Annotated in this window: 103 protein-coding genes, 3 tRNA genes, 1 other RNA gene and 2 pseudogenes (2 of these 109 cut by a window edge); 41 read left to right on the forward strand and 68 right to left on the reverse strand. The window is 56.3% G+C overall.

Going from position 1 to position 114,900, the window contains the following annotated elements; all coding sequences use genetic code 11:
• Positions 1 to 715: the 3' portion of a galactarate dehydratase gene (gene garD / locus QSK07_RS07960; RefSeq protein WP_285721300.1), read on the forward strand. It extends 845 nt beyond the left edge of the window; the window shows 715 of its 1,560 coding nt (coding positions 846-1,560); its start codon lies off the left edge, out of view; its stop codon occupies positions 713 to 715.
• Between the two features lie 49 nt (positions 716 to 764).
• Here the strand turns inward: garD and QSK07_RS07965 are convergent, their stop codons facing one another.
• The 4 genes from QSK07_RS07965 to syd form a co-directional block, all read right to left on the reverse strand.
• Positions 765 to 1,211, reverse strand: a complete 447-nt coding sequence (locus tag QSK07_RS07965; RefSeq protein WP_098052494.1) for a flavodoxin — start codon at positions 1,209 to 1,211, stop codon at positions 765 to 767.
• 12 nt (positions 1,212 to 1,223) lie between these two features.
• Complete coding sequence (gene truC / locus QSK07_RS07970) at positions 1,224 to 2,003, reverse strand: tRNA pseudouridine(65) synthase TruC (RefSeq protein WP_285721301.1); 780 nt, start codon at positions 2,001 to 2,003, stop codon at positions 1,224 to 1,226.
• Entirely contained in the window at positions 2,003 to 2,332 is a 330-nt protein-coding gene (locus QSK07_RS07975) for a YqcC family protein (RefSeq protein ID WP_098052492.1), read from the reverse strand. Before QSK07_RS07975 ends, truC begins: the two co-directional genes overlap by 1 nt.
• A gap of 588 nt (positions 2,333 to 2,920) precedes the next feature.
• Entirely contained in the window at positions 2,921 to 3,469 is a 549-nt protein-coding gene (gene syd / locus QSK07_RS07980; protein WP_285721302.1) for a SecY-interacting protein, read from the reverse strand.
• A 62-nt stretch (positions 3,470 to 3,531) separates the two neighbouring features.
• On the opposite strand from syd, the gene queF reads away from it, so the two are divergent.
• From queF to xni, 3 genes are all read left to right on the forward strand, one after another.
• Positions 3,532 to 4,377, forward strand: coding sequence for an NADPH-dependent 7-cyano-7-deazaguanine reductase QueF (gene queF, locus QSK07_RS07985; protein WP_285721303.1), 846 nt, complete (start codon positions 3,532 to 3,534; stop codon positions 4,375 to 4,377).
• A 169-nt stretch (positions 4,378 to 4,546) separates the two neighbouring features.
• Positions 4,547 to 5,911: a nucleotide 5'-monophosphate nucleosidase PpnN gene (gene ppnN, locus QSK07_RS07990; RefSeq protein WP_275221343.1), complete on the forward strand. Its 1,365-nt coding sequence runs from the start codon at positions 4,547 to 4,549 to the stop codon at positions 5,909 to 5,911.
• A gap of 34 nt (positions 5,912 to 5,945) precedes the next feature.
• Positions 5,946 to 6,701 (forward strand): flap endonuclease Xni, encoded by a 756-nt coding sequence (gene xni, locus QSK07_RS07995; protein ID WP_275221344.1) that lies wholly within the window; start codon positions 5,946 to 5,948, stop codon positions 6,699 to 6,701.
• Positions 6,702 to 6,725: 24 nt separating this feature from the next.
• On the opposite strand, the gene rlmM is transcribed toward xni, so the two are convergent.
• The 4 genes from rlmM to QSK07_RS08015 all read right to left on the reverse strand — a co-directional run bounded on the left by rlmM (position 6,726) and on the right by QSK07_RS08015 (position 9,738).
• Positions 6,726 to 7,826, reverse strand: a complete 1,101-nt coding sequence (gene rlmM / locus QSK07_RS08000) for a 23S rRNA (cytidine(2498)-2'-O)-methyltransferase RlmM (protein ID WP_285721304.1) — start codon at positions 7,824 to 7,826, stop codon at positions 6,726 to 6,728.
• Positions 7,819 to 8,214, reverse strand: a complete 396-nt coding sequence (locus QSK07_RS08005; RefSeq protein ID WP_275221345.1) for a DUF423 domain-containing protein — start codon at positions 8,212 to 8,214, stop codon at positions 7,819 to 7,821. Before QSK07_RS08005 ends, rlmM begins: the two co-directional genes overlap by 8 nt.
• A gap of 50 nt (positions 8,215 to 8,264) precedes the next feature.
• Positions 8,265 to 9,182: a transcriptional regulator GcvA gene (locus QSK07_RS08010; protein ID WP_033733638.1), complete on the reverse strand. Its 918-nt coding sequence runs from the start codon at positions 9,180 to 9,182 to the stop codon at positions 8,265 to 8,267.
• A gap of 334 nt (positions 9,183 to 9,516) precedes the next feature.
• On the reverse strand, positions 9,517 to 9,738 hold the full coding sequence (locus QSK07_RS08015; protein WP_003854643.1) for a YgdI/YgdR family lipoprotein: 222 nt from the start codon (positions 9,736 to 9,738) through the stop codon (positions 9,517 to 9,519).
• A 209-nt stretch (positions 9,739 to 9,947) separates the two neighbouring features.
• Here QSK07_RS08015 and csdA point away from each other — a divergent pair, with 209 nt between their 5' ends.
• Both csdA and csdE read left to right on the forward strand, forming a co-directional pair.
• On the forward strand, positions 9,948 to 11,156 hold the full coding sequence (gene csdA / locus QSK07_RS08020) for a cysteine desulfurase CsdA (protein ID WP_285721305.1): 1,209 nt from the start codon (positions 9,948 to 9,950) through the stop codon (positions 11,154 to 11,156).
• A gap of 2 nt (positions 11,157 to 11,158) precedes the next feature.
• Positions 11,159 to 11,614: a cysteine desulfurase sulfur acceptor subunit CsdE gene (gene csdE, locus QSK07_RS08025; RefSeq protein WP_285721306.1), complete on the forward strand. Its 456-nt coding sequence runs from the start codon at positions 11,159 to 11,161 to the stop codon at positions 11,612 to 11,614.
• Here the strand turns inward: csdE and tcdA are convergent.
• Entirely contained in the window at positions 11,593 to 12,405 is an 813-nt protein-coding gene (gene tcdA, locus QSK07_RS08030; protein WP_285721307.1) for a tRNA cyclic N6-threonylcarbamoyladenosine(37) synthase TcdA, read from the reverse strand. The two genes, csdE and tcdA, sit on opposite strands and share 22 nt — an antisense overlap.
• Positions 12,406 to 12,453: 48 nt before the next feature.
• The gene (gene mltA, locus QSK07_RS08035; protein WP_013358905.1) at positions 12,454 to 13,602 is read right to left on the reverse strand and encodes a murein transglycosylase A; all 1,149 of its coding nucleotides are present in this window, start codon (positions 13,600 to 13,602) and stop codon (positions 12,454 to 12,456) included.
• A 203-nt stretch (positions 13,603 to 13,805) separates the two neighbouring features.
• Here mltA and QSK07_RS08040 point away from each other — a divergent pair.
• From QSK07_RS08040 to QSK07_RS08050, 3 genes are all read left to right on the forward strand, one after another.
• Positions 13,806 to 13,882: transfer RNA gene (locus QSK07_RS08040), tRNA-Met, on the forward strand.
• A gap of 65 nt (positions 13,883 to 13,947) precedes the next feature.
• Positions 13,948 to 14,024: transfer RNA gene (locus QSK07_RS08045), tRNA-Met, on the forward strand.
• A gap of 54 nt (positions 14,025 to 14,078) precedes the next feature.
• Positions 14,079 to 14,155 (forward strand) — tRNA-Met (locus tag QSK07_RS08050).
• A gap of 110 nt (positions 14,156 to 14,265) precedes the next feature.
• Here QSK07_RS08050 and amiC read toward each other — a convergent pair.
• Positions 14,266 to 15,510 carry an N-acetylmuramoyl-L-alanine amidase AmiC gene (gene amiC / locus QSK07_RS08055; RefSeq protein ID WP_033733642.1) on the reverse strand — a complete coding sequence of 415 codons (1,245 nt, stop codon included), beginning with the start codon at positions 15,508 to 15,510 and terminating at the stop codon, positions 14,266 to 14,268.
• 232 nt (positions 15,511 to 15,742) lie between these two features.
• Here amiC and argA point away from each other — a divergent pair, with 232 nt between their 5' ends.
• Entirely contained in the window at positions 15,743 to 17,071 is a 1,329-nt protein-coding gene (gene argA, locus QSK07_RS08060) for an amino-acid N-acetyltransferase (RefSeq protein WP_013358908.1), read from the forward strand.
• 49 nt (positions 17,072 to 17,120) lie between these two features.
• Here argA and recD read toward each other — a convergent pair whose 3' ends face one another.
• The 12 genes from recD to rppH form a co-directional block, all read right to left on the reverse strand.
• The gene (gene recD, locus QSK07_RS08065; RefSeq protein WP_285721308.1) at positions 17,121 to 18,962 is read right to left on the reverse strand and encodes an exodeoxyribonuclease V subunit alpha; all 1,842 of its coding nucleotides are present in this window, start codon (positions 18,960 to 18,962) and stop codon (positions 17,121 to 17,123) included.
• Positions 18,959 to 22,498: an exodeoxyribonuclease V subunit beta gene (recB, locus tag QSK07_RS08070; RefSeq protein WP_285721309.1), complete on the reverse strand. Its 3,540-nt coding sequence runs from the start codon at positions 22,496 to 22,498 to the stop codon at positions 18,959 to 18,961. The genes recD and recB overlap by 4 nt, the downstream gene beginning before the upstream one ends.
• Complete coding sequence (gene ptrA / locus QSK07_RS08075; RefSeq protein WP_285721310.1) at positions 22,495 to 25,386, reverse strand: pitrilysin; 2,892 nt, start codon at positions 25,384 to 25,386, stop codon at positions 22,495 to 22,497. The genes recB and ptrA overlap by 4 nt, the downstream gene beginning before the upstream one ends.
• A 108-nt stretch (positions 25,387 to 25,494) precedes the next feature.
• Positions 25,495 to 28,872 carry an exodeoxyribonuclease V subunit gamma gene (gene recC, locus QSK07_RS08080; protein WP_285721311.1) on the reverse strand — a complete coding sequence of 1,126 codons (3,378 nt, stop codon included), beginning with the start codon at positions 28,870 to 28,872 and terminating at the stop codon, positions 25,495 to 25,497.
• A gap of 101 nt (positions 28,873 to 28,973) precedes the next feature.
• Positions 28,974 to 29,213 carry a prepilin-type N-terminal cleavage/methylation domain-containing protein gene (locus tag QSK07_RS08085; protein ID WP_318269189.1) on the reverse strand — a complete coding sequence of 80 codons (240 nt, stop codon included), beginning with the start codon at positions 29,211 to 29,213 and terminating at the stop codon, positions 28,974 to 28,976.
• Between the two features lie 46 nt (positions 29,214 to 29,259).
• Positions 29,260 to 29,664 (reverse strand): DUF2509 family protein, encoded by a 405-nt coding sequence (locus tag QSK07_RS08090; RefSeq protein WP_098052474.1) that lies wholly within the window; start codon positions 29,662 to 29,664, stop codon positions 29,260 to 29,262.
• Positions 29,661 to 30,188 carry a prepilin peptidase-dependent protein gene (locus QSK07_RS08095; RefSeq protein ID WP_098052473.1) on the reverse strand — a complete coding sequence of 176 codons (528 nt, stop codon included), beginning with the start codon at positions 30,186 to 30,188 and terminating at the stop codon, positions 29,661 to 29,663. Before QSK07_RS08095 ends, QSK07_RS08090 begins: the two co-directional genes overlap by 4 nt.
• On the reverse strand, positions 30,185 to 30,655 hold the full coding sequence (locus tag QSK07_RS08100; protein ID WP_285721312.1) for a prepilin-type N-terminal cleavage/methylation domain-containing protein: 471 nt from the start codon (positions 30,653 to 30,655) through the stop codon (positions 30,185 to 30,187). Before QSK07_RS08100 ends, QSK07_RS08095 begins: the two co-directional genes overlap by 4 nt.
• A gap of 187 nt (positions 30,656 to 30,842) precedes the next feature.
• Positions 30,843 to 31,637, reverse strand: a complete 795-nt coding sequence (gene thyA, locus QSK07_RS08105; protein ID WP_013358917.1) for a thymidylate synthase — start codon at positions 31,635 to 31,637, stop codon at positions 30,843 to 30,845.
• A complete protein-coding gene (lgt, locus tag QSK07_RS08110) occupies positions 31,634 to 32,515 on the reverse strand; it encodes a prolipoprotein diacylglyceryl transferase (protein WP_033733822.1) in 882 nt (293 codons plus the stop codon). The genes thyA and lgt overlap by 4 nt, the downstream gene beginning before the upstream one ends.
• A gap of 154 nt (positions 32,516 to 32,669) precedes the next feature.
• Positions 32,670 to 34,916: a phosphoenolpyruvate--protein phosphotransferase gene (gene ptsP, locus QSK07_RS08115; RefSeq protein ID WP_098052471.1), complete on the reverse strand. Its 2,247-nt coding sequence runs from the start codon at positions 34,914 to 34,916 to the stop codon at positions 32,670 to 32,672.
• A gap of 12 nt (positions 34,917 to 34,928) precedes the next feature.
• Positions 34,929 to 35,456, reverse strand: coding sequence for an RNA pyrophosphohydrolase (gene rppH / locus QSK07_RS08120; protein ID WP_009087042.1), 528 nt, complete (start codon positions 35,454 to 35,456; stop codon positions 34,929 to 34,931).
• Between the two features lie 684 nt (positions 35,457 to 36,140).
• On the opposite strand from rppH, the gene mutH reads away from it, so the two are divergent.
• The 4 genes from mutH to QSK07_RS08140 all read left to right on the forward strand — a co-directional run bounded on the left by mutH (position 36,141) and on the right by QSK07_RS08140 (position 39,146).
• Positions 36,141 to 36,818, forward strand: coding sequence for a DNA mismatch repair endonuclease MutH (gene mutH / locus QSK07_RS08125; RefSeq protein ID WP_285721313.1), 678 nt, complete (start codon positions 36,141 to 36,143; stop codon positions 36,816 to 36,818).
• 100 nt (positions 36,819 to 36,918) lie between these two features.
• Positions 36,919 to 37,629, forward strand: a complete 711-nt coding sequence (locus QSK07_RS08130) for a TerC family protein (RefSeq protein ID WP_003853954.1) — start codon at positions 36,919 to 36,921, stop codon at positions 37,627 to 37,629.
• Positions 37,630 to 37,747: 118 nt separating this feature from the next.
• Entirely contained in the window at positions 37,748 to 37,966 is a 219-nt protein-coding gene (locus QSK07_RS08135) for a YgdI/YgdR family lipoprotein (protein ID WP_098052469.1), read from the forward strand.
• Between the two features lie 139 nt (positions 37,967 to 38,105).
• A complete protein-coding gene (locus QSK07_RS08140) occupies positions 38,106 to 39,146 on the forward strand; it encodes an NADP(H)-dependent aldo-keto reductase (RefSeq protein WP_098052468.1) in 1,041 nt (346 codons plus the stop codon).
• A 40-nt stretch (positions 39,147 to 39,186) separates the two neighbouring features.
• On the opposite strand, the pseudogene QSK07_RS08145 reads toward QSK07_RS08140, so the two are convergent.
• Positions 39,187 to 39,636: pseudogene (locus tag QSK07_RS08145) on the reverse strand (GNAT family N-acetyltransferase).
• Positions 39,637 to 39,639: 3 nt separating this feature from the next.
• Positions 39,640 to 40,896 (reverse strand): diaminopimelate decarboxylase, encoded by a 1,257-nt coding sequence (gene lysA / locus QSK07_RS08150; RefSeq protein WP_285721314.1) that lies wholly within the window; start codon positions 40,894 to 40,896, stop codon positions 39,640 to 39,642.
• 102 nt (positions 40,897 to 40,998) lie between these two features.
• Here lysA and QSK07_RS08155 point away from each other — a divergent pair, with 102 nt between their 5' ends.
• Positions 40,999 to 41,919, forward strand: coding sequence for a LysR family transcriptional regulator (locus QSK07_RS08155; protein WP_285721315.1), 921 nt, complete (start codon positions 40,999 to 41,001; stop codon positions 41,917 to 41,919).
• On the opposite strand, the gene QSK07_RS08160 is transcribed toward QSK07_RS08155, so the two are convergent.
• A complete protein-coding gene (locus tag QSK07_RS08160) occupies positions 41,916 to 43,079 on the reverse strand; it encodes an MFS transporter (RefSeq protein ID WP_285721316.1) in 1,164 nt (387 codons plus the stop codon). The genes QSK07_RS08155 and QSK07_RS08160 overlap by 4 nt on opposite strands.
• Positions 43,080 to 43,440: 361 nt before the next feature.
• Here QSK07_RS08160 and QSK07_RS08165 point away from each other — a divergent pair, with 361 nt between their 5' ends.
• Positions 43,441 to 44,067 (forward strand): S1 family serine peptidase, encoded by a 627-nt coding sequence (locus tag QSK07_RS08165; RefSeq protein ID WP_285721317.1) that lies wholly within the window; start codon positions 43,441 to 43,443, stop codon positions 44,065 to 44,067.
• Here the strand turns inward: QSK07_RS08165 and QSK07_RS08170 are convergent.
• The 6 genes from QSK07_RS08170 to xerD form a co-directional block, all read right to left on the reverse strand.
• Positions 44,064 to 44,558: a cupin domain-containing protein gene (locus QSK07_RS08170; protein WP_285721318.1), complete on the reverse strand. Its 495-nt coding sequence runs from the start codon at positions 44,556 to 44,558 to the stop codon at positions 44,064 to 44,066. The two genes, QSK07_RS08165 and QSK07_RS08170, sit on opposite strands and share 4 nt — an antisense overlap.
• A gap of 123 nt (positions 44,559 to 44,681) precedes the next feature.
• Positions 44,682 to 46,202: a lysine--tRNA ligase gene (gene lysS, locus QSK07_RS08175; protein ID WP_285721319.1), complete on the reverse strand. Its 1,521-nt coding sequence runs from the start codon at positions 46,200 to 46,202 to the stop codon at positions 44,682 to 44,684.
• 2 nt (positions 46,203 to 46,204) lie between these two features.
• A protein-coding gene (gene prfB, locus QSK07_RS08180; RefSeq protein ID WP_275221375.1) for a peptide chain release factor 2 occupies positions 46,205 to 47,303 on the reverse strand; the annotation gives its coding sequence in 2 pieces (ribosomal slippage) (positions 46,205 to 47,227 and positions 47,229 to 47,303; 1,098 coding nt in all).
• Positions 47,304 to 47,535: 232 nt separating this feature from the next.
• Positions 47,536 to 49,272, reverse strand: coding sequence for a single-stranded-DNA-specific exonuclease RecJ (gene recJ / locus QSK07_RS08185; protein WP_285721320.1), 1,737 nt, complete (start codon positions 49,270 to 49,272; stop codon positions 47,536 to 47,538).
• 3 nt (positions 49,273 to 49,275) lie between these two features.
• Positions 49,276 to 49,989 (reverse strand): bifunctional protein-disulfide isomerase/oxidoreductase DsbC, encoded by a 714-nt coding sequence (dsbC, locus tag QSK07_RS08190; protein ID WP_098052459.1) that lies wholly within the window; start codon positions 49,987 to 49,989, stop codon positions 49,276 to 49,278.
• A gap of 21 nt (positions 49,990 to 50,010) precedes the next feature.
• Entirely contained in the window at positions 50,011 to 50,904 is an 894-nt protein-coding gene (gene xerD, locus QSK07_RS08195) for a site-specific tyrosine recombinase XerD (RefSeq protein ID WP_285721321.1), read from the reverse strand.
• Between the two features lie 102 nt (positions 50,905 to 51,006).
• On the opposite strand from xerD, the gene fldB reads away from it, so the two are divergent.
• On the forward strand, positions 51,007 to 51,525 hold the full coding sequence (fldB, locus tag QSK07_RS08200; protein ID WP_285721322.1) for a flavodoxin FldB: 519 nt from the start codon (positions 51,007 to 51,009) through the stop codon (positions 51,523 to 51,525).
• A gap of 72 nt (positions 51,526 to 51,597) precedes the next feature.
• Here the strand turns inward: fldB and QSK07_RS08205 are convergent, their stop codons facing one another.
• Together QSK07_RS08205 and sdhE are read right to left on the reverse strand one after the other, a co-directional pair.
• Positions 51,598 to 52,008 carry a protein YgfX gene (locus QSK07_RS08205; RefSeq protein WP_285721323.1) on the reverse strand — a complete coding sequence of 137 codons (411 nt, stop codon included), beginning with the start codon at positions 52,006 to 52,008 and terminating at the stop codon, positions 51,598 to 51,600.
• Positions 51,983 to 52,249: an FAD assembly factor SdhE gene (gene sdhE, locus QSK07_RS08210; protein WP_098052456.1), complete on the reverse strand. Its 267-nt coding sequence runs from the start codon at positions 52,247 to 52,249 to the stop codon at positions 51,983 to 51,985. Before sdhE ends, QSK07_RS08205 begins: the two co-directional genes overlap by 26 nt.
• Positions 52,250 to 52,475: 226 nt before the next feature.
• Between sdhE and ygfZ the strand changes: the two genes are divergently transcribed.
• Positions 52,476 to 53,462, forward strand: a complete 987-nt coding sequence (ygfZ, locus tag QSK07_RS08215; RefSeq protein WP_285721324.1) for a tRNA-modifying protein YgfZ — start codon at positions 52,476 to 52,478, stop codon at positions 53,460 to 53,462.
• Between the two features lie 51 nt (positions 53,463 to 53,513).
• On the opposite strand, the gene trhA is transcribed toward ygfZ, so the two are convergent.
• Positions 53,514 to 54,179, reverse strand: coding sequence for a PAQR family membrane homeostasis protein TrhA (trhA, locus tag QSK07_RS08220; RefSeq protein ID WP_285721325.1), 666 nt, complete (start codon positions 54,177 to 54,179; stop codon positions 53,514 to 53,516).
• 169 nt (positions 54,180 to 54,348) lie between these two features.
• Between trhA and QSK07_RS08225 the strand changes: the two genes are divergently transcribed.
• Both QSK07_RS08225 and QSK07_RS08230 read left to right on the forward strand, forming a co-directional pair.
• Positions 54,349 to 55,068: a MurR/RpiR family transcriptional regulator gene (locus QSK07_RS08225; RefSeq protein ID WP_275221443.1), complete on the forward strand. Its 720-nt coding sequence runs from the start codon at positions 54,349 to 54,351 to the stop codon at positions 55,066 to 55,068.
• Between the two features lie 115 nt (positions 55,069 to 55,183).
• A complete protein-coding gene (locus tag QSK07_RS08230; RefSeq protein WP_285721326.1) occupies positions 55,184 to 56,623 on the forward strand; it encodes a 6-phospho-beta-glucosidase in 1,440 nt (479 codons plus the stop codon).
• A gap of 30 nt (positions 56,624 to 56,653) precedes the next feature.
• Here QSK07_RS08230 and QSK07_RS08235 read toward each other — a convergent pair whose 3' ends face one another.
• From QSK07_RS08235 to QSK07_RS08270, 8 genes are all read right to left on the reverse strand, one after another.
• Entirely contained in the window at positions 56,654 to 57,397 is a 744-nt protein-coding gene (locus QSK07_RS08235) for an SDR family oxidoreductase (RefSeq protein ID WP_285721327.1), read from the reverse strand.
• A gap of 65 nt (positions 57,398 to 57,462) precedes the next feature.
• Positions 57,463 to 60,336 carry an aminomethyl-transferring glycine dehydrogenase gene (gene gcvP, locus QSK07_RS08240; RefSeq protein WP_285721328.1) on the reverse strand — a complete coding sequence of 958 codons (2,874 nt, stop codon included), beginning with the start codon at positions 60,334 to 60,336 and terminating at the stop codon, positions 57,463 to 57,465.
• Between the two features lie 80 nt (positions 60,337 to 60,416).
• Positions 60,417 to 60,803, reverse strand: coding sequence for a glycine cleavage system protein GcvH (gcvH, locus tag QSK07_RS08245; RefSeq protein WP_285721329.1), 387 nt, complete (start codon positions 60,801 to 60,803; stop codon positions 60,417 to 60,419).
• A 23-nt stretch (positions 60,804 to 60,826) separates the two neighbouring features.
• On the reverse strand, positions 60,827 to 61,924 hold the full coding sequence (gene gcvT, locus QSK07_RS08250; protein ID WP_285721330.1) for a glycine cleavage system aminomethyltransferase GcvT: 1,098 nt from the start codon (positions 61,922 to 61,924) through the stop codon (positions 60,827 to 60,829).
• Between the two features lie 432 nt (positions 61,925 to 62,356).
• Entirely contained in the window at positions 62,357 to 63,559 is a 1,203-nt protein-coding gene (ubiI, locus tag QSK07_RS08255) for an FAD-dependent 2-octaprenylphenol hydroxylase (RefSeq protein WP_098052447.1), read from the reverse strand.
• Between the two features lie 13 nt (positions 63,560 to 63,572).
• Positions 63,573 to 64,751: a 2-octaprenyl-6-methoxyphenyl hydroxylase gene (gene ubiH / locus QSK07_RS08260; RefSeq protein WP_285721331.1), complete on the reverse strand. Its 1,179-nt coding sequence runs from the start codon at positions 64,749 to 64,751 to the stop codon at positions 63,573 to 63,575.
• Entirely contained in the window at positions 64,748 to 66,070 is a 1,323-nt protein-coding gene (gene pepP / locus QSK07_RS08265) for a Xaa-Pro aminopeptidase (RefSeq protein ID WP_285721332.1), read from the reverse strand. Before pepP ends, ubiH begins: the two co-directional genes overlap by 4 nt.
• A gap of 46 nt (positions 66,071 to 66,116) precedes the next feature.
• Entirely contained in the window at positions 66,117 to 66,695 is a 579-nt protein-coding gene (locus tag QSK07_RS08270) for a YecA/YgfB family protein (RefSeq protein ID WP_098052444.1), read from the reverse strand.
• A gap of 170 nt (positions 66,696 to 66,865) precedes the next feature.
• Between QSK07_RS08270 and zapA the strand changes: the two genes are divergently transcribed.
• From zapA to QSK07_RS08285, 3 genes are all read left to right on the forward strand, one after another.
• Positions 66,866 to 67,195, forward strand: coding sequence for a cell division protein ZapA (zapA, locus tag QSK07_RS08275; RefSeq protein ID WP_008925677.1), 330 nt, complete (start codon positions 66,866 to 66,868; stop codon positions 67,193 to 67,195).
• Between the two features lie 40 nt (positions 67,196 to 67,235).
• Positions 67,236 to 67,419: non-coding RNA, 6S RNA (gene ssrS, locus QSK07_RS08280), on the forward strand.
• 92 nt (positions 67,420 to 67,511) lie between these two features.
• Positions 67,512 to 68,105: a 5-formyltetrahydrofolate cyclo-ligase gene (locus tag QSK07_RS08285; RefSeq protein ID WP_098053133.1), complete on the forward strand. Its 594-nt coding sequence runs from the start codon at positions 67,512 to 67,514 to the stop codon at positions 68,103 to 68,105.
• Between the two features lie 428 nt (positions 68,106 to 68,533).
• On the opposite strand, the gene serA is transcribed toward QSK07_RS08285, so the two are convergent.
• Both serA and rpiA read right to left on the reverse strand, forming a co-directional pair.
• Complete coding sequence (gene serA, locus QSK07_RS08290) at positions 68,534 to 69,772, reverse strand: phosphoglycerate dehydrogenase (protein ID WP_285721333.1); 1,239 nt, start codon at positions 69,770 to 69,772, stop codon at positions 68,534 to 68,536.
• Between the two features lie 279 nt (positions 69,773 to 70,051).
• Positions 70,052 to 70,711, reverse strand: a complete 660-nt coding sequence (gene rpiA, locus QSK07_RS08295) for a ribose-5-phosphate isomerase RpiA (RefSeq protein WP_285721334.1) — start codon at positions 70,709 to 70,711, stop codon at positions 70,052 to 70,054.
• Positions 70,712 to 70,893: 182 nt separating this feature from the next.
• Between rpiA and QSK07_RS08300 the strand changes: the two genes are divergently transcribed.
• Positions 70,894 to 71,799: a LysR family transcriptional regulator ArgP gene (locus tag QSK07_RS08300; protein WP_010248822.1), complete on the forward strand. Its 906-nt coding sequence runs from the start codon at positions 70,894 to 70,896 to the stop codon at positions 71,797 to 71,799.
• Between the two features lie 219 nt (positions 71,800 to 72,018).
• Here the strand turns inward: QSK07_RS08300 and QSK07_RS08305 are convergent, their stop codons facing one another.
• The 7 genes from QSK07_RS08305 to tkt all read right to left on the reverse strand — a co-directional run bounded on the left by QSK07_RS08305 (position 72,019) and on the right by tkt (position 80,440).
• Positions 72,019 to 72,741 (reverse strand): oxidative stress defense protein, encoded by a 723-nt coding sequence (locus tag QSK07_RS08305; RefSeq protein ID WP_150014177.1) that lies wholly within the window; start codon positions 72,739 to 72,741, stop codon positions 72,019 to 72,021.
• 144 nt (positions 72,742 to 72,885) lie between these two features.
• A complete protein-coding gene (gene argO, locus QSK07_RS08310; RefSeq protein ID WP_285721335.1) occupies positions 72,886 to 73,509 on the reverse strand; it encodes an arginine exporter ArgO in 624 nt (207 codons plus the stop codon).
• A 124-nt stretch (positions 73,510 to 73,633) separates the two neighbouring features.
• Positions 73,634 to 74,521: a small-conductance mechanosensitive channel MscS gene (gene mscS, locus QSK07_RS08315; RefSeq protein ID WP_098052439.1), complete on the reverse strand. Its 888-nt coding sequence runs from the start codon at positions 74,519 to 74,521 to the stop codon at positions 73,634 to 73,636.
• 190 nt (positions 74,522 to 74,711) lie between these two features.
• Positions 74,712 to 75,791: a class II fructose-bisphosphate aldolase gene (fbaA, locus tag QSK07_RS08320; protein ID WP_098052438.1), complete on the reverse strand. Its 1,080-nt coding sequence runs from the start codon at positions 75,789 to 75,791 to the stop codon at positions 74,712 to 74,714.
• Between the two features lie 105 nt (positions 75,792 to 75,896).
• Complete coding sequence (pgk, locus tag QSK07_RS08325; protein ID WP_098052437.1) at positions 75,897 to 77,060, reverse strand: phosphoglycerate kinase; 1,164 nt, start codon at positions 77,058 to 77,060, stop codon at positions 75,897 to 75,899.
• 51 nt (positions 77,061 to 77,111) lie between these two features.
• Positions 77,112 to 78,131 (reverse strand): erythrose-4-phosphate dehydrogenase, encoded by a 1,020-nt coding sequence (gene epd, locus QSK07_RS08330; RefSeq protein WP_033733686.1) that lies wholly within the window; start codon positions 78,129 to 78,131, stop codon positions 77,112 to 77,114.
• A 314-nt stretch (positions 78,132 to 78,445) separates the two neighbouring features.
• Positions 78,446 to 80,440: a transketolase gene (gene tkt, locus QSK07_RS08335; protein ID WP_285721336.1), complete on the reverse strand. Its 1,995-nt coding sequence runs from the start codon at positions 80,438 to 80,440 to the stop codon at positions 78,446 to 78,448.
• A 271-nt stretch (positions 80,441 to 80,711) separates the two neighbouring features.
• Between tkt and loiP the strand changes: the two genes are divergently transcribed.
• Entirely contained in the window at positions 80,712 to 81,467 is a 756-nt protein-coding gene (gene loiP / locus QSK07_RS08340) for a metalloprotease LoiP (RefSeq protein ID WP_098052434.1), read from the forward strand.
• A gap of 64 nt (positions 81,468 to 81,531) precedes the next feature.
• On the opposite strand, the gene QSK07_RS08345 is transcribed toward loiP, so the two are convergent.
• The 3 genes from QSK07_RS08345 to speA form a co-directional block, all read right to left on the reverse strand.
• Complete coding sequence (locus tag QSK07_RS08345) at positions 81,532 to 81,942, reverse strand: YidB family protein (protein WP_098052433.1); 411 nt, start codon at positions 81,940 to 81,942, stop codon at positions 81,532 to 81,534.
• A gap of 191 nt (positions 81,943 to 82,133) precedes the next feature.
• Positions 82,134 to 83,054, reverse strand: a complete 921-nt coding sequence (gene speB / locus QSK07_RS08350; protein ID WP_285721337.1) for an agmatinase — start codon at positions 83,052 to 83,054, stop codon at positions 82,134 to 82,136.
• A 171-nt stretch (positions 83,055 to 83,225) separates the two neighbouring features.
• Positions 83,226 to 85,202, reverse strand: a complete 1,977-nt coding sequence (gene speA / locus QSK07_RS08355) for a biosynthetic arginine decarboxylase (RefSeq protein WP_098052431.1) — start codon at positions 85,200 to 85,202, stop codon at positions 83,226 to 83,228.
• A gap of 842 nt (positions 85,203 to 86,044) precedes the next feature.
• Between speA and metK the strand changes: the two genes are divergently transcribed.
• Positions 86,045 to 87,196, forward strand: a complete 1,152-nt coding sequence (gene metK / locus QSK07_RS08360; protein ID WP_098052429.1) for a methionine adenosyltransferase — start codon at positions 86,045 to 86,047, stop codon at positions 87,194 to 87,196.
• Positions 87,197 to 87,729: 533 nt separating this feature from the next.
• The gene (locus QSK07_RS08365; RefSeq protein WP_098052428.1) at positions 87,730 to 89,127 is read left to right on the forward strand and encodes a sugar porter family MFS transporter; all 1,398 of its coding nucleotides are present in this window, start codon (positions 87,730 to 87,732) and stop codon (positions 89,125 to 89,127) included.
• 80 nt (positions 89,128 to 89,207) lie between these two features.
• Here the strand turns inward: QSK07_RS08365 and QSK07_RS08370 are convergent, their stop codons facing one another.
• Positions 89,208 to 90,476 (reverse strand): O-antigen ligase family protein, encoded by a 1,269-nt coding sequence (locus QSK07_RS08370; protein WP_285762113.1) that lies wholly within the window; start codon positions 90,474 to 90,476, stop codon positions 89,208 to 89,210.
• On the reverse strand, positions 90,466 to 91,611 hold the full coding sequence (locus QSK07_RS08375) for a glycosyltransferase (RefSeq protein WP_285721339.1): 1,146 nt from the start codon (positions 91,609 to 91,611) through the stop codon (positions 90,466 to 90,468). Before QSK07_RS08375 ends, QSK07_RS08370 begins: the two co-directional genes overlap by 11 nt.
• Before the next feature lie 209 nt (positions 91,612 to 91,820).
• Here QSK07_RS08375 and QSK07_RS08380 point away from each other — a divergent pair, with 209 nt between their 5' ends.
• The 6 genes from QSK07_RS08380 (at position 91,821) to ruvX (ending at position 96,037) form a co-directional block, all read left to right on the forward strand.
• Positions 91,821 to 92,333, forward strand: coding sequence for a SprT family zinc-dependent metalloprotease (locus QSK07_RS08380; RefSeq protein ID WP_098052425.1), 513 nt, complete (start codon positions 91,821 to 91,823; stop codon positions 92,331 to 92,333).
• A gap of 76 nt (positions 92,334 to 92,409) precedes the next feature.
• Positions 92,410 to 93,114: a deoxyribonuclease I gene (gene endA, locus QSK07_RS08385; protein ID WP_033733696.1), complete on the forward strand. Its 705-nt coding sequence runs from the start codon at positions 92,410 to 92,412 to the stop codon at positions 93,112 to 93,114.
• Between the two features lie 70 nt (positions 93,115 to 93,184).
• On the forward strand, positions 93,185 to 93,916 hold the full coding sequence (rsmE, locus tag QSK07_RS08390; RefSeq protein ID WP_285721340.1) for a 16S rRNA (uracil(1498)-N(3))-methyltransferase: 732 nt from the start codon (positions 93,185 to 93,187) through the stop codon (positions 93,914 to 93,916).
• Positions 93,917 to 94,022: 106 nt separating this feature from the next.
• Positions 94,023 to 94,967, forward strand: a complete 945-nt coding sequence (gene gshB, locus QSK07_RS08395; RefSeq protein ID WP_098052423.1) for a glutathione synthase — start codon at positions 94,023 to 94,025, stop codon at positions 94,965 to 94,967.
• A gap of 87 nt (positions 94,968 to 95,054) precedes the next feature.
• A complete protein-coding gene (locus QSK07_RS08400; protein WP_285721341.1) occupies positions 95,055 to 95,618 on the forward strand; it encodes a YqgE/AlgH family protein in 564 nt (187 codons plus the stop codon).
• Complete coding sequence (ruvX, locus tag QSK07_RS08405) at positions 95,618 to 96,037, forward strand: Holliday junction resolvase RuvX (RefSeq protein ID WP_285721342.1); 420 nt, start codon at positions 95,618 to 95,620, stop codon at positions 96,035 to 96,037. Before QSK07_RS08400 ends, ruvX begins: the two co-directional genes overlap by 1 nt.
• A gap of 5 nt (positions 96,038 to 96,042) precedes the next feature.
• Here the strand turns inward: ruvX and QSK07_RS08410 are convergent, their stop codons facing one another.
• The gene (locus QSK07_RS08410) at positions 96,043 to 97,038 is read right to left on the reverse strand and encodes a type IV pilus twitching motility protein PilT (protein ID WP_285721343.1); all 996 of its coding nucleotides are present in this window, start codon (positions 97,036 to 97,038) and stop codon (positions 96,043 to 96,045) included.
• A gap of 14 nt (positions 97,039 to 97,052) precedes the next feature.
• Here QSK07_RS08410 and QSK07_RS08415 point away from each other — a divergent pair, with 14 nt between their 5' ends.
• From QSK07_RS08415 to hemW, 4 genes are read left to right on the forward strand one after another with little or no spacing between them, the layout of a single operon-like run.
• Positions 97,053 to 97,760 (forward strand): YggS family pyridoxal phosphate-dependent enzyme, encoded by a 708-nt coding sequence (locus QSK07_RS08415; protein WP_285721344.1) that lies wholly within the window; start codon positions 97,053 to 97,055, stop codon positions 97,758 to 97,760.
• 12 nt (positions 97,761 to 97,772) lie between these two features.
• Positions 97,773 to 98,327, forward strand: a complete 555-nt coding sequence (locus QSK07_RS08420) for a YggT family protein (protein WP_098052419.1) — start codon at positions 97,773 to 97,775, stop codon at positions 98,325 to 98,327.
• A 21-nt stretch (positions 98,328 to 98,348) separates the two neighbouring features.
• Positions 98,349 to 98,942, forward strand: coding sequence for an XTP/dITP diphosphatase (locus tag QSK07_RS08425; protein WP_285721345.1), 594 nt, complete (start codon positions 98,349 to 98,351; stop codon positions 98,940 to 98,942).
• The gene (hemW, locus tag QSK07_RS08430) at positions 98,935 to 100,074 is read left to right on the forward strand and encodes a radical SAM family heme chaperone HemW (RefSeq protein WP_285721346.1); all 1,140 of its coding nucleotides are present in this window, start codon (positions 98,935 to 98,937) and stop codon (positions 100,072 to 100,074) included. Before QSK07_RS08425 ends, hemW begins: the two co-directional genes overlap by 8 nt.
• A 50-nt stretch (positions 100,075 to 100,124) precedes the next feature.
• On the opposite strand, the gene QSK07_RS08435 is transcribed toward hemW, so the two are convergent.
• From QSK07_RS08435 to trmB, 3 genes are all read right to left on the reverse strand, one after another.
• A complete protein-coding gene (locus QSK07_RS08435) occupies positions 100,125 to 100,841 on the reverse strand; it encodes a YggN family protein (RefSeq protein WP_285721347.1) in 717 nt (238 codons plus the stop codon).
• Between the two features lie 65 nt (positions 100,842 to 100,906).
• Entirely contained in the window at positions 100,907 to 101,233 is a 327-nt protein-coding gene (locus QSK07_RS08440) for a YggL family protein (protein WP_285721348.1), read from the reverse strand.
• Positions 101,233 to 101,952: a tRNA (guanosine(46)-N7)-methyltransferase TrmB gene (trmB, locus tag QSK07_RS08445; protein WP_061063315.1), complete on the reverse strand. Its 720-nt coding sequence runs from the start codon at positions 101,950 to 101,952 to the stop codon at positions 101,233 to 101,235. The genes QSK07_RS08440 and trmB overlap by 1 nt, the downstream gene beginning before the upstream one ends.
• Positions 101,953 to 102,106: 154 nt before the next feature.
• Here trmB and mutY point away from each other — a divergent pair.
• From mutY to mltC, 3 genes and pseudogenes are all read left to right on the forward strand, one after another.
• Positions 102,107 to 103,193 (forward strand): annotated as a pseudogene (gene mutY, locus QSK07_RS08450) (A/G-specific adenine glycosylase).
• Entirely contained in the window at positions 103,193 to 103,465 is a 273-nt protein-coding gene (locus tag QSK07_RS08455; protein ID WP_003853409.1) for an oxidative damage protection protein, read from the forward strand. The pseudogene mutY and the gene QSK07_RS08455 overlap by 1 nt, the downstream one beginning before the upstream one ends.
• A gap of 54 nt (positions 103,466 to 103,519) precedes the next feature.
• Positions 103,520 to 104,599 (forward strand): membrane-bound lytic murein transglycosylase MltC, encoded by a 1,080-nt coding sequence (gene mltC / locus QSK07_RS08460; RefSeq protein WP_098052413.1) that lies wholly within the window; start codon positions 103,520 to 103,522, stop codon positions 104,597 to 104,599.
• A gap of 1,089 nt (positions 104,600 to 105,688) precedes the next feature.
• On the opposite strand, the gene QSK07_RS08465 is transcribed toward mltC, so the two are convergent.
• Positions 105,689 to 107,842 (reverse strand): ornithine decarboxylase, encoded by a 2,154-nt coding sequence (locus QSK07_RS08465; RefSeq protein WP_285721350.1) that lies wholly within the window; start codon positions 107,840 to 107,842, stop codon positions 105,689 to 105,691.
• Between the two features lie 563 nt (positions 107,843 to 108,405).
• Here QSK07_RS08465 and acuI point away from each other — a divergent pair.
• Complete coding sequence (gene acuI / locus QSK07_RS08470) at positions 108,406 to 109,389, forward strand: acrylyl-CoA reductase (NADPH) (protein ID WP_285721351.1); 984 nt, start codon at positions 108,406 to 108,408, stop codon at positions 109,387 to 109,389.
• 31 nt (positions 109,390 to 109,420) lie between these two features.
• On the opposite strand, the gene QSK07_RS08475 is transcribed toward acuI, so the two are convergent.
• The 6 genes from QSK07_RS08475 to QSK07_RS08500 all read right to left on the reverse strand — a co-directional run.
• Positions 109,421 to 109,918, reverse strand: coding sequence for a CinA family protein (locus QSK07_RS08475; protein WP_098052410.1), 498 nt, complete (start codon positions 109,916 to 109,918; stop codon positions 109,421 to 109,423).
• 93 nt (positions 109,919 to 110,011) lie between these two features.
• On the reverse strand, positions 110,012 to 110,788 hold the full coding sequence (locus tag QSK07_RS08480; protein ID WP_285721471.1) for a heme ABC transporter ATP-binding protein: 777 nt from the start codon (positions 110,786 to 110,788) through the stop codon (positions 110,012 to 110,014).
• Positions 110,788 to 111,786 carry a FecCD family ABC transporter permease gene (locus QSK07_RS08485; RefSeq protein WP_285721352.1) on the reverse strand — a complete coding sequence of 333 codons (999 nt, stop codon included), beginning with the start codon at positions 111,784 to 111,786 and terminating at the stop codon, positions 110,788 to 110,790. Before QSK07_RS08485 ends, QSK07_RS08480 begins: the two co-directional genes overlap by 1 nt.
• Positions 111,779 to 112,600 (reverse strand): heme/hemin ABC transporter substrate-binding protein, encoded by an 822-nt coding sequence (locus tag QSK07_RS08490; RefSeq protein WP_285721353.1) that lies wholly within the window; start codon positions 112,598 to 112,600, stop codon positions 111,779 to 111,781. Before QSK07_RS08490 ends, QSK07_RS08485 begins: the two co-directional genes overlap by 8 nt.
• Positions 112,597 to 113,628 carry a hemin-degrading factor gene (locus tag QSK07_RS08495; RefSeq protein ID WP_285721354.1) on the reverse strand — a complete coding sequence of 344 codons (1,032 nt, stop codon included), beginning with the start codon at positions 113,626 to 113,628 and terminating at the stop codon, positions 112,597 to 112,599. The genes QSK07_RS08490 and QSK07_RS08495 overlap by 4 nt, the downstream gene beginning before the upstream one ends.
• Before the next feature lie 48 nt (positions 113,629 to 113,676).
• On the reverse strand, positions 113,677 to 114,900 hold the 3' portion of the coding sequence (locus QSK07_RS08500) for a TonB-dependent receptor domain-containing protein (protein ID WP_285721355.1). The gene runs 1,149 nt beyond the window's last position; only the last 1,224 of its 2,373 coding nucleotides appear in the window; the start codon falls outside the window, past its right edge; it ends in the stop codon at positions 113,677 to 113,679.

Consider the following 114,900-nt stretch of genomic DNA (forward strand, 5'->3'; position numbering starts at 1 on the left):
GCAGTGCGGTGGCAGCGATGCGTTCTCGGGCGTAACGGCAAATCCGGCGGTGGGCTTTGCCTCTGATCTGCTGGTGCGCTGCGGAGCAACCGTGATGTTTTCGGAAGTCACTGAAGTACGCGATGCGATTCACCTGCTAACGCCGCGGGTAATTAATCAGGAAGTCGGTAAGCGCTTACTGGAGGAGATGGCCTGGTATGACAACTACCTCGACCAGGGCCAGACCGATCGCAGCGCGAATCCGTCGCCGGGCAACAAAAAAGGCGGACTGGCGAACGTGGTGGAGAAAGCGCTGGGATCGATCGCCAAATCGGGGCGCAGCGCCATTGTTGAAGTGCTCTCGCCCGGTCAGCGGCCTACGCGACGTGGCCTGATCTACGCGGCGACGCCTGCCAGCGATTTTGTCTGCGGTACGCAGCAACTGGCATCCGGTATCACGCTGCAGGTGTTTACTACCGGCCGCGGAACGCCTTACGGTCTGGCTGCGATTCCGGTCATCAAGATGGCAACGCGCAACGCGCTGGCAGAGCGCTGGCATGATCTGATGGATATTAATGCCGGGACGATTGCGACCGGTGAAGAGAGTATTGAGCAGGTGGGCTGGCGGTTGTTTGAGTTGATTCTGGATATTGCCAGTGGCAGGAAGCAGACCTGGTCCGATCGCTGGGGCATCCGTAATCAGCTGGCGGTGTTTAACCCGGCACCGGTGACCTGATATCACACGCCAGGCTTATCCTTATGCTGCGATAAGCCTGGCGTTGCCATCAGAGCTGCGCGCCCCAGGCTTCAACCCACGGAGAGGTCACCGCTTCCGGTTCTGGATTTTCAGTGGCATCAACCAGTAACACCTCACCGACCCGCTGTGCGCCCTGCTCCTGCAGCAGCGCATCGAAAGTTTTACCCGCGCCACAAAAATGGTCATAACTGCTGTCACCCAGCGCAATCACGCCGTAGCGCAGCGCGGGCTGATGACCCAGCTTATCTTTAACCGCATGGAACAGGCCTGAAATCGTGTCGGGAAAATCGCCCTGTCCGGTGGTTGAGGTGACAATTAACGCCACGTCGCTTTCATAGTTCTGCCAGTCTGCCAGCGTCGGATCGTCAAACACGGTGACGCTGTGACCCTGCTGCTGCAGAAGGGGCTCCGCTTCTTCCGCTACCAGCAGCGCATTGCCGTATACCGTCCCCACAAAAATGCCAATCTTTGCCATCTGCTTTCTCCCTTATTCTGAAACGTTATCCTGTCCTGGCGCTGCGTTAAACTCAACCCGCGGCACCTCAGGAATGCGATCCTGCCAGCCAAACTGGTTCATCACGTTCTGCCAGACGCCATCCAGCCCGGCGCGGATCAGTAAAGGTTCACCGGTCACCGGATGGGTGAGTGCCAGGCTGCTGGCGTGCAGCATCAGCCGGTTAGCGCCAAAGTGTTCAGCAGCCCCCCGGTTCTGGCGCAGATCACCGTGCGCCGAATCGCCAATAATCGGATGACGCAGGTGCGACATATGACGACGCAGCTGATGTTTGCGGCCGGTTTTAGGTGCCATTTCGACCAGGCTGTAACGCGAAGTGGGATAGCGGCCAATGCCAACCGGCATCTCGACCGTCGCCAGTGACTGATAATCGGTGACGGCGGGCTGTGCGATGCGCGCTTCAGTGGCGTGCCTGTCAGCAATTTTATCCAGCTCTTCCACCAGCGGATAATCGAGCGTTCCGCTACTCTCCAGCCAGCCGCGTACGACAGCATGATAGGTTTTCTGCATCTGATGCTGTTCGAACTGCAGGGAAATCAGACGACCGACTTCGCTTGAAAGCCCCATCAGCAGTACGCCAGAGGTGGGTTTGTCCAGACGATGTGCGGTAAACACATGCTGTCCAATCTGATCGCGAACGGTCTGCATCACAAACACGGTTTCATGGCGATCCAGCCAGCTGCGGTGAACCAGCCAGCCGCTGGGTTTGTTGACGGCAACCAGCCACTCATCCTGATAGAGTATCTCCAGCATCAGTTGGCTGCATCCTTGATCAACGCGTCAAGCTGACGCAGGGTCAGCAGCAGCGGCGCAATACCGGGCTGGTCAGGCACCATCGCCACCTCGTAGTAGGGTGCAACCGCAAAATTTTGCGGTAACGGATGCTGAGCCGCAATCAGGGCATGCATCCGCGGGACCAGCACCCACTGGAGCCACTGGAGCGGCTCCAGCGTATCCAGGCAAAAGGGTTCACGGCTCTCGAGCGCGTCTCTGGCCGGAGGGGTACTCTGCCAGAGATGGTGCTCACGCATCACCGCTTCCAGTTGCTCAAGCCGTTGCGTAATCAATTGTTCAGGCGTCATGCGCCACCTCCGGCAAGCAGTCAAAATTGGGCGGCAAGCATATCACTTGTTGGCACAGGCACAAAAAAAGGGAGCACTGTATAAACAGTGCTCCCGGTTCGTTTGCAGCCATCCTGCTACGTTTTTGCTCCCTGCTCGTCCATGACAACTTGTCCAGTGCGAACTCCTGTCGCGCATCATCCTGATGTATCCTTAGCATCCTGGCCCACCACCTCTTCTGAGGGGGTTCTCATTCTCCATCCTGGAGGTGTCCCTTACTCACTCCTGAGCGATCCTGTTTCATCCTGAAACCTTCCGTGTGCCGTAAGCTCCGTTACGTTCCTGCCTCATGGCTTATCATCATCCTGACGATATCTGTTTCCTGAGCATCCTGCAGTGGGAAACATTTTGACAGAACTCGTTACGTGCACAAGGTACCTGCAGCGAAACTTTACGAAATGTGCTGCACAAATTCAGATTAACGCCATTAAGTTGATGATTCACAATATTTTTACATCACGGCCTTCCGGATGTCTCAACTGTTATATGGCGATCTCTCACAGTATATGTAAGAGATCTCTCACAAGCCAGGCGGCAAATCACTGCAATTCATATGATAACCGGTTGTAATGACTTAAGAAATATTTCAAGACTTTTTGCCAGTACCACGCGCTGTTTACGACCAGGCTGTTCCAGAATCACTTCGCCGCTGAGATTAGACAGGGAGATGATCTCCTCCTCTGAGTCGGTGGTGGCAATGAATAGCGTAGGCGACTGTCTGAGGCGGCGCTGCATCACCAGATGCCCAATCAGATTCTCCTGTAACCGCAGGAAATCCTCTTCACTCCACACCTGCAAAAGGGTCAGCTGATTCTCACCAAAACGGGCCTGCATATCGCCGGCAAACTGCGTGCTATAGAACTCCGTGATCGGCGGCTGAAGCTGGATGTCGACCGCCCGCTCAACCGCATCCAGCGTCGGTGGCAGACTAAACGGCTGCGGCTGCCAGACGACCCGCTGCTCGCGATCTTCAAGTGCGCAGGGCGAAGGGACGCCATAGAGATCGCTGCTGGCCGGCGCATGCCCGGTCTGCTGAAGCCAGTGCTGGCAGTATCGAATGGTAAAGTCACGCAACGCGGCGGCAGTTTGCTGCATCATTCATATTCTCACTTCTGATAGGTTACACTTAGCCACTTTGATTAATTTTGGTGGTAACCGCAATGACTACTCACGAACAGGATCAGGCGCTCAGTAACCTGAAGCTGGGCAAACCCACAGCCTATCACGATCAGTATGACAACAGCTTACTGCAGGCGGTACCGCGCAGCCTGAACCGTGAACCGCTTGGCCTGTTTCCCGACAGTCTGCCCTTTACCGGCAGCGATATCTGGACTCTGTATGAACTCTCGTGGCTCAACAGCAAAGGTCTGCCACAGGTTGCCATTGGCGAAGTGATGCTGGATGCGCAGAGCCGCAATCTTATCGAGTCGAAAAGCTTCAAGCTCTACCTGAACAGCTTCAATCAAACACGCTTTGCTGACTGGGGCGAGGTCCGTCAGACACTGGAGCGGGATCTGAGTGCCTGTGCAGAAGGTGACGTGCGGGTCGCGCTGTTCCGGCTCAATGAAATAGAAGGTCAGCCCATCGGTCATTTTGAAGGGAGCTGCATTGATGAGCAGGATATCGCCATCGAGGATTACCGCTTCAATGCTGATTATCTGGCGGATGCCACCGGCAGCGAAATTGTTGACGAGACGCTGGTCAGCCACCTCCTCAAGTCAAACTGCCTGATTACCAATCAGCCTGACTGGGGTTCGGTGATGATCCGTTACAAAGGCCCGCGTATCGCGCGTGAGGCACTGCTTCGCTATCTGGTCTCATTCCGCCAGCACAACGAATTTCACGAGCAGTGTGTTGAACGCATCTTTAATGATGTGATGCGTTTCTGCCATCCGGAAGCGCTGACGGTCTATGCGCGCTATACCCGACGTGGCGGGCTGGATATTAACCCGTGGCGCACCAATGTGCCCTTCTCGCCCGGTTTTTCGCGGCTGGTCCGTCAGTAGTTTGCGAGACTTCTCTCAGGCTGGATGCCGTAAGCGCAGTTCCGCTTGAGCTGTGCGGGCCGACAAGGCTACTCTGGTGCAGGCGGCAATCTGCGGGTTGCCGACCAGGGATTTTCGTCACTGCCGTTGCAGTGCCAACACGCACCCAGGCGGGTGTAAAGGAGTTCATTTGATTACCCATATCAGCCCACTCGGCTCAATGGATCTGCTCTCGCAGCTGGAAGTCGACATGCTCAAGCGCACAGCCAGCAGCGACCTCTACCAGCTGTTTCGCAATTGCTCTCTGGCTGTGCTTAACTCCGGCAGCCAGACTGACAGCAGCCACGAACTGCTCTCCCGCTTTGAAAACTTCGACATCAACGTATTGCGCCAGGAGCGCGGCGTCAAACTGGAACTGATCAATCCGCCGGAAGAGGCATTCGTGGATGGCCGCATCATCCGCTCACTGCAGGCTAACCTGTTTGCGGTGCTGCGTGACATCCTGTTTGTCAGCGGCCAGCTCAACATACCGGGCCGGTTAAGCGCAGCCGAAGAGAATGATTCCGCCACCATCACTAACACGGTGTTTTCCATTCTGCGCAATGCGCGGGCTCTGCATATCGGCGAGTATCCCAACACCGTAGTCTGCTGGGGTGGTCACTCAATCAACGCCGTTGAGTATCAGTATTGCCGCAATGTCGGTACGCAGCTTGGACTGCGTGAGCTGAACATCTGTACTGGCTGCGGGCCGGGCGTGATGGAAGCGCCGATGAAAGGCGCAGCGGTTGGCCATGCTCAGCAGCGCTATCGCGACAGCCGCTTTATCGGCCTCACCGAACCCTCAATCATTGCAGCTGAACCGCCGAATCCACTGGTGAATGAGCTGATCATCATGCCGGACATTGAAAAACGTCTGGAAGCGTTTGTGCGCATCGCCCACGGCATCATCATTTTCCCTGGCGGCGTCGGTACGGCTGAAGAGCTGCTCTATCTGCTCGGCATCCTGATGAATCCGCAGAACAACGATCAGGTGTTGCCGCTGATTCTGACCGGGCCGAAAGAGAGCGCCGATTACTTCCGCGTGCTGGATGATTTCATCGTTAACACCCTGGGTGAACAGGCGCGTAAGCATTACCAGATCATCATTGATGACGCGGCAGAAGTGGCGCGTCTGATGAAGAAAGCGATGCCGCAGGTGAAAGAGAACCGTCGTGAAACCGGCGATGCGTACAGCTTTAACTGGTCGATTCGCATCGAGCCCGATCTGCAGGTGCCGTTCATGCCAACGCATGAAAATATGGCCAATCTCAATCTCTATACCAATCAGCCTCCCGAGAAGCTGGCTGCCGACCTGCGGCGCGCCTTCTCAGGTATCGTCGCCGGTAATGTCAAAGAGATGGGCATCCGAGAAATCCGCGAGAAGGGACGCTACAGACTGCATGGCGATCCCGACATCATGCACCGCATGGATGAGCTGCTACAGGGATTCGTTGCCCAGCAACGCATGAAACTGCCAGGCACCGCCTACATCCCCTGCTACGAAATTATCAAATAAACCAGGAGGCAGCCCCCGGGCTGCCGATACGCTCATGGCTCTTCATCTTGTTATTGTTGACGCGCTGAATCTGATTCGCCGTCTGCATGCGGTACAAGGCTCACCCTGTGTCGACGGCTGCGTGGCTGCGCTGCGCCAGGTTCTGGGCCACGCCCGCCCGACTCACGCTGTAGCGGTTTTTGATGGCGAGGCACGTCATCAGGGCTGGCGACATCAGCTGCTGCCCGATTACAAAAGCGGTCGCCCGCCGATGCCAGACGATCTACAGGCAGAGATGCCGGCGTTGCAGAAGGCTTTTCGTTCGGCAGGTGTAAGTTGCTGGATAGCGGGCGAAGATGAGGCAGATGATTTAGCGGCGACGCTGGCGGTGAAAATGGCGCAGGCCGGACACCAGGCCACCATCGTGTCCACCGACAAAGGTTACTGTCAGCTGCTGGCCCCCGAAATCCGCATCCGCGACTACTTCCAGAAACGCTGGCTCGATCTGCCTTTTATCGAAGCTGAATTTGGCGTAGCACCCCAGTTACTCCCCGACTACTGGGGATTGTGCGGCATCAGCAGCAGTAAAATCCCAGGCATCACCGGCATCGGCCCAAAAAGCGCGAAACAGCTGCTGGCAGAGTTTCATACGCTTGAAGGGATCTATCAGCAACTGGATCAGGTGCCCGCTAAATGGCGGGAAAAGCTTGCAGAAGGCCAGCAGATGGCTGAGATCAGCCGTCAGGTGGCCATGCTGAAGCGGGATCTGGTATTGCAGGGCAATCTGAATACGCTGCGTTATACCGGCTGAATGCAGCTGCACTCAGCCCGGCGATTAACGTTCGTCGCGACGGCCACCGGTCGCTGCCCACATACGGCGCACATGTACCGTTACCTCTTCGCGGTCATGGTAAAGCTGGCGGGCACGAATCTGCACGTTGATGCCATTCTCATCAAAGCGCTCCTGCATCATGGCCAGATTCTGCGTGACCTCTTCATAACGCTTTTTCATCGGCAATTTGAGGTTGAAGATCGCTTCACGGCACCAGCCGTTCACCAGCCAGTCGGTCATCAGGCTAGCCACACGCACCGGCTTCTCGACCATGTCACACACCAGCCAGCTGATATTGGTGCGAGGTGGACGGAATTTAAACCCATCGGCTTTCTCGTGCATAACCTGGCCGGTATCCATCAGGCTCGGGGCCATGGGTCCGTTGTCAACCGCATAAACCATCATGCTGCGCTGGACAAGCTGATATGTCCAGCCGCCCGGACAGGCACCCAGATCCACGGCATACATGCCGCTGGCTAAACGCTCATCCCACTCATCCGCAGGAATAAAGACGTGAAACGCCTCTTCCAGCTTGAGGGTCGAGCGGCTTGGTGCATCGGAGGGGAATTTAAGCCGTGGAATACCCATGTAAAACGGCGAGCTGTTTTCCCGGATGGAATAGCCGACGTAACAGGTGCCTGGCGCGATGAAAAACACATGCACAACCGGGCGTTTCGGACTTTCATAGTTCAGCAGAATCTTGCTTTCACGCAGTGCTGAACGCAGCGGCACGGTGAACTTGCGGCAGAATTTGGTCAGCTCTTTGGCTTCGTTAGTGTCCGGCACTTCAACACGCAGTTCGCCACCCTTCTCCACCACGCCGGTCAGCATGCCGACAATCGGAGTGATGCGATCTTCCTGCGGCAGGTCACGCAGCATTTCACCGACAACCAGCATCTGGCGGGCAAAGATCAGCTCGTCAAACGGTAACTCACGCGCCAGACGCTCAGCATCTTCAAACTGGTAGCACTCAAACAGCACGTAGCCGGAGTCATCTTTAACCCGCGGAAAGCCGTAGATTTCACGTTCAGCCGCTTTGGCGCTGATTTCTGCCGCACACTCTTTTTCAAAACCGGGACGACAATAGAGTAAAACTTTATTCATGGCGTTCTGCCTTTCGTTTAAGACGCAGCGCGCCAATCAACATCAATACCCAACCGACGAGGAAACAGACTCCGCCTACCGGTGTGATAAAAACCCAAAACTTCAGATGTGACAGCGCCAGACAATAGAGGCTGCCACTGAACAGTACGGTGCCGAGCGCCATCAGCGCACTGCTCCAGTAAAACCAGATATTGGCGCGGCGTAACATCGCGGCACCCAGTCCCATCACGGCTAACGTGTGATAAGCCTGATATTCCAGCCCGGTATGAATCCAGGCCATTTCAGCCGCGCCCAGCGACTGACTTAAAACGTGGGCACCAAATGCGCCAAAAGCCACCAGCAGAAATCCACTGATAGCCGCAAAAATAAACATGGCACGACTGGACATTAACCGATCCTCAGGATGCTTTTGCATCGTAATGCAAATAAATCAAGATGTTATTGTTGATAGCGAAAGCGGAATTTTTCTTGTTCGGTTGCAGCTTTTTCCAGAATCCACTGTCGGAAGGCGGCTATTTTACCCAGTTCTGCCTGACTGTCATGACAAACCAGATAAAAAGCGTTTTTACTGACTAATACATCATTAAACGGGCAGATTAATCGCCCGGCCTCTATTTCGCTCTGCGCCATGACGTTGTTGGCCAGCGCCACGCCCTGACCATGAATCGCCGCCTGCAACACCATCGCGCTGTGGCTGAAGATCGGCCCCTGCTGCACATTGATATGCTGTAAACCCAGCTGGCGGATATACGATTGCCAGTCACGGCGGGAGGCGTCATGCAGCAGAGTAAAACGTGACAGGTCCACTGGCGTTTTCAGCGGATTATCGCCGGTCATCAGTGATGGCGAACAGACCGGCAGCAGATATTCGGCATAGAGTTTTTCAACCCGCAGGCCGGGCCAGTTGCCGCGCCCGTAGAAAATTGCCACGTCCACATCGTCGGCCAGTTTCTCTTCATCGCGGTCAACTGCCTGGATACGCACGTCGATTCCCGGATAAGCCATATTAAAGCTGGAGAGGCGGGGAACCAGCCACTGAATAGCGAAGCTCGGCAGTAAACTGACGGTCAGCGCGCCCTTGGCACTGCGCGCCTGCAGTTTGCGGGTCGCTTCGTTAATTGCCGAGAAAATCTCTTTGATGTCGAGATAGTAGCTTTGCCCTTCTTCGGTCAGTAACAGCGAACGATTCCTCCGGCGAAACAGCTTTAATCCCAGAAAATCTTCCAAAGATTTAATCTGATGGCTTACGGCAGCCTGGGTGACAAACAGCTCTTCAGCGGCTTTGGTAAAGCTTAAATGGCGCGCAGCGGCATCAAAAACCCGCAGTGCGTTAAGAGGAGGAAGGCGTTTCGACATGGTTTTCCGTATCCGGATCGGCGAAAAATACGCAGGCTCATATAAAGCGTTTACGTATTAGAATTTTTAATCCGAGGCATTATAATTTGTCCGTTGAGGAACCTCCAGCAAATACCTATAGTTGCCGCACTTCCTGAGCCGGAACGAAAAGTTTTTAGATTTGTGAGTGAGTTCGCAGATTTTCTGAAAGCTTTTGGCTTGTGGTCGTGATGTTGTGTTTGCAATTTTTGATCCGACGATTGCGGATCGAACTCTTAATTCCTGTAGATTTACCCTGTCTGTCCATAGTGATTTTTAAATAGCACCGCAAATTGCGGTGCTTTTTTTTTACTGCTTACTTTGACTCGACCATTTCTTTGACATCAGAGCGGTTAATCTGCTGCTCGTTGCCATTCGCGTCTTTATAGCTGATCATGCCGGTATCGTTGTCAACTTTAGGCTTGCCGGCAGCCACGATGGTGCGACCATCGTTGGTATGCATGACATAATTGCTTGAACAGGCACTCAGGGTAAAAGCCAGAGTACACACGGCCAGGACTGCGGTAAGTTTTTTCATCTGCTATCTCCTTGTAGATTGATTGCATCAAACCACCCGCGTTACGCTAACCAGAGGCAGCCGATAAGTGAGATCGACTATTAAACGTCCAATCGTTATGCGGGTTTGGTTCAAACCTTGCAATATTCAGCATAACGCGCTTTTCCAGCTTTGCCAGACGCAGACCATTCTTTCAGTGTGGTCCTAATTTTTCTTCTCATGGACCCGGCATGACCGCATTTAATCCCACCGCATTCCGCCAGCAGTTTCCCGCGCTCGCCGACGCTGGCGTCTATCTCGACAGCGCCGCGACCACGCTGAAGCCGCAGGCCGTGATTGACAGCACGCAGCAGTTTTACAGCCTCAGCGCGGGTACGGTTCATCGCAGCCAGTTTGCCGCCGCCCAGGCCTTAACCCAGCGCTATGAACAGGCGCGCAATCAGGTTGCCCGCTGGATTAACGCCGCGGACGATCAAGAGATTGTCTGGACGCGTGGCACCACCGAAGCGATAAACCTGGTGGCAAACAGCTGGCTGCGTCCGCGCCTGCAGCCCGGTGATGAGATCGTGGTGAGTGAGGCTGAGCATCACGCCAACCTGGTCCCCTGGCTGATGGCTGCGCAGGCGTGCGGTGCCCGCGTCGTAAAATGGCCGTTAGGGCCAGATCGTCTGCCCGATATCAGCCTGTTACCCGCCCTGCTTAACAGCCGTACCCGCCTGCTGGCTGTGGGTCAGATGTCGAACGTCACCGGGGGATGCCCCGATCTCGCACAGGCGATTTCACTGGCACATGCCGTGGACGCGAAAGTGATGGTCGATGGCGCGCAGGGGGTGGTGCACTGCCCGCCTGACGTTCAGGCGCTGGATATCGACTTTTACGCTTTTTCCGGCCATAAAATTTACGGCCCGATGGGCATTGGCGCGTTATATGGTAAAGCTGAACTGCTGGAAGCGATGGTGCCCTGGCAGGGCGGCGGTAAGATGATCATGGATGTCGACTTCAATGGTTTCACGCCGCAGCCGGTACCGTGGCGTTTTGAGGCTGGCACCCCGAATGTGGCTGGCGTGGTGGGATTGAGTGCGGCACTGAGCTGGCTGGCGCAGTACGATCTGCCCGAAGCCGAGCGCTGGAGTCAGCAGCTTGCCTCGCTGGCGGAAGAGCAGCTTGCAGAACTGCCCGGCTTTCGCAGCTTCCGTTGTGGCAGTGCCAGCCTGCTGGCCTTTGAATTCTCAGGTCTGCATCACAGTGACCTGGTAGCGCTACTGGCCGAGCAGGGAATCGCACTGCGCGCCGGTCAGCACTGCGCGCAGCCCTTGCTGGCGGCGCTGGGCGTCAGTGGCACGCTGCGCGCCTCTTTTGCACCCTATAATAATCTGCAGGATGTTGATGCGCTGGTGCGCGCCATGAAGAGCGCCATCGTGCTGTTATCGGAGTTTTGATTATGCGTTCATCGCGGTTAGCGCCACATCCGTTTGGCGAACAGATTACCGTTACCAGTCTGAAAGAGAGCTTCGGCCGCTTTCACCAGTGGGAGGATCGCTATCGTCAGCTGATTCAGCTGAGCCGCCAGTTACCTGCCTTGCCGGAGGAACTGAAAACAACGGAAATTGAACTGAGCGGGTGTGAAAACCGGGTCTGGCTCGGCAGCCAGCTGTGTGAGGATGGCTCACTGCACTTCTATGGTGACAGTGAAGGACGCATCGTGCGCGGCCTGCTTGCCGTGCTGCTGACCGCGGTCGAGGGCCAGACGCCGCAGCAATTACTGGCCACCGATCCCTTAACCCTGTTTGATGAACTGGGGCTGCGTGCCCAGCTCAGCGCCTCACGCAGCAGCGGTCTGCAGGCACTGACCGCTGCGGTAGAGCGTGCCGCGCGTCAGGCGCTGACGGCGTCCTGACGCGCGGCGCGCGCCAGAAATTTCTTCAGCGCATGCGAAACGGCCACAAAGCCGAACGTCGCGGTCACCATGGTGGCCGCGCCAAAGCCGGATGTGCAATCCATTCTCTTCGGACCCGCTGCGGTGCTGCGTGAAGCGCAGACGCTGCCATCCGCCTGCGGATAGACCAGCGCTTCGGTAGAAAAAACGCAGTCGATGCCGAGTTTACCCTTGCTGCTTTTCACCACGCCCAGGCTTTTCAGGCGCTCGCGCAGCTTCGCCGCCAGCGGATCCTGAATAGTTTTCGCCAGATCGGCGACCTGGATCTGGGTCGGATCAATCTGTCCGCCCGCGCCACCGGTGGTGATCAGCGGGATCTTATTCCGGCGACACCAGGCGATCAGCGCCGCTTTAGGGCGCACGCTGTCGATCGCGTCGATCACATAGTCGAAACCGGCGGCCATCAGTTCGGCGGTGTTCTCGGGCGTAATAAAATCATCAATGCAGATCACGTCGCAGTCCGGATTAATCGCCCTAAGTCGTTCCGCCATCACCTCCGTTTTGGCTTTGCCAACGTTGCCCTGCAGCGCATGAAGCTGTCGGTTGGTGTTGGTAATGCAGACGTCATCCATATCTATCAGGGTGATTTTACCAATGCCGGTGCGCACCAGCGCTTCTGCTGCCCAGGAACCCACGCCGCCGATACCGATGACGCAGAAGTGCGCGTCAGCAAAACGTTGCAGCGCATCCTGGCCATAGAGACGCGCTGTGCCGCCAAAGCGCTGATGCCAGGCGTCATTTAACACTTTCATAGTTGAACCTGTTACGTCGTGCGGGCCCGGAGGCCCGCAGAGAAGACATTAGTTAGAGCCGAGAAGCAGTGAACCATTATTACCGTTTTGCGGGCTGGAGAACAGCGGCTGTCCGGCCCCCGGTGCGGCTTTGATCACCCAGACGCGGCCATAGTGATTATAGAAGCCCGCCAGATGTGCGGCGTCCGGGCCGATACCCTGATAGATATCAAAGTGTTGTCCTTTAATCGCGCCACCCACGTCGAGCGCCACCATCAGGCGCATCTCATATTTGCCGTTGAATTTGCCCTTCTCATTCAACTGCGGCACTTCTGCCAGCAGCACCGTGCCCGCCGGAATAATTGAGCGGTCAGAAGCCACCGAGGCTTTCGCTACCAGCGGAACGGCGCTGGCACCGCGCACCGGCGTAAATGGCTCAGCCTTAAAGAAGACAAATGACGGGTTGGTTTCCAGCAGCGCGCGCACCTCCTGGGGTGAGTGCTCCTGGGCCCACTGGCGAATCGCCTGCATCGACATATCTTCGCGCTTCACTTCACCGCGGTCGATTAGCTCCTTACCGATACTGTGATAGCCCCAGCCATTTTTACCGGCGTAACCAAAGAAGGTCATCGGGCGGCCATCGCCAAAGTCGACGTAACCACTGCCCTGCACATCCATCATGAAGTTATCAATCAGCGAGTTGCTGTAGGCAATGACGTAGCGGTCATCAAGTCCGCCACTATAGATAGAGGCGCGGCTCGGTAATTTCTCTCCGCGTTTGCGCGGCGGCATACGGTAGATCGGATACTGGAATTCGCCCTGACGTGTATAGCGCGCTTCGACGACCGGCGTGTAGTAACCGGTGAACTGCACGTTACCGTAGTTGTCCGTGCCCTCCATCTGCCAGGCGTTCAGGCCATACTGGCGAAGCTGCCGGGTATCGGCGCCTGCCATCAGCCAGCTTTCAATCGCGCTGTAGGTACCGTTCTGACGACTATAAAGAGCAGATGAGGCAGACTGAATCTGGCGCACCTGATCGCCAAAGTCTTTGCCATTAACCGGCGCGCCTTTAGCATTGGGCTGATTCACCAGCGCCAGCGGCTGTTCAAGTTTGCCATCTTTATATTGCTGACCGCGATCGGTCGGTTTAGAGCTACAGGCCGCCAGCAGCGTGATTAACGCGCCAGTGAGTGCATACTTCACCCAATGTGATTTCATTCTCTTCTCTTTTTATAACTGTTCGCCCCGCGACGATAGCAAAGCCCCCGACAGAATGAAATGTATCCGTTTTGACGCAGCGCATATCAGTTCAATAATTAATCAGATGGCTGAATCCTTCAGCAACTGGCTGTTAATTTGGCTTTTATCTTTAAAAAGGGGTTGCATGAATTAGCGCGGAGAGTATAGTGCGCTTCCACGGACGCGGGGTGGAGCAGCCTGGTAGCTCGTCGGGCTCATAACCCGAAGGTCGTCGGTTCAAATCCGGCCCCCGCAACCAATACTTCTGCAGCAGTTTTACAGAAGTCACAGTGTGAGAAGTAAAAGTAATAGAAGCAATACGGACGCGGGGTGGAGCAGCCTGGTAGCTCGTCGGGCTCATAACCCGAAGGTCGTCGGTTCAAATCCGGCCCCCGCAACCAATACTTCTGCAGTTGTTTTACAGAAGTCACAATGTGAAATAAGTATGATACGGACGCGGGGTGGAGCAGCCTGGTAGCTCGTCGGGCTCATAACCCGAAGGTCGTCGGTTCAAATCCGGCCCCCGCAACCAATCATTTAAACACCTGAAAGGGTGTTTTTTTGTTTCTGCCGTTCGCAAATTCCTCTTAAGCTTCTCTCCCGCAGATAAATGCGCGGATAGCCGTGACTACCCGCACACCTTTACCGATGGGCCAGAGCCGCCCCACTCTCTACATACGCTTTGATACCGTTCAGAATCGCCTCTGCCACCTGATGCTGATAGCGGGTGGTTCGCAGCTTCCGCTCCTCTTCCACATTACTGATGAACGCGGTCTCTACCAGGATTGACGGGATATCCGGGGCTTTCAGCACCGCAAAGCCAGCCTGATCCACGGTGCGTTTGTGCAGATGGTTGATGCGCCCCATTCGATGCAGCACCTCTTTACCAAACTTCAGGCTGTCATGAATCGTCTGCCGCTGCACCATGTCGAACATGGTGTGATCAAGATAGCGGTCGCCGCTTTTGCTGACGCCGCCAATCAGGTCTGATTCATTCTGGGTCTGCGCCAGGAAACGGGCGGCGGCTGAAGTGGCACCGCTGGTGGATAAGGCAAACACCGAAGAGCCGCGCGCCGCGCGACTGGTAAACGCATCAGCATGAATAGACACAAAGAGATCGGCACGCTGTTTACGGGCTTTGGCGACCCGGACGCGCAGCGGAATAAAGACATCTTCATTGCGCGTCATATAGGCTTTCATGTGGGGCTCTTTATCGATCAGCGCTTTGAGTCGCCGTCCGATCTTCAGCACAATATCTTTCTCACGAGTCTTATATTTGCCGTGCGCGCCAGGATCTTCTCCACCGTGACCGGGATCGATCATGATGATAATCGGACGATCGCGTCCCGCTTTGCCGGGTAACGGCGCCTGCACCCCTTCATCCTTCTCCAGATCGCCCTGATTATAATCTTTCAGCAGAGCCAGCAGCGGATCGTCTTCCACATGGTTCTGGGTCGGATAGAGATCGACCACCAGCCGGTGGTTGATCCCGGCGACCGGTGCCAGATTAAAGATCTTTGGTGCGACGTTGCGCTTCAGCTCCAGAACAACACGCACCGTGTTGCTGTCGAACTGACCGACCCGGGCATTTTTGATAAAGGGATCGTCGACCCGAACCTGCTTATCCACCCCTTTCAGGGCCGAATTAAGATGCAGGCCCTGAATGTCTATTACCAGTCGTTCGGGATTGCTCAGCGCAAACTGCTTATATTTCAGCGCGACACTGGACTCCAGCGTCATGCGCGAGTAGGTGGATGAGGGCCAGATACGCACCGCCACAATGTGGTTTTTTGCCGCCAGGCCTGTGCGGCTGACGCTCAACAGCAGTAAGGCGCCTGTCCCCTGTAAAAAACGTCTGCGTGAAAAATGGGAATTACCGTCTGACATGCCGCTCCAGCTGCTGTGTTATGTCTAAAAAAGCGCCAGTTAATCAAATGGCGGCGAAAACTTTATCCAATCCGCAGGATGATGTCACCCCGGAAACCCTAAATAATGCAGGCTGTTAGCGGCTTTGACACCCATAAAAACGTAAATTTTCGTCAGGATTAAAACTTGCAAAATCGGGCTTAAAAGCATAAAAATACAGAAAATACGAATAAACATTCACTGAGGGTTGGCCGTGAAGGAACGTAGTACCGAACTGGTTCAGGGTTTTCGCCATACCGTTCCCTATATCAATGCCCACCGGGGTAAAACCTTTGTCATCATGCTGGGTGGCGAAGCGATTGAGCATGAGAACTTCTCTGGCATCGTTAACGACATCGGCCTGCTGCACAGCCTGGGCATCCGCCTGGTGGTGGTTTATGGCGCACGGCCACAGATTGATGCCAGCCTCGCTCAGCAGCAGCTGGAACCGGTTTATCATAAATTTACCCGGGTGACCGACGCGCAATCGCTGGAGTTAGTGAAGCAGGCTGCCGGCCGGTTGCAGCTCGATATCACTGCCCGTCTCTCAATGAGTCTTAACAACACGCCACTGCAGGGCGCGCATATCAATGTGGTTAGCGGCAACTTCATTATTTCACAGCCGCTGGGCGTGGATGATGGCGTGGATTACTGCCACAGCGGGCGCATCCGTCGTATTGATGAAGAGGCGATTCATCGCCAGCTGGATAACGATGCCATCGTGCTGATGGGACCAGTGGCGGTTTCTGTGACCGGCGAGAGCTTTAATCTGACTTCAGAAGAAGTGGCTACCCAGCTGGCGATTAAGCTCAAAGCCGAAAAAATGATCGGCTTCTGCTCCGAGCAGGGTGTGCTGAACAGCGACGGTGAAATCATCTCCGAGCTGTTCCCGAACGATGCGCAGGCCCGCATCGACGAGATTGAAAAGGAAGGTGATTATCTTTCCGGGACGGTCCGCTTCCTGCGCGGTGCGGTGAAAGCCTGCCGCAGTGGCGTGCGCCGCAGCCATCTCATCAGCTACCAGGAAGATGGCGCACTGTTGCAGGAGCTCTTCTCACGCGACGGTATCGGTACGCAGATTGTGATGGAGTCGGCCGAGCAGATCCGTCGTGCCAATATCAACGACATCGGCGGTATCCTCGAACTGATCCGTCCGCTTGAGCAGCAGGGCATTCTGGTGCGTCGCTCACGCGAGCAGCTGGAGATGGAGATCGATAAGTTCACGATTATTCAGCGCGACAATCTGACCATCGCCTGTGCCGCCCTCTATCCGTTTATGGATGAGAAGATTGGCGAAATGGCCTGTGTGGCGGTTCATCCTGACTATCGCAGCTCCTCACGCGGAGAAATGCTGCTGCAGCGCGTGGCATTGCAGGCGAAGCAGATGGGACTGCAAAAGCTGTTTGTGTTAACCACGCGTAGTATCCACTGGTTCCAGGAGCGCGGCTTTACGCCGGTTGATATCGAGTCACTGCCCGAGAGTAAAAAAGAGATGTACAACTACCAGCGCCGTTCCAAGGTGCTGATGGCCGACCTCACCTGATTCAATCCTGAAGGGACAGGCCACCTGGCGTGGACTGTCCCCCTTCTTCTCAGCCAGTTTCACCCAGCCGTTCCACCAGACCGCTGCGTCGCTGCGTCTGCAGCTGCACGGCGCGCTGAAATATGCCCGGTTCGCTGTAAATGGTCAGTTGTTTACGTGCGCGGGTAATCGCGGTATAGACCAGTTCTCGGGTCAGCACCGGCAGAAACTGTGTCGGCATCACCAGCGCAGTATGGTCGAACTCCGACCCCTGCGATTTATGCACCGTCATCACCCAGGCCGTTTCATGTGAAGGTAACCGGCTCGGCTGGATCGCTTTGATTGACCCATCCGGCAGCGGGAAAAAGACCTTCAGGTTACCCTCTTCATCCCGCAGCGTAATGCCAATATCACCGTTAAACAGGCCGAGCGCACTGTCATTGCGGGTGATCATTACCGGACGCCCGGCATACCAGCGGCTGCCGATACCAGGACGCCGGATGCGCTGCAGCTGCATCAGCCGCTGCTCAATGCGCTGGTTCAGGCCCTGCACGCCAAAAGGCCCGTCACGTAACGCACACAGCAGCTGATAACGGCCAAAGGCGGCAATCACCTCAGCAGGCTCCGCCTGCTGTCGGATAAGCTGCAGGAAAGGCTGATAGCCCTGTGCGACCTCATCCAGCATCATCTGATACGCTTCCGCGCTGTTCAGCGTCTGGTAACTGACATCATCATGGGCCGCAGCAAACACCGCCCTGACCTGCTCTGTATCACCCTGGTTAATCGCTTTAGCCAGCTGGCCAATGCCGGAGGATTCGTCAAAACGATAACTTTTCTGCAGCAGACAGATGCTGTCACGCACGATCGGTGCCCGTCCATCGTCACTGCCCTGCAGCGTACAACCGGTCAGCAGGGCAAGCTGTTCGGCCCGCGCCAGACTGTAGCCGCTTTCCGTGCAGCGGCAGATGTCGCCCAGCACTGCACCCGCTTCAACCGAGGCGAGCTGATCGCGGTCGCCCAGAAACACTACGCGGGCATGGGCAGGCAGCGCGGCGATCAGTTTTGCCATCATCGAGAGATCGACCATCGACGCTTCATCCACTACCAGCACATCAAGATGCAGTGGGTTATCAGCATGGTAGCGCAATCTCTGGGTATCGGGCTGCGCGCCCAGCAGGCGATGCAGCGTGGTGGCTTCCGCGGGAAAATGCCGCCGCTCTTCGTCGCTGACCGCCAGATCCTGCAGCGCCCGGCCCAGTGACTCAGTCAGTCGCGCAGCGGCTTTGCCTGTCGGTGCTGCCAGCTGAATCCGCAGCGCACCGGGATTCAGCCGAATCAGGGCGGCGAGGAGTTTCGCCACGGTGGTGGTTTTACCGGTGCCCGGCCCGCCGGAAATGACCGCCGTCTTGCGGGTGAGCGCCACGGCCGCAGCAATTTTCTGCCAGTTCTCCGGCTGGTTACCAAACAGATTGTTCAGCACGTCACCTGCGGCACGCATATCAAACGCGGTTTTCACTTCCTGCGCAGCAAAAAAGTCGGCGACCCGGCCTTCACTGTGCCAGTGCCGATGCAGATACAAACGCTGGTTGCTCAGCACCAGCGGCGTCACCCGACTGCCATCACTGATGGCCGACCAGTCTGCCAGGCGCGATGGCCAGTTATCCGGCGCGCCCGCCGCCTGCCAGATGGCCTGGGCCAGCGCAGGCTGACGCCCGGCAAACAGGCTGTCTTCACAGAGGTTGCTCAGCGGTAAACAGACGTGACCCTCACCGGCCTCCGCGCTGACGCAGGCAGCGGCAAGCAGCAGCGCAGGCTGTGAGTCCGGCGCCACCAGACGGGCAAACTGAATATCCAGCGGCCGCAGGAGACGCTTCTCAACCGCCTGCAGCAGCAGACTCAGCATGTCACTCATAGCATCTCCCCGGTTTCACCAAACAGCGCATCGATCTCTTCCACAAAAGCTTCGGAAGGTCGGGTGGCAAAAATGCCGTTGTCAGGCGAGCTGCCATCCATCCCACGTAAAAACAGATAAAACACCCCACCAAAATGGTGCTGATAGTCATAGTCCGGCAGACGATGCTGCAGATAGCGATGCAGCGCCAGGGTGTAAAGCTGATACTGCAGATCGTAGCGGTGGCCAATCATCGCCTGCGTCATCGCCTCGGGCGCATAAGCGGCGTGACTTTCCCCCAGCCAGTTCGATTTGTAATCCAGCAGATAATATTTTCCCTGCCAGCGGAAGACCAGATCGATAAAGCCCTTCAGCATGCCGCGCACCTGGCGAAAATCCAGGGTAGCAGCCTGCTGAGAAAGGCTGTCGTGCCGACGCAGCAGATCGTCAAGATCCGCCGCCGTCAGCAGATTGTTGATCGGCAGATAAAACTCCATCTCGATGAGCCGTTCGCTGCTTTGGATTGCTGACAGCGTCAGCCCTTCGGCGTTAAGCGGGGTATGTAACACCCGATCAATCCACTGTTCAATGACCGGTAACCAGCTCAGTGGGTAACCATTGTGCTGCAGCTGATCTTCCAGCCAGATGCGATCCGGCGGTTCGGCAAAGTCGATCGACTCAAACAGACCGTGCAGGAAGGTGCCGGGTGCCGCACCGCGCGGAAAGTGATGCGGCGTCAATGCCGTTTCTTCACCACTTTCTTCTTCGCCCGCTGCGTCGATATCGAAGTTAGGGAGCGCATCCAGCAGTGGCGAGCTGTGATGCTGTTGCAGCCCGGAATAACTGGTTACCCGCCAGACATCCGCCAGGGCGCGGGTTACGTCGCGGCTGCTTAACGCCTCGTCACCCTGCTGCGCATCCTGCCACATTTCGCCCGGCAGCAGATCTTCTTCAACCAGTGCAATCCCTTCACCGGTTAATGCATTGAGTCGCTGGCTGAGCTGCTGCGCATCAGCCGCCTCACCCTGCTGCACCAGGTAGCCCAGCGCGCTCTTGTGCAGGTCGCTTTCGCCCTCTTTTTTACGGGTGCCTTTGATCAGCGGTGCAATGCCAACGCTGCAGTGGTAAACCGAACGGGTCAGCGCCACGTAGAGCAGACGCAGATCCTCCGCCAGACGCTCCTCTTCGGCCAGCGCCAGGCTCTGCGCATCACCCTGCACATCCAGCAGCGCCGTGAAGTTGTCGCGATCGTGATAGAGCGCGCTGGCCGCCTCGCGAAACCCGGCGGCAAACGGCAGCCAGACCAGCGGATACTGCAGCCCTTTTGATTTATGGATGGTGATGATCTGCACCAGATGGCGATCGCTTTCCAGACGCAGCTGCTGGCTGGAGGCCTGGCTGTCTGGCCGGGCAATCTGCTGCGCCAGGAAGCGTACCAGCGCGTGCGGACTCTCCAGCTGCACCGAGGCCTCCTGCAGCAGTTCACCCAGATGCATCAGGTCAGTCAGGCGACGTTCACCGTTCTCCGATGCCAGCATATTCTCCGCCAGTTGCCGCTTGATCATCACATCACGCAGCATCGGTAACACACCGCGCTGATGCCACAGCTGCTGCCAGACGGCAAACTGCTCCACCAGCGCATCCCACTCGCGCTCATTCTGTGTCAGCGCGTCCAGCGTCGCCGCATCGATGGCAAAAATAGAGGTCGCCAGCGCGCTGCGCAGCAGCCTTTCCTGTTCCGGTGCCTGAATTGCCTGCAGTAACCAGAGCAGTTCACGCGCTTCCGGCGTGGTGTAGACGCTGTCCCGACTGGAGAGATAGACCGACGGAATCGATAGTGCATTCAGCGCGTCGCGGATTAAACCGGCCTCATTGCGACTGCGTACCAGCACGGTGATATCGGAAGCCCGCACCGGCTGCAGCGCCTCACCTTTACCCAGCCAGGCACGTCCCTGCTGTCCTGCCATCAGCCAGCGGCTGACATCGGCGGCACACTGCTGCGCCATAAACTGCTGGTAGTCACTGTTGCCGACCCCCTCGCCAGGCTGCAGCCAGAAACGTAATGCGGGTTGCTGCTGCTGGTCAAAAATCAGCTTCAGTGACGCGTTGGGTGCGGCAGGCTTAACCGGCTGGAAGGGGATCGCCGAGAAGAGAAAAGGTGAATCGAGCTGAGAGAAGAGGCGGTTAACGCTCTCTACCATCTCGGGTGAGGAACGCCAGTTAGTATCCAGTGTGTAGTGAGCACTGACTTCGCTTCTGGCCCGCAGATAGGTAAAAATATCCGCGCCGCGAAACGCATAGATCGCCTGCTTGGGATCGCCAATCAGAAACAGCGCCTGCTCCGGCTGATTAATATAGAGCGTGCGGAAGATACGATACTGCTGTGGATCGGTATCCTGGAATTCATCAATCAGGGCCACCGGGAAACGCGCCCGGATGGTTTCTGCCAGCAACACGCCGCCGGGCTGCTGCAACGCCTCATCCAGTTTACTGAGCAGATCGTCAAAGCCTAACAGCGCGCGTAACCGCTTTTCACGCTGTACCGTGGCACGCACATCGGTCAGCGCCTGCGCGATAATCACATCGCGCAGCGACAAGGGTTCTGCCAGAAACTGATCGATCGCCTCAAACAGCGAGTGTCGCGGGGCGTCGCCTTTTTTGGTTTTCTCGTCCAGCACCTGCTGCCCAAAGCGTTCCAGCTCTTTCGGCAGCTGATAATCCAGCGTCTCACTGCTGGCCCACTGCGTGACTTTTGCGACCCAGTTGGGCAGATGTTTACTGCTGTAGCTGCGCTTATCCACGCCAGAAGCACTAATCATGCCTTCAACATCGGCGCTAAGCGCCTGCCACTGCTGCTTGATGGCCTCAATGCGCGCCAGGTTACGGGCGTGGCGTGATGCCAGCGTCTCATCGGCTGCGGGCGGACGTTTCAGGCTGGGTGATTCACCCTGAAGCCAGGGGCGCAGCGTGGTCAGCAGGCTGTCGGGCCCACTCCACTCCGCGGCAATAATCCGCGCGACATCCAGGCTCAGTGGATAGCACTGACGACGCCAGAAGTCAGCAGTCGACTGTTTCAGCAGCGCCTGCTCATCTTCAATTAACTCCTGCTCAAACAGCATGCCCGATTCAAAGGCGTTGAGATTGAGCATCCGCTGACAGAAGCCGTGAATAGTGAAGATAGCGGCTTCATCCATCTGCCGTTCAGCAGACAGCAGCTGCGCGGCAGCCTGACTCAAATCGGGCATCTGCTCCAGCAGTAACTGGTGCATCGGGTTGCTGCTTTTGCCACGGATACAGGCCAGACGCAGCTGATGAATATTCTCGCGGATGCGTCCGCGCAGCTCCGCAGTGGCGGCCTCGGTGAAGGTCACCACTAAAATTTCTTCTACCGAAAGCGGGCGGTTGTAGGCGTTTTCTCCGCCCAGCCCCAGCAGCAGGCGCAGATAGAGCAGACCAATGGTAAAGGTTTTTCCGGTGCCCGCTGACGCCTCAATCAGCCGCTCGCCTCTGAGCGCCAGCGTTAAAGGATTCAGCGAGACGGGCGGTAACTGCGTCATTGGGTCTCACTCTTTACCGGCAGCGACTGCTGCAGTTGCGCTACTTCATTCCAGGTTTTCCAGCCAGGCTGGCGGGCAAATTCAGTTTTTCCATTGCCGGTGCCGGCAATCTGTGAGGTCATTACCATGCCCTTGTGTTCAATCACGGCCTGCCGGAAAAAGTCTGCCAGGCTGGCCGGGGTTAACAGCTGAACCTGCTCGATCACTTTTTGCCGGGTATTAAAGTGATCATTCTGCCGATCAAAGTCGCGGCTAAAACGATCCGCTTCCTCAAAGAGCGTCTGAGGACGCTGCTGCAAATCGTTGATCATCGCCTGCTGGTACTGGGCAAAATCAGCCTTACTCATGCTGCGTAATCGTTTTTCTGCCTGTGGATAGAAGGCTTTGTAACGCTGCAACAGCCAGTCCGGTTGTTTGCTGTTACTTTGCAGCAGGAAGCCGACACCCCACTGGCGGCCCACCGGCATCTGGAAGGCAAAGACCGCATAGCCGAGCTGCTCTTTAGTACGCAGCTGATTGTAGAACCATGGCTGAACGATCTGGCTGAGCATCGAGCTGTGCGCCATGCTCTGGTATTCACCGTATCCCAGTGGTACATAGAGAGCGGCAAGAGCGGAGTCAGTGCTGCTGCCCTGCTGTTGCAGGTTGGCTTTCAACGGTTTTTTAATGGTCACATACTGGCTGTGCCAGTCACGAGTCGCATTACTCTGCATCTGTTGCTTAAGCTCATGTCCCAGCTGCGTCACGGTGTCAGCACTGAGGTTACCCACCACCAGCATCTCTGGCGTCGCATCGCGGAACAGCGTATCGCGATAAGTCGTCACATCTTTAAGTGAGAGTGTGCTGACCAGCTTGCGGCGGGTCTCGCGCTGGGTATAAGGCAGCTGCGACAGCAGTTGCATCGGCTGAATCGCCTGCTCAAACGCTTTGCCTTTTTCGGCCGCGTCCAGCCGCTCCAGATACCAGGATTTGGCCTGCTCCAGCTGCTGTTCTGTCGGCTGGAAGGTGGCATAACCCTCCACCAGTTTCTTCAATAGCGTCGGCAGACGTTGCGTGAAACCGTTGGCGCTGAACACCAGCCCCTGATCTTCACCGGTTGAGAAGCTGATGCCGCCCACCGAGGCCTGCGAGTTAAGCTCGTCCAGTGCCAGGCTGGAGAGGTAGTCATTCAGGCCAAACAGCACCTGCTGACGGGCGTCGCTGATAGCGTTTTTATTGCGTAACGCCAGGGTTATCGCCGCTTTAGGCTCGCTGGCGTAATAACAACTGGGCATCCAGTAAATGCGCATACCATCATGGTTATCCAGCTTCACTGGGTGCTGGTACGTTTTTCCGTCTGACGGCAACAGGGTGAAGTCGTCCGGGATATAGGGGTTCAGCACGGGCATCGCCAGCGTGATCTGGCTGGCGCGCTGCTGCCAGTCGGCAAAGGTTTGTGGCGTGATCTTCTCAACCTGATAAGGCGCATCCACAAAATAGGCGGTTTTGTTATGCGGCTCCTGCGGGCTGATATACCAGATGCGCGCATGCTGCGGGGTCATCTCGTCCAGCCGGGCCTTGATCGCAGCGGCATCGTACTGATCCGCCAGATAAGGCGCATCCAGCGTGTGTTCAACCGGCACGCGCAGCATGGTATCAACCAGCCATTCGATATAATCCATATCGCGGGTGATAGAGGGATAGCGGAAGTCGAGCGCCAGTACATGTGAAACTTCATCGAAATAGCGCTTATCATCGGCCTGCTGACGCAGCAGATTGATATAGCTGAATATGGCCGCTACCACTTCGTCACGCTGTGCCAGGCCTTTATCGGTGAGTGACGCGGTAATCGCAAATACGCCACTGTTACGCTCGGTCATCGGGTCAGCGCCCGCATTGACCCCGTCGGCCAGCCCCTGCTTTTGCAGCCAGTCAGTCAGCGTGTTTTTGCTGCGGTTACTGATTAAATAGCTAATCACCGTGTCGGTCTTACTGCGGAAGCGATCGCTGTTATTGGCAATGCGGAATTCAATTTTGAGCTGCTTGCGCGGCTGGGCCGGAACGTAATGAATGATGACGCCCTGCTGTGCATCCGTCACCACCGGCACCGTAATCTCCGACACGCTGGCGTCATGATTTTGCACCCGGCCAAAGGTTTTAGCCGCAATCGATGCCATCTCTGGCAGCGGTTTGTTGCTGTAGATCACCGCCTTCATCAGGTTGGCGGAGTAATGAGTGTGATAAAAATCCAGCAGCGCCTCGTGCAGTTTGCTGCCGGGCTTATCTTTCAGTGTTTCAAGATTGCCGCCCGAGAAACGTGACGCCGGATGCGCCGGGTTCAGGGTTTCAGCGCCCACCTGGGCCATACGCAGACCATCGCGCGAGCGCGCCATAGTCAGTTCGGCGTTCACGGCGTGGCGTTCGCGATCGGCGTTAACCGGATCCAGCAGCGGTTCAGCCACCGCATCCGCCAGGCGATCAACTGCCGGTTCCAGTGAATCGTTTTCCACTTCCAGATAAAAAGCGGTGCGGTAAGAGGCCGTGCTGGCGTTGTGGCTGCCGCCATGCTTTTTCAGGAATTCGGCCAGGTTGTCCGGCTGCGGGTAGCGCTTTGAGCCCATCAGCACCATATGCTCAAGGTAGTGTGCCAGTCCCGCCTGCTGATCGGGATCGTCCAGCGATCCTATCGGCAGCGTCAGCGCCGCCAGCGATTTCGGTGCGACTGGATCGGAAACCAGTAACACCGTCATCCCGTTGTCGAGCCGGATCGCCTGATAGTGGCGCGGATCCTGTTCACTTTTGCGAATGGTGTCGTTAACTGGCTGCCAGCCTGATGATGTCTGCGCCTGTGCTGTGCAAGCCACCAGGCTTAACAATAGCGCCGCTATCCAGCGTGCGTATACCCGCATGTAAACCCCTCTCATTTCCCGATAAACCGCCAATCTCTGACACGGCGGCTCAAAGCAGAGCAAAATTTCTGTGTAATAAGCCAGCTAGCAAAAATGCCTTCTGACCTGCTATTCATCATCCTGATGTGCAGCCAGCACCGGTAAATACCAGCGCTGTGCCGCCTCAGTTATCTGCTGCAGTTGTGGCTCATCCAGCACACGGCAAAGACGCTGCAGATAGGGATCGCCGCCCTCGCCCTCAACCTGATAGTTACCCTGCCAGGCGGTCAGCAGTCGATTACGCGCTTTGAGCTGCGTCGCTTCATCGGTCAGCAACTGCTGGCTTGTTTTGTCATAGCTGGCGGTCAGCCACGCGCCACCACTCTTGTTAAGCAGCATCAGCGGCTGGCGCATACCGGCGAGATAGCCTGCGACATATTCATTCAGCGCAGCGATCGCCTCAGCCTGCGGTACGGCGAGGAAACACCAGCGGCTCTGCTGCCGGCCAAACATCCGGCTGCTGCCGGTGCCGCCCAGCGCGCAGTAGACCAGATGCTCCAGCCAGAGTAACAGTCCATCGTTCATGTTAAGCACGCCAGGTCGCCAGCGCAGTAATCCGTCACTCTGCACCTGCGTCAGCCAGCCGGTTAAGCTGACCTGCTCCAGCTGCAGGTTTACTTCCCAGCTTTCGCCATCACTGCGCTGAGTGACCACTTCTGCGGCGACCTCCTGCATCTCATCACGCTGCGTCTGCCAGAACAGCTCACCGAACGCGCCGTAAGGCAGATTACCGGCCGCGCGATGGTGCGCATAAAGCCGCTGGGTGTCCTCGCCTTCGACCAGGGTATTCAGCAGCTGCGCATTGATCTGGTAACGCTCCAGGTTGTCGAGCGCAAACGGCTCGCTGTCGGGCAGTTCGTTCTCCTCCAGCCAGAAACTCACGCCGAGCCGCTGGTGGAACCAGGCGCGGACCGGATGCCGCCAGAAACGCAGAAACGCTTCCAGCGTCAGCGCATCAATTAACGGCGCTTCCAGCGGCTGAACAAAATCGGGTTGTGGCTGCCCTGCTCCCTGCGCGGCAGGCAGCCACTCACGGGCAAAGCTCTGCAGTCTGGCAGCCGGCTGGAAGTTTTCTGCAGCAAAGGGCATCCGGCTGTGCAGGTGTTGCAGGTGCATGCGCACCCGTTCGGCACTCTCATCCAGCTCAAGATGACCGTCACCCCTCAGAAAAAAACTCTGTCCAATATAATCCAGCAGTTCTGTGACCAGCACCGACGGGTAGCGTTCCGTATTATCCTGAATCGCCCGGCCGATATAACTGATGTAGAGCTGCTGCTGTGCCGAAATCATCGCCTCCAGGAAGAGATAGCGATCATCATCGCGGCGGCTGCGGTCGCCTTTGCGGGGCTGCTGCTGCATCAGGTCAAAGCCCAACGGTGCCAGGGTCCGGGGATAGACGCCGTCGTTCATGCCAAGCAGACAGACCAGCTGAAAAGGAATGGAGCGCATCGGCATCAGGGTGCAGAAGTTAATCTGTCCGGCCAGAAAACGCTGGCTGATGCGCTGCTGATCAAGCCGGCTACGCAGATCATCGCGCAGCAGCGCCACCGGAATCGCTTCTTCAAAGCGCGCATCCATCCCATATTCGATCAATTGCTGCCACTGCTCTTCCACCAGCAGCAGGGCAGCCTCGGTTTCTGCATCGGGGCTGAAAAAGGCGTTTAGCAATTCCCGGCACAGGGGCAGCCAGGCGACCAGCGGACGGGGTTCGGTCAGCAGCTGTCGCCAGTAATTAAGCCGGGAGAGCAGCTCAGCCAGATGTCCCGCCAGTTCCCCCACAAGACCACTCGACTCGTCATAAGGCAGAATTCCTTCCCAGTCACCGTTGTGGCTCTCCATTGCATAGCCCAGCAGCATGCGCTGCAGGCCAAAGCGCCAGGTGTGCTGGCCGGTAATGGGTAATGCCAGCGCTTCTACGCTGGCATCATCCAGCCCCCAGCGCACACCCGATTCGCTGACCCAGCGCCGGAGTAAGCGCAGGCCGCTTTCATCAATAGAGAAGTGAGCAGCCAGCGCCGGAACATCCAGCAGCGCCAGGACATCCTCTGAGACAAAACGGCTGTCCGGCAGTGCCAGCAGATTCAGAAATGCCACAATGGCCGGATGCGCCTGACTGGCCCGCCGGTCTGAAATCGCAAACGGCAGGTAGCGATCGGCGGGTGCGCTGGCGAACACCGCCTGAATAAACGGCGCGTAAGCGTCGATATCGGCCACCATGACGATAATGTCACGCGCTTTCAGCGTCGGATCGGCCTCCATCATCGCCAGCAAATGATCCTGCAATACTTCGACTTCACGCTGGGCGCTGTGGCAGACCTGAACCGCAATGGAGCGGTCCTCCGGATCCAGACAGCGCTTCTGATCGCTGTGCGCCAGTTCCGCCGCGTTCAGCCCGATGACGGCGTTATCCTGCAGGTTGAGAAGATCGTGCTGCATGCAGTGCAGCAGGTTATCCGGCTCCACATCCACAAACGCATCAATATCGTCGTTTGACTCCATCTGACTGAGCAGAAACAGGTTATCACGCCCCAGCTTGCCCCATGAGGCAAGCAGCGGGTTAGTCAGTTGCTGTTCACCAGCGTCGTTAAACAGCGCCGGTGCCTGCTCTGCATCCCTGAAAAGTCCGCGTGATTCATCGGCACCATGACGTCGGCGCTGACGGCTCTGCAGTTTCGCCAGAAACGCATAGTCCTGAATGTCGCCCCAGTAGTCGCGGCAGGGATTGGTGAACAGCAGATGGATGTCGATATGACGTCCCAGCGCCTGCAACGCCTGCAGATAGACTGGCGGCAGCGCAGAAATACCACAGATGAAGACCCGTTTTGGCAGATTTTCCGGCGTGGTTTTCGCCTGCTCCAGCGTCTGGATAAATCGCGAATAGAGGTTGGCACGGTGCCATTCGGGCTGGTGCAGCGCCTGTGTATAACTGACCAGATCGCGCCACAGTGCGGCCTGCCAGCGCTGCGCTTCGCCCAATCCGTCAATGCTTTCGCCACGCTCCCAGCTATTGAGCCAGTCCGCACGATAAACCAGATACTGGTCGAACAGATCGGCCACGCGTGAACTGAGCTGATACAGTTTTCGCTTGTCGCCGTCGTCATGGAGGTAGTGGCGTAAAGAGACAAACTCTTCCTGTTCGAGCATCACTGGCAGCCGGTGCATCAGCTTCCAGCCCATACTGGCTTTACTGAAGGCACTTTCTACCGGGATATCGGGCAGTACTCGAACAAACATCTCCCAGATAAAACTGGCAGGCAGCGGGAATTCGATATTGGCCGCGATGCCAAAGGTTTGCGCCAGCTCCATCTGCAGCCATTGCGCCATTCCCGGGCTCTGCACCAGCACCATTTCTGAGGCGAAAGGATCATCAAGAGGATCATGTTTAATCACCGCCGCCGCCAGAATCTTCAGCACATCAAGCTGATTTGAGTGATAAACGTGAAACATGAAAACTCCTGTGATAACTCAGAACGTGACTGCGGTATTGCGGCTCTGTCACTTTACCGCGTATCGCGGTTGAAACCCATCAAAAGGGCGACCCGCGACCTTTAACATTGCAGCCGCGTCAGAGTAGCGCTGCGCTGATAAGGCCCCGTCACATCCGCCCGTTCCAGAGTGCAGCCTGAAGGGCCGCTCTGCTGTTGCAGCGCAGATGTCCAGCCCGCAACTTCATGCCCTGCCAGGCGCTGCTCAGCAACCCGCCATGCCTCACGCTGATACCACTGCTGACTGAATCCCAGCGCCAGTGCGCGATGATAGTGCAACAGCGTGCTGCTGCTTAATGCCATTAACAGCAGAGCAAACAACACTTCCGGCAGACTGAATCCGCCACATTTACTGGCAGGTTGCCGGGGACGTGAGCGGACAGTAATCAATCCAGCCGTGCGGCAGCGCACTAATCTGATTGCCCCGTAAATGCACCCAATGCCAGACTGCCATGCCACTGCCGCTGGCCTCACCTTTAAGCAGACCTTCATCCTTCTCACCTCGCTGTAAACAGCTGCGCCAGCCCTGGCGATCATCCTGCTGGCACAGGGCAGACTCCGTCGCTGGCCAGCTCAGGGAAAGACCCCATTGCAGCGCCGACTGCGCTCGCCAGAAATCCTGAATAAACTGCTGCTCATCCGCCAGCAATCGCATTCCCTGCTCAGACATCTTTCGGCTGGCATGTAGCGTAAAGCTGGCAATCACCATAATCATCAGCACCATGCCCAGCGCACTACTGCCTCGCTGCTTCACAGGTTCACGCCCTCTAGCCAGCTCTCCACCGTTTCAAGCCAGCGTCCGGCCCGTCCCTGCAGCACGATCCTGACCTGTGTACCCTGATGGCTGATGCCGAACTGCTCCACTGTCATGAATGCGGGATCGGAGAGCTGTTCCCAGCCCGCTGACTGACACTGGTCAACACCGCGCTGCATCTCAAGCTGCTGCTGGCGCAGGCGAAAGCCGTAATAGTCACTCTCCGTATGGCCCACCGGTTCCCATTTACCGTTGCTGTTCTCATCCCAGCGCAGCAGCAGGCAATTCTCGCTGATTTTCAGTGCACCACTGCCGCACTCACCGTGACAATAACCGGCACGCCGCACCGCCTTTTCCAGCGTGGCCATCATCTGCTGTAACTCCTGACGCAGTTGCGCCTGTTGCAGTACGCCGGCATTCTCCGCCAGCAGCAGCGGCAGAAAACGTCCGGTACTTAACATGATGACCGCGCTGATTGCCATGGCGATTAGCATCTCCAGCAGGCTGAATCCGGCGATTTTCAACGGCACGTATCCTCATCCATCATGCAGAGGCGAATTCGGGCTCTGGCTGAGATAATAAGCCGTATGCGTCCGGCGCTGTTCCCCAGCTCTATACTGCCCGCCTTAGCGACATTGCGGCGGCCATAGAAACCCGGCTCGCCCCGAATGTCATAGAGCGCCACGCCCGCGTGCGGCGCGATGAAATGCAGCCGTTTCCCGTGAACACACCCCGCAACGGGGCGGCTGCCGGCACCGATGCACCAGGGATTGCCCGGCTGTGACCATAACACCAGATCGCTATTTTGTCGGTTGGCCTGGGCACGCAGTCGTAGCAGGAATCCCTGCAATTGCTGAGCGCTGTCGCGGAGTTGCTGCCGCTGTTGCCAGCGCTGCCAGCCGTGTAGCGCGGCAAGGCTCAGAATGCCGGCAATCACCATAACCAGCAGCAGCTCCGGCAGGGTAAAACCGCGTAAGTGTGCTGTTTTCATGGCGTCAGAGTACGGGTGATGAACAGGCGAAACAACAGGTGTTGTGACAGGCTGGAAAGCATGTCGCAGAGAATCGTCTCTAATGTCAGGCAGTGGCAGAAGCGTGCGAGCGGTGCCGCAGATTTACCGGTATGCAGGCAAAAAAAAGCCCCGGCGAAGTTGCCAGGGCGTTATCGTTTATAGCGAATCAGATGGCGACAGGCGCTTTGATCGCGGGATGCGGATCGTAGCCTTCAATCTCGAAATCGTCGAACTGATAGTCAAACAGTGACGCTGGTTTGCGTTTGATCACCAGCTTTGGCAACGGACGCGGCTCACGGGTCAGCTGCAGGCGCGCCTGCTCCAGATGGTTACTGTAGAGGTGCGTGTCACCACCCGTCCAGACGAAGTCGCCTACCTGCAGATCGCACTGCTGCGCCACCATATGCACCAGCAGCGCATAGCTGGCGATGTTAAACGGCAGACCCAGGAAGATGTCGCACGAGCGCTGATAGAGCTGGCAGGAGAGCTTGCCATCCGCCACATAGAACTGGAAGAACGCATGGCACGGTGCCAGTGCCATCTCGCTGAGCTCACCAACGTTCCAGGCAGAAACGATAATCCGCCGTGAGTCAGGATCGCGCTTCAGCTGCTCCATCACCTGGCTTAACTGGTCAATTTCCTGACCGCTGGCCGTTCCCCAGCTGCGCCACTGTTTGCCATACACCGGGCCAAGATCGCCATTCTCATCTGCCCACTCGTCCCAGATAGAGACGTTGTTTTCCTTAAGATAACCGATATTGGTATCACCTTTCAGGAACCACAACAGCTCATGAATAATGGAGCGGATATGGCATTTCTTGGTGGTGACCAGCGGAAAACCATCCTGCAGATTGAAACGCATCTGGTGACCAAAAATTGAAAGCGTACCCGTGCCGGTACGGTCAGCTTTTGGTGTGCCTTCGTGCAGCACATGTTGCATTAAATCCAGATACTGTTTCATTTTTCCTCGCGAAATTGTGGCTGCGGGCGACGACGATACGCCCAGATCATCATAATAATACCGGCAACAATCATCGGCACAGAGAGGATCTGTCCCATACTGATTCCGCCTTCAAACAGGCCAAGCTGAGCATCCGGCTGGCGGAAGAACTCAACGATTATACGGAAGGCGCCGTAGCCAATCAGGAACAGGCCAGAGACGCTGCCCATCGGGCGCGGCTTGCGAATAAACAGGTTCAGAATGATAAACAGCACCACACCTTCCAGCGCCAGTTCATAGAGCTGCGAAGCATGACGTGGCAGTACGCCGTAGGTATTAAGCAGTTCCTGATATTGCGGATTGGTGGCGGCCAGCGCGACATCTTCGCTGCGGGAGCCGGGAAACAGCATTGCATAGCGGAAGCCCGGATCAACTCGTCCCCACAGCTCGCCGTTAATGAAGTTGCCGAGACGACCGGCCCCCAGACCAAACGGGATCAGCGGCGCAATGAAATCCGAAACCTGGAAGAAATTACGTTTAGTGCGGCGGGCAAAGATCAGCATCACCACAATCACCCCGATCAGGCCACCGTGGAACGACATGCCGCCATCCCAGACTTTAAACAGATAGAGGGGATTTTCCAGGAACAGCGGTAAGTTGTAGAACAGGACATAGCCGATGCGGCCGCCCAGGAAGACGCCCAGGAAACCGGCGTAAAGCAGGTTCTCAACTTCCTCTTTTTTCCAGCCGCTGCCAGGCTGATTGGCGCGGCGTACTGCCAGCCACATGGCGAAAACAAAGCCCACCAGATACATCAGACCGTACCAGTGAAGCGAAACCGGTCCGATCGAGAAGATCACCGGATCGAACTGCGGAAATGCAATATAGCCGTTATTCATCATTCACCGTCTATTTTTCAACCCTGAAAAGGGGCGTTGTCAGGCACATAAATTAAGGCTGCGCATCATAGCACAGCCGGTTTTGTGAAATGTCTTGCAAATGTAAACGCGGATAACCCGCCGAGCTTAACGTCTAACGACTAACGACTAACGACTAACGACCACCACGGATAAGCCCACCTAATCCGCGCCGCTCCATAAAGGCCGAGACCAGATGGCGAACTTCGGTGGCAGTGTCGGCACTCATTCCCTGCTCGCTGAGCTTCTGTACCTCTTCACGATCCAGATGACGCAACAGGTATTTTACGCGCGGTACGTTTTTACCGTTCATGCTGAGATGGTAATAACCCAGGCCGACCAGCAGCGCGACACACATCGGATCGCCTGCCATTTCACCACAAAGGCACAATTCCAGATTGGCCAGGCGGGCTTCCTGCGCGATCGCATTCAGTGCGCGCAGCATCGCCGGATGCAACGAGTCGTACAGGTTCGCGACGCGGGTATTGTTGCGATCCACCGCCAGCAAATACTGCGTCAGGTCGTTGGTGCCGACCGAGACAAAATCGACCCGGGACGCCAGATGCGGGATCATAAACAGCATCGACGGCACTTCGATCATGATGCCAATACGCGGCGCGGGAATCGCATAGCCCAGCATCTCTTCTACTTCGCGTCCGGCGCGCTCGATCAGCTGTTTTGCATCGTCGATTTCGTCGATATGACTGATCATCGGCAGCAGGATACTGAGGTTGCCGGAGGCGGCATTGGCACGCAGCATCGCGCGTACCTGCACCAGAAAAATTTCCGGCTGGTCGAGCGTCAGGCGGATGCCACGCCAGCCCAGGCAAGGGTTCTCTTCACTGATCGGCATGTAGGGCAGCTGTTTGTCTGCCCCCACATCCAGCGTTCGCAGCGTTACCGGCTTGTTGTGGAACAGCTGCAACATACCCTGATACTGCGCCACCTGCTCCTCTTCCGACGGGAAGCCGTTCTGCAGCATAAACGGGATTTCGGTGCGGTAGAGGCCGATACCATCCACCCAGCTGCCCAGCGCCTGTTCATGTTCCGGGCTTAATCCGGCATTCAGCATCACCTGCACGCGTTCGCCACTTTTCAGCTCACCCGGCTGATCGACCACGCCTTCCGCCATTTTGCTCAGCGCGTTCTCTTCGCTGATCAGCCGCTGATACTCCTGCACCAGCACCGGCTCGGGATCGATCAGCAGCTCACCGCGATAGCCATCAACGATCAGCAGGCGTTTGTTGAGCTGATGAGGCTGGATGTCAGCGCCCATCACCGTCGGGATGCCCATGGCGCGGGTCAGGATCGCCGCATGGGAGTTAGCGGCGCCGTCACGCACTACCACACCCGCCAGCCGCTCCTGTGGCAGCTCCGCTAAGGTAGTGGCGGTCAGCTCATCGGCGACCAGCACAAAGCGTTCCGGCCAGGCATTGGTGCCGACCAGAGTATCATCGAGGTGAAACAGCAGACGCTGACCCAGCACCCGCAGATCGCCTGCGCGTTCACGCAGGTAGTTGTCAGTCAGGCTGGCGAACTGTTCAGCAAACTTCTCGATCACCTGTTTCACGGCCCACTCCGCGACCGATCCGCGCTCGATCTCGTCGAACAGATCTTTCTTCAGCCGGGCATCGGTTAACAGGTGAGAGTAGAGATCGAAAATGGCCGCGCTCTCTTTCTGTGCGCTGGCGCTGAAACGTTTGCTGAAGCGGCGGAATTCACTGGCCGCTTCGCTCATGGCGAGCGACAGACGCTCACGTTCACGCTGTACATCCAGCGTCGAGGCGGCCGAAACCTGATCGAGCAGAGGCTGCGTCTCATCGACCCAGCCGGGTGCCACCGCTACGCCAGGCGCTGCCGCAATGGCGCGCACCCGCGTCTGCCGGAACTGACCAAACAGCTGACCCATCTGAGACTGCGACAGCAGCGCCGCCATCTGGGTGGCGAGCGTCACCAGGAATGATTCTTCGCTTTCATCAAACTGACGGTGTTCGCGCTGCTGCACCACCAGCACGCCAAGAAGCTGGCGACGGCTGATAATGGGCACGCCGAGGAAGGAGCGATAACGCTCCTCTTTGACTGCGGGGATATATTTAAAGCTGGGGTGGCTCTGAGCGTCAGCAAGGTTAATCGGTTCGGCCAGACGGCCCACTAAACCGACGATACCTTCGTCAAACGCCAGCGTCACGGTGCGGCCACGCGGTTTTTTGAGGCCGCGCGTCGCCATCAGGTAATAGCAGCGACGATCGTGGTCGGCGAGGTAAACGGAACAGACTTCCGTATCCATCGCCAGACAGATCTCATTAACCAGGATGTCGAGTGCTTCATTGAGACGCGGCGCACTCGCCACTTTTTCTACAATTTCGCGCAACTGAGTGAGCATAAAGGGCGTGGCCTATCCTCTCTTACGTCGATGGGCAGGATTATTTCGCTGCCCCGCACTCTCCTGCATAGACATCACCACGCCAGCGAATTCCTTCATCACCCGACGATAGACATCGCGCTTAAAGGAGACAACCTGACGCACCGGATACCAGAAACTGACCCAGCGCCAGCCGTCAAATTCCGGCGTGCTGCTGTGCTGTACATTGATATCCGCGTCATTACACATTAACTGCAGAAGAAACCACTTTTGTTTCTGGCCGATACATACCGGCTTTGTGTCCCAACGCACCAAACGTTTTGGCAACTTGTAACGCAACCAGTTACGGGTAGAGGCAAGTATTCGAACATCTTTCCGGTGTAATCCGACCTCTTCGAACAGTTCGCGATACATCGCCTGTTCTGCGGTTTCACCGGGATTGATGCCTCCCTGAGGAAATTGCCAGGAGTGCTGTCCAAAGCGCCTGGCCCATAACACTTGTCCCTGCCGGTTACAGATTACGATACCAACATTCGGGCGGTAGCCATCATCATCGATCACCGGACTACCTCAAAGCAAAATTTGAATGGCCTGATTGTTTCACACTCCTTACAGGCGGTAAACCACTGGATTCATGGGGGGTTGAGCCATCAATAGCGGGATAACTCACAGAAAAGGGCAAAGTTATAAACAAATCCCGCAAAAAAGATCGATCTTATTCACCTTTTCTGTGGATAGCTTTGTGCAGAACGCGGGAGTTAGCTGAATAACCCTGCCATCACACCTGGGAATGCCGAAAAGAGTTAATTTTTTATCTCATTGATTAAAAATGAAATTAATGCAGAATCTCGCGTCATCGGCTTTTTATAAACAGCGAATATTTTTACGCCCACTGACAATTGGCTAAATTATAAGCACATCGCTTTTTATCCACAGATATTTGCTCAGGGTTAGGTCATGGTGGTGAAAATTTGGTCAGATAGCAAAAAGTCAAGGCTGTAAATGGAACCAGTACCGCAAACATAAGGGGGTTATCCCACTTTTCTGTGGATAACCGGGATGGAGATCCTGTTCATTGTTGCGGGTAAGCTGGGATAACCCTGATCCACTGCGGATAACTCAAGGGCAATCCCCTCAAAAAAGCATGATCTATCATGTTATTATCGATCCCTGACACGATTTATTTAAGCGGGACAACTTAGCTACCCGCAGCTGTACAAATTTTAATCATTGCGAGTGATCAACATGTGTTATCCACCAGGACTACCTGAAGATGAAGCCAGCCTGCTGGCACGCGCGCAGAATTTAGCCGGATTACCTATGAAAACGCTGGCTGCGCGTGCCGGTCTGCCCATACCTGCGGATCTTAAACGCGATAAAGGCTGGGTTGGCATGCTGCTGGAATGGCACCTTGGGGCGAGCGCGGGCAGTAAAGCGGAACAGGACTTTGCCCATCTGGGTATCGAACTGAAAACCATCCCGATAGATGCACAGGGTAAACCGCTGGAAACCACCTTTGTCTGCGTCGCACCGCTGACCGGTAACAGCGGCGTGACCTGGCTCACCAGCCATGTGCGTCACAAGCTGGCGCGGGTGTTGTGGATCCCGGTTGAAGGCGGGCGTGAGATTCCGCTGCGGGAGCGCCGTGTCGGCGCGCCGCTGTTATGGAGCCCGAATGCGGAAGAAGATGAGATGCTGCGACAGGACTGGGAAGAACTGATGGATATGATCGTGCTGGGGCGTGTTGAGCAGATTACCGCACGGCATGGTGCCTGGCTGCAAATCCGGCCCAAAGCCGCCAACAGTAAGGCACTGACCGAGGGAATCGGCGATCAGGGCCAGCCTATCATGACCCTGCCGCGCGGCTTCTACCTGAAAAAGAGCTTCACCGGTCCCCTGCTGGCGCGCCATTTTCTCCTGTAAATCGCTTATCCTGCGCGACCATCGTCGCAATTTTGTGGGAGATTAGCGAATTCAATGCGTATAATCGCCGTTTACTTTTCGTTTAGGATTGAATGCCGGTATGTTTGAGTGGATTTCCGATCCCAACGCCTGGCTGGCGCTGGGCACCCTGACCATCCTTGAGGTGGTGCTGGGGATTGATAACATCATTTTCCTGTCGCTGGTGGTCGCTAAACTGCCAAAACACCAGCAAGCCAGTGCACGCCGCATTGGTCTGATGGGCGCGATGTTAATGCGTCTTGGCCTGCTGGCTTCCATCGCGTGGGTTGCCCGTCTGACTAATCCGCTGTTTACGCTGATGGATCATGCCTTCTCGGCGCGCGATCTGATTCTGCTGTTTGGCGGACTTTTCCTGCTATGGAAATCGAGCATGGAGATCCATGAAACGATTGAAGGCAGCGAAGGCGAACACAACACCCGCGTTCATTCGTTCCTTGGCGCGATTGTGCAGATCATGATGCTCGACATTATTTTCAGCCTCGACTCGGTGATTACCGCCATCGGCCTCTCCGATCATCTGTTTATTATGATGGCGGCAGTGGTGATTGCGGTGCTGATGATGATGTTTGCCGCACGCGCCATTGGTGAGTTTGTCGAGCGCCATCCGTCGGTAAAAATGCTGGCACTCTCCTTCCTGATTCTGGTCGGTTTTACCCTGATTCTGGAGAGTTTCGCGGTCCACGTACCAAAAGGTTACATTTATTTCGCTATGTTCTTCTCCATGGCGGTTGAGTGCCTTAACCTGATGCGCAGTAAGAAAAAGCACGCCTGAGAAAGTCAAGGGCGAGCCTGCTCGCCCGGTTATTTTCAGAATCCTACGATTAACCCTGCCAGCAAAACCATTTATTACTACACTTTTTGCACTTAACGATTTGTGAGGAAGAGGCGTGATGAAAGGGTGGGCAGGCGTAGCACTGGTGATGGTAACCGCAGCGTTCCTGAGTGGATGCAGTTCTGATTATGTCATGGCGACCAAAGATGGCCGGATGATCATGACCGAGGGTAAGCCGGGCATTGATAAAGAGACCGGCCTGGTGCAGTACACCGACCAGACGGGTCACGAGGTGCAGATTAACAGCGATGAGGTCTCAACGATCATTGAACGTTAAGTGCCCGATTTAATTACCTGCCACCGATTCCGTGCTGGCAGGTGATTTCCCCGACTTTTCCCCCTTCCTTCCCCGCCGTTGCTCGCGCTATAGTCCCTGAGGACATAACATTCCATTCCATAAAAAAAGGAAGCTGGCAATGCACTATCATCGTATTCCCCACAGCACGCTGGAAGTGAGTCAGCTGGGGTTGGGCACTATGACGTTTGGCGAACAGAACAGCGAAGCCGACGCTCATGCTCAGCTGGATTTAGCTATCCGTTCCGGCATCAACTTTATTGATACCGCCGAGATGTATCCGGTGCCACCGCGCCCGGAAACCCAGGGTCTGACCGAACAATACATTGGCAGCTGGCTTAAACAGCGCGGCAGCCGCGACAAAATCATTCTGGCCAGTAAAGTGGCGGGTCCGTCACGCGGCAATGATGCGTCGATTCGCCCGGATATGGCACTGGACCGTAAAAACATCCGCGCGGCACTCGATGCCAGCCTGAAACGCCTGAACACCGACTACCTTGATCTTTACCAGCTGCACTGGCCGCAGCGCCAGACCAACTATTTTGGCAAGCTTGGCTATCAGTACAGCGAGACCACGGCGCAGGTGACGCTGCTGGAGACGCTGGAAGCGCTGACCGAGCAGGTGCGCGCCGGCAAAATCCGTTATATCGGCGTGTCGAACGAAACGGCGTGGGGCGTGATGCGCTACCTGCAGCTGGCGGAGAAGCATGAACTGCCGCGCATCATCAGCATTCAGAATCCCTACAGCCTGCTGAACCGCAGCTTTGAAGTGGGTCTGGCCGAGATCAGCCAGCATGAAGGCGTCGAGCTGCTGGCGTATTCCAGCCTTGCGTTTGGTACGCTGAGCGGCAAATATCTGAACGGTGCGCAGCCCGCGGGCGCACGTAACACGCTGTTCAGCCGCTTTACCCGCTATAGCGGCGAGCAGTCACAGAAAGCGATTGCCGAATATGTGGCGTTAGCGCAACGGCATCAGATCGACCCGTCGCAGATGGCGCTCGCCTATGTGCGTCAGCAGCCGTTTGTGGCCAGCACGCTGCTGGGCGCCACGACGCTTGAGCAGTTGCAGATTAATATCGACAGCTTCAATCTGACCTTAAATGCAGAGATTCTGGAAGGTATTGAGGCGATCCACCGCCGTTATACCTATCCTGCGCCATAAATACTCTGTTGCCAGCTGCCGCTGGGGCGGCTGGCTTCTCTCACAGGTCACGATAATAGCGTTTCACCGGCTTATCGGGATACGCCAGCGCCTCTCCCTGCGGCAGCCAGCCAGAACGCTCTTAATATCCCCCAAACGTTGACCATAACCACAACCGTGGATAGCCGCGAGCCTGTGCATAAGCAATAACATGCTGCTGCAGTGCCTCACTGACACCTTTGCCGCGCGCCGACTCCTCCACATAGAGCGCCGCCAGCCACGGATAGAGATCCTGACGGCTGATCAGATCGCAGCGCCAGAATCCCACCGTGCCGATTGCCCTGCCCGCCTCTGCGGCGACAAACGTCACCGGAAAATCAGCGCCGGTCAGGCTGCTGTTAACCACACTGGCGAAGAACGCCCGGCTGCGGGCTTCGCCAAAAGCGCGCCACTGCCAGTCGGTGATCTGATCGGCAAACTGCGGCACATCGCTTAGCGGGACGATTTTCATGAGTTAATCGATTTCCAGCGCCAGCAATGACTCAATCGTCTGCGCGCGACGGATTTCGCGCGACTGGCCCTGCTCAAACAGCACTTCCGGGATCAGCGGACGGCTGTTGTAGTTTGAGGACATGGAGGCACCGTAAGCGCCGGTGTCGTGGAACACCAGATAATCGCCCACTTTTGCTGCCGGCATTGCGCGCGGTTCAACCATGCCGCCCTCCAGCTGGGTAAAGACATCGCCCGATTCACATAGCGGACCGGCGACCACCGTGTCGATGTTCTGCTGCTCATCAATCGCCCGTTCATCACCTGCCATCAGCGAGATATGGTGATAGCTGCCATACATGGAGGGGCGCATCAGGTCACTGAAACCGGCATCGACCAGCACGAAGTGACGGCTGCCCATCGACTTTACTGCCCGCACCTGCGACACCAGCACGCCCGCTTCGGCCACCAGGAAACGGCCCGGTTCGATCTCCAGTTTGACCGCGTGACCCAGATGCTGAGCGATACGCTGACGCGCCGCGTCCCACAGTCCAAAGTAGTGATCGGTATCGATCGCCTCTTCGCCGTAGCGATAAGGGATAGAAAGACCACCGCCCGCAGAGATCGCGGTCAGATCCTGACCCGATGCCATCACCAGGCCGACCATCGCATCACAGACCTGCTGCAGATGCGCATAGTCGACGCCTGAGCCGATATGCATGTGTATGCCCATCAGCTTCAGGCCGTGCTGCTGAATTGCTGCCAGCGCCTCGGCTAAGTCGCCATGCCAGATACCGTGCTTGCTGTTTTCGCCGCCGGTATTGGTTTTCTGGCTATGGCCGTGACCGAAGCCAGGATTCACCCGCAGCCACACCGCATGTCCCGGTGACACCGCGCCGAGCTGATGCAGCATATCAATCGAACCGGCATTAACCGGCACCTTCAACGCGGTAACCCGCGCCAGTGTCGGCTGATCGAACAGATCCGCGGTAAAGACGATTTCGTCACTGCCAGGCTGGTAGCCAGCAGCCAGCGCACGTTCGATCTCACCCAGCGATACCGAATCCACTTTCACACCTGCTGCGCGCATCAGGCGCAGGATATGAATATTTGAGCAGGCTTTTTGCGCAAAACGCACCACATCAAACGCTTGCAGCTGGGCAATACGCGCCTGAATAATCTGCGCATCATAAGCCCAGAATGGCCCTGCATAACGGCGTGCCAGCGGCAGCAGGTTAGCGGCGTTGAGGGCGGTGTCGGTACTCTGTAATGAACGTGGCATAGCAATTCTCCTGTGGCGATAATTGCATTAGGCCAGAATCATGCCATAGCGAAAAATATCTGTTTTAATAGCATCTATTCAGAATGGATATAGGAAGGCGGCGTGGCAAACATCAACTGGCGGCATATCGAAATTTTTCATGCGGTGATGACCAGTGGCAACCTGACCCAGGCTGCTACGCTGCTGCATACCTCACAGCCGACCGTAAGCCGGGAGCTGGCGCGACTGGAGCAGCAGCTGGGATTAGCACTCTTCGGGCGGGTACGCGGTCGCCTGCAACCGACGGTGCAGGGATTACGTCTGTTTGAAGAAGTGCAGCGCTCCTGGTATGGGCTGGATCGCATCATGGAAGCGGCAGAAGGGTTGCGTCAGTTTCGTCAGGGTGAGCTGTCGATCGCCTGCCTGCCGGTTTTTTCGCAGTCGCTGCTGCCACCGCTGTGTCAGCCGTTTTTACAGCGCTACCCGGATGTGAGCCTGAATGTGATTCCGCAGGAGTCGCCGCTGCTGGAGGAGTGGCTGTCGGCACAGCGCTACGATATCGGCTTAACCGAAACTCAGCACGCGCCGGCCGGCACTGACCGCCTCGCCCTGCTAACCTGTGATGAAGTGTGCGTGTTGCCACAGCATCATCCTCTGAGCCAGCGTGCAGAACTGACACCGCAGGACTTTGCGGGCGAAGAGTATGTCAGCCTGTCGCGCAACGACAGCTATCGTCAACTGCTGGATGCGCTGTTTCAGGATCAGGGAGTCGAACGGCGGCTGGTGATGGAGACGCACAGCGCCGCGTCGGTGTGCGCGATGGTCAGAGCGGGCGTGGGTATTTCGATTGTGAATCCACTGACGGCGCTGGATTACGCCGACAGCGGTGTGGTGATGCGAAAATTCAGCGTGGCGGTGCCGTTTACCGTCAGCCTGGTGAGGCCACAACACCGCCCCGCGTCAGCGCTGGTCGATGCCTTTGTCAGCCATCTGCAGCAGCAGGTGGCTGACTTTCCGGCACGTATTGCCGCCCGCCTGGCTTAAGCGCGAACTCGGGCGGCTGCGCTGCCCGATTTACGAAAGGTGATCAGGCAGATCAGCAGGCCGATAGCGGCCAGCGCAGCTGCCGCAACCGGCACCGCCGTCAGGCCAAAACCACGGCCAATAACCGCCCCGCCGACCCAGGCCCCAAGCGCATTACCGACGTTAAACGCTGAAATATTCAGGGTTGAGACCAGGTTTGGTGCCTCTTTGCCGTGACGGACCACGTTGATCTGCAGGCCCGGTACCGTGGCAAAGGTCGCCATTGCCCAGAGGAACAGAGTGAGCTCCGCCAGCCACAACGCATGGCTGGTCCAGCTGAACAGCAGCGAGAAGATGGCAATCAGTGAAAAGCTGAGGATCAGACTGAAAGAGACTTTCCAGTCGGCCAGTTTGCCGCCAAGAATGTTACCTACTGTCAGGCCCGCGCCAATCAGGAACAGCGTCCAGCTGACACCCCGATCGCTGATGCCCGTTACCTCTAACAGTAGCGGCGCAATGTAGCTGAACAGTGCAAACATCGCCGCGGCAAAGAACACCGTCATCAGCAGCGAGAGCCAGAGTTTCCCGTTGGCCAGCGCCCCGATTTCACTCGCCAGATGAACCGGCTTCTCCTCTTTATTGTTCGGCAGACTCACGATCAGGGCGATAAACGCCAGCACGCCGATCACCGCTACGCTCCAGAACGTGGCGCGCCAGCCAAACATCTGTCCGAAGCTGGTTCCCAGCGGAACGCCCAGCACGTTAGCCAGGGTCAGCCCGGTAAACATCAGCGCCACAGCAGAAGCCTGACGACCGGCCGGCACCAGGCTGGCGGCAACCACCGCGCCGATGCCAAAGAAAGCACCGTGACAGAGCGCGGTGACGATTCGCGCCAGCATCAGCAGGTTGTAGTTGTAAGCCAGCGCACACAGCAGGTTGCCGACAATAAAGATCACCATCAGCAGGATCAGCGTTTTTTTGCGCGGCAGTCTGGCGGTGAGCAGCGCCATAATCGGCGCACCTATCGCCACGCCCAGCGCATAGCCACTGATCAGCCAGCCTGCCGACGGAATCGACACCTGAAGGTCACGTGCCACCTCCGGCAGCAATCCCATAATGACAAATTCGGTGGTTCCGATGGCGAACGCACTCAACGCCAGCGCCATTAATGCTACAGGCATAACACTCTCCCGGTTTTATTTGCAGGTGAACCGCGCAGACGCGCCGCCCCTCGACGCTTGTTAGAATTTGATCTGCGTCACGTTGAGTATTACAGCACAGCGCTGATTTGCGACCTAGCCTGCGTGCAGCAAAGGATTATTGCCGCCGCCGCAATAATCCTGCCGCGTTATCGTAAAAATCTTTCGTCTGTAGCCTGCAGGCCCGGCCCGCACAGCCTCAATCCCCCACGGCCAGGTTGTCATTTTCTGTTAACCGGTTACGCTTTTTAATGCGGAATTAATTAATAAATCCTTAACGTTGCCGATATATCCCTAATTCATTGCCAGGTGATGTAATCAACTTCTGACGCAGGGAGAGAGAATGCAACGACTCATAGCCTTAATGGTGTTTGGCTTAACCGGCTGTTCGGTGGGTCATTATGAGTACAGTAAAGAGGCTGAAAAACGGGTTGATATGACCGTAACCGGCATTCCCACCGTGCTGGGCTTTGGTACGCTCGGTACCACTATCCCGCTGACGCCGGAGTACAGCCTGACCGCCGCGCACGTGGCGAAGTTTTCACTATACCGCGTCAAAGCCTGGCATCCGCAATGCGATCTGGCGGTGGTCTACCACAAAAACAGCGAAATGAACCTGCCACCCAGCTTCCGCAATAGCCATATCGGCGACCGGGTGAATCTCTACGGCTACAGTTTCATTTCGGCCATGCCGGTCAGCTCCAGCGGACAGAACCTGATTAATACCACGCTGGCCAATCGCTGGAACAAGCCGGACTGCGTCGTCGTAGCGGCGAATGCAGGTGTGGTGAAAGGGATGTCGGGCGGCGCAGTCTATAACGCCTCAGACGACACGCTGGCAGGTGTGATTATCGGCTACAGCAATGACATCAACGATAATGCCAGCGGTAGGACGCTGTATAAGAACGTTGCGCTCTATGTGCCCTATTCACGATTCCAGACCTGGCTGGATCAGGCGATAAAATCTTAAGTTTTTTTGTCGGGCAAACCGGGATGGTTGCCCATAGGATGTTCGGGCGGATTCAGCCATCTGTCGTGACGGGTCGCTTCGTAGTCCGGGTTAAGAGGATAAGCAATACGATTTTCAGGCTTGCTGGTCTCCCCTATCACTAAGAAGCGTGCCTCGTGCTCGCTGTTATTGATAAAGGTATGGCAAATGCCCGTGCTTGCCGGAAAGGCCACTGCATCGCCCGGCGACAGCGGATAAAGCTCGCCGTTAATCCAGGCGTCAGGATGTCCTTCAAGCACAAAAATGAACTCTTCTTCCGCGCTCTCCGCGTGGGGATAAGACAAGCGGCGTCCGGGCAACAGCCTTTCATGGTGAATGCCAAGGCGGGTTAATCCCAGCAATCTCCCCAGTGGCGCACCAATCGACATGCGCTCATCGCTGTCGGCATAGTGTTCGTTATCTTCGCCTTCCAGCGCCTGCCAGTGGCGAATACAGTCGGGACGTTGCGTCATGATGATGGCTCCAGGTTGAGACATTCAGCCTGGCAGAGGAAGCGGCATGACTCAAGCGTGGCGAGGCGAACAGCAGATATAAAAAAGGCCGGGATGCCCGGCCTTTTCTGATTACAGTCAGACTTACTTGCTGCCTGGACGCAATGCCGGGAACAGGATCACATCACGGATAGTATGGCTGTTGGTAAACAGCATCACCATACGGTCAATACCGATGCCCAGACCTGCGGTTGGCGGCAGACCGTGTTCCAGTGCGGTGACATAGTCTTCGTCGTAGAACATCGCTTCGTCATCACCCGCATCTTTGGCATTCACCTGCTGCAGGAAACGCTCAGCCTGATCTTCTGCATCGTTCAGCTCGGAGAAACCATTACCGATTTCACGGCCGCCAATGAAGAACTCAAAGCGATCGGTAATTTCCGGGTTCTCATCGTTACGACGGGCCAGCGGAGAGACTTCAGCCGGATATTCGGTGATGAAGGTTGGCTGAATCAGATGCGCTTCTGCCGTCTCTTCGAAGATCTCGGTCACAACGCGGCCCAGACCCCAGCTCTTCTCTACTTTGATATGCAGGGATTGTGCAATCGCCACGGCTTTATCGAAGTCGTCCAGATCGGCCAGATCCGTCTCCGGGCGGTATTTCTTGATCGCTTCACGCATGGTCAGTTTTTCAAACGGCTTACCGAAATCAAACTCCTGCTCGCCGTAAGGCACGACCGTGCTGCCCAGCACATCCTGCGCCAGCGTACGGAACAGGCTTTCAGTCAGCTCGATCAGATCTTTATAATCCGCATAAGCCATATAGAGTTCCATCATGGTGAACTCTGGGTTATGACGTGGCGAAATACCTTCGTTACGGAAGTTACGGTTAATCTCGAACACGCGATCGAAGCCGCCCACCACCAGACGCTTCAGGTAGAGCTCTGGCGCAATACGCAGATACATGTCGATATCCAGCGCATTGTGATGGGTGATAAACGGACGCGCAGAGGCGCCGCCCGGGATCACCTGCATCATCGGGGTTTCCACTTCCATAAAGTCGCGGCCCACCATGAACTGGCGAATACCGGCCATGATCTGCGAACGAATTTTGAAGGTGTTGCGAGACTCTTCGTTGGCGATCAGATCAAGGTAACGCTGACGGTAACGGGTTTCCTGATCGGCCAGGCCGTGAAACTTGTCCGGCAGCGGGCGCAGTGCTTTGGTCAGCAGACGCAGTTCTGAACAGTGGATCGACAGTTCGCCGGTTTTGGTTCTGAACAGTTTGCCACGCGCGCCCAGGATATCGCCGAGGTCCCATTTCTTAAACTGCTCGTTGTAGATGCCTTCCGCCAGATCGTCACGTGAAACGTAAAGCTGAATCCGGCCGCTCACATCCTGCAGGGTGACGAAGGAGGCTTTACCCATGATGCGACGGGTCATCATACGTCCGGCGACGCTGACTTCGATACCCAGCGCTTCCAGCTCTTCGTTGCTCTTCTCGCCATAGCTTTCCAGCAGCTGGTTCGAAAGGCTGTCACGACGGAAATCGTTAGGAAACGCCAGACCGTTGGCACGCAGCGCGCTCAGCTTTTCGCGGCGCGTTTTCAGTTCGTTATTTAACTCAACGGCGGCATCGGCGCTCTGCGGTTGTTGTTCAGACATGTCTATAACCCTGCTTTTAAACTAGCTTCAATAAAACGATCCAGATCGCCGTCCAGCACCGCCTGGGTGTTACGCGTCTCTACGCCGGTGCGCAGATCTTTGATGCGTGCATCATCGAGAACGTAAGAACGGATCTGACTTCCCCAGCCAATGTCGGACTTGTTGTCCTCCAGCGCCTGTTTCTCAGCGTTTTTCTTTTGCATCTCAAGCTCGTACAGCTTCGCTTTCATCTGTTTCATTGCCTGATCTTTGTTCTTGTGCTGAGAACGGTCATTCTGACACTGGGTGACGGTACCGGTTGGAACATGGGTAATACGCACCGCAGATTCGGTCCGGTTAACGTGCTGACCGCCCGCACCCGACGCACGATAGACGTCAATGCGCAGATCGGCCGGGTTGATGTCGATATCAATATCGTCATCCACTTCCGGGTAGATAAAGGCAGAGCTGAAAGATGTGTGACGACGACCACCGGAGTCGAATGGGCTCTTACGCACCAGGCGATGCACACCCGTTTCGGTGCGCAACCAGCCAAAGGCGTAGTCGCCTGACACGCGAATGGTCACAGACTTGATACCCGCAACTTCACCTTCAGACTCTTCGATAATTTCGGTTTTGAAGCCTTTTGCTTCGGCCCAACGCAGATACATACGCATCAGCATGCTGGCCCAGTCCTGCGCTTCGGTGCCGCCGGAACCTGCCTGCAAATCGATGTAGCAGTCGGCGCTGTCATATTCGCCAGAGAACATGCGGCGGAATTCCAGTTCGCCCAGCTTGCCCTCAAGCACATCCAGCTCGGCAACGGCTTCGTTGAAGGTCTCTTCGTCTTCCGCTTCTACGGCCAGCTCAAGCAGACCCTGCACATCTTCAAGGCCCTGCGACATCTGTTCCAGCGTCTGCACGATAGCTTCCAGCGAGGAACGCTCTTTGCCCAGCGCCTGAGCACGCTCAGGTTCGTTCCAGACATCGGGCTGTTCCAGCTCGGCGTTTACTTCTTCGAGGCGTTCTTTCTTGGCATCGTAGTCAAAGATACCCCCGAAGAACGTCGCTGCGCTCACTGAGGTCCTGAATACGGTTTTTGACCGGGTTGATTTCAAACATGGCTTTAGCGTCTTTCTTATGTTCGATGGGACAGGAAAATTAACGCATAAGTTTACCCGAAACTGGCGGCAGATTGTAGCGCTGAGACAGTGGGCGGATGCCGGGGTTGCGTGACGTGTCGCATTTGCGTATCGGAACGCAGCGACATACTCACGTGCAGCGGGTTAATGCAGGGGATAATCAGGCTGTCGCGCCTCTGCCGTGGCCGGAGATACGCGACAGCCTGTCAGACTCAGTTCAGCGGCCAGATATGGTCGATGATCAGCTGCACCGAGCGGTTACCGCGATACTCATTAATATCCAGCTTATAAGCCAGTTCGACCTGACGAATACTGCTGTCAGGCCAGAGCGTGGTATCGACATTAAAGGCAATGCCATCGATCAGCGGCCCACCCTCCAGCGGCTCGACCATCACTTTCAGATGACGCTCGCCCACCAGACGCTGTTGCAGCAGCTTAAATTTGCCGTCAAACGCGGGTTCCGGGAAAGCCTGGCCCCAGGGACCGGCTTCGCGCAGCATCTCTGCGGTCTGCAGCGAAAACTCCTGCGGCTGTAACGCGCCATCGGACCAGATGATGCCCTGCAGGGATTCGCCATCCAGCCACTCTCCGATCAGGTCGGCAAAGCGCTGACGAAACTCCTCGTAGCGCGCGGTTTCCAGCGATAAACCGGCCGCCATAGCGTGACCGCCAAACTTCAGCATCAGGCCAGGATTCAGCGTATCCAGACGCTCCAGCGCATCGCGCAGATGCAGACCGGCAATCGAACGGCCCGAGCCTTTCAGCGTGCCGTCGCCGGCCGGCGCAAAGGCAATGACCGGACGATGGAAACGCTCTTTCAGACGAGAGGCGAGAATGCCCACCACGCCCTGATGCCATTCGGGATGATAGAAGGCCAGTCCCAGCGGCAGATCGCTCTGTTCACGCTCCAGCACCTGGCACAGCGCCAGCGCTTCGCTCTGCATGCCCTGCTCTATCTCTTTGCGCGTCTGGTTCAGCGCATCCAGTTCACTGGCCAGCATGCGCGCCTGGCTGAGATCGTCGGTCATTAACAGCGCCACGCCCACCGACATATCATCGAGGCGGCCTGCGGCGTTGAGCCGTGGCCCCAGCGCGAAACCGAGATCGCTGGCCGCCAGCTGACGCGCATCGCGATTCGCAATCTCCAGCAGCGCCCGGATGCCTGGCCGACATTTTCCGGCCCGGATACGGCTGAGCCCCTGCCACACCAGAATCCGGTTATTAACGTCGAGCGGCACCACATCGGCTACCGTGCCGAGCGCGACCAGATCCAGCATCTCCGCCAGATTCGGTTCAGCGCGGGTAGCGCCAAACCAGCCCTGCGTACGCAGATGGGCGCGCAGCGCCAGCATCAGATAGAACGCGACGCCCACGCCCGCCAGCGCGCGTGAGGGAAAGTTGCAGTCCGGCAGGTTGGGATTCACGATCGCTTCAGCGGCCGGTAAGGTTTCGCCCGGCAGATGGTGATCGGTAATCAGCACCGGAATACCGTGCTGATGCGCGCACTCCACACCGGCATGAGAGGAGATGCCGTTATCGACCGTCAGGATCATTGCGGCACCGCGCGCGCGCGCCTGCTCCACCACTTCCGGACTGAGGCCATAACCATCTTCAAAGCGGTTAGGCACCAGATATCGCACGTTGCTGCCACCCATGCTGCGCAGCGCCATCACCGTCAGCGCAGTACTGGTTGCGCCATCGGCATCAAAGTCGCCCACCACCATAATGCGACGCCCATCCAGCAGCGCCTGGTGCAGCAGCGCTACGGCGCTCTCAATCCCGCTTAAGGACTGATACGGCAGCAGGTTTTTCGCACCGCGCTCCAGCTCCACGGCGTCGCACACGCCGCGTTGCAGATAGAGTCGTTTCAGCAGCGGCGGCAGCGTGGCCGGCAGCGCATCGTCAACCGTCACCTCCCGGCGACGCAGTTCCACTTCCTGTTTTAACACCGATTAACCACCACGCTTCTGTTTGTCCAGCACCTGTTTCAGCTCCTGCGGCGACTGATAACCCGGGATCATCATGCCGGTGTCGGTCAGCATCGCGGGTGTGCCCTGAATGCCAAACAGCACGCCCAGTTTGTAGTGCTGAGCAATATCGATTTTGCAGCTGTCCGGCGCGGCCATCTTCGGCGCATTACCTTTCATCGCTTCATCGAACGCTTTATTGCGATCAGCGCTGCACCAGATCGCTTTCATCGCGGGTTCGATCTGACCATTCAGCCCTTCACGCGGGAACGCCAGGTAGCGTACGGTGATGCCCAGCGCATTGTAGTCCGCCATCTGTTCATGCAGCTTGTGACAGTAGCCACATGTGATGTCGGTGAACACCGTGATCACATGCTGCTCTTTTGGCGCTTTGTAGACGATCATTTCCGGCACCAGCGCCTCGACTTTTTTGTCCAGCAGCTGGTTGGTGACGTTGACCGGCTGTTTGCCGCTGACATCATAGAGCGGGCCCTGAATCATATGTTTGCCGTCATCAGTCACATAGAGCACGCCGCTTTCCGACAGCACGGTTTTAAAACCTGGCAAGGGCGACGGGCTGATCTCCGTCTGGTTCAGACCGAGCTTTTTAAGGGATTGCTGAATGGCGCTGTCATCGGCCTGGGCCAGACCGGAAAAGGCGCTGGCTAACAGGGCCAGCATGGCAAAATGCTTGTTCATTTTTATCCTTATGGCCGCGAATCAGGCTCGCGGATGGTGTTGTTGATGCAACTGACGCAGGCGCTCAGTAGCGACGTGCGTATAAATTTGGGTGGTGGAGAGATCGCTATGTCCCAGCAGCATCTGTACGACACGCAGATCCGCGCCGTGGTTCAGCAGATGGGTCGCAAAGGCGTGACGCATCACATGCGGCGATAACTTTTCGCTGTCGATGCCCGCCAGCGTGGCGTAGTGCTTGATGCGATGCCAGAAGGTCTGGCGCGTCATCTGCTGTGCCCGATTACTGGGAAACATCACGTCCAGCGTCTGACCATTGAGCAGCCATGGGCGACCATGTTCCATATATTGCTCCAGCCAGTAAACCGCTTCTTCACCTAACGGCACCAGCCGCTCTTTATCGCCTTTACCGACAACCCGCACGACGCCCTGACGCAGGCTGATGTCGCTGAGCGTCAGTCCAGTCAGTTCAGAGACGCGCAGGCCGGTGGCATAGAGCACCTCCAGCATCGCCTTGTCGCGCAGCTCCAGCGGGATGTTGGTATCCGGTGCCTGCAACAGCCGCTCAACCTGAGCTTCACTGAGATCTTTCGGCAGACGCTGCGGCAGTTTTGGTGCGGACAGCAGCGCGCTGGGATCGTCCGGGCGCAGCTTTTCGCGATAAAGATACTGGAACAGGCGACGCATGGCGCTGAGCAGCCGTGCTGAGCTGGTCGCCTTGTAGCCACCCTCCAGCCGTTCGGCCAGGAACTGCTGCAGATCCAGCGGCGTCACGCTAAGCAGCGTCAGCTGGTGATGCACCAGCCAGCCAGTCAGCGTCTGAAGATCCTGACGATAAGAGGAGAGAGTGTTCTGCGCCAGATTGCGTTCAATCCAGAGCGCATCAAGAAACTGTTCTGTCAGATCGCTGTCCTGCACGTTATCTCCGCCGTCTGGTGTTAAATCATGCTCATTATGCCTGATTCAGCGGCGCTTCTGGTACAATTGCGCCAAAGTCAGTATTTACAGAGTGTTATCTGCATGAAAATCGGTCTTTTTTACGGTTCCAGTACCTGTTACACCGAAATCGTAGCGGAGAAAATTCGCGATTTTATTGGCGAAGAGTTAGTGACGCTGCATAACGTCAAAGATGACGACCCGCGCCTGATGGAGCAGTACGATTTGCTGATCATGGGCATCCCGACATGGGATTTCGGTGAGTTGCAGGAGGACTGGGAAGCTATCTGGACGCAGCTGCCCGCGCTGAATCTGCAAAACAAGATTGTTGCGCTCTATGGCATGGGCGATCAGATTGGCTATGGCGAGTGGTTTTTAGATGCGCTCGGCATGCTGCACGAATTACTGCTGCCGATGGGCGTGAGTTTTGTCGGTTACTGGCCGCTTGACGGCTATGAGTTCACCAGCCCTAAACCGCTGAGTGCCGATGGTGCGCAGTTTGTGGGTCTGGCGCTGGATGATGTGAATCAGTTTGAGGTCACTGATGAGCGTGTTGAGCAGTGGTGTGAACAGGTGTTAACCGAAACTGCCGCCCTGCTCTGACCGCCCAGGCGCGCTGGTCTGCTGTTGTTGAACCCATGCGCCAGCAGACGATGATTGCCAGCCCTGTTGCTGTTAATGCCGCGCCTTACTAAAGCAGCTGGCGCGTAACGCCCGCCATTCGTCCGGCTCCATATTGTCCTGCATCAGCCACAAGCGCAGCATAGCCCCCTGTTCGCTCTTCGCTACCAGCAGTACGCCAATCGGTAACCACCGCAGCGGCTGGGTGGGCCGCCAGCGTTTTCCCTGCCAGATCCAGCAATGAACGCTTTCCCGCTGCAATGTGCCGTGTCGCCGAATCAATCGCCGGAAACAACGCCAGCCTTCAGCCAGCATCAGCAGAATAACCGGCGTTTTAATCAGCCAGCCGCCCACAGGCAGCGTCATCAGCATTACACCAGGAAAGGCAGCCACCAGCCAGACGCACAGACATCCGCACGCCAGGCGAGAGGGCCGCAGCTTACATTGCCACCGGGCCACGATCATGGTTACGCTGCTGGATCAGTTTCACCATCCGCTTAAGCTCCGGATCGACTGGCTCGCCATGATTCATCAGCCAGTTAAACAGATCGGGATCGTCACTCTTCAGCAGGGCAACAAAGACCTGCTTATCCGTGTCGTTCAGCGTGTCATACTCAAATTTGAAGAACGGCATAATAGCCACATCCAGTTCCAGCATGCCACGACGGCAGGCCCACTGAATACGTGATTTATCATTAATATCCATGCGTCAATTTCCACAATTCACAACGTGGCCGCTAGTGTAACCTGGTTTACTACGGCTCGCAGGCGCAGCGTCGCAGGCTGTGCAACCTGCCACATTTAAGATTATCTGTTTTCAGGATTATCACGCCTTTTGTGCGCCGTTTTCCGTAAACAGGTTGCATTGCCAGTCGGCTCTTTTAACATTGAAGACAACATTCCGGATGAACCTTCTTACACAGGATATCTCCATGCCCACTTTTACTTTACCGCCGCGCCAGCCTGCCGCGTCGTCTCGTCTGCCGTTAACCCTGATGTCACTGGATAGCTGGGCACTGGTTTCCATTACCGGTGCAGACAGCACCGCTTACCTGCAGGGTCAGTTAACGCTGGATGTCGCGGCGCTGGATGCAAACCACCATTCGCCCGCCGCACACTGCGATGCCAAAGGCAAAATGTGGAGCAACCTGCGTCTGTTCCATCGCGGCGAAGGCTATGCTTATCTGATCCGCCGTGAACTTCGCGACACCCAACTCACCGAGTTGAAGAAATACGCGGTGTTTTCGAAAGTGACGATGGCGGCTGACGATGAGTCCGTACTGCTGGGCGTCGCCGGTTTTCAGGCACGCGCCGCGCTGGCGAATCTGTTCGATAGCCTGCCTGACAGCGAGAAACCGGTGGTACAGCAGGGAGAAACGACGCTGCTGTGGTTTGCGCATCCCGCCGAACGTTTTCTGATTGTTACCTCGCAGGCTATGGCTGAGACGCTGAAGCAGAAGCTCAACGATAATGCGCAGTTCAATGACAGTCAGCAGTGGCTGGCGCTGGAGATTGAAGCGGGAATTCCGGTGATCGATCCGGCCACCAGCGTGCAGTTTATTCCGCAGGCCACCAACCTGCAGGCGTTGAATGCGATTAGCTTTAAAAAGGGCTGCTATGCCGGTCAGGAGATGGTCGCCAGGGCGAAATATCGCGGTGCGAATAAACGTGCGCTCTACTGGCTGGCGGGTCAGGCCAGTCATCTGCCGGAAGCCAATGCCCCGCTGGAGTTGCAGATGGGTGACCGCTGGCGTCGGACCGGCAGCGTGCTAACTGCGGTGCAGCTGGATGACGGCATCAGCTGGATTCAGGTGGTGCTGAATAACGATCTGGAGCCGGATAGCGTGCTGCGGATTGAAGGTGATGAAGGCGGCCATCTGACCGTTCAGCCGCTGCCCTACTCGCTGGATGAGAGCTGATTCCGCTGAATGGCTCTTCCGTTAAGGGCAGGGCCAGTGCTGTAATTCAGATCAGCGCACATAAAAATAGATGGCGCAGAAGTGGCAGAGACTGCCGCTCAGCACGAACAAATGCCAGATGGCATGGTTATAGGGAATGCGTCGCGCCACAAAGAAGATCACACCCAGCGAATAAATAATCCCGCCAGCGGCCAGCAACCAGATGCAGCCCGCTGGCAGGATCATCGCCAGCTGATAAACCACAATCAGCGACAGCCACCCCATACAGAGATAGGTCACCAGCGACAGCGCTTTGAAGCGATGCGCAATCGTGAGCTTGAACAGAATACCGGCCAGCGCCAGCCCCCCGATCACCGCCATTAATCCATACGCCAGCGGCGTTCTCAGACCGACCAGCAGAAACGGCGTATAGGTGCCGGCAATCAGCAGATAGATAGCGCAGTGATCCAGCTTTTTCAGCCAGGGTCTGGCCGGTCCATCCGGAACCGCATGATAAAGCGTCGAGGCCAGAAACAGCAGGATCATGCTGCCGCCATAGAGGCTGTAACTGATAAACGTGAGGGTGTCCGCCTGACGCGCAGTTGCCTGACTGATCATCAGTATCAGCCCGACGATACCAAACAGGCAGCCCAGACCGTGACTGATGCTGTTAGCAACTTCTTCGGCGAACTGATAACCCGCAGCGGGTCGATGTTTTTGAGAGAGTGTGGTTGTCATATTCGTATCCTGAGCAGCTCCATCGCAGTAATAACGTTATCCATCGTAGCCCGGATTTTTTTCAGTGTACACTTGTACGCTAAAAATTCTCTGATGAATTTCGCTATTCGTTAAACCCGGTGATGAATCTGGTAAACTGACCGCCGGTCAACTGCTCAATGAGTCATCCATGTTTTCGCATCGCGATCTCGCCCGCCTTAACGATCTGGAAATGCAGGTCTATCAGTTCATCATTAAGCACCGTGAAGGCGTCAGTTACATGACGATCCGCGAGCTGGCTGCGCAGGCTGGTGTCTCCACCACCACCGTGCTGCGTTTCTGCCGCAAGATGGACTGCGAGGGCTGGTCGGAATTCCGCATCCGCCTGCGCTTAAGCGAAAAACAGAGCGCGCCACTGCTCAACACAGCGGGTGTCAGCGAAATGCTGAGCTTTTTTAAAAGTATTAATAACCCGGAATTTGAACAGCTCATTGCCCAGGCCGCGCAGAAGGTCAATCAGGCTGAGCGGGTTTTCTTTATTGGTGTCGGTACCTCCGGCAGCCTGGCAAAATATGGCGCGCGCTTTTTCTCCAACCTCGGTAAATTCAGTCATGCGATTGACGATCCCTATTATCCGGTCGCACCCGATCTCTATGAAAATGCCATTGCCATTATTTTATCCGTCTCTGGTGAAACCGAAGAGATCCTGCGTATTGCCAGCCAGTTCAGTCTGAATAAGTGCAGAATCATTGCGATAACCAACACGGAAAGCTGTTCGCTGGCGAAGATGGGTGATTTCAACCTCTGCTACCATGTGCCGATTATCCGCATGGCGGACAACACCGATATTACGACGCAGGTGCCAGTCACCTATATTATTGAAGCGATCGGTCGTCAGTTGGGCAAATAAAACAGCCTGTTTTTCAGATGTAACAAGCGCAATTACTGGCGCGTTGTTATATCGTGACTTTCATTATTGCCTTGCTACACTCAGCCCAATTTCAATATCCGCAATGGGGTGAAGAATGAGTGCAGAATTGCAGTTACCGAAAGGCTTTCTTTGGGGCGGCGCGGTGGCAGCGCATCAGGTTGAAGGCGGCTGGGATCAGGGCGGCAAAGGCGTCAGCATTGCTGACGTGCTGACCGGCGGTTCGCATGGCGTTGACCGGGTGATCACCGACGGCGTGCAGCCTGGCCATTTTTATCCGAACCACAAGGGCGTGGAGTTTTACTCCCACTATAAACAGGATGTCGCGCTGTTTGCAGAGATGGGCTTCAAATGCTTCCGCACCTCCATTGCCTGGACCCGCATCTTTCCCAACGGGGATGAGCAGCAGCCCAACGAAGCGGGTCTGCAATTCTATGACGATCTGTTTGATGAACTGCTGAAGTATGGCATTGAACCGGTCATCACCCTTTCGCACTTCGAAATGCCTTATCACCTGGTCAAAGAGTATGGCGGCTGGCATAACCGTAACGTGGTCGACTTCTTTGTGCGCTTCAGCGAAGTGGTGCTGAATCGCTATAAGAACAAAGTGAAATACTGGATGACCTTTAACGAGATTAACAACCAGCGCAACTGGCAGTATCCGCTGTTTGGTTACTGCTGTTCAGGCGTGATCTTCACCGAACACGAGAAACCTGAAGAGGCAATGTATCAGGTGATGCACCACCAGTTTGTTGCCAGCGCCAGAGTGGTCAGACTCGGCCACGATATCAATCCTGACTTTCAGATTGGCTGCATGATCGCCATGGTCCCGGTTTATCCGTTCTCCTGCCACCCGGACGATGTGGTACTGGCGCAGGAGTCGATGCATCAGCGCTATGTGTTCAGTGACGTGCAGATGCGCGGCTACTATCCGGCGTACACCCTGAAAGAGTGGGCGCGCAAAGGGTATGACATCCAGATGGAAGCGGACGATGCCGAAACCCTGCGTCAGGGCTGCGCAGACTATGTCGGCTTCAGCTACTACATGAGTAACGCCGTGAAGACCGATGCCAGCGGCGTTGACGACCCGATTACCGGCTTTGAAGGCGTGGTGAAAAATCCGTATGTGAAAGCGTCAGACTGGGGCTGGCAGATCGACCCGGTTGGTCTGCGCTATGCCATGAACGAGATGTACGAGCGTTACCAGAAGCCGCTGTTTATTGTGGAGAACGGTTTTGGGGCTATCGATAAGCCCAATGCCGACGGGCTGATTGAAGATGATTACCGCATCGACTATCTGCGTGCGCACATCGAAGAGATGAAGAAAGCCGTGACATATGATGGCGTCGAGTTAATGGGCTATACGCCGTGGGGCTGTCTGGATTGCGTCTCCTTCACCACCGGCCAGTACGACAAGCGTTACGGCTTTATTCATGTAAATAAAAATGATGATGGCAGCGGTGATTTTTCTCGTGCGAAAAAGAAGAGCTTTGGCTGGTATCAGCAGGTTATCGCCAGCAACGGCGAAAACCTCTGATTCTTCACACCGCATAAACTGCGAAGCCAGCTAACGGCCACCGGCAGCGTCAATGATGCTGCCGGTGACGTAAGAGGCCGCGTCGCTGGCCAGCCAGACGATCGCTTCCGCCACCTCTTCTGCCTCACCACCACGTCCCATTGGGATCACGCTGGCAAGCCGGTCCACCCTGCCTGGCTCGCCGCCATCGGCATGCATCTCTGTATAGATGAATCCCGGACGGACGCCGTTGACCCGAATCCCCTGTTGCGCTACTTCCAGCGACAAGCCTTTCGTCAGCGTGTCCATCGCCCCTTTTGAGGCGGCGTAATCGACATATTCACCAGGCGCACCAGTGCGCGACGCGGCCGACGAAACGTTTACAATCGCGCCGCCCTGACCGCCGTGATGGGTGCCCATCCGCTTAACCGCCTCACGACAGCAGAGAAAGGTCCCGACGACGTTGGTGGCAAAGATCTTATGCAGGCGCGCCGCATCCAGCTGCTCTGTACGGCACTGCTGAAACAGCATCCCGGCGTTGTTCACCAGCAACGCCAGCGGCACAGGCTGCTGGTCGAGCCGGGCAAACATCGCCATGACCTGGGCTTCATCACTGATATCCGCCTGAACCGCAAAAGCCTCACCGCCCTGCTGCTGGATCTGCGCCACCAGCTGCTGCGCTTCGGCCTCACGCTGACGATAGTTCACCGCAACCCGATAACCCCGTGCTGCCAGTAACAGCGACGTGGCCCGTCCGATACCGCGGCTGCCACCTGTAACCAGTGCCAGTTTCATGCTGATTCTCCAGTAAAAAGGGCCGACGAGCGGCCCTTTAACATTAATGTCTGCCTCCAGGGCGCTTACTGATAGTCGCTCATCGGCACGCAGGAGCAGAACAGATTACGGTCGCCAAATACATCATCCAGACGTTTCACCGTCGGCCAGTATTTGTTGTGGCTGCCCGCCGGGAAGACTGCCAGTTCGCGGCTGTAAGGATGTGACCACTCGCTGACGATTTCCAGCTGGGTATGTGGCGCATTCACCAGTGGGTTGTCGTCCAGCGGCCATTCCCCTGCCGTAACCCGGTCAATCTCCATGCGGATCGCCAGCATCGCGTCGATAAAGCGATCCAGTTCGATTTTGCTCTCAGACTCGGTCGGCTCCACCATCAGCGTGCCTGCAACAGGGAAAGACATGGTCGGCGCGTGGAATCCATAATCGATCAGGCGCTTAGCGATATCCAGCTCACTGATACCGGTCTGCTCTTTCAGTGGACGGATGTCGAGAATACATTCGTGTGCCACGCGCCCGTCACGGCCGGTGTAGAGCACCGGATAGGCGGACTGCAGGCGGCTGGCGATGTAGTTAGCATTCAGAATGGCGACCGAACTGGCCTGCTTCAGCCCTTCCGCGCCCATCATGCGAATGTACATCCAGCTGATCGGCAGAATGGAGGCACTGCCAAACGGCGCTGCTGAGACCGCGCCCTGCTGCGTCAGCACACCGTCAATCTGCACCACGCTGTGCCCTGGAACAAACGGCGCTAAGTGCGCTTTCACGCCAATCGGTCCCATACCCGGCCCCCCGCCGCCGTGCGGAATGCAGAAGGTTTTGTGCAGGTTCAGGTGCGAAACATCTGCGCCGATATAGCCCGGCGTCGTGATGCCGACCTGTGCATTCATGTTCGCGCCGTCCAGATAAACCTGGCCGCCGTACTGATGCACAATCTGGCACACCGCACGGATGGTCTCTTCGTAAACACCGTGGGTGGACGGATACGTCACCATGATGCAGGAGAGCTTATCGCCCGCCTGCGCTGCTTTTTCGCGCAAATCGCCGAGGTCGATGTTGCCCTGTTTATCGCAGGCCACCACCACCACGTCCATGCCCGCCATCTGGGCGGATGCCGGGTTCGTACCGTGCGCCGAGCTCGGGATCAGGCAGAGATGACGATCGCCCTCGCCACGGCTTTCGTGATAGCGACGGATCGCCAGCAGCCCCGCATATTCACCCTGCGCGCCGGAGTTCGGCTGCATACAGAGTGCATCATAGCCGGTGAGCTGCACCAGCCACTGTGAAAGCTGGCCGATCATCTGCAGATAGCCGGTCGCCTGTTCCGCCGGGCAGAACGGATGCAGCTCAGCAAATTCCGGCCAGGTGATCGGGATCATTTCGGCAGCAGCGTTGAGCTTCATGGTGCAGGAACCAAGCGGGATCATCGCCTGATTCAGCGCCAGATCCTTTTTCTCCAGGCTGTGCATGTAACGCATCATCTCGGTTTCGCTGTGATGACGGTTGAACACCGGATGGGTCAGGATCTCGCTGTGACGTTGCAGGCCAGCCGGAATCGCGTGGCTTTCGCTGGCGACTTCGCTGTCGAGCTTTTCCACATCCTGGCCGTGCTCATCACCCAGCAGAATAGCGAACAGCGCCAGAATATCGTCGCGGCAGGTGGTTTCATCCAGCGTGATGCCGACGGCATTATGAATGTCGCTGCGCAGGTTAACGCCAAAGCTCAGAGCGCGATTCAGCATGGCGGCTTTATCCGCCACGTCCACCGTCAGCGTATCGAACCAGTGCTGATGGCGCAGCTTCAGGCCGCCCTGCTGCAGTCCGGCTGCCAGAATATTCGTGAAGCGGTGAATGCGTGAGGCAATGCGTTTCAGACCAGCCGGGCCGTGGAACACCGCATAGAGACCGGCGATGTTGGCCAGCAGCACCTGCGACGTACAGATGTTGGAGTTGGCCTTTTCACGGCGGATATGTTGTTCACGGGTCTGCATCGCCATACGCAGCGCCGTATTGCCCGCGGCATCGCGTGACACACCGATGATACGGCCTGGCATGGAACGTTTATGCTCATCGCGGCTGGCGAAGAAGGCGGCATGCGGGCCGCCGTAACCCATTGGCACGCCGAAGCGCTGAGCGGAACCAAAGACAATGTCTGCGCCCTGCTTACCTGGCGCTTCCAGTAACACCAGCGACATAAAGTCCGCCGCCATGCTGACCACGACTTTGCGTGCTTTCAGCCCGGCAATCAGCGCGCTGTAATCGTGCGCGTCGCCGGTAGTACCTACCTGTTGCAGCAGTACGCCAAAAAGATCGTCGTGATCGGATGCCCTGTCGGCGCTATCAATGATCAGTTCAAAGCCGAACGTCTCCGCACGGGTACGGACCACATCCAGCGTCTGCGGATGAATGTCCTCGGCAATGAAGAATTTATTGGCGCTTTTGAGCTTACTGACGCGTTTTGCCATCGCCATCGCTTCGGCGGCGGCAGTGGCTTCATCCAGCAGCGAGGCGGACGCGATATCCATGCCGGTGAGATCCAGCGTCAGCTGCTGGAAGTTCAGCAGCGCTTCCAGACGGCCTTGTGAAACTTCAGGCTGATAAGGCGTATAGGCGGTGTACCAGCCCGGGTTCTCCAGCATGTTACGCAGGATGACCGGCGGGGTGATGACCGCGCTGTATCCCATGCCGATCCAGGATTTGTACCGCAGATTCTGGCTGGCAATGGCTTTCAGTTCGGCCAGCGCCTGCTGTTCCGTAGCGGCTTCGCCCACCGCGGGCGGGCCTGGCAGCTGAATGTCTGCCGGCACAATCGTGCTGATTAACGCGTCCAGCGAACGGGCACCAATCGCGTCAAGCATCTGCGCCTGCTGCTCAGGTGAAGGACCAATATGGCGCTCGATGAATGCACCGTTGTGTTCAAGCTGGCTGAGAGTCTGAGTCATTAGCAGTAAATCCTGAATCGGGCTGGGGGAACAGGAGAGCAAACAAAAATCTGCGGCCTCTGTACGAGGCCGCCTGACGACTACTCGTCAATGGATGCTTTATAAGCATCCGCATCCAGCAGCGTGTCGATTTCAGACACGTCGCTGGCTTTGATTTTGAATAACCAGCCGCCGTCATAAGGCTCGCTGTTGACCTGTTCCGGTGAGTCAGTCAGTGCTTCGTTGATCGCCACAATCTCACCGCTGATCGGCGCATAGATATCTGAAGCCGCTTTAACAGATTCTGCGACCGCGCACTCTTCACCGGCGGCAAACGTCGCGCCCACTTCAGGCAGATCGACAAATACCATGTCGCCCAGTAACTCCTGCGCATGTTCCGTAATCCCCACCGTGTAGCTGCCATCGGCTTCTTTGCGCACCCATTCGTGACTGTCGCGGTACTTCAACGTATTCGGCACATTGCTCATTGGCCATTTCTCCTGAATAAAATTTACTGGGCGACCGGTTTACCGGCGCGGACAAAAACGGGACGGGTAACCTGAACCGGCATCTGACGGTTACGGATCTCAACGATGGCAGTGCTGCCGACAGAGGCCGGAACACGCGCCAGGGCGATGCTGTAACCCAGCGTCGGTGAGAAAGAACCACTGGTAATGATGCCTTCCTGCAACTGCCCCTGGTCATCGGTGAAACGCACCGGCTGGCCGTTACGCAGCACCCCCTTTTCTGTGAGGATCAGCCCCACCAGTTTTTCGGTGCCGCGTTCACGCTGCAGTTCCAGCGCTTCCCGGCCGATGAAATCGCGATCAGCGGGTTCCAGGCAGACGGTCCAGCCCATGTTGGCAGCCAGCGGTGACACGCCTTCATCCATCTCCTGACCATAAAGATTCATACCCGCCTCCAGACGCAGCGTATCGCGTGCGCCAAGGCCAGCCGGTTTTACACCAGCGGCCAGCAGACGCTGCCAGAAACCAGCCGCCTCGCCTGCGGGCATCGCAATCTCATAGCCCGCTTCGCCGGTATAACCGGTCGTAGCGATAAACAGGTCACCTGACTGCACACCGAAAAACGGCTTCATGCCAGCAATAGCCTGACGCTGCTCCTCGCTGAACAGCGTCTGTGCTTTCTGCTGCGCCTGCGGCCCCTGCACGGCAATCAGTGCCAGGTCATCACGTTCGGTGAGCGTAATGCCATAGCCCTCTGCGTGTTGGGAAATCCAGGCGAGGTCCTTTTCACGGGTGGCGGAGTTCACCACCAGCCTGAAGAACGTTTCGCTCATAAAGTAAACAATCAAATCATCAATGACGCCACCTGAGGCATTCAGCATGCCGGTATAGAGCGCTTTACCCGGCTGCGTCAGTTTTGCCACATCATTTGCCAGCAGGTAACGCAGGAATTCGCGGGTACGCGGACCTGTCAGGTCAACAATGGTCATGTGAGAGACATCAAACATACCGGCGTCGCTGCGCACCACATGATGTTCATCCATCTGGGAGCCATAGTGCAGCGGCATCATCCAGCCATGAAAATCCACCATGCGGGCACCGCAGGCCTGATGCTGTTCAAACAGAGGTGTTTGCTGAGTCATAACCATCCTGTGCAGAAGCGGTTGAGTGCAAAAGTGCGCCGGAATTCAGTGCCGACGCAAACGTTCTCTTACGGCTGACGTTACCACCGAATCTGACGATTAACCATAAGAAAACCGGGGTCGAAAGCAGATGCACAGCCTAACCAGGAACAACTGACTACAGGATAAAAAACTGCAATTTTGTGATTAATCGCGCAATAAATGCAGGTATTTTAAATATACGCAGCAAATTTATGCGGTATGGCATTCAGGATGTTAAAAAAATACCGCACCCTGCCAGGAGATGAATGAGAAAAAGTAATGCGAATTCGGTCGCAAAATTAGAATAAATCAAACGAAGACCCTTGCTGGTGCAGCGTTGCCTTTTGGTGGTGCATTGGGGTTCAGACATAAAAAAAGCCAGCAGATGCTGGCTTATCAGAAGGCGTGGATTTAGCGTAGCCAGGCGGGCAGATCATTCAGGCCCATCGCCTGCTTCAGCATCATCGGTTTTACCCCTGGCAGGCGGTCAGCCAGCTTGAGGCCGACGTCGCGCAGCAGTTTCTTCGCCGGATTGTTACCCGCGAACATTTCACGGAAGCCCTGCATTCCCGCCAGCATCATGGCAGCACTGTGCTTACGGCTGCGCTCGTAGCGACGCAGATAAAGGTGCTGACCAATATCTTTGCCCTGCTGATGCAGACGGCGAATTTCACCAATCAATTCGGCGGCATCCATAAATCCAAGGTTAACGCCCTGACCCGCCAGTGGATGAATCGTGTGGGCCGCATCGCCCACCAGCGCCAGACGGTGTGCCGCGAAGTTGCGGGCATAGCGCGCCACCAGCGGGAACGACTTACGCTCGCTCTCGAGCTGGCACAGGCCGAGGCGCATATCAAACGCCACCGACAGCTGCTGATTGAACAGCGCGTCTGGCATGGTTTCCAGACGACTCGCTTCCTGCGGCGAGAGCGACCAGACGATGGAGCTCAGATGCGGATCCTGCATCGGCAGGAAAGCCAGAATGCCGTCGCCGTGGAACGCCTGGCGCGCCACCGCGTCATGCGGCTTCTCAGTGCGGACGTTAGCCACTAACGCATGGTGATCGTAATCCCAGAAAGTCAGCGGAATGTCGGCTTTATTGCGCAGCCAGGAGTTAGCTCCGTCAGCGGCAATCATTAATCGCGCACTTAACATGCTGCCATCCTGCAGGGTGATAAAGGCTTCATTGTCGCCAAATGCCACCTGCTGTAACTGCGAGGGTGCCATCAGCGTTACGTCACTACAGGCGCTGGCGCGTTGCCAGAGCGCGTTATGAATCACCGGGTTTTCAATGATATGGCCCAGATGCGACAGGCCCTGCTGCTCATCATCAAAGGCGATGGCACCGAAACTGTCCTTATCCCACACTTCCATGCCGTGATACGCGCTGCAGCGCAGCGAGAGAATGGTGGACCAGACATCCAGCTTCTGCAGCAGCCGTTCACTGGCGGCGTTGATCGCCGACACGCGAATGGACGGAGACGCACTCAGCGCCAGCGGTGGCTCCGGCGATTTTTCCAGGACGGCGATGCGCAGTCCGCTGCCCTGCAAGCCGCAGGCCACCGCGAGTCCCACCATACCGCCACCGGCAATCACCACATCAAAAGTTTGCATCTGAGCCTCTTTATTAACGCTTAACCCAGCCAAGCGTACGCTCAGCCAGTTGATTTCGTAGCCATGGCAAATGATCCATCGCCAGCAGACCCAGGTTGCGACCGGCCACCATCGGGCCATAGCGATTCGCAAAGACGCGAACCAGCCCGTCGGTAATGCCCATGGTCGCAGCGCGATCGGGCTGACGACGCTGCTGGTAATGGTTCAGCACCGCATAGCTGCCGGGGTCCTGCTGCTGGCGATGGGCAGCGGCCAGGGTTTCGGCCAGCGACATCACATCCCGCAGACCCAGATTGAAGCCCTGACCGGCAATCGGATGCAGCGTCTGCGCCGCATTGCCCACTACCGCCACGCGGTGGGTGACGGGCGAGATCGCCCGGTGCAGCGCCAGCGGGTAATATTCACGCTGACCGGTGTGGGTGAATTTGCCCAGGCGCCAGCCAAAGGCACGCTGCAAGTGGCTCAGGAATTCAGCCTCGCTCCACGCATGAATCTTTTGACGATCCGACAGCGGATGACACCAGACCAGTGACAGACGGTTGCCGGACATCGGCAGCAACGCCAGCGGGCCATGTTCGGTGAAACGCTCGAACGCGCGGCCCTGATGAGGCAACGCAGTCGTGACATTAGCAATCACGGCGAGCTGTTGATAGTCGTCCCGCTGCCACTGAATACCGCACGAGGCGGCCAGCGCAGAGCGCGTGCCATCCGCCGCCACCAGCAGTTTGCCGCTGAGTTGCTCGCCACTGTCCAGCGTCACCTTCACCTGCTGCTCGCTGCGTTGGGCATGCGTGACGCGCGCCGGACAGCGCAGCGTCACGCCTGGCGCTTTTTTCAGTTCAGCAAACAGCCGCTGACCGACGTCAAACAGTTCGACCACCTGTCCCAGGGCCGGAATCGCGTAATCAGCCGCTGCCAGCGACACAAAGCCAGCGTGTCCGCGGTCGGAAACATGGATGTCGGTAATCGGGGTGGCACTGCTGGCGATGCGCTGCCACAGATTGATGTCCGCCAGCTGCTGGCAGGTGCCGGCAGAGAGCGCAATCGCGCGGCCATCGAAACCGGGATGCGCACGACTGCCAGGCTCGCGGCTTTCAATCAGCGTCACCGGCAGGGTGCCCTGGGTAAGATGGGAGATCGCCAGCGCCAGCGTCGCCCCGGTCATACCGCCTCCGGCAATCAGAATCGTCATGCCTGTTTTGCCGCCGCCATCAGTGCTTCAATCTCATCGGCCTCTTTTACAACGCTATCGGTGAGATTTTCGATACCCTCTTCCGTGATCACTATGTCATCTTCGATTCGGATGCCGATGCCGCGATACTGCGCGGGAACGTCTGCATCCGGGGCGATATAAAGGCCCGGCTCAATGGTTAACACCATGCCCGGCTCCAGAATCCGGTCGCGGCTGGGGGTCCCATAGTGACCAACATCGTGCACATCCAGCCCCAGCCAGTGGCTCAGGCCGTGCATAAAGAACCGACGATGCGCCTCTTCGGCAAGCAGGGTATCAATGTCGCCTTCAAGAACGCCCAGTTCAACCAGACCGGTAATCATGATGCGCACCACTTCATCATTCACTTCACGAATGCTGATGCCGGGCCGGAACAGCTCAAGCGATCGGTTCAGCGAAGCCAGCACGATGTCATAAATGGCGCGCTGCGCCGGGCTGAATTTGCCGTTAACCGGGAAGGTACGGGTAATATCGCCCGCATAGCCGTAGAATTCACAGCCTGCATCAATCAGCACCAGATCGCCGTCGCGCATTTCACTTTCGTTTTCGGTGTAGTGCAGAATGCAGCCGTTCTCACCGGCACCCACGATGGTGTTGTAGGAGGGATAACGCGCGCCGTGGCGGGTAAATTCATGATGAATCTCCCCTTCAAGCTGGTACTCAAACATGCCGGGCTGACAGGTTTGCATGGCACGGGTATGTGCCAGTGCACTGATTTCCCCGGCGCGACGTAACAGCGCAATCTCCTCCGCATCTTTGAAGAGGCGCATTTCATGCACCCACGGTCGCCAGTCAATGACGGTAGCGGGTGCACTGAGATTCTGACGGAAACCGCGACGCAGCTTGTCCAGCGCGCTGAACACCAGCGTATCCGCATGGGCATATTCGCCCTGCGCATGGTAAATGACGTCAAGACCATTCAGCAGCAGGTGGAGTTGTTCACCGATATCACTCCAGGGTAAGGCACGATCGACACCCAGTTTTTCGGGAGCCGCCTCCTGGCCCAGCCGACGGCCAGACCAGACTTCTGCTGCCGGGTCACGCACCCGGTTAAACAGCACGCTGTGATTATGATTTTCATCGCTTTTAATCAGTACCAGCAGTGCCTGCGGCTCGTTAAAGCCGGTGAAATAGCTGAAGTCGCTGCTCTGACGAAACGGGTATTCCGTGTCATTACTGCGTGTTACTTCAGGCGCAGCAAAAATCAGCGCTGCGCTGCCAGGCACCATCTTTGCCAGCAGCGCCTGACGACGCTGCAGATATCGTTCCAGTGAAATCATCTCTGCACTCCCTGTAAAATGACCGGTTAAACGCGTTGACCTGAAATTAGTGTAGCGTCGGTTTTTGCACTTCTGGCGCGGTGGGCTGGGGACGGGTAAACGTATCGTGGCACAGCAGTGCGGCGACACGCACATACTCGATCACCTCTTCCAGAGACTGCTCCAGCTCTTCCTGGTCTTCATCTTCTTCGTAACCAAGCTGGGCGATGGTGCGCAAATCGTCGATTGCTTCACCGGTTTCGCCGGTGACCTTATCCAGTTTAGGCTGTGTTACGCCCAGACCGAGCAGAAAATGGTTAACCCAGCCTGCCAGTGCATCTGCGCGGTCAAAGACAGTGATGTCATCGTCAGCAGGCAGCATCAGCTGAAACAGGAAGCCGTCATCTTCCAGCGTGGTGGCCGTGTGCTCGTGCAGCGCCGCCAGCGGCACGGCAAGAGTGTGTGAAAACGCCATGCCTTCGTTGGCCAGATCGTGTACCAGCGTCTTCCAGCTGGCGTCCTGGTTACCGCCACAGAGGATCCCGCTCAGCAGGCCATGCATTTCCGCGGGCGTCATGCCAACGCCCTGCTGGGAGAGCACTGCCGCGAGCGCGTTGTAATCGGGGGTTGCGTTCTGTAAGGACATAAGTTTTCATCGTCGTTGGCAGAATAAGTTCGTGTTATGCTACCACTAGCTGCCTCAAGGTTTCCAGAAAAGGGGTTGTATCTTATTTCGTGGGTCTATATAGTTGCCCGCCTCCCAAGCCATTGACTGCTAAGGGAGTTGCGAGCGAAGTAATCAGTCAGGAAGGTGGCATGTCTGCACAACCGGTAGATTTACAAATTTTTGGTCGTTCGTTGAGAGTGAATTGTCCGCCAGAGCAGCAAGATGCGCTCAATAGCGCGGCTGAAGATCTCAATCAACGGTTGCAAGATCTAAAAGTTCGCACTAGAGTCACAAATACAGAACAACTGGTGTTCATCGCCGCGTTAAACGTCTGCCACGAGCTGGCGCAAGAGAAAGTGAAAACGCGCGATTATGCTGCTAATATGGAACAACGTATTCGTATGTTGCAGCAGACGATAGAACAGGCATTGGTTGAGCAAGGTCGCATCTCTGAGCGTGAGGGTGCGAAGTTCGAATAAAACTTCATGGTTGCTATCGTTACAGCAACGGTGAGGTAAATTTTCTCTGAGATGTTTGCATGTGGGCCAGTCCCCTGAGCCGATATTTCGAAAAAACAGAATGTGACGCTCTGTAACCTGTGTGCATGCTCGGTTCGTCCGAGAAGCCTGATGGTTATGACGGCATGTTCACCTTGAACCAAGGGTTCAAGGGTTACAGCCTACGGCGGCATCTCGGAGATCTTCCTTTCTGTAGTCCTGCTTTTTTCCCCAGACCGACATGTTATAGTCGCTGCACAGCGGCTTATCTGGTGGGGAAATCATGTCTGAACCTTCCATGTCATCACCTTCAATGTTACAGCGTCAGGAAATTCGTCAGCAGGTGCGTCATCTGCGTCGTGCCATGACGGATGAGCAGCAGGCCCAGGCGGCCGAACAGTTCGCTGAACTCGCCCTTAACTACGCCCCGCTCTCAGCCGCACGCAATATTGCCCTGTTTTTATCGGTTGATGGTGAGCTGAATACCCGTCCGCTGATTGCCCGACTCTGGCATCTGAAGAAAGCCGTCTATCTGCCGGTTTTACACCCTTTCTCTCCCGGTAATTTACTGTTTCTGCGTTACTCGCCCGATACCCCATTGCTCCCGAATAAACTGCGCATTCCTGAACCGCCGCTCGATATCCGGCAATTGATCACACTTGATCAATTGGATCTGATGCTGGTGCCGCTGGTGGCCTTTGATCAGCATGGGCAACGGCTGGGGATGGGCGGCGGCTTCTATGACCGCACGCTACAGAACTGGCGGCAGCACGGTTTTTTGCCCGTCGGTCTGGCACATGATTGTCAGCAGGTCGATAGCCTGCCGGTTGCAGAATGGGATGTGCCTTTGCCAGCGGTGATGACGCCGTCAAAGCTCTGGCAGTGGGAGTAGAAAAGTACTGTTACGGTATTTCAGACGGCTTAAATCCATATCTGGGCACATCTGGCAGCAATCAAATAGCTCAACGCGCAGGGAACAGGGTCAGAAGAGGAAAGCGTCCCGCGCAAGGGACAAAAACGCCGGGAGCGTTTTTGAACAACGCAACGCGTTGGCCCTTTTAAGGGCGCACCTCAGGGATGAGGTGCGTACTAAAAACGCCGGGAGCGTTTTTGAACAACGTGAAGTGTTGGCCCGGCAACGGGTACACCTCAGGAATGAGGTGCGTAATCGCGCGGGCCGGGCATGCCATGGATGGCAGCTTTTGCCTCTTTCCGATCTGACCGTGTTCTCTTCGCAGTCTCGGTCTTACAGCAAGTCGGGACAGACTGTCTTAACTACCTGAAGAGACGCGACTAAACGCCTCTTCAGGTTTGTATCGCTTAGTAAAGCAGACGCGCGCGGATAGTGCCCGGAATCGCTTTCATTAGCTGCAGCGCGTTCTCTGCCACTTCCGGCTCTGCATCGATGTCGATAACTACATATCCCATAAACGGCGAGGTTTGCAGATACTGCGCGGCGATGTTGATGCCCTGCTCTGCGAAAATCTGGTTGATGGCCGTCAGCACGCCGGGACGGTTTTCATGGATGTGCAGCAGACGACTGGCGCTGATACCGTGAATCGGCAGTGACACTTCCGGGAAGTTAACAGCCGAGAGAGTCGAACCGTTATCGGAATATTTTGCCAGCTTACCCGCCACTTCAATCCCGATGTTCTCCTGCGCTTCTTCCGTCGATCCGCCAATGTGTGGCGTCAGGATCACGTTGTCGAACTCACTCAGTGGAGAGATAAATGGCTCGCTGTTAGTGGCAGGCTCTGTCGGGAAGACATCGATGGCTGCGCCACCCACATGCTTTCTGGCCAGGGCATCACACAGCGCCGGAATGTCCACGACGGTGCCGCGTGAGGCGTTAATCAGCAGCGCACCGGGTTTCATCTGCGCCAGCTGCTCTGCACCGATCATATCCTGTGTAGAGGCGGTTTCCGGCACGTGCAGGCTGACAACGTCGCTCATGTTGAGCAGATCGGCCAGATGGCGTACCTGGGTGGCATTACCCAGCGGCAGCTTGTTTTCAATATCGTAGAAGAAAACATGCATGCCCAGGCTTTCTGCCAGCACGCCCAGCTGCATCCCGATGTGGCCGTAACCGATAATACCCAGCTTTTTACCACGCGCTTCAAATGAGCCTTTGGCAATCTTATTCCAGATGCCACGGTGTGCTTTCGCATTCGCCTCGGGGATGCCACGCAGCATCAGCAGCATCTCACCAATGACCAGCTCTGCCACCGAGCGGGTATTCGAGAACGGCGCGTTGAACACCGGAATACCCCGGCTCGCAGCCGCCTGCAAATCAACCTGGTTGGTGCCGATACAGAAACAGCCAACGGCGACCAGCTTTTCAGCCGCCGCAAAAATCTCTTCAGTGAGCTGGGAGCGGGAACGGATACCAATGAAGTGCGCATCGCGGATCGATGCTTTTAACGCGTCGGAGTCCAGTGCGCCCTTGTGGAATTCGATGTTGGTGTAGCCTGCAGCCCGCAGATTCTCCAGCGCGCTCTGATGGACACCTTCCACCAGCAGGAACTTAATCTTATCTTTTTCCAGTGATACCTTTGCCATTTCCCGATCCTATTCAGCATTCAATGAGGACTACCATAAGCCAGCCTTCTGTCAAAATATCAAAAAAATCGCGTCCGGCAACACAAACGATTGCCCGGCAGCCAGCACGGCAACGGCTGACAGCAGCACATTGCCGGACAAAATCATGAGGTCAGCGATGAAGAGAGAACGAACCTACTGTCGATGACGGTTATGTGACATAAGTCACCAAATTTCACCGGCGCGAGAAAAGATGATTTGCAGGCAGAAATAACCGGCGCCTTTACAGCGCCAGACAGATCATTTTTTGATGGTTTTCACGCCACCAGGACCGCCAATCAATGCGATATCGGCACCGCGCGAGGCAAACAGGCCAACGGTAACGACGCCAGGCAAGGCATTGATGGTTTTTTCGAGCTCAATCGGATCGAGAATGCGCAGATTATGCACATCGAGAATAATGTTGCCGTTATCGGTCACTACGTTCTGACGATATTCAGGTAAGCCGCCCATTTTCACCAGCTGACGCGCCACGTAACTGCGCGCCATCGGAATCACTTCCACTGGCAATGGAAAACGCCCCAGAACATCGACCTCTTTTGAGGCGTCAGCGATGCAGATAAAGGTCTCTGCCACCGCGGCCACGATCTTTTCACGCGTCAGCGCTGCACCGCCGCCTTTGATCATCTGCATCTGAGGGTTGATCTCATCTGCGCCATCAACATAAACCGACAGCCGGTCAATTTCGTTCAGATCGAACACCTGAATACCCAGACTTTTCAGCTTCCGGGTAGAGGCATCAGAGCTGGAGACGGCACCCTCGATCTGATGCCTGACCGTAGCAAGCGCATCAATAAAGTGGGCCGCGGTGGATCCGGTGCCTACACCAACAACGGTGCCCGGCTGCACGTAGTCAAGTGCAGCCCAGCCAACGGCTTTTTTCAGTTCATCCTGGGTCATGGTATGTTTAAAACCTGTGCGACAACGAAGTGCGCGTAGTATAAAACAAGGCTTGCTGAAAATGCTCGGCTGTCCGACGTGGATTTATCGCTTTGGAAGCCAGCCCACAAAAAACAAGAGAGCCATCACAGGTGACACTTTTCTGGCATAGTGACGTCCACCCTGAAGGAGAGAGAAGAAGAATGAAACGCCCGGATTATCGAACGCTTCAGGCGCTGGATTCAGTGATCCGCGAACGCGGCTTTGAGCGTGCCGCACAAAAGTTGTGTATCACCCAGTCGGCAGTTTCACAGCGTATCAAGCAGCTGGAGAACCTGTTTGGTCAGCCGCTGCTGGTGCGCACCGTGCCGCCGCGTCCGACTGAACAGGGGCAAAAACTGCTGGCGTTACTGCATCAGGTGGAGCTGCTGGAAGAGGAGTGGCTGGGCGATGAGAACAGTGGCACCACGCCGCTACTGCTTTCGCTGGCGGTCAATGCCGACAGTCTGGCGACCTGGCTGCTGCCTGCGCTGAAAGATGTGCTGGCGGATTCGCCTGTCCGTCTGAATCTGCAGGTCGAAGATGAAACCCGCACTCAGGAGCGTCTGCGTCGGGGTGAAGTGGTGGGTGCAGTGAGTATTCAGCCGCAACCGCTACCGAGTTGTCTGGTCGATCAGCTCGGTGCACTCGACTATCTGTTTGTCGCGTCACGCGACTTTGCCGATCGCTTCTTCCCTAACGGCGTCACCCGCTCTGCCCTGCTGAAAGCGCCTGCGGTGGCCTTTGACCATCTTGATGATATGCATCAGGCCTTCCTGCAGCAGAACTTTGATCTCTCACCCGGCAGCGTGCCCTGCCACATCGTGAACTCCTCTGAAGCCTTTGTGCAGATGGCGCGGCAGGGTTCAACCTGCTGTATGATCCCGCATCTTCAGATTGAGCGTGAGCTGGCAAGCGGTGAGTTAATCGATTTGACGCCGGGACTGTGTCAGCGCCGGATGCTCTACTGGCATCGGTTTGCGCCGGAGAGCCGCTTAATGCGTCGGGTGACCGATGCGCTGATTGCGCATGGACATCGGGTGCTGCGGCAGGATGACGTGGCAGCCTGAAAACAGACACGGGGGAAAGCCCCGTTTTTGTTGCTGACAAATCGGGTGGGAGTCTTACAACAACGGAAAAGTTAAACGCGAAGGGAACAGGGCCGAGCGGCCAGGGATGGCCTTAGCGACTTTCCGATCTGACCCTGTTTCCTGTGGAGACATCGTCTCACAGCGAACCGGACCCGGTTTTGTCAACAATCTCAAACGGGGCATCAGCCCCGTTTTGCATTATGGTGTGTTGGGCTTAAGCTCAAACACCACATCTACCTGATCGTCAAAGTTGATGCTCTGCTGATCGTAGGTTTCCTGCGCCGACGTATCTGCCGCGGCTGCCGCTTTATACATGCGGTTCATTGGCATCGGCTGATAGTTGGCAACCTGATAACGAATGCTGTAGATGGATCCCAGCTTCGCGTTGAAACCTTCAGCCAGCTGTGATGCCTGCTGAGTCGCATTTTTAATCGCAGCTTTACGCGCCTGCTCTTTGTAGCTTTCCGGGTTTGCTACGCCTAACTCAACGCTGCGTACTTCATTCAGACCGGACTTCAGCGCCCCGTCCAGCAGATCGTTCAGCTTGTCCAGCTGACGCAGGGTGACCTGCACCTGACGCACCGCGCGATAGCCTTTCAGTACCGATTTACCCTCTTTGGTGTAATCGTACTCAGGCTGTGTGCTCAGGTTAGCTGCATCAATATCTTTCTTCTCAATGCCGTTTTTCTGCAGAAAATCGAAATATTGCGCAACCCGGCTATCCGCCTGCTTTTTCGCATCTGCAGCATCTTTCGACGACACGTTCACCACAATTGAGAGCGTCGCGATATCGGGACGGGCATCGACCGTTGCCTTGCCTGAGGTCACCACGTGCGGTCCGTTCGGTAACTCATCAGCGTATACGCCAGGCAATGCCCCGGCGCTCATGATTGCGGCCAGAGCCAATGCTTTCAGTTTCATGAAAGTCCTCCTTGAAAAGGTCACTATGACGGCTTCCAACCGGCGAAGCCCAACAGCGCATCGGTATGCGCCATGCTTTGAGTGGCCATTATGGCAAAAGTTCGCCTGCGGTGCGGTAATTACCGCCACGGATCCGGGCCGGGATCAAAAATCGGCAATACCCTGGCGCGCCAGTTGCAGGGCGATAAACCACATCACCGCGCCCACCAGCAGGTTAATAATGCGCTGGGCTTTCGCGGTACGCAGGCGCGGTGAGAGCCACGCGGCCAGCAGGGCCAGCCCGAAGAACCAGAGGATCGACGCACTGATGGTGCCCAGCGCGAACCACTGACGCGCCGTGGTGGTCGGCAACTGACCGCCAAGACTGCCCAGCACCACAAAGGTGTCGAGGTAGACGTGCGGATTGAGCCAGGTTACCGCCAGCAGCGTCGCAATGATGCGTCCCCTGCTCTGCTTTAACGGCGCACCATCCGTCAGATCAGCCTCACCGCGAAAAGCACTGCGCAACGCACCCCAGCCATACCACAGCAGAAAAGCCACGCCCGCCCAGGTGATGACCATCAGCAGCAGTGGAGACTGGCTTAGCAAGGCGCTGCCGCCAAAGATGCCGCCGCAGATCAGCAGAATATCGCTCAGCGAGCAGAGTGCCGCCGTCATCAGATGGTACTGACGTTTAACACCCTGATTCATCACAAATGCGTTTTGCGGCCCCAGCGGCAGAATCAGCGCGGCACCGAGGGCAAACCCCTGAAAGTAGAGAGATATCACAGAATTACGTCCTCATATCGTCAGATGCGAAGAAGTATAAAGAGAGGCAATGATTAGCGGAAATGGAAATAATTAATCTGCTATTAGCAAAATTAATGGGCGACGGGCGCCGCCCATTGAGCGATTACTGCGCCTGCGGCTGAGTTTCTGGCGTGGTTGCGTCCGACTGTGTGACGCGATGTAAATGCACATCCATCTGCGGATAAGGAATACCGATTCCTTTGCCATCCAGCGCACGTTTGAAGTTCTTAAGCAGATCCCAGTAAACGTCCTGCAGGTCGCCGCTGTTGCTCCAGCAACGCACCACAAAGTTCATGGAGGAAGCAGCCAGTTCGTTAAGACCGATCTGGATACCCTTATCTTTTAATACACGGCTGTCGGCTTCAACAACCTGCTGCAGTAAGGCAATGACTTCATCCACATCCGCTTCATAAGCGACGCCAATGATAAATTCATTGCGGCGAACCGGCTCACGCGAGAAGTTAACGATGTTACCGCTGATGATTTTACCGTTTGGCACCACCACAATTTTGCCATCCCCGGTCCGGAGCGTGGTGGAGAAAATCTGCACATGCAGTACGGTTCCCATCACACCGCCCAGATCAACAAACTCACCCGTACGGAACGGACGGAAGGTGACCAGCAGGACGCCTGCGGCCAGATTTGAGAGCGATCCCTGTAAGGCCAGACCAACTGCCAGACCAGCAGCACCCAGTACAGCAATCACCGAGGCAGTCTGTACTCCAATGCGTCCCAGGGCTGCGATAATGGTAAACGCGATAACGCCATAGCGCACCAGAGCAGAGAGGAAATCTGCTACCGTAGCGTCAATATGACGGGCAAGCAGTAGACGATTGACCGCGTTGGAGATAATACGGGCGATAATCATCCCGACAATAATGATGGCGATGGCAGCAACGATATTGACGGCATAGCTCAGGATCAGCGCCTGATTGCGTATAAGCCAGTTGCCTGCGTTATTGATGCCGTCGACGACGTGTAACTCTTCCATTTATTAGCCCTGTTGTTAGATTCCCATCGGGGAATGAAAAAACTGCCAGATGTAATCCGACACCCTGCTACCAAGGGTAATCAATTATCAACTGAAGCGCCAAATTGCCAGGCGTTAAACCCCGATTTTCCAAAATGATGTATAAAAAAAGGCCCTTTCGGGCCTTTTTTGTACGATAACTGAGTGTCAGTTACAGTACGTCGACAGCGTTAAGCTCTTTGAAAGCCTGCTCCAGACGCACGACCATAGAGGCCTGGGCAGAACGCAGCCAGACGCGTGGGTCGTAGTATTTTTTGTTTGGCTTGTCGTCGCCTTCCGGGTTACCCAGCTGCGACTGCAGATAGCCTTCGTTCTTTTTGTAGTACTGCAGGATGCCGTCCCAGGTTGCCCACTGGGTGTCGGTATCGATGTTCATCTTGATCACGCCGTAGCTGATAGACTCTTCGATTTCTGCAGCAGAAGAACCTGAACCGCCGTGGAAAACGAAGTCCAGCGCGTTGTGCGGCAGGCCATGTTTTTCACATACAAATTTCTGCGAATCGCGCAGAATGGTTGGGGTCAGTTTCACGTTACCTGGCTTGTAGACGCCGTGTACGTTACCGAATGAAGCCGCTATGGTGAAACGCGGGCTGATAGCATGCAGTTTTTCGTACGCGTAGTTCACATCTTCCGGCTGAGTGTAGAGTGCAGAAGCGTCCATGTGGCTGTTATCCACGCCATCTTCTTCACCACCGGTGCAGCCCAGTTCGATTTCCAGCGTCATGTCGAGTTTCGCCATGCGCGCCAGGTATTTGCTGCTGATCTCGATGTTCTCTTCCAGGGACTCTTCTGACAGGTCGATCATGTGAGAAGAGAACAGTGGTTTACCGTTTTTCTGGAAATACTCTTCACCTGCGTCCAGCAGACCGTCAATCCATGGCAGCAATTTCTTGGCACAGTGGTCAGTGTGCAGGATAACCGGCACGCCATACTGCTCAGCCATCAGGTGAACATGGTGTGCACCCGCAATAGCGCCGAAAATGGCCGCGCCCTGTGGCTTATCAGTCTTGAAGCCTTTACCTGCGATAAATGCAGCACCGCCGTTAGAGAACTGGATGATGATTGGCGCTTTAACTTTCGCAGCGGCTTCCAGTGCAGCATTGATGGAGTCGGTGCCGACGCAGTTTACGGCTGGCAGTGCGAATTTGTTCTCTTTCGCAACTTTGAAGATCTTCTGTACGTCATCACCAGTGACAACGCCGGGTTTTACGAAATCAAAAATTTTAGACATGATTGTGTCCTGTTTCGTGACCGTTGTTCCCGTTCGGGAACCTCGATTTAAACGCCCAGACGGGCAAGACTTCAGGCGATGCCGCCAGGCATCGCCCCCAAAGGATTACTGCTTCGCACGCTCTTCCAGCATAGCAACTGCAGGCAGTTTTTTGCCTTCAACGAATTCAAGGAACGCGCCGCCGCCGGTAGAGATGTAGGAAATTTTGTCTTCAATGCCGAACAGGTCGATAGCCGCTAAGGTATCGCCACCGCCAGCAACAGAGAAGGCATCGCTGTCTGCAATGGCGTTCGCCACGATCTCGGTGCCTTTACGGAAGTTAGGGAACTCAAACACGCCCACCGGGCCGTTCCACAGGATGGTTTTAGCATCCTTCAGGATGGCCGCCATCGCCTGTGCGGTTTCGTCACCAAAGTCCATAATCTCTTCGTTATCCGCCACTTCCGAAACCTTTTTCACGGTGGCTGGCGCAGTTTCAGAGAATTCTGTGCCGACGCGTGAGTCAGTCGGAACCGGGATACCGTGCTGATCGCGCAGGCCTTTGGCCGCTTCAACGAAGTCTGGCTCATAAAGTGATTTACCGACTTTGTTGTCGATAGCCACGAAGGTGTTCGCGATGCCGCCGCCCACAATCACGGTGTCCGCGATTTTGACCAGAGACTGCAGCACGTCAAATTTGGTAGAGACTTTAGAACCGCCAACGACAGCCACCAGCGGACGCTCAGGGTTGCTCATGACTTTGCCCAGCGCTTCCAGTTCCGCTGAGAGCAGCGGGCCAGCACAGGCGACAGACGCAAATTTGCCGACGCCGTGGGTTGATGCCTGCGCACGGTGCGCAGTACCAAAGGCGTCCATCACGAAAACGTCGCACAGCGCGGCATATTTTTTAGACAGCGCTTCGTCGTCTTTCTTTTCGCCTTTGTTGAAGCGAACGTTTTCCAGTACCACCAGTTCGCCAGCGCCGACTTCAACGCCATCGAGGTAATCTTTTGCCAGGGTCACATTGGTGCCACTCAGCTTCTCTTTCAGGTAGTTAACTACAGGCAGCAGCGAGAACTCTTCGTTGTACTCACCTTCGGTCGGACGACCCAGGTGGGAGGTAACCATTACTTTCGCGCCCTGTTTCAACGCCGCTTCAATGGTTGGCAGAGAAGCACGGATACGTGCATCAGACGTCACTTTACCTTCTTTAACTGGTACGTTCAGATCGGCACGGATCAGAACGCGTTTGCCAGCCAGATCCAGATCGGTCATCTTAATTACAGACATGGTGAACCCTCTCGTTGATTCTCATAAGTTTTGCCAGACGCAAACCGCGTCTTACCTGAAACCGCTTGCGGCCATCGCTAACGTCGTATCAAGCATTCGGTTAGCAAAGCCCCATTCGTTGTCACACCAGACCAGGGTCTTGATAAGGTGTTGACCGCTGACCCGCGTTTGTGTTCCATCCACAATGGCACTGTGCGGATCATGGTTAAAATCTACTGAGACTAACGGTAATTCCGTATAGTCAACTATACCACGAAATGCCCCTTCTGCCGCGCTTCGCAACAGGGTATTAACATCACACGCTGTCACCGCGTTATGCACAGAAACGCTGAGATCAATGGCCGTCACGTTAATCGTCGGGACGCGAACGGCTATCGCCTCAAAGCGATCGTTGAATTTCGGAAAAATACGGGTAATGCCGGCCGCCAGACGCGTATCTACCGGGATGATCGACTGACTGGCTGCGCGTGTGCGGCGCAGATCGCTGTGATAGGCGTCGATCACCTGCTGATCATGCATCGCCGAGTGGATCGTCGTGACGGTGCCGGATTCGATTCCAAACGCATCATCCAGCAGCTTAATCACCGGAATAATGCAGTTCGTCGTACAGGAGGCATTGGAAACGATGCGGTCGCTGGCGGTCAGTGCCTGCTGGTTAACGCCATACACCACTGTGGCGTCGAGATCGTTGCCGCCGGGATGAGAGAAAAGCACTTTTTTAGCGCCAGCCTGCAGATGTGCTTCGCCATCAGCCCGGGAACCATAGACGCCGGTGCAGTCCAGCACCACATCCACGTCGAGTTCACGCCAGGGCAAATCGGCAATGTCTGCACGGTGCAAAATACGCAGGGTATCCCCCCCCACCCACATCACATCGCGCTCCTGACGGACATCGAAAGCAAAACGGCCATGGCTGGTGTCGTATTTCAGCAGATGCGCCATACCAGTGGCTTCTGCCAGCTCGTTAATAGCGACCACAGTAATCTCTGCACGCCGGCCCGTTTCATAGAGCGCGCGCAGGACGTTGCGTCCAATCCGGCCAAAACCATTTATCGCTACCCGTACCGTCATTTCTCTCCTGCCACGTCAGACTGAAAAAAACGTGCCGTTAGCCTGAGCGTTTCACTGCATTTTGTACAGGAGATTCTTACCCGGCATTGTCCGAAATCAGCGCGGTATGCACAGCGACTGAAACGGTTCAGCTACAATAATAGAAGGAAGGAATAACAGGAATGACTGTGATCAATCTGACTGCTTAAATTTGGATCTACGTCACAAATTCGGGCCATAGTCAGTTATTACTGGAGGAATAATATATACAGGGACGAAAATTTCGCCCCTGTTCTTTTACTGCCAGACGGGAACAGACCCGTCTGGCCGGTTTTTTACGCCAGCAGCGCTTTCGCTTTCGCGACCACGTTGTCGACGGTGAAGCCAAACAGTTCAAACAGCTGATCCGCAGGTGCAGATTCGCCGAAGCTGGTCATACCCACGATAGTGCCGTTCAGGCCGGTGTATTTGAACCAGTAATCCGCGATGCCCGCTTCGATAGCGACACGCGCGCTGACCGCTTTCGGCAGTACAGATTCGCGGTACTCATCGCTCTGCTTGTCGAAAGCATCCGTTGACGGCATAGAGACCACGCGCACTTTGCGGCCTTTGCTGGTAAGTTTGTCCCAGGCACCGACAGCCAGTTCAACTTCTGAACCGGTGGCGATCAGGATCAGCTCAGGGGTGTCGTCGCAATCTTTCAGCACATAACCGCCACGTGCCACGTTAGCCAGCTGTACAGCGTCACGTTCCTGCTGTGCAAGGTTCTGACGAGAGAAGATCAGTGCCGTCGGGCCATCTTTACGTTCGATGGCATATTTCCACGCCACGGCAGATTCAACCTGGTCACAGGGACGCCACAGGCTCATATTTGGCGTGGTACGCAGGCTCGCCATCTGTTCAACCGGCTGGTGCGTCGGGCCATCTTCGCCCAGACCGATAGAGTCGTGGGTGTAGACCATGATCTGACGGATCTTCATCAGTGCCGCCATACGCGCTGCATTACGCGCATATTCAACGAACATCAGGAAGGTGGCGGTGTACGGCAGGAAGCCGCCATGCAGCGCCAGGCCGTTAGCGATAGCGGTCATACCGAACTCGCGCACGCCGTAATGGATGTAGTTACCCGCTGCATCTTCGTTGATTGGCTTAGAGCCAGACCAGATAGTCAGGTTGCTCGGTGCCAGGTCGGCTGAGCCGCCCAGGTATTCCGGCAGAATTTTACCAAAGGCTTCGATAGCGTTCTGTGAGGCTTTACGGCTGGCGATCTTCGCCGGGTTCGCCTGCAGCTGCTCAACGAACTTCTGCGACTCTTCCTGCCAGTTAGCGGGCAGTTCGTTGCTGACGCGACGTTTGAACTCGGCAGCCAGTTCAGGATGTGCCTGCGCATACGCAGCGAATTTCTCATCCCATGCAGACTCTTTTGCCTGGCCCGCTTCTTTCGCGTCCCACTCTGCGTAAATGTCAGAAGGAATAACGAAAGGTGCGTGGTTCCAGCCCAACTGTTTGCGGGTCAGTGCCACTTCATCATCACCCAGCGGTGCGCCGTGTGAATCATGCGTGCCCGCTTTGTTCGGTGAACCAAAGCCGATAACGGTTTTGCACATCAGCAGTGAAGGCTTGTCACTGACGCTTTTCGCTTCGTCGATCGCTTTAGCAATCGCATCCGCATCGTGACCATCAACGCCGCGCACCACGTGCCAGCCGTACGCTTCAAAGCGCTTCGCGGTGTCATCGGTGAACCAGCCATCAATGTGGCCGTCGATGGAGATGCCATTGTCATCATAAAACGCAACCAGTTTGCCCAGCTTCAGCGTACCGGCCAGTGAGCAGACTTCGTGCGAAATGCCTTCCATCATGCAGCCATCACCCATGAAGACATATGTGTTGTGGTCTACGATGTCATGACCCGGACGGTTGAACTGTGCGGCCAGCGTGCGTTCTGCAATGGCGAAGCCAACTGCGTTCGCGATGCCCTGCCCCAGCGGACCTGTGGTGGTTTCAACGCCCACGGTGTAGCCATATTCCGGGTGACCTGGAGTTTTTGAGTGCAGCTGGCGGAAGTTTTCCAGTTCGCTCAGTGGCAGATCGTAGCCGGTCAGGTGCAGCAGGCTGTAGATCAGCATGGAGCCGTGACCGTTAGAGAGCACGAAACGGTCGCGATCAGCCCACAGCGGGTTGGTTGGATTGTGGTTCAGGTAGCCGCGCCAGAGTACTTCAGCGATGTCCGCCATGCCCATTGGGGCACCCGGATGTCCCGATTTCGCTTTCTGTACTGCATCCATACTTAACGCACGAATGGCGTTGGCAAGCTCTTTACGAGAGGGCATTTTCTACTCCAGGTCGGATTAATGCTTCGCACCTTAACTTATTGTTATTAATGAGTTAGTGGGCAAAACAAGGAAAAAGTTGCTCAACAATGTACATGAAAATCGGGTCAAAAGTACATGTTGTAAAACGCTAAATGTAACCGCTTCGTATGGCTTTTCCGGCCAACTCTGCTAGCAAAGTGCAGACTGGCACGCTATAACCAAATCGTTTATTCACCTGACTGAGTTTCAGGTGTTTGTTTTTCTTACCTTGTTATGAATGGGATAGAGCATGAGAATCCAGAAAACGGTGTTAGCGCTTGGGCTGGCAACGCTGCTCAGCGGCTGTCAGGGTTTAGACAATAATGGACTGATGCAGTCGGGCGCGCAGGCGTTTCAGGCGTACACCCTGAGCGACGATCAGGTTAAGCAGCTGAGCGATAAATCCTGTGAGCAGATGGACAAAGATAATCAGGTTGCGCCTGCTAACAGTGAGTATCAGCAGCGCCTGAACAAGATCGCAGCCGCGCTGGGCGACAACATCAATGGCGTGCCGGCTAACTACAAGGTTTATCAGACAAAAGATGTCAACGCCTGGGCGATGGCGAACGGCTGTATCCGCGTTTACAGCGGCCTGATGGATATGATGACCGACAATGAAGTGGAAGGCGTCCTGGGCCATGAGATGGGTCACGTGGCGTTAGGTCATACGCGCAAGGCAATGCAGCTGGCATATGCCACGACCGCAGCCCGCACGGCAGCAGCCTCGGTGGGCGGCGTGATCGGTTCACTGTCGCAGTCGCAGCTGGGTGAAATGGGTGAAAAACTGGTTAATGCGCAGTTCTCCCAGACGCAGGAATCGCAGGCGGATGACTACTCCTACGATTTGATGAAGAAGCGCAATATCAATCCGGAAGGTCTGGTGACCAGCTTCGAGAAACTGGCGAAACTGGAACAGGGACGTCAGAGCTCAATGTTTGACTCGCACCCTGCTTCTGAAGCACGCGCCGAGCACATCCGTGAGCGCATTGCTGCTGACGCGAAGTAATACAGACGTCAGGCGCATGCGCGGTGCATGCGCCTGCAGAGCGTGTCACGTCCGTATCTCTGACCTAACGTCTGAAGATCTGATCCACCATCGAACCTAAATCGAGTTTGTTCTCGTGCAGCGATGCTTCATCCATGTGCCCCTGAGGTGACATCTTATCGATCAGCTGCGGCAGGATAACTGCCAGCGTGCCCGCTGCGCCCTTCACGTCGGTTCCCAGCTTATCCGCCAGTGACTGCAGTTCCGCCTCACCAAACGCCGAGTGGATGTCGCTGTGTTCTACCGGCTGATTTGTCCCTGTGCCGATCCATGAACCAAACACCTCACCCAGCCCGCCCTGCTGGAATTTTTGCAGCAGCACTTCGATGCCACCCTGCTCCTGTACCCAGTGCCAGACCGCCTGCAGCTGTCCAGGCAGATGTCCGTCACTCTGGTTGCCTTGCAGCGCTCCCGCCAGTTCATCCAGAAAGCCCATAATTGCCTCCACATTGAGAATTGATATCAGTCAGTTTAGTTGCTGATGCGTAGTTACGCCTGAGGCGCGTGCGGTGTCACAAGGGGAAAGAATCTGGAGGGCAAAAGCGGATGGAAATCGTTACTGGCACTACGCCGCTTCAGGTGGCGGCGCAAAGCCTGCCGGATTGACCCGGCAGGCTGAGGTCGGGATTAGCCTTTGTTCACGGCCTGAACATGCAGCATATCCAGTACCAGCGTCGCCGCCGCCAGTGCTGTCAGATCAGCGTGATCGTAACCCGGTGCCACTTCCACCAGATCCATGCCGACAATGTTCATGCCCTGCAGACCACGAATCAGCTTGGTCGCTTTATCGGTGGTCAGGCCGCCTATGACCGGTGTGCCGGTGCCAGGCGCATGGGCCGGGTCCAGACAGTCGATATCGAAGGTCAGGTAAACCGGCAGATCGCCAACGGTGCGTTTTACTTCGGCGAGGATATCGTCAACGCTGCGGTCATTGACCTGCGCCGCATCCAGCACGTTGAAGCCCAGGCTCCTGTCGAACTCGGTACGGATACCGATCTGCACCGAGTGCTGTGGATCGATCAGACCCTCTTTCGGCGCGGTAAAGAACATGGTGCCGTGGTCAAAGGTCGGGCCGTTGGAGTAGGTGTCAGTATGGGCATCAAAGTGCACCAGCGCCATCTTGCCGAAATGTTTTGCATGAGCGCGCAGCAGGGGCAGCGTGACGTAGTGGTCACCGCCAAAGGTCATCATGCGCTTGCCGTTGGCCAGCAGTTTTTCAGCATGGGCCTGTAACTTGTCAGAGAGGTCCTGCGAATCGCCGAAGGCGTAAACCAGATCGCCACAGTCGACGACGTTCAGGCGCTGACGCAGGTCGAAATCCCACGGCCAGCGGCAGCCTTCCCAGGCCAGATTAGTAGAGATCTGACGGATTGCGCCCGGCCCCAGGCGGCTGCCCGGACGACCGGAAGTGGCGGCATCAAACGGCACGCCGGTGATAACCCACTCGGCGTCGCTGTCGTAAGGCTGGAAATTCAGCGGAAAACGCATGAAGCCAAAGGCGTTAGAAACCAGGGAGTTGTCGTACTGATTGCCAAGCGTGTTATACATAATTGCTCTCTCTATATGCGTTAGTCGGGCCAGGCCCGCAAGCCATTAAGGTTGAGATGAAAAAAAATCCCCTCCGCGTCGTTAGGCCCGACGAGGAAGGGATTGAGTGGTTCAGATTATCGACATAGTTAACGGCAACTGCAATATGCGATTGCGGGCTGCCGGGGCCGATTACTCATCTTCTAAATAGGTATATCCGTAGAGGCCGCTCTCAAACTCTTCCAGGAACTGCCCGCGCAGCTCGTCGTCGAGATCGGACGCCTGCACCTGATTGCGGAACAGCGCCATCAGCTCGTTAGGGTCAAGCTGCACGTAACGCAGCATGTCAGCCACGGTGTCACCTTCATCCGAAAGCTGCACTTCCACTTCGCCATTTTCGCGTGCGTAAACATCCACCGCTTCGGTGTCACCGAACAGATTGTGCATGTTGCCCAGGATTTCCTGATAAGCCCCAACCATAAAGAAGCCTAACATCGGCGGGTTATCAACGTCATATTGCGGCATCGGCATGGTGGTCGCGATACCGTCGCCATCGACGTAGTGATCGATGGTGCCATCAGAGTCACAGGTGATGTCGAGCAGCACGGCACGACGCTCTGGCTTCTTGTTCAGCCCTTCCAGCGGCAGAACCGGGAACAGCTGATCGATACCCCACGCATCCGGCATAGACTGGAACAGCGAGAAGTTAACATAGATCTTATCCGCCATCCGCTCCTGCAGTTCATCGATGATCGGACGGTGCGCACGGTTGCTGGGATCCAGATGCTGCTGAATGTAATGGCAGATGCTCAGATAGAGCTGCTCAGCCCATGAACGCTGTTTGAGATTGTAAGTACCGGACGCGTAGCCGGTGTGGATATCAGACAAATCCATCTGGCTGTCATGCAGCCATTCACGCAGCGAACGACGGGTGTCCGGCTCGTGCATCTCCTGCCAGGTTTCCCACATGCTGAGGATCGGGCGCGGCGCATCCGCATCCGGCGTTTCGGGTTCGCTGAACTCGTTACGCTCCACACCGATGATGTTGGAAACCAGCACCGTGTGATGCGCAGTCACGGCACGACCCGACTCGGTGATCACCGTCGGATGGTCCAGATCGTGCTCATCACAGGCCGCACCAATCGCCCAGATCACATTGTTGGCGTACTCATTCAGGCCATAGTTGACCGAGCAGTCAGACTGCGATCGTGTGCCTTCGTAATCGACGCCCAGACCGCCGCCGACGTCGAAACATTTGATGTTGACGCCCAGCTTCGCCAGTTCGACGTAGAAGCGCGCCGACTCGCGCACACCGGTGGCGATGTCGCGAATGTTGGACATCTGCGAACCCAGATGGAAGTGCAGCAGCTGCAGGCTGTCGATGCGACCCGCTTCGCGCATGATCTCAACCAGCTTCAGCACCTGCGTCGCGGACAGGCCAAACTTCGACTTTTCGCCGCCGCTCGACTGCCATTTACCGGAGCCCTGCGAAGCCAGACGTGCACGGATACCGAGACGCGGCACCACATTCAGACGTTCTGCTTCTTCCAGTACCAGCCGTACTTCTGTCATCTTCTCCAGCACCAGATAGACCTTGTGGCCCATCTTCTCGCCGATCAGCGCCAGACGAATATATTCGCGGTCTTTATAGCCGTTACAGACGATCACTGAACGGGTCTGACCGGCGTGCGCCAGCACCGCCATCAGCTCTGCTTTCGAACCTGCTTCCAGTCCCAGCGGTTCCCCAGAGTGAATCAGCGATTCGATGACGCGTTTGTGCTGGTTAACTTTGATCGGGTAAACCAGGAAGTAGTCGCCTTTGTAACCGTAAGATTCGCGCGCACGCTTAAAGGCGGCGTTAATCGAACGCAGACGATGCTGCAGGATCTGCGGGAAGCAGAACAAGGCGGGCAGACGCTGGCCCTGTGCTTCGCGCTCTTTCACCAGGCGGGCTAAATCAACGCGCACATCCGGACGATCCGGATCGGGGCAGACACTGATGTGGCCCAGTTCGTTAACGTCGTAATAGTTGTTGCCCCACCAGGCGATGTTGTACGTACGCAACATTTTGCTCGCATCCTGATCGTTCATTGCAACCTCCTGCATGGAGCGGAGTGTACCCTGTTCGCCAGCTGACGAACCTTTGATATTCTTCATGTCGTCAGACATCGCGAACCTCAATTTTTCGTTGAAAGATAGAACTGTTAACCGGCTTTATGGCCGCTAATCTGAAAATCTGTTGCCACATTAAATGCACTGTCCTGTTCACCTGACATTGCCGTCAGCGTGATTCACGCATGAGAGTTAAGTGTAAAACACCCTGGCCATCTCCGTTGAAACAGAGAACATTTAACCGATCACTATTGACCATGGATAATCTGCGTCGTTCCGCTGCGCGGGTGCAGAGAAGAGACGAAACCGATCGGGCAGAGATAGAGATTAGTCGGCGCCTGTGTCGGTAAAATTACCGCATCGCACAGAGTGCCGGCAGAAAAGAGTAACAGATGGGAAGCAGGAGAGAGCCAGCGCCACGCCGCAGCGCAGAGAACCGGAAAAAGAAAAAGCGTGGTTCATTACTTGTATCACCTCCACATATGCCAGGGCACATGGAAAACAACCTGGGTGAAAGCCAGATCAGAGTCCGACAGGCGCGACGCAGATAGTGGCGTCATTCTTGCTGCTGCTCCTGGAGCAGCGGCGTTTTATACAGTTTACAGTCCTAAAATGCAAAAAGATTATCCGGGAATTGCGTGAAGTGTCAGCAAATTATGTCGATAACGATAACAGGTTAAATGCTGAAACAGAAAAAGGGCTGGTAATTGGTTTCCCCTCTATCCTAAAATAGCCGTCCAGATGGTTTTCCATCTAAACAGGTTACTATCCAGGCGGTGTTGGCCCGCTGTGCTGACACAACCTCACTGCTCGCGGCTTTGCCTGAAGGGGCGTCAGGTCAGACAACCTCACTGGCGCTATGCAGTCGTACTCAAACCATATTTAAGGTAAAGAACAGAATGGCTAAACACCTTTTTACGTCCGAGTCCGTATCAGAAGGACATCCCGATAAAATCGCCGACCAGATCTCCGATGCTGTGCTGGATGCGATCCTTGAACAGGATCCGAAAGCGCGCGTGGCCTGCGAAACTTACGTTAAAACCGGTATGGTGCTGGTTGGCGGTGAAATCACCACCAGCGCCTGGGTTGATATCGAAGAGATCACCCGTAAGACCGTACGTGAAATCGGCTATGTTCATTCCGATATGGGCTTTGATGCCAACTCCTGCGCCGTGTTAAGCGCGATTGGTAAACAGTCTCAGGATATCAACCAGGGCGTTGACCGCACCGATCCGCTGGAACAGGGCGCGGGCGATCAGGGCCTGATGTTCGGCTACGCTACTAACGAAACAGACGTACTGATGCCTGCGCCGGTGACCTATGCGCACCGTCTGGTACAGCGTCAGGCTGAAGTGCGTAAAAACGGCACGCTGCCGTGGCTGCGTCCGGATGCCAAGAGTCAGGTCACTTTCCAGTATGACGATGGCAAAATCGTCGGCATTGATGCCGTCGTGCTCTCTACCCAGCATGCGGAATCCATCAGCCAGAACGATCTGCAGGAAGCGGTGATGGAAGAGATCATCAAGCCGGTTCTGCCAGCAGAATGGCTGAGCGCCTCAACCAAATATCACATCAACCCAACCGGTCGCTTTGTGATCGGCGGCCCGATGGGCGATTGCGGTCTGACCGGTCGTAAAATCATCGTGGACACCTACGGCGGCATGGCGCGTCACGGTGGCGGTGCGTTCTCGGGTAAAGATCCATCAAAAGTTGATCGCTCTGCAGCCTATGCAGCGCGTTACGTGGCGAAAAACATTGTGGCGGCGGGTCTGGCTGACCGTTGTGAAATCCAGGTTTCCTATGCAATCGGCGTGGCTGAACCGACATCCATCATGGTGGAAACTTTCGGCACTGAGAAAATCTCTACCGAACAGTTGACGCTGCTGGTACGCGAGTTCTTCGACCTGCGTCCATACGGTCTGATTCAGATGCTTGATCTGCTGCACCCAATCTATAAAGAGACCGCGGCTTACGGTCACTTTGGTCGCGAACATTTCCCATGGGAAAAAACCGACAAAGCGGCTCTGCTGCGTGAAGCAGCTGGCCTGTAAGTTCAGCGACGGCTGATGAAAACCCTGCCCCTGCGGCGGGGTTTTTTATCGCCTTTTCTGCCCCACTGCTGACCAGAGAATGCTTTCTTACGCCTGCAGGCTGAATGCTCTATCCGTACAGTAACTGGCAACCGTCAGACGTTAAAAAAACAAATCTGCCCGGCATCTCTTTCACTCTTCAGCAAAATTTTCATTCTCAGCTACACTTCCTTTCGCTTTTTCTGACGACAAAATGTTAACGATTACAAATTGAAATGCTTTGTTTTTCTGATATTTAGGAATTAACGCACGTAGTTATTATGCTGAAAATGCGTTATTTTCAGCGTCGTCTGATAGCCACTAAATAGAGCATTGTCAGAAACTTAATGAGTGCTATACCTCACTGGTTAATTAATCTTTCCGGGAAAAATATGCTGAATTTCAGGGTTTCAGCGTGTGTAAGCGATTACACTGATGTGATCAGCCTCACTTTTTTCTCGCAAAAGGTTTTTTAACATTGATAAAAACAATGATGGATAAACCTGGAGGCTTCCATGCCTGGCAATACACACAAAAGCAGAACTTCAAATAAGGCAATGACCTTATTTGTCTGCTTTCTGGCGGCCCTTGCGGGACTGCTGTTCGGTCTGGATATCGGCGTTATCGCCGGTGCCCTGCCATTTATCGCAAAGGACTTTAATGTTACCCCCCATCAGCAGGAGTGGATCGTCAGTTCCATGATGTTTGGTGCGGCGGTCGGTGCTATCGGCAGCGGCTGGATGTCATCCCGCCTGGGCCGTAAAAAAAGCCTGATGGCCGGTGCGATCCTGTTCGTTATCGGTTCCCTCTGGTCGGCGATGTCGCCAAACCCGGAAATGCTGATCAGCGCCCGCGTTCTGCTGGGCCTGGCTGTCGGTATTGCCTCTTATACCGCCCCGCTTTATCTTTCTGAGATCGCGCCGGAAAAAATTCGCGGCAGTATGATTTCGCTTTACCAGCTGATGATCACCATCGGTATTCTGGGTGCTTACCTTTCCGATACCGCCTTCAGCTTTACCGGCAACTGGCGCTGGATGCTGGGCATCATCACTATTCCGGCTCTGCTGTTGCTGATCGGCGTTTTCTTCCTGCCAAACAGCCCACGCTGGCTGGCGGCGCGAGGCAACTTCCGTGATGCACAACGCGTGCTGGATCGTCTGCGTGACACCAGTGAGCAGGCAAAACGTGAACTGGAAGAGATTCGTGAAAGCCTGAAGATCAAACAGTCTGGCTGGGGTCTGTTCACCAGCAGCAGCCATTTCCGTCGTGCGGTCTATCTGGGCATCCTGTTGCAGGTCATGCAGCAGTTTACCGGCATGAACGTCATCATGTATTACGCGCCGAAAATCTTTGAAATCGCGGGCTTCACTAACACCACCCAGCAGATGTGGGGCACGGTGATTGTAGGTCTGGTCAACGTACTGGCCACCTTCATCGCCATTGGCCTGGTGGATCGCTGGGGCCGTAAACCTACGCTGATTCTGGGCTTTATGGTGATGGCAGCCGGTATGGGCGTGCTGGGTACGATGCTGCACTTTGGCATTCACTCCGCGGGCGCGCAGTACTTCGCGGTCGGTATGCTGCTGATGTTTATCGTTGGTTTTGCAATGTCAGCCGGTCCGTTGATCTGGGTGCTCTGTTCCGAAATTCAGCCGCTAAAAGGCCGCGATTTCGGTATCACGGTTTCCACGACCACCAACTGGATCGCAAACATGATCGTGGGCGCCACCTTCCTGACGATGCTGAATACGCTGGGCAACGCAAACACCTTCTGGGTCTACGCACTGCTTAACCTGTTCTTCATTCTGCTGACGCTGATGCTGATTCCTGAGACCAAAAACGTCTCGCTGGAACACATCGAACGTAACCTGATGGCAGGTAAGAAACTGCGCGACATCGGTTCACGTGACTAATATTACCCGATAAAAAATGCGGTAAAAAAACGGCGGGGTTTCTCTGGAAACCCCGCCGTTTTTATGTGTTCAATGCATGATTAAAGCGTGTTAATTCGGCCTGCCGGCAATGGCTGCCGTATGCAGCAGAGTGCCAGCGCCATAATGAAAATAGTCGCTGTCTGATTATACGGCAGTACCGAATCGGTCAATCCGCAGATAAACAGTGCCAGCATCGGCAGCGTCACGCCGCGCAGATTGCACTTCTTCAGCACGCCGCTAAGCACAGCCAGATAGAGCAGCGCCAGCGACAGCGCGCCCAGCCAGCCCTGCAGCGTCGTCACTTCCAGAAACTCATTGTGCATGTTGTATTTAACGTTGGTGTAGCCTTCAACATTAAGCGGATAGTGCGCCATGATGAACTGACGCGCCTCGGTAGTGCGCGCATCCGGCGTGGCAAAACCGCCATGATGCTCAATAAAGTTAACTGCCCCGCCCCAGATAGCCACACGCGCACCCAGCGAGGTCGAGCTGTTTGATCCGTAGTTCTCAATGTCCTGCATCCCTTCTGCCCAGCGGTTACTGGTCATCAGGATCAGCACCGCCAGCACGCCCACCAGCAATGCGCTGATTCGCCAGTTGGTCAGCAGCGACAGCCGCCAGGTCTGCAACAGGAACAGCAGCCCCACGGCAATCAGCGCAATCAGCGTTACGCGGGTGCCGCACAGGCAGAGCAAGGCAAAAGTCACAGCCAGCACAGCGATATCGGCAATCTTCCAGTATGCGTGCGTCTCGTAACGACTCAGCCACAGCCAGGCGCAGTAGATAAACAGAATCATGTAGGAGGACATCGAGGCCGCTTCGGTGGTGAGCTTGATGCGGATATTCTCGGTATAAAGATGCTCATGAATACCAAAGCCCAGCGTAATCAGCAGACCGACCAGAATTAACACTTTTCCAATGCGCAGCGTGGTTGCAGAGACCCGGTTGCCATAAATCGCCAGACTGAGCAGCACAAAGGCTCCCAGCAACAGCCGCTTCGCCCCCAGCAGATAGTTGCCGATATTGGTGATGGCATCGTTTGAAGGTGCGGTCTCAAGCCCCTTTGTGTGTATCGCCCAGAACAGACGGATCAGAGCAAAGAAAATCAGCACAGCAAACAGGACGACATAAAAACCGTTCTCTTTAAACGCCACTCGCCTGCGCACCAGGCCATACAACACAGACGCGACGGAGAGGTAAGAGACCAGATAAAATATTTTTTGCGGCAGGCCGGAAACAAACATATTCAGTGACAACGCCAGACAGAGCGCAATAACTGAAGCATTAACCATTAACGTTAATCCATTACGACTGCTTTTATTCGTCATGCTTAACCTCAGTCAGACGGTTAAACGCACTCATCAGGTGCTTCATATAATTTTCCTCATAAAAACCGGTGATGCTCGCTTTAATAGCCTGATGATCGGGAAAGTGGAAATCCCGGCTCATCGCGTTGAGAATAGCGGACAGCGCCATGCTGTCATTAGTGGGGTAGAGCTGACCATTGAGACCGTTTTGAATAATCTCTGACGGGCCGCTGATGCAGTCGGATGAGACGCAGTAGACACCCCGTGACATCGCCTCCAGCAGGATCAGCGGGAAGCCTTCAAAGTTCGAGGTCATGATCAGACAGGTAACCTGCCTGATATGGCGGATAACATACTCCCAGGCATTCTCCTGCCAGCCATGCCAGGTGATGCGATCCAGAATGCCGAGTTGCGCCACGTAGTGCTGACACTGCATCAGATCTTCTCCGTCACCCACAATCTCCAGCGTCCATGGCGCATCCAGATGCTTTAACGCATCAAACAGATCTTTAAGCTGTTTCTGCCGCTGAAAATGGACGCGACCGATATAGAGAAACTTCAGCCCCTGCGGCCTGCCGATAACCACGTCATTACGCCGGATCGGGTTATAGATGACGTCAACGTCAGTGGCGGATGCGCCCAACTCCACCAGTTGCTCTTTGATCTGCTTACTGATAGCAAAATGGTGATCGGCCCGCAGCAGATAGTGGGGACGATAGCGCTCCCGCGGTGGCAGGTGCATCCAGCTCGACAACACGATTTTGCGTCCTGAGAGCGTAATGGCCCGGCGCGTCATCAGACAGGGAATGGTATTGAGGGTCAGGACATGGTCGGGCTGATAGCGACGAAAAAAGGCGGCCATTCTCAGCGTATGAATAAGATTTTTTATTTTCTTATTCCGCAGCGTGCAGACGCTCTCTGATAAAACGGCGTTGGCAGTCCAGGCACGGGAGAGGCTCTCCTCTCCGCTGTTGATAATAAACAGCCCCGCTTCCGTTCCGGGTTCCGCATTCAGGGCGGTAATCAGCTGGCAGGTCACATTCTCCATACCGCCGCGGCCAGCCATGAGATCGGTAACCAGCACAATACGCTGTTTCCTGATGTTATTATTTTTCATTGCGTTGTCCGTACACTGTGCCTTCCGCTTCTGATCCATTCACTCTGCAGTGAACATTATCAACAGGATATTCTAAAAAAGACCGTAACAATATTTAATCCAGAATTTTAACTCATCGCAGGGGCTCGCCGTGCCACACGACCGCGCTGGATCGTATGGATTGAAACTGGCGGATGAGTATAGTCGCTGCGCTGTCGTTTTTGCGGGTAACATTGAGTTCCAGGGCGACGGCGATTATTCTGAGCGCCATGAAAACACCTCGTCTTCCCATTGCCCTGCAGCAGGCCGTGATGCGCTCACTGCGCAAATCACTTGAGCGTGCAAATCAGGCCCTGAAAACCCATTATCCGGAACCGAAGTTGCTCTACCAGCAACGCGGTACGGCGGCGGGCACTGCCTGGCTTAACGCCTGGGAGATCCGCATCAATCCGGTGCTGCTGCTGGAAAACCAGCAGGCGTTTATCGATGAAGTGGTGCCGCATGAGCTGGCGCATCTGCTGGTGTGGAAACAGTTTGGCCGCGTCGCACCGCACGGCAAAGAGTGGAAGTGGATGATGGAGCAGGTGCTGGGGGTGCCGGCACGCCGCACCCATCAGTTTGAAATCGCCTCCGTGCGCAGTAACACCTTTGCTTACCGCTGTCAGTGCCAGCAGCATCAGCTGACGGTTCGCCGCCACAATCGTGTTCTGCGCAAAGAGAGTGAATATCGCTGCGTGCACTGTGGCAGCCTGCTGGTCGCAGGCGAGTTTGTCGCTTCCTGAGAACAATCCCCATTCCGCCCTATTCCGCATTCTGTTAACCTGCCGCCCTTTTTCGTACCAGGAAGAAATCCGGAATATGTCTCGCATACTAAGTCTGGCGGTGGCGCTGCTGTTTGCACCTGCCGCTGACGCCCTTAATCTGAATAACTATCATCAAAATAACTTCCAGCAGGCCAAAACCTTTGCGGCGGCGATTAACGCCGATGCACCGGGTTCATTCTACTGTGGCTGTAAGATTCAGTGGCAGGGCAAGAAGGGCATTCCCGATCTCAACAGCTGTGGCTATCAGGTGCGCAAGAACGCCAATCGCGCCGGGCGCATTGAGTGGGAACATGTGATGCCGGCCTGGGAGTTTGGTCATCAGCGCCAGTGCTGGCAGGACGGTGGCCGCAAAAACTGCAGCAAGGACCCCGACTATCGCCGCATCGAAACTGATTTGCATAACCTTCAGCCCGCAGTGGGTGAAGTGAATGGCGACCGTGGTAACTTCGCCTACAGTCAATGGAACGGCAGCGAGAAGCAGTACGGCCAGTGTGAGATGAAGATCGATTTCAAACTTAAACAGGCGGAGCCACCCGCGCGGGCGCGCGGTGCCATTGCCCGTACCTACTTTTACATGCGCGACCAGTATCATCTGCGCATTTCGCGCCAGCAGACGCAGCTGTTTACCGCCTGGGACAAGCTCTATCCTGTCACAAAATGGGAGTGCGAACGCGACCAGCGCATTGCAAAGGTTCAGGGCAATCACAATCCTTATGTGCAGCAGGCTTGCCAGCGCTAAAACCCCTGCCCTACACTAGCTTTTTTTCCCATGACGCCGCTGCAGCGCGGCGTCCGGTTTCAGGAACCTTATGCGCATACCTCGCATCTATCACGCCGAAGCCTTAGACATCGGCAGTGAAATTACCCTGGATGAAGATGCATCCAATCATGTGGGCCGGGTACTCCGGATGACGGCAGGTCAGCGTCTGGAACTCTTTGATGGCACTAATCTGACTTTTGCAGCAGAGATCACGCATGTTGATAAAAAGCGTGTAAAAGTATCGGTCACAGAGAGCCAGCCGGACGATCGTGAGTCACCATTGCATCTGCATTTAGGTCAGGTGATGTCACGCGGTGAAAAAATGGAATTCACTATCCAGAAATCGATCGAACTGGGCGTGAATGTCATTACACCTTTGTTTTCCGAGCGCTGTGGCGTAAAGCTTGATGCTGAACGTCTGGCGAAGAAGATCCAGCAGTGGCAGAAAATTGCTATTGCCGCCTGCGAGCAGTGCGGCCGTAATCGCGTGCCGGAGATTCGTGAAGCGATGACGCTGGAAGCCTGGTGTGCAGAGACTGACAGCGGTCTGAAGCTCAACCTGCATCCGCGCGCCAGCCACAGCATCAACACGCTGCCACAGCCTGTTGAGCGGGTACGACTGCTGATTGGTCCTGAAGGCGGTTTGTCTGCGGACGAGATTGCGATGACGGCGCAGCACGATTTTACTGACATTCTGCTTGGCCCACGGGTATTGCGAACCGAAACCACTGCGCTGACGGCCATTACGGCACTTCAGGTGAGGTTTGGCGACCTGGGTTAAGCGATACTTTCAACGGAAAGAGCGCAGGCATGATGTCCTGACCGATCGGCCCACTGCAGACCGAATCAGACGAGGCGGTAAATGCCGCCTCACCGAGGAGATAATAATGATTAAACTTGGCATCGTGATGGACCCTATTTCGTCCATCAATATTAAAAAAGATTCCAGCTTCGCTATGCTGCTGGAAGCACAGCGCCGTGGTTACGAAATTCACTACATGGAGATGCACGATCTCTCCATGCGCGGTGGCGTGGCGTCTGCCCGCACTCGTCTGCTGACCGTCGAGCAGAACCCTGACAACTGGTATCAGTTCGGCAGCGAGCAGGTGATCCCGCTGGCTGACCTGAACGTGGTGCTGATGCGCAAAGATCCGCCATTCGACACCGAGTTCATCTATGCGACCTACATTCTGGAGCGCGCAGAAGAGCTGGGCACGCTGATCGTGAACAAACCACAGAGCCTGCGTGACTGCAACGAAAAGCTCTACACCGCCTGGTTTGCCGAGTTTACGCCTGACACCCTGGTGACCCGCAGCAAAGCGCAGCTGCGTGACTTCTGGCAGGAGCATGGCGACATCATTATGAAGCCGCTGGATGGCATGGGTGGCGCGTCTATCTTCCGCGTGAAGAAAGACGATCCTAACTTTGGTGTGATTACCGAAACCCTGACCGAGCATGAGAGCCGTTTCTGCATGGCGCAGAACTACATTGCGGCGATCAAAGAGGGCGACAAACGCGTGCTGGTTGTGGATGGCGAACCGGTGCCTTACTGCCTGGCACGTATCCCGCAGGGCGGTGAAACGCGTGGCAACCTCGCCGCCGGTGGTCGCGGTGAAGCGCGTCCGCTGAGCGAAAGCGACTGGGAAATTGCGCGCCGTGTTGGCCCGACACTGAAAGCAAAAGGACTGATTTTTGTCGGTCTCGACATCATCGGTGATAAACTGACTGAAGTTAACGTGACCAGCCCAACCTGCATTCGTGAAATCGAGGCTGCGTTCCCGATCTCCATCACCGGCATGTTGATGGATGCCATTGAGAAGCGCCTGGGCTGAGCAAGAAGCCGGGGCGTGGCTCCGTGATCAACCCAATACCGGTGCGGTTGTCGCGTGCCGGTTATTTTTTTGGTACATCGTGTGAGAATGAATTTACAACATCACTTTTTGATTGCCATGCCTTCATTGCAGGATCCTTTCTTCAAGCGTTCCGTGGTCTATCTCTGCGAACATAACGAAGAGGGTGCAATGGGACTGATCATCAATAAACCCATGGAAAACCTGACGGTTGAAGGCATTCTGAAGAAGCTGAAAATCTCTGCTGCCGATCGCGATCCGGCCATCAGGCTGGATAAACCGGTGTTTACCGGCGGTCCTCTGGCAGAAGATCGTGGCTTTATCCTGCACTCAGCACAACGCACGTTTACCTCCAGCATCCGTGTCTCAGATAACACGATTATCACCACATCCCGTGACGTGCTGGAGTCGATCGGCACCGCGTCTCAGCCCACCAATGTGCTGGTCGCGCTGGGCTATTGTGCCTGGGAAAAAGATCAGCTGGAAAATGAGCTGATGGAAAATGCCTGGCTGACCACGCCAGCTAACAGCAACATCCTGTTCCAGACGCCGATTTCAGAGCGCTGGCGCGAAGCGGCGCGCAGTATTGGCGTCGATATTCACAACATGGCCAGCGACGCGGGACACGCCTGATGTCAACTCAGACTCTGTTAGGTTTTGACTTTGGCACCAAAAGTATTGGTGTCGCTGTAGGTCAGGAACTCACGGGCAGCGCCCGTCCGCTGACCGCGATTAAAGCGCAGGATGGCATCCCGGACTGGCAGGTGATTGAAAAGCTGCTGAAAGAGTGGCAGCCCGATTTCGTGGTCGTTGGCCTGCCGCTGAATATGGATGGCACCGAGCAGCCGCTGACCGATCGCGCGCGTAAATTTGCCAACCGCCTGCACGGTCGCTTTGGCATCCGGGTAGAGCTGCAGGATGAACGACTCAGCACGGTTGAAGCTCGTGCTGGCCTGTTTGAACGCGGCGGCTATCGCGCGCTTAATAAAGGGTCGGTCGATTCACAGTCCGCGGCCATCATTTTGCAGGACTGGTTCGAAAACCATGACTGATCTGCTTACTCAATCAGACCGGCGGCCTGACGTGCCAGCCGGCTCTGCTCAAACGTCTGCATACCGGCCTGCGCGCCGGTCTGCAGCAGCGCAGGGATCTGGTGCATCTTGCCTTCCCGAATCAGATTAGTGATGCCCGGCGTGGCGATCAGCACTTCAAACAGTCCGATGCGCGATTCGGCAATTGAAGGCACCAGCCGCTGCGCAATCACTGCTTTCAGGCTGCCCGCCAGCTGCGTACGCACCAGTTGCTTCTCCTCCGCCGGAAAGACATCCACCAGCCGATCCACCGCCTGCGCTGCGCCGCGGGTGTGCAGCGTCGCCAGTACCAGATGACCAGTCTCTGCCGCCGTCAGCGCCTGACGGATGGTGTCGCTGTCGCGCAGTTCGCCCAGCAGGATGACGTCGGGATCTTCACGCAGCGCCGCCTTTATCCCCAGCGAGAACGAATCGCAGTGCAGGCCGATTTCGCGCTGCTGAATCAGCGACTGCTGGCTGTGATGGATAAATTCAATCGGGTCTTCCAGCGTAATGATGTGGCGCGCCTGCTGACGGTTCAGCGCATCGACCAGCGCCGCCAGCGTGGTCGATTTACCGCTGCCGGTCGCACCGGTTACCAGAATCAGGCCATCCTGCTGCTCCAGCAGCGTCGGCACAATGGCAGGCAACTGCAGGGTCTCCAGCGTCGGGCACGCCGTGGCGATAATGCGCAGCGCCAGGGACAGTCCGTTGCGCTGCATGAACAGATTGGCACGCAGACGCTGGCCGCAGGTCAGGCTCAGGGCGAAATCGAGCTGCCCTGCACACTCCAGCTGCTGACGCTGCAGGTCACTGAGCCAGCGGGTCATAAACTCTGCCATCCAGGCGGCAGAAAGCAGGCCCTGCTGCGGAATCACCTCCAGCCTTCCCTGCCGCCGCCAGTAGGGCAAATGTCCGCTGCAAAGGTGCAGATCGGCGGCATTATGCTTTACACTAAGCCCCACCATTTCATCCAGATTCATAATTTCTCCTGACTATGACTTCAATCCAGCAGAACCTACAGCAAGTGCGACAGCGAATCGCCGCCGCTGCCGCGCGTTGCGGCCGCGCTCCGGAAGAAATTACCCTGCTTGCAGTCAGTAAAACCAAACCTGCGAGCGCGGTCGAAGAAGCCTTTGCCGCCGGCCAGATTGCCTTCGGTGAAAATTACGTCCAGGAAGGGGTTGAAAAGGTTCAGGCACTGGCCGCACATCCTGAACTGGCATGGCACTTCATCGGCCCGTTGCAGTCCAACAAAAGCCGTCTGGTGGCAGAACATTTCGCCTGGTGTCACACCATTGACCGCCAGCGCATTGCGCAGCGGCTTAACGATCAGCGGCCCGCCTCGCTGCCACCGCTGAATGTGTTAATTCAGGTAAATATCAGTGACGAGAACAGCAAATCTGGCATCATGCTGGAGGCCGTTTCCGGGCTGGCGGAGCAAATCGCTGCCCTGCCGCAACTGCGGCTGCGGGGATTGATGGCGATTCCGGCAGCGGAGAGTCATTACTCCCGGCAGCTGGCGGTGTGTCAGCAGATGGCGGAAGCCTTCCGGCAGCTGCAACAGCACGATTCTGGTATAGATACGCTTTCGCTGGGAATGAGCGATGACATGGAGGCGGCAATCGCCGCAGGCAGTACGATGGTGCGTATCGGCACCGCCATTTTTGGCGCACGAGATTATGCGCACAACTCACAACAATAACAGAGGAACTTCATGTTAACACTGACGTTTTTAGTAAAAACGCTGATCGATCTCTACGTCATGGTGCTGCTGTTACGCATCTGGATGCAGTGGTCCCGCTGCGATTTTTACAATCCAGTGGCGCAGTTTGTCGTAAAAGTGACACAGCCGATAGTTAAGCCACTGCGCCGCATACTACCAGCTCTGGGGCCGATTGATACCGCCTCGCTGCTGCTGGCCTTTGTGCTGACCACGCTGAAATACCCGATTCTGCTGCTGATTCAGGTGGGCGTGTTCTCGGTGGACCCAACCAATCTCCTGGTCGGTCTGCTGTCGCTGTTGAAATCCGCTGGCTATCTGGTCTTCTGGGTCATCATTATTCGCTCTCTGATGAGCTGGATCAGCCAGGGTCGCGGCCCCGTCGATTATCTGCTGGTGCAGTTAACCGAGCCAATGATGGCGCCTGTTCGCCGTATTCTGCCTGCGATGGGCGGCATCGATTTCTCTGCGATGATCGTCATCCTGGTGCTGTATGCCCTGAACTTTCTCGGCATGGACCTGTTCCCGGGTCTCTGGTATCTGCTGTAAATGGATCAAACTGGAACTGTTATGCAAAAAGTTGTGCTCGCAACCGGCAACCCCGGCAAAGTGCGTGAACTGGCGGAGTTACTCTCCGCCTTTGGTCTGGATATCGTCGCGCAGACTGACCTTGGGGTTGAATCAGCCGAAGAGACCGGCCTGACCTTCATTGAGAACGCGATTCTCAAAGCGCGTCACGCGGCACAGATCACCGGATTACCGGCCATCGCCGATGACTCCGGTCTGGCCGTGGATGCGCTGGGCGGCGCGCCTGGCATCTATTCGGCGCGCTACGCGGGTGATGAGGCCAGCGATCAGCAGAACCTGGAGAAGCTGCTGCAGGCGCTGGAAAACGTGCCTGACGGTCAGCGCCAGGCGCAGTTCCACTGCGTGCTGGTCTATCTGCGTCATGCGGAAGACCCGACGCCGCTGGTGTTCCACGGCAGCTGGCAGGGTGAGATCGCCCGCTCAGCCTCTGGCGCTGGTGGCTTTGGTTATGACCCGATTTTCTTTGTCCCGGCGCTGGGTAAAACCGCGGCCGGGCTGAGCAAAGTGGAAAAAGGTGCAGTTTCTCACCGGGGTAAAGCATTGACGCTGTTGCTGGAAGCGATGCGTAATGCCTAATCTGCCGCCGTTAAGTCTCTACATCCACATTCCGTGGTGCGTACAGAAGTGTCCCTACTGTGATTTTAACTCCCATGCGCTGAAAGATGAGGTGCCGCACGTTGAATACGTGCAGCACCTGCTGCGCGATCTGGAGATCGACCTGCCGCTGATCAGTGGCCGGGAAGTGCGCACGATTTTCATTGGTGGCGGCACGCCCAGCCTGCTGAGCAGCAGTGCGATGCACATGCTGATGGATGGCGTGCGGGCGCGTCTGACGCTCGCCCCTGATGCGGAAGTAACCATGGAAGCCAATCCTGGTACCGTGGAAGCTGACCGGTTCAGCGCCTATCAGCGTGCCGGTATCAACCGTATTTCGATTGGTGTACAGAGTTTCAGTCCGCAAAAGCTGCAGCGTCTGGGCCGTATTCATGGCCCGGAAGAGGCCGTCCGCGCCGCCGAACTGGCAGAGTCGCTGTCGCTGCGCAGCTTTAACCTCGACCTGATGCATGGCCTGCCGGATCAGTCGCTGGAAGAGGCGCTCGATGATTTACGTCAGGCGATTGCGCTGAATCCGCCGCATCTCTCCTGGTATCAGCTCACCATCGAACCCAACACCCTGTTTGGCTCACGCCCGCCGGTGCTGCCGGATGATGATGCATTGTGGGATATTTTTGAACAGGGCGATCGGCTGCTGCAGGCTGCCGGTTATCAGCAGTATGAGACCTCCGCCTACGCGAAGCCGGGATATCGCTGTGAACACAACCTCAACTACTGGCGCTTTGGCGACTATCTGGGGATTGGCTGTGGCGCACACGGCAAGCTGACGCAACCGGATGGCCGCATTGTCCGTACGGTGAAAACCCGTCATCCGCGTGGCTTCATGCAGGGTAACTACCGCGAAAAGCAGTATGAGGTTGCCGATAGCGACAAGCCGTTTGAATATTTCATGAACCGCTTTCGCCTGCTGGAAGCCGCGCCGCGCGACGAGTTCAGCCGCTACACCGGTTTGTCAGAAGAGGTGATCCGTCAACGGATGGATGCCGCGATTGTCACCGGTTACGTGACTGAAACCGCTGAGCAGTGGCAGATTACGGAGAAAGGAAAGCTGTTCCTGAATTCACTGCTGGAGCTGTTTTTAGCGGAAGAGTAAGCGTGAAAGGGTAAAAAAAGCGCCTCAGCCCGGCAGGCTGAGGCGTTAACTTATTTTTTCAGTGCGCCGGTAAGCTGTTTACGCTGATCTTCCAGCGAAATAACGCGATTACACACTTCGTGACCGAAGTTCTGGAAATCCTGCTCCTGCTTGCTCCATTCAGCCTGAATCGACTGTTGCAGACCGCCCAGATTGCCCATAATCGCCTGCAGCGGGTTACTGCCACCACTGCCCTGCTTACTGCCCATCTCATTCAGACTATCCTGCATCACGCCGCCCAGCGTGGACTGCACCAGCCTTTCACCTTCGGCACGAACCTGATCAATCGCCTGATGGTGGAACGTCAGACCGTCTTCACGGTGTTCAATGATGCGGTTCATCTGCTGTTTGAGCTGGCCATTCAGCGTGGTCAGGCGGTTACGCACGTTGCTGTCGGTGCCCAGTTTTTCAACGATGACCCGATCCAGTGCCGCACGTCCTTTCTCCAGGCGGGATGTCGCTCCGCTGTCGATCCACGGCAAATCGCGACGCAGCGCGTTCTGATAGTCGATCGCTTTCTGACGTTCAGCGATATCCAGCGAAACGTTCTGGCCATTGAACTGCACGTCGCCCTGCGGCGAGATTTCCATATTGCCACTGGCACCGACCACCTGCACGCTCTGCGGCTTAATCACCACATCGTCCTGCGGCTTAACGCTGCATTCGTAGGCTGCCTGAGCCTGAGTTGCTGCCACCAGCAGCACAGCAAGAAGCGCTTTACGCATCATATCTACTCCCTAAGATCGGGTCTGAAACCTTCCGATCGGGCCGCAGCCCGACACTGTGTGACGACTTAGTCCCACCAGACGTCAAAGAGTTCCGTCATCTGCACATCCTGCAGCTTGCGGTCTTCCAGCCATTTGCGGACCAGCACGCGATGCTCATCGGTGCATTTGCCGGTCTTCTGCAGGCAAACCAGACCTTCCCACACCAGGTAGCCGCTGCCATCAAAGGCCAGGCCGTTAGGATCGATCGCTTCATTGATGAACTGGTTCAGCGTCTCGTCAATTTCACTTTCGCTGGTGCCTTCCGGGAAGCGCCAGGCAACGGAGAAGCCCAGTTCCTGAAACTCATCGATGTGCAGTTTTTTACGTAAACGGCGGCTGCGTTGTGTGGCCATTATTTCACCCTCTCAAACATTAAATCCCATACGCCGTGGCCTAAACGCTGCCCGCGCTGCTCAAACTTGGTCAGTGGACGCGTCTCAGGACGCGGCACATAATTCTGTTGCTCTGACTGGTTGCGATAGCCACCGATGCTGTTCATCACTTCCAGCATATGCTCCGCGTAGGCTTCCCAGTCGGTCGCCATATGGAAAACGCCGCCCAGCTTCAGTTTACGCATCACCAGTTCGGCGAACGGCACCTGGACGATACGGCGTTTATTGTGACGCGCTTTATGCCACGGATCGGGGAAGAACAGCTGAACCATGCGCAGCGAGTTATCCGGAATCATTTTCTCCAGCACTTCCACGGCGTCGTGGCACATCACCCGCAGGTTCTGTACATCGGCGTCTTTGGCGGCGGCCAGACAGGCACCCACGCCCGGCGCATGCACTTCAATACCCAAAAAGTTCTGATGCGGCGTGTTCTGCGCCATGGTCACCAGCGATGCGCCCATGCCAAAGCCAATCTCCAGCGTGACCGGAGCTTCGCGACCAAACAACGCGGGCAGATCGACAGGCTCAGGCTGATATTCCACCCCCATGACCGGCCACAGGGTATCCAGCGCCTGCTGCTGGCCTTTGGTTAAGCGACCCTGGCGGCGCACAAAGCTGCGGATCCGGCGCAATGGCCGCCCGTTCTCATCAAATTCTGGGGTGATGACGTCATTAATCATGTAAAAGCCTGCTGGTTAGCCTGTTCCGGGAAACGGGCATTATGCAAAGTTCATAAGCAGAAGCAAGCCTTTGCAATCTTCCGGTTTACACCCAGGTGCGCATGTGCTGGAATTCCTGCCTGAGTGTAGAGTAAACACGGAAAATTTCCTTCTTATGATGCAAGCGCCGCAGTTCGCGCAACAGGTGCTGGACTGGTATCAGCGCTTTGGTCGCAAAACCCTGCCGTGGCAGCTGGAGAAAACGCCTTATAAGGTGTGGCTCTCCGAAGTGATGCTACAGCAAACCCAGGTTGCCACGGTTATTCCCTATTTTGAACGCTTCATGGCGCGCTTCCCCACGGTCACCGATCTGGCTGCGGCACCGCTGGATGAGGTGCTACATCTCTGGACCGGACTTGGCTACTACGCCCGTGCGCGTAATCTGCACAAAGCGGCAAAGCAGATTGTCGAGGTTCACCGGGGCGAATTCCCGCGTAATTTCGATGATGTTTCTGCCCTGCCCGGCGTTGGCCGCTCCACGGCGGGCGCGATCCTGTCGCTGTCGCTGGGTCAGCATTTCCCGATTCTGGATGGCAACGTCAAGCGTGTGCTGGCCCGCTGCTATGCCGTCAGCGGCTGGCCGGGTAAAAAAGAGGTCGGGAAACGGCTCTGGCAGATCAGCGAAGAGGTCACACCCGCCGAGGGCGTCAGCCAGTTTAATCAGGCGATGATGGATCTGGGTGCGATTGTCTGTACCCGATCAAAGCCGAAGTGCGAAATCTGTCCGCTGAACAGCGGGTGTGAGGCGTTCGCCAGCAACAGCTGGGCGAGCTATCCCGGTAAGAAGCCTAAGCAGGTACTGCCGGAGCGCAGCGGCTGGTTCCTGATGATGCAGGATGGCGATGATGTCTGGCTGGAGCAGCGCCCGCCTGTGGGCCTGTGGGGCGGCCTGTTCTGCTTCCCGCAGTTCACCACCGAAGCGGCGCTAAATGACTGGCTTGCAGCGCGGGGCATCCCTGCCAGACCACAGCAGCTTACCGCGTTTCGTCACACCTTCAGTCATTTCCATCTCGATATCGTGCCAATGTGGCTGTCGTGGCCTTCTGCCGGGGCGGCGATGGATGAAGCAGGCGGTCTCTGGTATAACTTAGCGCTGCCACCATCTGTGGGATTAGCTGCACCCGTTGAGCGCCTGTTACACGAGCTGCGCCATCCCCCGACAACTGGCTTTGGACAGTTGTGAGATTAATGAGGAAAAGTAATGAGCCGCACTATTTTTTGTACTTTTTTACAGCGCGACGCAGAAGGTCAGGATTTTCAGCTCTATCCGGGCGACCTGGGTAAGCGTATTTACAACGACATCTCCAAAGAAGCCTGGCAGAAGTGGATGGCGAAACAGACCATGTTGATCAACGAGAAGAAGCTCAACATGATGAATCCCGAAGATCGTAAGGTGCTGGAGAAGGAAATGATCAATTTCCTCTTCGAAGGCAAAGACGTTCATATCGAAGGCTATACACCGCCAGAAGCGTAAACATTCCGGACCTCATCACTGAGGCCGGTTATCCAGGTCAGGCTTGCATTCCCAATGAATAAAAAATTAATCGCCCTGCTGGTGATAGCACCACTTTTGGTTTCCTGTTCCGGGTCAAAGAATCAGCAATCCCACGAGGAGTGGGTTAAAGACACCAATGGCTTTGATATTCTGATGGGCCAGTTTGCTCACAATATTGAGAATATCTGGGGTATCAATGAAGTCCTGATCGCCGGACCGAAAGATTACGTCAAATATAGCGACAACTATTACACCCGCAGCCACATCAACTTTGAAAGCGGTAAACTGACCATCGAGACGATTTCTGGCACCGATCCGATGGCCAGTCTGCGTCAGGCTATCGTGACCACGCTGTTGATTGGTGAAGATCCGGGTAATGTCGATCTCTATTCTGACGCTAACGACATCGAGATCAGTAAAGAGCCGCTGCTCTATGGTCAGGTACTGGATAACACCGGTCAGCCAATTCGCTGGCAGGGTCGCGCGGAAGCCTTTGCTGACTATCTGATTCAGAATAAATTGATGCGCCGCACCTCGGGTCTGCATGTGATTTACTCTATTTCGATTCCGATGGTGCCGAACCACCTGGACAAGCGTGCGCACAAATACCTGCCGATGGTGCGTAAAGCCGCCGAACAGTATGGTGTCGACGCGTCGTTGATCCTGGCGATTATGCAGACCGAGTCGAGCTTCAACCCCTACGCCGTAAGCCATTCTGATGCGCTGGGTCTGATGCAGGTTGTGCAGCATACCGCCGGTGTTGACGTGTTCCGCATGAAAGGTAAATGGGGCAAGCCGAGCCGTAGCTATCTGCTGGATCCGGAAAACAATATCGATGCCGGTACAGCTTATCTGTCGCTGTTGCAACGCAGCTATCTGGGCGGCATTCAGGATCCGCTGTCACGCCGCTATGCAGTGATCACCGCCTATAACGGTGGTGCAGGCAGCGTGCTGCGCGTCTTCTCCAGCGATAAAGATCGGGCGTTCTCGATGATTAACGGCATGTCACCCAGCAGGGTCTATTCAACCCTGGCGAATCAGCATCCGTCGGCGGAGTCGCGCCGTTATCTGTATAAGGTGAGCACGGCTCAGAAGAGTTATCGGGGATTCTGATCGGAGCCGCTGAAGCGGGGGGTTGTTCGCTGAGCGAACGGGGCTTGAGGTTCGCTTTGCAGCGGGCTGACGCTGAAAGTGTTCGCTGCGCGAACGGACTCTGAGAGGGGTTTCGTTCGCCTGAGCTTGAGTGGTCGCTGCGCGAACGGGCGCTGAGAGGGGTTTCGTTCGCCTGAGCTTGAGTGGTCGCTGCGCGAACGGGCGCTGAGAGGGGTTTCGTTCGCCTGAGCTTGAGTGGTCGCTGCACGAACGGGCGCTGAGAGGGGTTTCGTTCGCCTGATCAGTTGGGCAGTTTCAGACTCGCCTCTGCAGGCGACCGACAAGGGGCGCCAGTCGCCGCGCCCCTTGACCCCCGGCTCCGGCCTGCTTCACCGCCGCTTCGCGGTTCCTTCGCTTATTCCGGATTTCTCACGGACCGGCAGGACGCGCCATCCCTGGCGCGAACCCGCCTCTTCGCGACATCCCTGTCGCTCGTCCTGAAATCCCTCATCCGCTCAGCGGTTCTGACGGCCTCCCTACCCCCCTGCTGTTATCTCTTCTTTCTGTGTTGGATACTTTATCGCTTTACGTTTCCGGGATTGGCTTTGGCTTTCAATCCAGCAGACGGCACAGCACTACAGTTAACACAAAGAAATCACAGACGGGGGTTTACCCGAGGCGTCCGGAGCGCTGAGGAACAACCGGAGGCCAGGATGAGCCGACAGGACGTCGGTGAAAGGACGGTTAGCGCCAGGGATGGCGCGTCCGGACGGTCCGTCGGCCGCAGGGCGTGACGAGGGTACCCCGCAAAGCGGGGCGCGCAGGCAGCCGGACGCCGGGATTGTTAAGGGGCGGGCGTACGCCCCTTGACGCGTCCGCCTGCACGGGCGACCTGAAACTCCCTACCGCCTGGCGGGCGTAACCTTCTCAGTGCCAGCCCGCTGTAAGCGAAATCTTCTCATAGCAAGCCCGCTGCAAAGCGAAACCTTCTCATAGCCAGCCCGCTGCAAAGCGTGCCCCGCCGCCAGACGAACGAAACCCCTCTCATAGCCCGTTCGCGCAGCGAACAAAAGGCCGGTGGGCCGCTACCCGCCTCTGCACCCGCTCAGATCAGCGCCCCACCATCATATTGGCCACCAGATACTTCTGTCCCTTCTCATCCTCTTCGGTGTAAACGCCCTGCAGCTCCGGCGAGAAGCCGGGCAGCAGATTAAGCCCCTCTTCCAGCGCCAGGAAGTAACGCTGCACCGCACCGCCCCAGACTTCGCCTGGAACGACGCACAGCACGCCCGGTGGATAAGGCAGCGCGCCTTCCGCAGCAACCCGGCCTGCGGCCTCGGCGATAGGTACCAGCTCCACTTCGCCGCGAATATAAGCCTGATGTGCATCCTGCGGATTCACGCTGACCGGCGGGAACTCCGCGGCGCGGAACATCAGGCGCTGCAGATCCTTCACGTTATGACTGACGTAAAGGTCATGCATCTCCTGACAGAGGCGACGCAGGGTATACCCGGCATAACGTTCGGCGTTTTTGCGATAAATCGTCGGCAGCACTTCGGCCAGCGGCGCATCCTCTTTAACGTGCTGCTCAAACTGCGCCAGCATCGCCACCAGATTCGCCATCTTCTCCGGGCTCTCAGCCGGAGTCAGCAGAAACAGGATCGAGTTGAGATCGCATTTCTCCGGCACGATGCCGTTCTCACGCAGGTAGTTAGCCAGAATGGTTGCCGGGATCCCGAAATCACTGTATTCCCCGCTTGCCGCATCGATCCCTGCCGTGGTCAGCAGCAGCTTGCAGGGATCGACCCGATACTGATCGCGCGCGTAACCGGCGAAACCGTGCCACTTCGCCTGCGGTTCAAAGCTGAAATAACGCAGATCGCGGGCGATCGTCTCAACAGGTGCATCCTGCCAGCGCTGGCCATCTACCTTTTCCGGCACAAACGGCAGGATCATTTCACAGCGATCGAGGATCGCTTTACGCGCCTCAATGCCCAGCGTGACGCACTCATCCCACATGCGACGCCCCGCTTCACCCTGATGCATTCTGGCGTTGATATCCAGTGCGGCAAAAAGCGGATAAAACGGACTGGTGGAAGCGTGCAGCATAAAGGCGTTATTCAGACGCTTGTGCGGGCAGAAGCGCCGCTGTCCGCGAATGTGATTATCTTTTTTGTGGATCTGCGAAGTCTGCGAAAAACCGGCCAGCTGCTTATGCACGGACTGGGTGACAAAAATGCCGGGATCGTTTTCATTCAGCTCCAGGGTCAGCGGCGAACAGCATTCCATTAGCGGAATGAACTGCTCATAACCGAGCCACGCGGAATCAAACAGGATGTAATCACACAGATGACCGATGCGATCCACCACCTGGCGGGCGTTATAGACCGTGCCATCGTAGGTGCCGAGCTGGATAATCGCCAGACGGAAAGGCCGTGCCTCTTCCGCCCGCTGCGGCGCTACCGCTACGATCTGCTCACGCAGATAAGCCTCATCAAAGCAGTGCGCGTCAATACCGCCAATAAAGCCGAACGGGTTACGTGCTGCTTCAAGATAAACCGGCGTTGCGCCCGCCTGAATCAGCGCGCCATGATGGTTCGACTTGTGATTGTTACGGTCAAACAGCACCAGATCGCCGCGGGTCAGCAGTGCATTGGTCACCACTTTATTGGCGCTTGAAGTGCCGTTGAGCACAAAGTAGGTTTTGTCGGCGTTAAACACCTTTGCCGCATACTTCTGCGCATCTTTAGCCGAGCCTTCGTGGATCAGCAGATCGCCCAGTTTGACGTCGGCGTTGCACATATCAGAGCGGAAAACATTCTCGCCATAGAAGTCATAAAACTGTTTGCCTGCCGGATGCTTTTTGAAGAACGCGCCGCCCTGATGTCCGGGACAGGCAAAGGTGCTGTTCTGCATATCGACATAGCGGGTCAGCGTCTCAAAGAAGGGTGGCAGCAGCGCCGCTTCATATGCCTGCGCAGCTGCTTCCAGCGCAAGCCACTCCTGCGGCTCGCCATTCAGCTCACCGCTGACGCCGGGAAGGTGCATCACCTCTTCTTCAAACGCATTCGCGACAAACACCGGCAGATTAAAACCGGAGTGACGCAGCAGCGCCAGCACGCCGCTGCGGGTATCCGCCAGCGAGACGACGACCGCCGCCACATCCGTAAAGTCGGTATTATCCAGCGTCACTACGTCACGCGCGGTGTTCAGGGTCAGGCTGGGCGCGACAGCGGCGCTGGCAGCAATTTTCAGTGGAGTCATAACAGGATCCCTAACGTCAGGGAGGACGTGCCAGAAGCACAAGTATGGGGACAGCGCCCCGGCGAATAATTAAGCGTCAGAAGGCATAGTGCAGTGTGGCAACCAGACCCACAGCCACTGCCTGGCTGGCCTCACCGCATGGTGAATAACGGAGAGTGCGGAAAAGAGGAAAACCCGGTGAGCGCCGGAAAACGCGAACGGTAATCCGGGCAGGTGCGCGGTGAACCGGACATGGCGACGTCCTCTGTGGTGAACAAGCAGGGTCATAAAGTGGCGGTCATAATGTCATCTTTTTTATGCACGAACAACCCGACCCAGGCAATTATTCAGTCACGCAATAAAAAGATAACAACATGATTTTTATGATTTATTTATCCTAAAAAATTCATAATACGACTAATTATATGAATTATATGCAGATTTATGCATGTGGCTCGCTAGCGCTGTCAGGGCACTTTTTTCTTCCTGTTGCCTCCTAAAACCGAAGAGGCGGCCATTGCCCTATCGCATTGCCACTCGCGGGCGTAAACTTACCCTCTTATTCCCACTCTGCCGGAGGCTGCATGTTCAAGGCACTGGTCATTGAAAATGACGAACAAGGTTACCGTTCCCTGCTGAAAGATCTCCCCGAATCCCAGCTGCCCGACTACGATGTCACGCTCGAGGTCAGCTACTCATCCCTGAACTATAAAGATGCCCTGGCTATCTGCAATAAAGGCCCGATTGTGCGCCAGTTTCCGATGGTGCCAGGTATCGATTTTGTTGGCCGGGTGACGGCCAGCCGCCATCCCGACTGGAAAGAGGATGATGTAGCGCTGCTGACAGGCTGGGGCGCAGGCGAAAAACAGTGGGGAGGCCTGGCGCAGAAAGCCAGCATCAGTGGCGACTGGCTGGTGCGCGTGCCCGCTTCTCTTAGCCCGCTGCAAACTATGGCCATCGGCACAGCAGGTCTGACCGCGATGCTCTGCGTCATGGCGCTGGAAAAACAGGGCATCACACCTGAACGCGGACCGGTGCTGGTGACCGGTGCCAGTGGCGGCGTCGGCAGCTATAGCGTCAGCCTTCTGGCGCGTCTGGGTTATCAGGTGATCGCCTCCAGCGGTCGCGCCAGCGACCATGCATATCTTATCGATACGCTGGGCGCGGCATCGCTGATTGATCGCGAAGAACTGTCCCAACCCGGTAAACCGCTGGCAAAAGAGCGCTGGGCCGCCGCGATAGACAGCGTCGGCAGTCACACTCTGGCGAACGTGCTGGCCGGTATTCAGCGTGACGGGGTAGTGGCTGCCTGCGGTATGGCGCAGGGACTCGACCTGCCAGCCAGCGTTGCGCCTTTTATCTTGCGTGGGATCACGCTGGCGGGTGTCGACAGCGTGATGTGTCCGAAGCCGCTTCGTCAGCAGGCGTGGCAGCGGCTCGGTGAGCTGCTGGATAGCGATCGGCTCAGCAAACTGAGCCGGGTGATCCCGCTGAGTGAAGCCAGAGAAGGTGCGCAGGCATTGCTGGATGGCAGCGTACAGGGTCGTCTGATTGTCGACTGCCGCTAACCCGCGTTTATAAGGCGCGTACCGCGCGCCGTTATCGACTGGTTCGCTGCAGCCGTTTGATCAACCCTTCCAGCGCGAACTGCGTGCCCTGCTCCATCACGGATTTCGGATCGCCGCTGAACTGATGGCACTCCGCCTCGTCCCTGCCGTCCGGCAATACCCAGCCAAACCAGATAGTGCCCGCTGGCGTGCCATCTTCGCCACCATCGGGTCCGGCATAGCCGGTAATCGATAACCCCACCGGTTCGCCTGAACGGGCGCAGGCTCCCTGTACCATTTCACGCGCCGTCTGCTCGCTCACCGCCGTGTGCTGTTTCAGCGTGTCAGAATACACCCCCAGCAGGCGGATTTTGGCATTTTCGCTGTAGGTCACGAAGCCGCTGGTATAGAAGTCGCCGCTGCTTTCCACCGCGGCCAGCGTCATGCTGATCAGCCCCGCGGTACAGGATTCGGCAGTCGTCAGATGAAGTCCGGATGAGCGTAAAATGTTACCCAGTTGCTCAGCGGTTTGATCTAATGATTTTGCCATTATGGTCTCCTGAGTCTTCTGTCCTGAACACAAGGTATAGCGCAAAATCAGTGATTAAAAGCACGCAAGGCAATGTTTTTAAAGCGAAATGGTCTAAACCCGCAGCTGGATATGTGGTTTCCCACTCTCTGCATGTGCCACCACCTGCAAATCAGCCTGATACCAGCGCGTCAGCGTCTTTTCAGTCATGACCGTCTGCGGTGAACCCTGAGCCACCAGTCTGCCCGCGTGCAGCAGCAGTATGCGATCGGCCCATAATGACGCCAGATTAAGGTCATGTAACACGGTGCAGATGGTGAGATCACCCGTGCGCGTCAGCTGGCGTAATAGACGCAGAGTCTGCTGTTGCCAGAAGAGATCCAGCGCCGAGGTCGGCTCATCCAGAAACAGCCAGCCGCGCGGTCTTCCCTCCTGCCAGAGCTGCGCCAGCACCCGCGCCAGCTGCACCCGCTGCTGTTCACCGCCGGAGAGCTGGCGGTAATCGCGCTGCGCCAGCGAATCACAGCCGGTCAGTTGCATGACTTCAGCCACAATCTGCGACGTCTGCTTCTCAGGCCACGGCGCACGTCCCATCGCCACTACCGAATGCGCCGACTGGGGAAAAGTCAGGTTGTTTTGCTGCCGCATCACGGCCCGGCGTCGCGCCAGCTGCTCACGCGGCCATGCTGACAACACACGATCGCCCAGCCGGCACTCACCCCGATCGGGCGCTAAAAATCCGGTCAGCATCCGCAACAGTGTTGATTTACCCGCGCCGTTAGGCCCGATGAGCGCCACCCGCTCTCCACCTGACAGCGTAACGTCAAGATTATCGATAACGGTTCTGCCGTCGCGCGCCAGACAGAGTCCCGTCGCCTTTAACATTTCCATCATTCAAATCCTCGCTGCTGACGCAGGATCAGCCAGAGAAACCAGGGGCCGCCAATCAGGCTGGTCAGCAGTCCGACCGGCATCTCTGCCGGCACCACAAGAGTGCGCGACAGCGTATCGGCCAGCAGCAGCAGAATCGCGCCCGCCAGCGCTGAACCGGGCAGCAGCCAGCGATGATCGCTGCCAAGACAAAAGCGCATCACATGCGGCACCACTAATCCAACGAAGCCGATCACGCCACTGACCGAGACCGCCGTGCCGACCAGCAGCGCACTGAGGATCAGCAGCTGATGCTGGGTACGCTTCACATCAATCCCCATGTAGTGCGCATCCTCTTCACCTGCCTGAAGCAGATTGAGGTGGCGGGCACGGCTCTGTAACAGCAGCAACGCAGGCAGAATCAGCAGCAGGCAGATGAGCAGCGCAGGCCACTGCGCCTGGCTGAGGCTGCCCATCCCCCACAGTGACAGCTGACGCAGTTGCTGGTCATCGCTCAGCCACGACAGCACGCCGACCGCCGCGCCGCAGAGCGCATTAATCGCAATGCCGACCAGCAACAGTCGGGAGAGATTGCCGTCTGCCAGCCGACTGAAACTGAAGATCAGTAGCGTGACCAGCAGGCTGCCGATAAAGGCGGCGATCATCGGTAGCCACAGTGTCAGCTGGGGTGGTAACGCCAGCGGAATAACGATTGCCAGCGCGACCGCCAGCCCCGCGCCGCTGCTGATACCCAGCAGGCCGGGATCGGCCAGCGGGTTACGGAAAACACCCTGCATCACCGCGCCAGAGACCGCCAGTGCCATCCCGATCGCCACCGCCAGCAGCACGCGCGGCAGGCGGATATTCAGCCAGATCTGCCAGATGAGATCGCTGAGCGGTGCCTGCCATAGCGCCCGCACCGACAGCGACATCGCCCCCAGATTCGCTGCCACTACCATCGCCACCAGCAGGAAAATCAGCATCAGCGTCAGACCCCGTAACGCATTGCCATTAATCATGGTTCAGCGATTCCGCAGCCTGACGCAATTTCACTATTGCCTGCGGCGTATCAAGGCCAAATCCCAGCAGCGCCTGGGTATCAATGATCAGCAGACGGTGCTGCTGTCCGGCTGGCGTCAGCGCCAGGCCTGGTAACTGCCACAGCTGTGCTTCACCGCCCAGGGTTTTCAGGCCATCCTCGCCGATCACCACCAGATCAGGCGCGGCGGCGATCACGCCTTCCTGCGACAGCGCCTGATAGTGCGGCACCGAACCCATGGCATTCTCCAGTCCGGCGCTGCGAATGGCGCTGTCGGCGGCGGTCTGATTTCCGGCCGCCATCGTTTTCATGCCGCTGTTTGCCATGATGTAAAGCACCTTCACCGGCAGCGATTGCTGCGGCAACTGGCGAATCTGCTGCGTTATTTGCTGCGCCAGGGCCTGCGCCTCGCTTTCACGCTGCAGCGCCTGACCCACCGTGATAATTTTCTGCGGGATCGCCTGCAGACTGTTGTCGCCACTGACCGTCACCACCCTGACGCCCGCGCGGGCAATCTGTTGCAGTACCAGCGACGGCTTTGCCTGCGCGCTGGCGAGCACCAGCGTGGGCTTCAGCGCCAGGATACCTTCAGCATTGAGCTGGCGCATATAGCCCACGTCCGGCAGCCGGGCAGCCTGCGCCGGACGCAGGCTGGTGCTGTCGCGCGCGACCAGCTGTGACTGCGCATCCAGCGCGTAGATAATCCGGGTGACGTCCCCCCCAATCGACACTACCCGCTCCGCGGCCAGTGAGGGCAGCGTCAGCAGCAGCCACAACAGACTCAGGTGTCTCATGCCGCTGCTCCTGCCGTACGGAGTGCGTTCACCTGCTCACGCCAGCAGGCCTGTTCTGGCGTGCCTTCCGTACGCTGTCCATAAAGCTGGGCGATCTGCGTGCCGTCAGCGGCGAACAGTTCCAGGCTGGTCACAAAGCCATCGCCGGTGGGCTTGCGTGTGACCCAGCTTTCGCTGATCTGGTCCGCCATAAGGTGCAGCGTGAAGCGGGGATTGAAGACGTTGAGCCAGTTATCCATGGGTACCAGCTTCTCTACTTTGCCGGTGAAAATCTGGGTACAGCCACGGTTGCCGACAAAAATCATAATCTCGTTGCCCGCCTGCTGTGCCATCTGTAAGACGCGCTCAAGTGCATCGTTGCCGGTCTGCCAGGCGAGATCCTCACCCACTGCGCGGAACGCCTGCGGCCGTGAGGCCTGATAACGCTTCAGCAGGGCAAAAAACTGATGAACATCGGTCATGGCGCGCCATTCACGGTCAATCGCGGTGGCATCAATCCCTTCCGGCAGGGTGGCAGCAGCCACCGGCTCAACTTCCAGCGTCATCGCAGCGGCATCAGTGAAGTCGGCGATTAACGCGTGCCATGCCGCCATATGGGTCTGCTCAGTCACATAGATTTTCAGCACCGCATCGCCGTGACGATCAAAGATCTGAATGCTGTGACGTACGCCCTGTGCGCCCGACTCCTGCAGGGCAAAGGCGCTGAACCACTGTCCGACAAACAGACGCAGGTCGAGCGCACGGGGATTCAGCACCAGGCCACCATGTGCGCCGAGCTGCACATTCTGATATTCGCCCAGATGCTCATGCACCGCATAAGCATTACGGGTAATACTTTTGGTCTCGCCGACCGCGCCCAGCGCCTTCAGCAGCGCCGGGAAATCGTGTTTCAGCGCCACGGCATCAACGCCGATACGCGCTTCACACAGTTCCGCTTCGCTGATACCGATCAGCGTGGCCAGATCGCGGGCATATTTCTTCGGATGTTCGCTCTTCAGGGCGAGATAGTGCTGATAAATCGGGTTCATGGTTCGGTTCTCATAGTCACGCCCTGCATCAGCGCAGGGCGGCGGTGATTAAAAATCGACATTAACACCTAACTGGAAAGTACGCCCCGGCATTACGGCCAGTGCCTGATCGTTACGATTCTGTTGGGTGGCGCTGGTCAGCTGACGGCTGCTGAGGTAATCCCGGTATTTACGGTCGGTTATGTTGTAAAGTCCGCCGCTTAACCTGACGTTGTGCGTAACACGCCAGTAGGCGGTCATATCCACCAGGCCATAACCTGGCACCCGCATGTAATCGGTGCTGGAGTCAGTCAGGCTGTTGCCGGTGTTGGTAAAGCTGTTGCGATTAGTGGCGCTGGCTTTCTTACCTTTAACAAACGTGGCGGTGACGGCAGCACCATAGCCGCGCGCCTCATCATCCCAGGCGAGTCCGACAATCGCTTTCATCGGCGCAACGCTCTCCAGGTCGACGTAGCGGTCACCCAGATAGCTCGACTTCGCTGCACCCTGGGTATAACCAAACGCCAGATTGGCGCTCAACCCCTCGACCTCGCTGAACCAGTTGCCGAAGTTCACTTTGCTACTGATTTCAGCCCCGTAGATATAGGCTTTGTCGCGGTTCTCCGCCTGATAGGTGGTATAGATGTTGCTGGGTACATTGACGAACTTACCCGGATTGGCCGTCCGACTGTAGCGGGTAAAGGCGATGAAGTTTTTGTAGTCGTTATAGAACGCGGCAGCATTAAGCGTCACGCCCTCCGCAACCTGGCCTTTTATGCCCCATTCGTAGTTGTTGCTGGTTTCGGTCTTCAGATCGGCATTGCCAATCAGCGCATACTGCGCGGGACCGGCATAGCTGGAACCAAGGTTCCATGAGCCATAGAGCTGGGAGTCGTTGGGGAACTGCGCGCCACGGGTATATTGCAGATAAGTCATCAATGCCGGGGTCAGATCGTACTGGAAGGCGATCGACGGCAACACCTGGGTGTCGCTGTTTGGCGAACCGTAGAGCGCGGAGACTTCGCTGGCGTCGAGTACACTGCTGTTAGTCGTCAGTGTCGCCACATCGCGTGGGCGGGTGTTCTGGTACGCCACACGCACGCCCGGTACGATAGCCGCACGGTGTCCGTCAGCATCGAAGCTGATGGTATCATGCAGATAACCGCCAACCGTATAACTGCGGCTGTTAGCCTGCGGTTGCATGATCACGCTGGTGGCGCTCGCCGCAGGCGACTGGCGGAAAGGCCGTTCGGTATCCATCAGACGCGCATTCAGCCCGGCGCTCAGTTCATG

The sequence above is a fragment of the Pantoea sp. QMID4 genome (assembly GCF_030270445.1).
GTDB classification, from domain to species: domain Bacteria; phylum Pseudomonadota; class Gammaproteobacteria; order Enterobacterales; family Enterobacteriaceae; genus Pantoea; species Pantoea vagans.

What these genes read in the sequence shown, in the direction of transcription:
- tcdA (WP_285721307.1), bottom strand. Translation starts at nt 12,405, where the DNA reads ATGAAAGTGTTAAATGACGCCTGGCATCAGCGCTTTGGCGGCACAGCG.
- lysS (WP_285721319.1), bottom strand. Translation starts at nt 46,202, where the DNA reads ATGTCTGAACAACAACCGCAGAGCGCCGATGCCGCCGTTGAGTTAAAT.
- recD (WP_285721308.1), bottom strand. Translation starts at nt 18,962, where the DNA reads ATGAGTGACATGCTGAGTCTGCTGCTGCAGGCGGTTGAGAAGCGTCTC.
- QSK07_RS08410 (WP_285721343.1), bottom strand. Translation starts at nt 97,038, where the DNA reads ATGAATCTGGATGAAATGGTGGGGCTTAGTGTAAAGCATAATGCCGCC.
- QSK07_RS08370 (WP_285762113.1), bottom strand. Translation starts at nt 90,476, where the DNA reads ATGACGAATAAAAGCAGTCGTAATGGATTAACGTTAATGGTTAATGCT.
- QSK07_RS08435 (WP_285721347.1), bottom strand. Translation starts at nt 100,841, where the DNA reads ATGATGCGTAAAGCGCTTCTTGCTGTGCTGCTGGTGGCAGCAACTCAG.
- QSK07_RS08010 (WP_033733638.1), bottom strand. Translation starts at nt 9,182, where the DNA reads ATGTCGAAACGCCTTCCTCCTCTTAACGCACTGCGGGTTTTTGATGCC.
- QSK07_RS08270 (WP_098052444.1), bottom strand. Translation starts at nt 66,695, where the DNA reads ATGTCCTTACAGAACGCAACCCCCGATTACAACGCGCTCGCGGCAGTG.
- recC (WP_285721311.1), bottom strand. Translation starts at nt 28,872, where the DNA reads ATGTTTCACGTTTATCACTCAAATCAGCTTGATGTGCTGAAGATTCTG.
- QSK07_RS08235 (WP_285721327.1), bottom strand. Translation starts at nt 57,397, where the DNA reads ATGAAACTGGCACTGGTTACAGGTGGCAGCCGCGGTATCGGACGGGCC.
- QSK07_RS08455 (WP_003853409.1), top strand. Translation starts at nt 103,193, where the DNA reads ATGAGCCGCACTATTTTTTGTACTTTTTTACAGCGCGACGCAGAAGGT.
- QSK07_RS08440 (WP_285721348.1), bottom strand. Translation starts at nt 101,233, where the DNA reads ATGGCCACACAACGCAGCCGCCGTTTACGTAAAAAACTGCACATCGAT.
- amiC (WP_033733642.1), bottom strand. Translation starts at nt 15,510, where the DNA reads ATGTCAGACGGTAATTCCCATTTTTCACGCAGACGTTTTTTACAGGGG.
- QSK07_RS08205 (WP_285721323.1), bottom strand. Translation starts at nt 52,008, where the DNA reads ATGATCGTGGCCCGGTGGCAATGTAAGCTGCGGCCCTCTCGCCTGGCG.
- speB (WP_285721337.1), bottom strand. Translation starts at nt 83,054, where the DNA reads ATGTATAACACGCTTGGCAATCAGTACGACAACTCCCTGGTTTCTAAC.
- QSK07_RS08425 (WP_285721345.1), top strand. Translation starts at nt 98,349, where the DNA reads ATGCAAAAAGTTGTGCTCGCAACCGGCAACCCCGGCAAAGTGCGTGAA.
- lgt (WP_033733822.1), bottom strand. Translation starts at nt 32,515, where the DNA reads ATGAATAACGGCTATATTGCATTTCCGCAGTTCGATCCGGTGATCTTC.
- QSK07_RS08135 (WP_098052469.1), top strand. Translation starts at nt 37,748, where the DNA reads ATGAAAGGGTGGGCAGGCGTAGCACTGGTGATGGTAACCGCAGCGTTC.
- QSK07_RS08380 (WP_098052425.1), top strand. Translation starts at nt 91,821, where the DNA reads ATGAAAACACCTCGTCTTCCCATTGCCCTGCAGCAGGCCGTGATGCGC.
- QSK07_RS08305 (WP_150014177.1), bottom strand. Translation starts at nt 72,741, where the DNA reads ATGAAACTGAAAGCATTGGCTCTGGCCGCAATCATGAGCGCCGGGGCA.
- QSK07_RS08475 (WP_098052410.1), bottom strand. Translation starts at nt 109,918, where the DNA reads ATGGCAAAATCATTAGATCAAACCGCTGAGCAACTGGGTAACATTTTA.
- QSK07_RS07965 (WP_098052494.1), bottom strand. Translation starts at nt 1,211, where the DNA reads ATGGCAAAGATTGGCATTTTTGTGGGGACGGTATACGGCAATGCGCTG.
- serA (WP_285721333.1), bottom strand. Translation starts at nt 69,772, where the DNA reads ATGGCAAAGGTATCACTGGAAAAAGATAAGATTAAGTTCCTGCTGGTG.
- QSK07_RS08130 (WP_003853954.1), top strand. Translation starts at nt 36,919, where the DNA reads ATGTTTGAGTGGATTTCCGATCCCAACGCCTGGCTGGCGCTGGGCACC.
- rsmE (WP_285721340.1), top strand. Translation starts at nt 93,185, where the DNA reads ATGCGCATACCTCGCATCTATCACGCCGAAGCCTTAGACATCGGCAGT.
- ubiI (WP_098052447.1), bottom strand. Translation starts at nt 63,559, where the DNA reads ATGCAAACTTTTGATGTGGTGATTGCCGGTGGCGGTATGGTGGGACTC.
- gcvH (WP_285721329.1), bottom strand. Translation starts at nt 60,803, where the DNA reads ATGAGCAATGTGCCGAATACGTTGAAGTACCGCGACAGTCACGAATGG.
- dsbC (WP_098052459.1), bottom strand. Translation starts at nt 49,989, where the DNA reads ATGAACAAGCATTTTGCCATGCTGGCCCTGTTAGCCAGCGCCTTTTCC.
- QSK07_RS08225 (WP_275221443.1), top strand. Translation starts at nt 54,349, where the DNA reads ATGTTTTCGCATCGCGATCTCGCCCGCCTTAACGATCTGGAAATGCAG.
- QSK07_RS08160 (WP_285721316.1), bottom strand. Translation starts at nt 43,079, where the DNA reads ATGCCTGTAGCATTAATGGCGCTGGCGTTGAGTGCGTTCGCCATCGGA.
- truC (WP_285721301.1), bottom strand. Translation starts at nt 2,003, where the DNA reads ATGCTGGAGATACTCTATCAGGATGAGTGGCTGGTTGCCGTCAACAAA.
- QSK07_RS08230 (WP_285721326.1), top strand. Translation starts at nt 55,184, where the DNA reads ATGAGTGCAGAATTGCAGTTACCGAAAGGCTTTCTTTGGGGCGGCGCG.
- csdE (WP_285721306.1), top strand. Translation starts at nt 11,159, where the DNA reads ATGCGTTCATCGCGGTTAGCGCCACATCCGTTTGGCGAACAGATTACC.
- epd (WP_033733686.1), bottom strand. Translation starts at nt 78,131, where the DNA reads ATGACGGTACGGGTAGCGATAAATGGTTTTGGCCGGATTGGACGCAAC.
- QSK07_RS08165 (WP_285721317.1), top strand. Translation starts at nt 43,441, where the DNA reads ATGCAACGACTCATAGCCTTAATGGTGTTTGGCTTAACCGGCTGTTCG.
- endA (WP_033733696.1), top strand. Translation starts at nt 92,410, where the DNA reads ATGTCTCGCATACTAAGTCTGGCGGTGGCGCTGCTGTTTGCACCTGCC.
- sdhE (WP_098052456.1), bottom strand. Translation starts at nt 52,249, where the DNA reads ATGGATATTAATGATAAATCACGTATTCAGTGGGCCTGCCGTCGTGGC.
- queF (WP_285721303.1), top strand. Translation starts at nt 3,532, where the DNA reads ATGACTACTCACGAACAGGATCAGGCGCTCAGTAACCTGAAGCTGGGC.
- QSK07_RS08170 (WP_285721318.1), bottom strand. Translation starts at nt 44,558, where the DNA reads ATGACGCAACGTCCCGACTGTATTCGCCACTGGCAGGCGCTGGAAGGC.
- thyA (WP_013358917.1), bottom strand. Translation starts at nt 31,637, where the DNA reads ATGAAACAGTATCTGGATTTAATGCAACATGTGCTGCACGAAGGCACA.
- ubiH (WP_285721331.1), bottom strand. Translation starts at nt 64,751, where the DNA reads ATGACGATTCTGATTGCCGGAGGCGGTATGACCGGGGCGACGCTGGCG.
- QSK07_RS08015 (WP_003854643.1), bottom strand. Translation starts at nt 9,738, where the DNA reads ATGAAAAAACTTACCGCAGTCCTGGCCGTGTGTACTCTGGCTTTTACC.
- speA (WP_098052431.1), bottom strand. Translation starts at nt 85,202, where the DNA reads ATGTCTGACGACATGAAGAATATCAAAGGTTCGTCAGCTGGCGAACAG.
- mltA (WP_013358905.1), bottom strand. Translation starts at nt 13,602, where the DNA reads ATGAAATCACATTGGGTGAAGTATGCACTCACTGGCGCGTTAATCACG.
- pepP (WP_285721332.1), bottom strand. Translation starts at nt 66,070, where the DNA reads ATGATTTCACTGGAACGATATCTGCAGCGTCGTCAGGCGCTGCTGGCA.
- recB (WP_285721309.1), bottom strand. Translation starts at nt 22,498, where the DNA reads ATGACGCAGTTACCGCCCGTCTCGCTGAATCCTTTAACGCTGGCGCTC.
- fbaA (WP_098052438.1), bottom strand. Translation starts at nt 75,791, where the DNA reads ATGTCTAAAATTTTTGATTTCGTAAAACCCGGCGTTGTCACTGGTGAT.
- QSK07_RS08100 (WP_285721312.1), bottom strand. Translation starts at nt 30,655, where the DNA reads ATGAAAACAGCACACTTACGCGGTTTTACCCTGCCGGAGCTGCTGCTG.
- zapA (WP_008925677.1), top strand. Translation starts at nt 66,866, where the DNA reads ATGTCTGCACAACCGGTAGATTTACAAATTTTTGGTCGTTCGTTGAGA.
- rpiA (WP_285721334.1), bottom strand. Translation starts at nt 70,711, where the DNA reads ATGACCCAGGATGAACTGAAAAAAGCCGTTGGCTGGGCTGCACTTGAC.
- trhA (WP_285721325.1), bottom strand. Translation starts at nt 54,179, where the DNA reads ATGACAACCACACTCTCTCAAAAACATCGACCCGCTGCGGGTTATCAG.
- xni (WP_275221344.1), top strand. Translation starts at nt 5,946, where the DNA reads ATGGCTCTTCATCTTGTTATTGTTGACGCGCTGAATCTGATTCGCCGT.
- QSK07_RS08375 (WP_285721339.1), bottom strand. Translation starts at nt 91,611, where the DNA reads ATGGATCAGAAGCGGAAGGCACAGTGTACGGACAACGCAATGAAAAAT.
- QSK07_RS08140 (WP_098052468.1), top strand. Translation starts at nt 38,106, where the DNA reads ATGCACTATCATCGTATTCCCCACAGCACGCTGGAAGTGAGTCAGCTG.
- syd (WP_285721302.1), bottom strand. Translation starts at nt 3,469, where the DNA reads ATGATGCAGCAAACTGCCGCCGCGTTGCGTGACTTTACCATTCGATAC.
- mltC (WP_098052413.1), top strand. Translation starts at nt 103,520, where the DNA reads ATGAATAAAAAATTAATCGCCCTGCTGGTGATAGCACCACTTTTGGTT.
- QSK07_RS08365 (WP_098052428.1), top strand. Translation starts at nt 87,730, where the DNA reads ATGCCTGGCAATACACACAAAAGCAGAACTTCAAATAAGGCAATGACC.
- trmB (WP_061063315.1), bottom strand. Translation starts at nt 101,952, where the DNA reads ATGATTAATGACGTCATCACCCCAGAATTTGATGAGAACGGGCGGCCA.
- gshB (WP_098052423.1), top strand. Translation starts at nt 94,023, where the DNA reads ATGATTAAACTTGGCATCGTGATGGACCCTATTTCGTCCATCAATATT.
- QSK07_RS08300 (WP_010248822.1), top strand. Translation starts at nt 70,894, where the DNA reads ATGAAACGCCCGGATTATCGAACGCTTCAGGCGCTGGATTCAGTGATC.
- csdA (WP_285721305.1), top strand. Translation starts at nt 9,948, where the DNA reads ATGACCGCATTTAATCCCACCGCATTCCGCCAGCAGTTTCCCGCGCTC.
- lysA (WP_285721314.1), bottom strand. Translation starts at nt 40,896, where the DNA reads ATGCCACGTTCATTACAGAGTACCGACACCGCCCTCAACGCCGCTAAC.
- metK (WP_098052429.1), top strand. Translation starts at nt 86,045, where the DNA reads ATGGCTAAACACCTTTTTACGTCCGAGTCCGTATCAGAAGGACATCCC.
- QSK07_RS08400 (WP_285721341.1), top strand. Translation starts at nt 95,055, where the DNA reads ATGAATTTACAACATCACTTTTTGATTGCCATGCCTTCATTGCAGGAT.
- QSK07_RS08415 (WP_285721344.1), top strand. Translation starts at nt 97,053, where the DNA reads ATGACTTCAATCCAGCAGAACCTACAGCAAGTGCGACAGCGAATCGCC.
- rlmM (WP_285721304.1), bottom strand. Translation starts at nt 7,826, where the DNA reads ATGAATAAAGTTTTACTCTATTGTCGTCCCGGTTTTGAAAAAGAGTGT.
- hemW (WP_285721346.1), top strand. Translation starts at nt 98,935, where the DNA reads ATGCCTAATCTGCCGCCGTTAAGTCTCTACATCCACATTCCGTGGTGC.
- tkt (WP_285721336.1), bottom strand. Translation starts at nt 80,440, where the DNA reads ATGCCCTCTCGTAAAGAGCTTGCCAACGCCATTCGTGCGTTAAGTATG.
- QSK07_RS08485 (WP_285721352.1), bottom strand. Translation starts at nt 111,786, where the DNA reads ATGATTAATGGCAATGCGTTACGGGGTCTGACGCTGATGCTGATTTTC.
- QSK07_RS08465 (WP_285721350.1), bottom strand. Translation starts at nt 107,842, where the DNA reads ATGACTCCACTGAAAATTGCTGCCAGCGCCGCTGTCGCGCCCAGCCTG.
- QSK07_RS08285 (WP_098053133.1), top strand. Translation starts at nt 67,512, where the DNA reads ATGTCATCACCTTCAATGTTACAGCGTCAGGAAATTCGTCAGCAGGTG.
- QSK07_RS08345 (WP_098052433.1), bottom strand. Translation starts at nt 81,942, where the DNA reads ATGGGCTTTCTGGATGAACTGGCGGGAGCGCTGCAAGGCAACCAGAGT.
- loiP (WP_098052434.1), top strand. Translation starts at nt 80,712, where the DNA reads ATGAGAATCCAGAAAACGGTGTTAGCGCTTGGGCTGGCAACGCTGCTC.
- gcvP (WP_285721328.1), bottom strand. Translation starts at nt 60,336, where the DNA reads ATGACTCAGACTCTCAGCCAGCTTGAACACAACGGTGCATTCATCGAG.
- QSK07_RS07975 (WP_098052492.1), bottom strand. Translation starts at nt 2,332, where the DNA reads ATGACGCCTGAACAATTGATTACGCAACGGCTTGAGCAACTGGAAGCG.
- acuI (WP_285721351.1), top strand. Translation starts at nt 108,406, where the DNA reads ATGTTCAAGGCACTGGTCATTGAAAATGACGAACAAGGTTACCGTTCC.
- mutH (WP_285721313.1), top strand. Translation starts at nt 36,141, where the DNA reads ATGTGTTATCCACCAGGACTACCTGAAGATGAAGCCAGCCTGCTGGCA.
- fldB (WP_285721322.1), top strand. Translation starts at nt 51,007, where the DNA reads ATGAAAATCGGTCTTTTTTACGGTTCCAGTACCTGTTACACCGAAATC.
- QSK07_RS08085 (WP_318269189.1), bottom strand. Translation starts at nt 29,213, where the DNA reads ATGGCATTAAGCAGCAGCACGCTGTTGCACTATCATCGCGCACTGGCG.
- QSK07_RS08005 (WP_275221345.1), bottom strand. Translation starts at nt 8,214, where the DNA reads ATGTCCAGTCGTGCCATGTTTATTTTTGCGGCTATCAGTGGATTTCTG.
- QSK07_RS08420 (WP_098052419.1), top strand. Translation starts at nt 97,773, where the DNA reads ATGTTAACACTGACGTTTTTAGTAAAAACGCTGATCGATCTCTACGTC.
- mscS (WP_098052439.1), bottom strand. Translation starts at nt 74,521, where the DNA reads ATGGAAGAGTTACACGTCGTCGACGGCATCAATAACGCAGGCAACTGG.
- ruvX (WP_285721342.1), top strand. Translation starts at nt 95,618, where the DNA reads ATGTCAACTCAGACTCTGTTAGGTTTTGACTTTGGCACCAAAAGTATT.
- QSK07_RS08480 (WP_285721471.1), bottom strand. Translation starts at nt 110,788, where the DNA reads ATGGAAATGTTAAAGGCGACGGGACTCTGTCTGGCGCGCGACGGCAGA.
- QSK07_RS08490 (WP_285721353.1), bottom strand. Translation starts at nt 112,600, where the DNA reads ATGAGACACCTGAGTCTGTTGTGGCTGCTGCTGACGCTGCCCTCACTG.
- ptrA (WP_285721310.1), bottom strand. Translation starts at nt 25,386, where the DNA reads ATGCGGGTATACGCACGCTGGATAGCGGCGCTATTGTTAAGCCTGGTG.
- ygfZ (WP_285721324.1), top strand. Translation starts at nt 52,476, where the DNA reads ATGCCCACTTTTACTTTACCGCCGCGCCAGCCTGCCGCGTCGTCTCGT.
- ptsP (WP_098052471.1), bottom strand. Translation starts at nt 34,916, where the DNA reads ATGCTCACTCAGTTGCGCGAAATTGTAGAAAAAGTGGCGAGTGCGCCG.
- pgk (WP_098052437.1), bottom strand. Translation starts at nt 77,060, where the DNA reads ATGTCTGTAATTAAGATGACCGATCTGGATCTGGCTGGCAAACGCGTT.
- QSK07_RS08495 (WP_285721354.1), bottom strand. Translation starts at nt 113,628, where the DNA reads ATGAACCCGATTTATCAGCACTATCTCGCCCTGAAGAGCGAACATCCG.
- gcvT (WP_285721330.1), bottom strand. Translation starts at nt 61,924, where the DNA reads ATGACTCAGCAAACACCTCTGTTTGAACAGCATCAGGCCTGCGGTGCC.